Below are 115,343 nucleotides of genomic sequence, written 5' to 3' on the forward strand. Positions count from 1 at the left end.
TTTGCCGGCTTCTTACAGAAAACGGGGTGTCCTGCTTACCATCCACGCATGATGATGAAAATCATTTTATGTGCCTACACACAGTCAGTTTTTTCAGGAAGAAAAATTGAAGCGCTTCTCAAAGATCGTATACGTATGATGTGGCTAGCTCAAGGTTACGAACCGAGCTATCGGACAATCAATCGATTTCGTGTTCACCCAGAAGTTCAAGTGCTTCTTCGTGAGTGCTTTGTCCAGTTTCGATGTCAACTTATTCAAGAGAACGAGATTGATAATGAAGCAATCTTCATTGATGGAACGAAGATTGAAGCAAATGCCAATAAGTTCACATTTGTCTGGCGCAAATCAATCGAAAAGTATAGTGCGAGCCTCTTGGAGAAATCAACCCAGCTGTATGACGAACTAGTAGAAAGAGAAATTATTCCACAGATCGAACGAGAAAGTTCGGACGAACTTTCTGTTGAAGAATTATCTCTAATCACTGAAAAATTAGAAGAAAAGGTTGAAGAGTTGACAAAAGAAATTGAAGCAAGTGAAGATGCCGATGAACGAAAACAACTGCGATCAAGCAGAAAAGAACCGAAGAAAGCGTATAAGCAATTTCAAGACTTTGTGAAACGTAAGTTAAAGTATGAAAAAGACATGGAGATTTTTAACGAACGGAATAGTTATTCAAAAACAGATCATGATGCCACGTTTATGCGTATGAAGGATGACTACATGAAGAATGGCCAACTGAAGGCGGGGTATAATGTGCAAATTGCGACAGAAGGTCAATATACACTTGCTTACGATGTCTTTTCAAATCCAACGGACACACGAACACTTTATCCGTTTCTTGACGCAATTGAACATCACTACTTCGAACTCCCAGACTATATTGTCGCAGATGCGGGATATGGAAGTGAAGAGAATTACCTCGATGTGCAGAACAGAAAGTGTACGAATGTGAAGACTGTTCAGGTTGTCCTTTTCGTTCACAATGTACGAAGGCGAAGGAAGGAAAGAACCGAAGAATCCATTATAACGAAAAGTGGGAACAACAAAAGAAAAGCATTCAACAGCTGCTTTCAGAAGAAAAAACGGGTAAAATCTACGGAAAACGTAAGATTGACGTAGAACCAGTTTTTGGATATCTGAAGGCTAATTTGCGTTTCACTCGAATGTCCGTAAGAGGCAAAGAGAACGTGAAAAACGAATTAGGGTTTGCGTTCATGGCGGTGAATGTACGAAAGTACATCGCCTCCAGCGTAAAATGTGCATAGACCAATCAAACAGATCAACAAAAAAGGGTTCTCATCATCAAAATGCGATGATGAGAACCCTTTTTCATTATTTTTGGCTAGTTATGTCCCAGCCTCTTTTTTTACTATGAAGAGGTATAGGTGACAGCAATCCAGCCCATACTAGTACCAAGGTATTCCCCTATCCCCTTTTTTATTGATCTTCTCCCGTGAGAAGGTCTTTTTTTATGAAAAAGGCTGAGACAGAAGTATTTCAGCCAACGATAAGCCTGAACGATTGAGAGCTCGCAACTCTTAGTTGTCCAGGCTTTTTTGTGATTGGGCAAACCCAGTTTGGAGACGGAATGGAATGGAGAGAAAGGCACTCGACTCCTCCCCGCGGAAAGCGAGTGGCCGTAGCGCAATGGAACGAACGTGTTGAGACAAACCAAAGAGAGGGGAGCGGCTATTGTTTGTCTCTTAGAAGCAGTCAGTTTGTTATATCCCAACCTCTTGCTTATGCATAAATAGACGATAAAGCCGGCCAGTCTTCGATTTGAGCGGGTTCTTGGGTAGAGATGTATTCAATCTGATAGCGGTTCAAGTAGTTTTTTTGCAGAATGGCACAGCCAATTTGCTTATCGGTTGTGGTGAACAAAATGATGCGCTTTTCTCCGTTGATGGTTTCGTCTTTTTGTATTTCTTGAATGGACAAGCTTGGTTCTTCTTTTTTTGCATAGGTTTCGATTTTTGCTTGAATGGTAGAATACGAGTCGGTTTCTTTAATTGCTTTTTCGTTTGTATGAATAACGGCAAAGGCTGTGAGCATCCCGGCAAGTAGAAAAGGAATGATCGTTTTTTTCATGGCTGAGTAGCTCCTTTATAGAGGATCTTGGCAATGTGGAATTTTAACAGCATTGTAGCACGAAAAGCCCCCAATAAAGGCCTAGATTTAAAGAAATAGGAAAATAAAACAGATTAATGGATAACAAAGGTAGCGCTCGTGACCTTCATCCCTGTTAAGAAAGCAAGCCTTATCTCATGTGAAATCATGTTTTTAAAGAGGAAAAGTACTGCGAACTACCTATAAACAATAAATAAATGTTTCCGATAACAATAAAAAAGAGTGTTTTTTAAGGGGTGGCTGTGATGGAGGGGACATCATTTTCAGCTAAAACGCTTCATTCAAGTGTGTTAAGCTATGCTAGCGTTCAGCAATCAAAAGAAAAAAATCAGCTGGAAACAGAGTTAAAAGCGCCGAAAAGCAGTAATGAAGTAATCATTGCACAGCTTGAAAAAGCGGTGGAAGAGATTAATCAAAAGCTCGCACCTACGTTTGTTTCGGTACGTTTTCAACTTCATGAAAAGTCTCATACGTATTTCGCTCAGGTTGTAAATGCGGATACGAATGAGGTGATTCGAGAGGTACCTCCCGAAAAGCTTTTAGATATGCATGCCGAGATGGAGCGGCTGACGGGATTAATCTTTGATCAAAAAATGTAATTGGCGGTGAAAGAATGGTTCGTATTGGTGGATTAGCAAGTGGAATGGATATTGACCAAATCGTAAGTGATTTAATGAAAGCGGAGCGTATGCCGCTGGATAAAATAAAGCAAAAAAAGCAAACAACAGAATGGCAGCGTGACCAGTATCGCGAAATGAACCGATTGCTAACGGAATTTCGTGATTCGGCTTTTAACATGACGCTCCAGTCAACATATATGGTGAAAAGCTCATCTTCAGCTGATGAATCGAAAGTAACGGCTACTGCAACAACGTCAGCAGGTAACGCGTCGTATACGTTATCAAACGTAACGATGGCGACGGCTGCTAAAAATATTAGCGGGGCAGTTTCAGGAACAACAAAAATTGATCCATCAAAAAGCTTATGGTCTCAGCAAAGTGCGTTTTCAGGTGGGCTAACGTGGCAGACTAAAACGATCAATCAAAGCGCGATTACGGTAGCCAGCGACACGACGAAGGTTTCGTTAGGAAAAGGAGCAATTGAAGCTTCAACCTTACCAGGACAAATTGTTGTAAAAGATAAAGATGGAAATGAAACGTCTTATAGTGTGCGCACAGACAACGCGACAGGGTTAGGGACAGACCAGGTATTTGTCGATCCAGCAACCGGTGAAATGACGTTTGGTACGCAACTTGTAAAAGATAGCACGGTACAAGGGTTTGATTATGAACAAAACTACGTATCATTTGCCATTACAACCTATGATGAAAATGGAAAAGCGATTGAAGATGATCAAAAGAATGGGAAAATGAACTTCGAGTTTGATGGTACGAAGTCATTAAATGACGTTATTTCTACGATTAACAATTCCAAGGTCGGGATTTCTGCATTTTACGATTCGGGCACAGATAAAATTATGTTTACTCGTAAAGACACGGGTAAATTGACGAGCAGTACAGATGCAGCGGGTCCTCAAATGAAGCTTGAAGGTGATTTTCTGACCCAGACGCTAAAGCTCGATCAAACGAATGAACAAAGCGGAACTGACGCAACGTTTGAAATCAACGGCTTACAAACAACGAGAAAGTCCAATACGTTCACAGTCAGCGGCGTGAGCTTTACGCTTCAAGATAACTTTACGGCCCCTGTGCGCGTAAATGTTAGCAACAACACAGATAAAGCGGTTGAATCGATTAAAGATTTTGTGACGAAGTACAATGAACTCATCGCTACACTCAATGGTAAAACTACGGAAGAGCGTTACCGCGATTACAGTCCTTTGACCGATGCTCAGCGTGAAAGCTTAACAGATAAACAAGCGGAGCAGTGGGAAGAAAAAGCCAAGAGCGGCTTGTTAAAAAACGATTCAATTCTTTCAAGTGGACTAAATCAAATGCGTTCTAACTGGTATTCAGCTGTTTCAGGCATCACCGGTGAATTCAAGCAGCTAACGGATATTGGAATTACGACTAGTACGAACTATATGGACCGTGGAAAGCTTGTTATTAACGAGACAAAGTTAAAAGAAGCACTTGAGAAAGATCCGCAGTCCGTGATGGATTTATTTTCAAAAAATGGCGAAACGACAAGTGAAAAAGGGGTTGTCCGCAGACTTCGTGAATCCGTTGCGGATACGGTATCTAAAATTGAGCAGCGTGCAGGCCGCTCAACGTGGACGAATACGCAGTTTGTGCTCGGTCGTAATTTACGTGACATGGATGATCAAATTAGTCGATTTGAAAGTCGTCTTGTGCAGGTAGAAGACCGCTATTGGCGCCAATTTACAGCAATGGAAAAAGCTATTCAAAACTCAAACGCACAAAGCATGCAGCTATCGCAATATTTCGCTTAAACATAGCAATACAATGAAGAAAGAGTACGAGAAGGAGTGAAGGAAATGGCAGCAAATCCTTATCAAGCGTATCAGCAAGGGGCAGTTCAAACCGCTTCACCTGGTGAACTTACGCTGATGCTTTACAACGGATGCATTAAATTTATTAAAATGGCCCGTATTGGGTTTGAACAACACAATATTGAAGCGAAAAACGAAAACTTACTTAAAGCACAAAAGATTATTCAAGAGCTAATGGTTACTTTAGATACAAGCGCTGCTGTTGGAAAAGAAATGATGGCGATGTATGACTATATGAATCAGCGCTTAATTGAAGCCAATGTTCAAAATCGCGTAGAACTCCTCGACGAAGTAGAGGGATATGCCGTTGAGTTTCGTGATACGTGGAAGCAGGTTATTCAAATGAATCGTAAGCAAACCCATGGTTCAGGTGGACAAGCGTGACGCCTCTCGACTCCGTATATGAACTGACGGCTGAGCTCTATGGCCTTGTCCAAAAGCCGCTTCTTGCAGAAGAACGTGAGAATATGATTGCGAAAGTGGAAGGCTTGCTTCAAGAGCGCAGTCAGTATATTGACGAGCTTGTTCAGTCAAAAGAAAGCAAGAATGATTCGAGAGGGAACATCATCGTTAGCATGAATGCCATCATTGATTCAACATTGTTAAAATGGAAAAAAAGTGTTGAAGAGGACCTTCAAAAAACAAAGGCCAAAAAACAGCATGTTAATCGTTATGTTAACCCGTATGGAAATGAAACATTCGATGGGAGTTTTTACGATAAGCGAAACTGAATAGAAGACGTAAAAATTCGAAAAAAAAGACTTCTCTTTAGAAGAAGGTCTTTTTTTTTAGTTCTAACATACACTTTCTTAAATTTGAAAATTTGTTCGCTGAATTTTCAAAAAAATATAGGTTTAGGAAGGGAAAGTGTCGGGTATTGTAGAAATATAGAGGTATAGCAATGATTAAAGGAGGAGTTCGAATATGATGTACAACATTCGTGGCGAAAACATTGAGGTAACTCCAGCAATCAGGGAATATGTAGAGAAAAAGCTCAGCAAGTTAGAGCGCTATTTCGATGGTACACCTAATGCTGATGTAAATGTAAACTTAAAAGTATACAACAACGACCAAAAAATAGAAGTTACAATTCCAATGACTGATCTTGTATTACGTGCTGAAGAGACGCATACAGATTTATATGCCGCAGTCGACCTTGTCCTTGATAAACTTGAGCGCCAAATTCGCAAGCATAAAACGAAAGTGAACCGTAAAATGCGTGAAAAAGGTGCTGAAAAATACCTATTCGCTGCGTTAGAAGGTGACCCAAGCGTTGCCGTTGCAGCTGAAACGGATGAAGAAGAGCTAGAGCTTGTCCGTACAAAACGATTTAACTTAAAACCAATGGATAGTGAAGAAGCAATTTTACAGATGAATATGCTTGGTCATAGCTTCTTTGTCTTCACAAATGCCGACACAAATACAACCAATGTCGTTTATCGTCGAAAAGATGGGCGATATGGCCTGATTGAGCCAAACTAAATACAGTAACTTCTAAGGCAGCGAGCTTTACTCGCTGTCTTTTTTAATGATGTCTAGTTTACGTTGCTTATCCTGTTCGTTCTAGGCAGTATTTATCAAATCATCAGTTGAGTAATAATGGGTATAAGTTGCTACTTGTCTAGCCCCGATGTTACAATTTTATTCAGAATGTTTTATAATAAGGAAATAACAAGTACAAGATGTATTGATTATAAATAGAGGAGCGTTTAATATGCTTGGATTATTTAAAAAAGTGTTTGACGGAAATCAACGCCAAATCGGTCGTTTAGAACGAATGGCTGAACAGATTGATGCGTTGGGTCCTGATATGGCATCGCTGACAGATGATCAGCTTCGTGAGAAAACAGTAGACTTTAAAGAACGTTATCAAAATGGTGAATCTGTAGACGATATGCTGACAGAAGCTTTTGCAGTTGTACGTGAAGCGGCAAAGCGTGTGTTAGGCATGTATCCTTATAAAGTGCAGCTAATGGGTGGTATCTCCTTACATGAGGGGAATATCTCTGAGATGAAAACAGGGGAAGGTAAAACGTTAACTGCAACTATGCCTGTTTATTTAAATGCCATTACTGGAAAAGGCGTGCACGTTGTAACGGTCAATGAATATTTAGCAAGCCGTGATGCAACTGAAATGGGGCGTCTTTATGAGTTTTTAGGCTTAACGGTTGGCTTGAATTTAAACAGCTTAACAAAGGATGAAAAGCAGGAAGCGTACGCTGCTGACATTACGTATACAACAAATAACGAGCTAGGATTCGATTATTTACGTGATAACATGGTGCTTTATAAAGAACAAATGGTACAACGTCCCCTTCATTTTGCTGTAATCGATGAAGTTGACTCCATTTTGATTGACGAAGCGCGTACACCGTTGATTATCTCTGGAACTGCTCAAAAGTCAACGGCTCTTTATATTCAAGCTAATGCATTCGTTCGCACGCTTGATAAAGAAACGGACTATACGTTTGATGTGAAGACCAAAAGTGTTCAGTTAACTGAGGACGGAATGTCTAAGGCTGAAAAAGCGTTTGGTATTGAAAACCTGTTCGATATCTCGCATGTAGCCTTAAACCACCATATTAACCAAGCGTTAAAAGCACACGTAACGATGCAAAATGACGTTGACTATGTGGTAGAAGACGGGAAAGTCGTAATCGTCGATCAGTTTACAGGTCGTTTAATGAAAGGTCGTCGCTTTAGCGATGGGCTTCACCAAGCAATTGAAGCAAAAGAAAATGTCGACATTCAAAACGAAAGCATGACGCTTGCAACAATCACGTTTCAAAACTACTTCCGTATGTATGAAAAGCTAGCGGGTATGACGGGGACAGCGAAAACGGAAGAAGAAGAATTCCGAAACATCTATAACATGCAGGTAGTTGTAATTCCAACGAATAAAGACATTGCTCGTGATGACAAAGCAGACTTAATTTATAAAACGATGGAAGGCAAGTTCAAAGCCGTTGTCGAAGATATCGCTGAGCGCCATGCGAATGGACAGCCTGTGCTTGTTGGTACAGTAGCGATTGAAACGTCTGAACTATTGTCTTCATTATTAAAGAAAAAAGGTATCAAGCACCACGTTTTAAATGCAAAGCAGCATGAGCGTGAAGCTGATATTATCGAAAACGCTGGTCAAAAAGGCGCGGTGACAATCGCAACAAACATGGCTGGACGTGGAACAGATATTAAGTTAGGCGAAGGTGTTATTGAAGCAGGCGGTTTAGCCGTAATCGGTACAGAACGTCATGAATCACGCCGTATCGATAACCAGCTGCGTGGTCGTGCTGGTCGTCAAGGAGACCCGGGGGTTTCTCAATTTTATCTTTCAATGGAAGATGAGCTGATGCGTCGCTTTGGCTCTGATAACATGATGTCCATGATGGATCGCCTTGGTATGGACGATTCACAGCCAATTCAAAGTAAAATCGTGACAAGAGCCGTTGAATCTGCGCAAAAACGAGTAGAAGGTAACAACTTCGATGCGCGTAAACAATTGCTTCAATATGATGATGTATTACGTCAGCAGCGTGAAGTAATCTACAAGCAGCGCTTTGAAGTGTTGGATTCAGAAAATCTGCGTGATATTGTAGAGCGCATGATCCAATCAACGGTTGAAAGAGTTGTCGCTACGTATACGCCAAGCGATGAGTTAGAAGAAGATTGGAATTTACAAGGTATTGTTGATTATGTAAATGCTAATATTCTAGATGAAGGGCAAATCACGGAAGAAATGTTGCGCCGTAAAGAGCCTGAAGAAATTGTAGAAATGCTTGTTGATTATGCAAAAGCGCGCTACAACGAAAAAGAAGACCAGCTTGAGCCAGAACAAATGCGTGAGTTTGAAAAAGTTGTTGTTCTTCGCGCGGTTGATTCAAAATGGATGGACCATATCGATGCGATGGATCAGCTACGTCAAGGTATTCACCTTCGTGCATACGGTCAAACAGACCCACTTCGCGAGTATCAAATGGAAGGCTTTGCGATGTTTGAAAACATGATTGCCACAATTGAAGAAGAAGTGACGAAGTATATGATGAAAGCAGAGATTAACAACAACCTTGAACGTCAAGAAGTAGCGAAAGGACAAGCTGCTGTGCATCCAAAAGAAGGGGATGCACCTGCGAAAAAAAAGCCAAAAGTCAACGCAGTTGATGTAGGTCGTAACGATACATGCATTTGCGGAAGCGGTAAGAAGTATAAAAACTGCTGCGGAAAAGAAGCATAAAAGTAAGGAAGCATTATTGGTTTAGCGACAAACTGTGTTACAATCACATACAGATAGCAACCGTCAGGAAGGAAATGGGCAGCCCCCATTTCCTTCCTGTGTGTCAAAAATAAGATAGAGGTGTTTGAACGATGGATTTAGTAGAAATTAAGCAAGAGTTAGAGAAAACAGCTAAGCGATTAGCGGACTTTAGGGGGTCTCTTTGACCTCGATAACAAGCAAGCTCGTATCGATGAGCTAGATGAAAGAATGGCTGATCCAAGCTTTTGGGATGATCAGCAAGCAGCACAAACAGTTATCAATGAAGCAAACGGCTTAAAGGATGCTGTAAATCAGTTTAATCACTTAGATGAAACGTATGAAAATTTACAAGTATCGTATGAGCTTGTAAAAGAAGAATACGATGAAGATTTAGCTACCGAGCTAGTTGACGAATTAAAACAGTTAACGTCAGGTATGAATGAATTTGAGCTACAGCTCTTATTAAGTGAGCCTTACGATAAGAACAACGCCATTCTAGAGCTTCACCCGGGTGCAGGCGGAACGGAATCTCAAGACTGGGGCTCAATGCTACTGCGTATGTACACGCGCTGGGCAGAGAAAAAAGGCTTTAAGGTTGAGACGTTAGACTATCTTCCTGGAGACGAAGCTGGAATTAAGAGCGTTACGTTACTAATTAAAGGTCATAATGCATATGGCTATTTAAAAGCAGAAAAGGGCGTACACCGTCTTGTACGTATTTCGCCGTTTGATTCATCTGGTCGTCGTCATACATCGTTCGTATCATGTGACGTCATGCCTGAGTTTAACGATGAAATCAATATTGATATTCGTACAGAGGATTTAAAAGTAGATACGTACCGTGCAAGTGGTGCGGGTGGTCAGCATATTAATACGACCGATTCAGCTGTTCGTATTACCCATCTACCAACTAACGTAGTTGTTTCTTGTCAAACAGAGCGTTCACAGATCAAAAACCGTGAGCAAGCGATGAAAATGTTAAAATCGAAGCTTTATCAGCTAGAGATTGAAAAGCAGCAAGAACAGCTAGCCGAAATTCGCGGTGAGCAAAAGGATATCGGTTGGGGAAGTCAGATTCGTTCTTATGTATTCCACCCATATTCTCTTGTAAAAGACCACCGTACAAATACTGAAATCGGAAATACACAAAGCGTAATGGACGGAGACATTGATTTATTTATTGATGCCTACTTACGTTCACATATTTAAGAGTGATAGCTACCCCTGGATTTTCGCGCAAGCGTGGAACCAGGGTTTTTTTCTGACAGCATGAGTTGCTTAAAAGTTACATACGCTATGGTAAAAGTCGTTAACTGAGGTGACTATCATGAAAAGATTGAAACGAGACGTATTTTCTGTATCCGACCGACTGCTGCAAATTGTTTATGTCATGGTTGGAGCAAGTATCGTCGCGATAGCCTTTAATATATTCCTACTTCCTAACCGTATTGCATCTAGTGGTGTAAGCGGTATCAGCACAATTTTAAATGCATTATTTAATTGGTCTCCAGCCTATGTTCAGTGGGCTTTTAACGTACCGCTTTTTCTTTTAGGAGCGTTGCTACTTGGTTGGCAATTTGGAGCCAAAACCTTAATTGGTACGGTTTTTTTACCGTTTGTTGTCTTATTAACAAGCGATATTGAGCCAGCTACAACTGATCCGCTTCTTGGAGCGTTGTTTGGTGGAATTGGTGTGGGTGTTGGGTTAGGTCTGGTGTTTCGAGGACACGCATCCACTGGAGGCACGGATTTAGCTGCGCAAATTATTCATAAGTATACATCGTTATCGCTCGGTATTTGTGTAGCTTTAATTGATGGGCTCATTGTGATTGCAGCTGCTTTCGTATTTGATCTAGAACGAGGGCTATATGCGCTAATCGGCCTTTATGTCACAAGTAAAACCATTGACCTTGTCCAAGTAGGCGTCGGGCGCTCAAAAATGGCGCTCATCATTACCAATAAAGAAAAAGAAGTGCGCCATGAAATTTTACATACAATTGACCGGGGGGTGACGCGTTTGTCAGCCTACGGGGGGTATACGGATGAAGAGCGACCAATTTTAATGGTTGTAGTTGAACAAACAGAATTCACAAAATTGAAACAAACGGTTAAAGCAATTGACCCATCTGCATTTGTCATTGTTGCAGACGCTTCAGAGGTACTAGGAGAGGGTTTTAAACGTTCATAAGTAGGTTATAATAGAGTGAAAAACTTCACAAAATGGTTAATTTTATTATGGAATGAGGAGGAATAGCCATGAAGAAATTAGCATTAGCAATCATTGCAGGAGCATCTTTTACATTGGCAGCGTGCGGTGGAGGGAATGAGTCTTCTGAAACAGCTTCTGAAGCAAGTGGGGAAGAGCTTTACCAACAAAACTGTTCGGGCTGTCATGGCCAAAACCTTGAAGGTGCAAGAGGACCAAACCTTGAGAAGACTGGTGCGAAATATTCACAAGAAGAAATTGAAGACATTATCAATAATGGAAAAGGAAGCATGCCAAAAGGCTTGGTGAACGAAGAGGAAGCGAGCAAAATTGCCGAGTGGTTAGCCGAAAAGAAATGATGCAAAACGAGGAGCAAAAAAGCTTCTCGTTTTATTTTTTTACAAAATATAGACGAGGATAGTCCTGCTGTTTTTCTAAATTTCTTTGAGAGCAAACTCCTTTTTAGGGGGATATAGGAAGGTGTATGAATCCGACTAATGTCATATTTGAAATAAAAATGTAATATTTTTAGGGCTTAAATTCTCGAAAAGTGATGTTATAATGAGAAAGCAACTGAAATGAGTCGTTTTTTTTTGATTTTTTTGTAATTCTTTGTCGAAAGACGGAGAATGAAAATAACACACTTGATTAGGTGATAACTGATGATTGAAATGCAAAATGTTTATAAAACGTATCCGAACGGTGTGAAAGCAATCAATGGGATTAGCATCAAGATTAATCAAGGTGAGTTTGCTTATATCGTAGGACCAAGCGGAGCGGGTAAATCTACATTTATTAAAATGATGTATCGCGAGGAGAAACCTTCTACGGGCGATATCATTGTCAATGGCTCAAACGTAGCCAAAATTAAAAGTCACAAGGTACCAATTTTCCGTCGTAATATTGGGGTAGTCTTCCAAGACTTTAAGCTTCTACCAAAGCTAACGGTATATGAAAATGTGGCGTTTGCTTTAGAAGTGATTGAGCAGCACCCAGAGGAAATTAAAAAGCGCGTAATGGAAGTGCTTGATCTTGTAAAGCTGAAAAATAAAATGCGAGCGTTCCCCGATGAACTATCTGGTGGAGAGCAGCAGCGTGTATCAATCGCGCGTTCTATTGTAAATAAACCAAAAGTGGTCATTGCAGATGAGCCGACAGGGAACCTAGACCCTGAAACTTCTTGGGAGATCATGGACATTTTTGAAGAAATTAATAAAAATGGCACAACGATTTTAATGGCAACTCACAATCGTGAAATTGTAAATGCAATTCGTAAACGAGTAATTGCTATTGAAAATGGAAAAGTTGTGCGTGACGAAGTAAGAGGTGATTACGGATATGAAGGCTAGAACATTCGGTCGCCACTTACGAGAAGGAGCAAAAAGTCTTAGTCGAAACGGGTGGATGACTTTTGCATCAGCTAGTGCGGTAACAGTTACCCTACTACTAGTTGGTGTCTTTTTAACGCTTATGCTTAACCTAAATCACGTAGCCAAGTTAATTGAAAACGACGTTGAAATTCGAGTACACGTCGATCCAGCAGCTACAGATGAAGAGCAGTCGGCTATTGAAGAGAAGTTAAAAGCAATTAGCCGTGTTGATACGGTGTCATTTTCTTCTAAAGACAAAGAGCTCAAGAGCTTAATTGATAGTATGGGTGAAGAAGGGAAAGTATTTGAGCCTTTTGAACAGCAAAACCCATTAAATGACGTATTTATTGTCAAAACAAAAACACCAAACGATGTAGCTAAGGTTGCTACAGAAGTTGAAAAATACTCGAATGTTACAAATGTGCAATACGGACAAGGTGAAGTTGAAAAACTGTTTAACGTCCTAGAAGTTGCCCGTAACATTGGAATTGCTTTAATTATCGGTTTGCTTTTCACAGCAATGTTCTTAATTTCTAATACAATTAAGATTACCATCGTTGCTCGTCGTGAAGAAATTGAGATTATGAGATTAGTAGGAGCAACAAACCTATTTATTCGCTGGCCATTCTTCATTGAAGGCTTGCTGCTTGGATTATTAGGTTCAGTTGTACCAATCGGTGTCTTAATTGGTGTATACACGTTTGTATTCAACCAATCTGAGCCAAAATTCAACGGATATTTTGAGCTTTTACCAACGTTCCCATTCACGCTTCAAATTGCGCTATTACTTGCTGTAGTCGGTGGATTTATCGGCGTTTGGGGAAGTATGCTATCAGTTCGAAAATTCTTAAAAAAATAAGTTATATTATTCAGTACCACGACAAATCTAGCCTAAACGTTAGATTTGTCTTCTTACATATAAAGATGATAAGCACATAAAAAAACACGTACAAATGAGGAGAACAGACAAATGAAACGCAAAGTATTAACGGTTACAGCAGCGGCTTTTGTCGGGCTAAGCGGTGTATGGTTAAGTTCGGGGAATATCGCTTATGCAAACGGAGACATTGATAAAAAGATTAGCGATTTAAATGAAAAAAGTTCAAATGTAAACAAAAACATTAATGAAGGTAAAGAAGAAATTAAATCTTTACAAGAGCAACAGAAAAAAACAGAAGCCGAAATGAAGCGTTTAGATGAGAAGATCGGTGAGACAAACGAGAAAATTCGAAATCGCGAGTCTGAAATATCAGAAACAAAGAAAGAAATTGAAAAATTAAAAAAAGATATTGAAGAAGTAAAAGAACGTATTGAAAAGCGAAATGAATTGTTAAAAGATCGAGCTGTAGCGTTACAGGAAAGCGGTGGCTCAGTGGATTACATGCAAGTTCTACTAGGCTCACAAAGCTTTGGTGACTTTATCAGCCGTGTTAGTGCAGTATCTACAATTGTAGAAGCAGACCGTGAGTTATTAATTCAACATGAGCAAGACAAAAAAGAACTTCAAACAAAAGAAACAGCTGTTCAAACAAAATTAGAATCACTTGAAAAAGCGCTAAAAGACCTTGAAACATTGTCAGCAGATCTTGAGAAGCAAGTCGATGAAAAAGATAAATTAATTGCTACGTTACAATCGCAAGAGCAATCAGTAAACGATGAAATTGTTGGCTTAGAAGAAGAAGCGGCTCTACTAGCAGATCAAAAGAAAGCAGCAGAAGGTGAAAAGGCAGCTTGGGAACAAGAGCAGCGTGAAAAAGCGAAAGCTGCAGCGGAGGCAAAGGCAAGAGCTGAAGCAGAAGCGAAGGCAAGCCAGTCACAGCCAGCAGCAAAATCGGCACCAAGCGCAGCGCCAGCTCAAAAAGCAGAAGCTGCACCAGCACCAGCTGTAACAAGCGGTTCATTCATGCGTCCAGCTAACGGACCAGTCACATCTCGATATGGTTACCGTGAAAAATTTGGTCGCATGCATTACGGAATTGATATTGGAAAACGTGGTAGTAGTGTACCAATTGTATCCGTAGCGGATGGCACAGTTATTCGAGCGTATTACTCATCATCATTCGGGAATGTTGTATTTGTACGCCATAACGTCAATGGCCAAACTTGGGTATCTGTTTATGCTCACTTAGAAAGTTATAATGTGTCTAGTGGTCAGTCAATCGGAAAAGGTCAACAGCTAGGCTACATGGGTAATACTGGTCGTTCATTCGGTGCACACTTGCACTTTGAACTTCACAAAGGAGACTGGCAAGGAAGCAGCTCTGCTGTAAACCCTGAAAATTATATTAACTTCTAATTTTGTGCATATGTTGTACAAGCCTATCATAAAATCTTAACAAAAAGGCATCACACTTGATTTGTGTGGTGCCTTTTGCTACAAATAACACATGCATCCTTTTTATTACATAGTTTCAAGGCTATCTATTATAATAAAAAGAGATGGGTCAGGGTTGAGGAGGATGAAAGAGCTTGAATCGGAAAATAGTGGCATTATTGATGGTGCTCTCTCTTGTAGTTGGAGCAGTAGGTACTTATTTTGGATTACAATATGCAAGCGCTGGAAGCGTTGGTTTATCAAGTCTCTCGTCAGCTACAGGGACAAATAATGTAGATGTAAATGGTGAATTTGACAAGATTAAGCAAGCCTATGACCTTATATCATCCCAATATTATAAGGATGTAGACGAAAAAAAATTACTAGAAGGTGCTATTCAAGGAATGGTACAGACGCTTGATGATCCCCATTCGTCCTATATGAATAAGGAAACAGCAAAGCAATTTGAACAATCACTTGACTCATCCTTTGAAGGAATTGGTGCAGAAGTTAGCATGGTAGATGGTAAAGTCACAATCGTAGCACCATTTAAAGAATCACCAGCTGAGAAAGCTGGTTTAAAGCCCAACGATCAAATTTTAAAAATTGATGGTAAAAGCATTGAAGGATTAGAGCTTTATGATGCTGTGTTAAAAATTCGTGGTGAAAAAGGATCAACAGTTAAATTAGATATTCAGCGTCCCGGTGTAAAAGACATGATGAAAGTTGATGTGGTACGTGATGAAATTCCAATTGAAACTGTTTATTCATCTGTGAAGAAAGTAAATGACAAATCAATTGGCTACATGGAGATTACGTCATTTTCTGAATCTACCCAAGATGAATTTAAAAAGCAGCTAAAGGAACTTGAAAAGAAAAATATTGAAGGACTTGTCCTTGATGTGCGTGGAAATCCAGGTGGTTATCTCCAAAGCGTGGAGAAAATGTTAGAAGAACTTGTAACAGGTGACAAGCCGTATGTACAAATTGAAGAGCGTGACGGTGATCGTCAAACGGTTAAGTCTTCTTTAAAAGAACCAAAAGATTATCCAATTGTAGGACTGATCGATGGTGGTAGTGCATCTGCTTCAGAAATCTTAGCTGGTGCATTAAAAGAAGCTGGCGGATATGACATTGTTGGTGAAAAATCATATGGTAAAGGAACAGTTCAGCAAGCAGTGCCAATGGAAGACGGCAGTAACTTAAAGCTGACGTTCTACAAATGGTTAACGCCAGATGGCAATTGGATTAATGAAAAAGGAGTTAAGCCAACTGTTGAAGTAAAACAGCCTGACTATTACTACACAAATCCAATTCAAGTTACTAAAACATTAAAATTTGATATGACAGATGATCAAATCAAAAATGCACAGCAAATGTTAAAGGGATTAGGGTTTGAACCTGGCCGTACCGATGGATATTTCGGTAAAGAAACAGAAACGGCTGTAAAAGCGTTTCAAAAAACAAATGATCAAAAAGTGACGGGAGAAATTGACGAAGATACAGCGGCATTACTTCAGACAAAGCTGCTCGAAAAAATCAAGTCAAAAGAAGATGACCGTCAATTAGAAACAGCTCTAAAGCTTGCGAGCGAATAATGAATGAACAGAAAAACCCCCTCTCTGTAGGCTTGCAGAGAGGGGGTTTTTGTAGAAATAGTGAGCATGTTTATTCTCTTTTTCTGTTACAATAAGTGAACAAGTTGGTTTTTCATCCATATTAATAAAGGAGGAGCTCACTAATATGGAAGAACAAAAAGAATTACAGCCAAAGGTAGAGAAGAGCTTTGAACTAATCGGTAAAAAATGGACAGGATTAATCATTTATGTACTGATGAGTGGTCCAAAGCGCTTTAGCGAGCTCAATGAGGCGATTCCGGCTTTAAGCAGAAGGTTACTAACTGAGCGAGTTAAAGAGTTAGAAGAGCATGGTATTGTGCTACGCACTGTTATACCGGAGCGTCCGATTCGCACAGAATATACGCTGACTCAAAAAGGAAAAGAATTAGGGCAAATTTTAGGTCCGATTACGCAATGGGCAGAAAGTTGGATCAAAGACTAACAAGCACAGAAGCAGAAGACTAGCTACAGAAAGGAATGTCAAAGATGGCAAACGTTCTTTATGTTACTGCACATCCACTAAGTGAAGATGAATCATTAAGCATGGCGGTAGGTAAGCAATTTATTGAAACCTATCAAGAAACAAATCGAAATGATGAAGTCGTTCATTTAGACTTATATACGGCTGACATACCATTTCTAGATAAAGATGTGTTTAACGGTTGGAAGAAGCTGCGTGAAACAGGTTCTTTAGAAGAGTTATCATCAGATGAACGAATGAAAGTAGGACGCCTAGCAGAACTAGGTGCACAATTTTTACTAGCAGATAAATACGTGTTTGTTACACCGATGTGGAATTTTTCGGTACCTGCCATTATGAAGGCTTATATTGACGCAATTGCTGTATCAGGCAAGACGTTTACATATACAAAAGAAGGCGCTGAAGGTTTGTTAAAAGGAAAGAAAGCACTTCATATTCAAGCGCGAGGTGATGTTTATTCAGAAGGACCAGAAGTGAACCGTGAAATGGGACATCGCTATTTGGAAGTAATGATGGACTTTTTTGGGATTGAATCCTTTGAAAGCATTATTATTGAAGGTCAGGTGAAATTTCCAACTAAAGCACAAGAAATTAAAGAAAAAGCAATGAATCAAGCGTTGACTATTGCTACAACTTTTTAAAAAGACTTTTACCAGTCTTTTTTTTATGTTTAAAAGGCATACTAACAAACAGGGTAATCATTTAAATGAGAATAAAATAGTTGACTAAAAAGATTACCTAAGTTACTATTAGTAACATAGTTATTAAAAAGTGAAAGAAAGGTGCGAATTCAACATGGCAAAAGTATTGTATATTACAGCACATCCGCATGACCATCAAACTTCATTTAGTATGGCTGCAGGAAAAGCATTTATTGACACATATAAAGAAGAAAATCTAAACGATGAGGTTGTACACATTGACCTTTATAAAGAGGATATCCCACAATTAGATGCAGATATCTTTGGTGGATGGGGTAAATTAGGAGCAGGTGAAGCATTTGATAAGCTATCAGCTGACCAGCAGCGTAAAATTGCTCGTTTAAATGAACTGAGCGATCAATTTGCAAATGCTGATAAATATGTATTTGTAAATCCAATGTGGAACTTCTCATTCCCACCTGTTATGAAAGCATACTTAGATTCTGTTGCTGTAGCAGGAAAAGCATTCCGCTATACAGAGCAAGGAGCAGTTGGGTTATTAACAGATAAAAAAGCATTTCATATCCAAGCAAACGGCGGTATTTATTCAGAAGGTCCAGCAGCAGATGTGGAGATGGGACATCGCTACATTGGTATTATGATGAACTTCTTTGGAGTTCCATCATTTGAAGGATTATTTGTAGAAGGTCATAATGCAATGCCTGCAAAAGCAGAAGAGATTAAAGCAAGCGGCATTGAAAAAGCGAAAGAAGCAGCGCGTAAATTTTAATAAAGAAGTAAGAAAAAGAGACTGAGACATAAGTAGTTCAGTCCTTACTATACCTGAACGATTAAGAGTTTATCACTTTTAATCGTTCAGGTTTTTTGTTGATTGTGAAAACAATGTTGGAAACAGGGTGGAATGGAGCGTAGGACACTCGACTCCTGCGGGAAAGAGAGGGAAAACGGAGATCCCGCAGCGCAGCGAGGAAGCTCAGGTTCCTCCCCGCGGAAAGCGAGTGGCCGTAGCGCAATGGAACGAACGTGTTGAGACAAACTAAAGAGATGGAAACAGCTAGTGTTCGTCTTTTAGAAGCAATCATTTTGTTATGTCCCAAACTCTTTTTTTTGGTAAATAGAATTGAACACATATGTGTATAACGGACAGTTAACATACAAATATGAATGATTTGTTCCTTTTCTTATAGTACTTGGAGGACTGTTTTTTAGAAAAAAACAACATTGGCGGTTGTTATCATACTTTGTTAAAATGAAATTACTGGTTATACATACAAATCTGCGGTGATAAATAAAAAATAAGAAGTTGAGGGAGTAGTAGGCGGTGGAAAGATGGAAGTTGTAATAGAAATCCTAAAAGGAGCGGGAAAGCTTTTTATACATCCGCTCACCTATTTATTTTTACTGGTTTCATTCTTTGTTGGTCTGGCACGCGTTAAGCGTGAACGAAAAAACTTTCATGTTCGGGTATTTGATTTTATCTTAGAAGCGAAGTATTTATTTTTTCCAGGCATTATTATTGGCGTGATCCTTTCAATTTGCACTGTTTTAGTAGGGACATACGTAACGATTGGAACACTTGTGTTTGTTGCTTTGATTACTTTTCTTTTGAGTGGGCCGTGGACATTTCGGTGGTTATCGCCCGCTTATGTATTGGGCGTAACCATTTTTGCTACGCTAGTTATTCCAAATGTGGGAATTGGAGATGGGATTGTTCATACATGGTCACTTGAATTAAAGGATGCAAATTTACCATCGTTAACGTTTTTGTTAGCGCTACTAGTAGTAGCAGAAGGATATTTGATTTGGAAGTTTGGCGTAAAAGGAACCTCTCCTGCTATCATTAAGAGCAAAAGAGGCCAAGAGATTGGTGCTCACTTTTCTCAAAAGCTTTGGGTTGTTCCTGTGTTTTTATTAGTTCCTGGTGATGCAATTACATCTACCTTCAGCTGGTGGCCAGTGCTTACAGTAGGTCAAACGTCATTTAGCTTATTTTTTGTTCCATTTGCTATAGGTTTTAGCCAGCGCATTCAAAGTATGTTGCCAAGCGCATCGATTTCATTTACTGGAAAAAGAGTGTTGTTTTTAGGCGTTGGTTTGGTCTTAGTGGCGCTTGTGACATTAGTTGTTCCGCTATTTTCATTTGTTGTGGCGGCTCTCGCCATTGTGGTTAGACAGTGGATTAGTACGAAGCAACGTCTAGCAGATGAGAATGCTGCACCATTTTTCACAAAAAAATCAGAAGGTGTTATCATATTGGGTATTATTCCAGGATCGCCCGCTGAAAAAATGGGCTTACAAGTTGGAGAGTTAATTACGAAAGTAAACGGTGTTCCTGTATCAGAAGTTGCTAAATTTTATGCAGCGCTTCAGGTTAATAATCGTGCTTTCTGTAAATTAGAGGTGCTTGATTATTCTGGCGAGGTTCGCTTTGCTCAGCGCGCTTTGTATGATAATGAACATCACGAGCTAGGTATTTTATTCGTTCATAACTACAAGCAGCTAACATCGGAAGCTGTTTAAGTGACAAACCCTATTTCTTTATTAAAAGAAGTAGGGTTTTTTTTGTAAAAAAAGTATGGCAGATGTCTTAACAATTTTCTAGTATATTCCTATTGTGTTAGATATAATCAAGTTACGAATTGAACAAAAGTGTATATTTTATAAAAAATAAACAAATTTGTTCAAAAAATATATAGAAAGCGTTTACAAAATTGTGGAAAGGAGAGTATACTGAACATATAGTAAGTTAAGAATCTTTTTAAATCTTAATGTAATGAAGGAGGCTTGGTATTGATGGAGGTTTTAATGAGAACGATGTTTCAATCGTTAGGCAAAAATCACTCAATGAATAAATTAGCAAAAAGGTATGGTCTACGAATGGGTGCGGCAAGATTTGTGGCAGGTGATTCAATTGAATCTGCTATTAACACTTGTAGAGAGCTGAACGCTGCAGGTAAGGTTGCAACGTTAGATCACCTTGGAGAATTTGTGTATACCAAAGAGGAAGCAGCTGAATCTACCGATATGTGTGTGCAAACATTACATGCGATTGCTCATTCAAATGTTAATTCGAATTTATCATTGAAGATGACATCTCTTGGTTTAGATATTAGCAAAGAGCTCTGCATGGATAATATGCGCAAAATTCTTGAGGTTGCCAAAATGCATGGGATTTTTGTTCGAATTGATATGGAAGATTATGCTCATTGTCAGCAGTCACTAGATATATATAAAGAGCTGCGAAAAGACTATGATAACGTTGGAATTGTGATTCAAGCATATCTATATCGTACGCAGCAAGACATTAAAGACCTAAATCAATATCAAGCAAACTTACGCTTAGTAAAAGGGGCATATAAAGAGTCACCTGAAGTAGCATTTCCAGCAAAAAAAGATGTGGATGAAAACCTTAAAGAAATTATTAAAATGCATTTAGAAAACGGCAACTACACAGCCGTGGCAAGCCATGATGAAGCAATGATTGACTATACGAAAGAGTTGGTTAAAAAACTGAATATTCCAAAGGATCAATTTGAATTTCAGATGCTGTACGGTATTTGTGTTGATTTACAAGATAAGCTTATTAAAGAAGGTTACAAGGTGCGCGTATACGTACCGTACGGTGTAGATTGGTTTGGGTACTTTATGCGCCGTTTAGCTGAGCGCCCGGCGAATGTATGGTTTGTATTAAAGAATTTTGTAAAATAATTTCACATAAAGGGGTAGATGAATATGACAATTACAACAAAACCATCTGTATTTAAAAATGAACCTTTCACTGATTTTACAGTTGAAGCAAATAAAGTAGCGATGGAAAAAGCGTTAGAAAAAGTAAAGGGTAAGCTAGGGGGAACCTACCCAATTTCAATTGGTAGCGAAACAATTGATACAGGAGATTATATTGTGTCAATCAATCCTGGAAGTAAAGATGACGTCATTGGGCGCGTGAGCAAAGGAACAACGGCTTTAGCGGAGCAAGCAATGCAACAAGCGTTAACAACGTTTGAAATGTGGAAGAACGTTTCACCGGCTGAGCGTGCGGACTATTTATTTAAAGCAGCGGATTTGATGCGTCAACGTAAGCATGAATTCTCTGCGATGCTCGTTTATGAAGTAGGGAAAAATTGGGCTGAGGCAGATGCAGATACAGCAGAAGCAATTGATTTTATGGAGTTTTATGCAAGAGAAATGCTTCGCCTTAGCGAGACACACATTAATCAGCCATTAACGCCTGTAGATGGTGAAAAGACGCGAATGGCGTATATTCCACTTGGAGTAGGGGTGATCATCTCACCATTTAATTTCCCACTCGCAATTATGGCAGGAACGACCGTAGCGGCAATTGTATCGGGGAACACAGTTATCTTAAAACCAGCTGATTCAGCTCCGGTTATTGCGGCTAAATTTGTGGAGCTCATGAAAGAAGTAGGATTACCGGAAGGAGTCTTAAACTTTGTGCCAGGAGACGGTATTGAAGTAGGCGAATACTTGGTTGAGCACCCAAAAACACGCTTTGTTTCCTTCACGGGTTCACGTGAAGTTGGTTGTCGTATTTACGAAAGGGCGTCTAAAGTACAGTCTGGACAGATTTGGTTAAAGCGTGTTATTGCTGAAATGGGCGGTAAAGATGGAATTGTAGTAGATGAAACAGCTGATTTAGATGCAGCTGCTGATGGAATTGTGGCAGCGGCATTCGGCTTCCAAGGACAAAAGTGTTCAGCAGGTTCTCGTGCAATTATCGTGGAATCTGTTTATGATGAAGTGGTAGAAAAGGTCGTAGAACGTACGAAAAAGCTTAGCATTGGACTGCCGGAAGAAAATCATGCAGTGGGTCCAGTAATTGATCAAAAAGCATACAATAAAATCTTGTCGTATATTGAGACTGGAAAAGGTGAAGGAACGCTTCTAACAGGCGGTGGTCCGGCTGAAGGGAATGGCTTCTATATCGAACCAACTGTATTTGGAGATGTGAGTCCGCAGGCACGCATCATGAAAGAAGAAATCTTTGGGCCTGTTCTTGCGATGGCAAAAGCATCTGACTGGAAAGAAGCAATTGAGATTTATAACGATACAGATTACGGGTTAACGGGCGGATTCTTCTCTCGCGATGAGAATCGTATTTCGACTGCTCTAAATGAAATGCACTGCGGAAACTTGTACATTAACAAAAAATGTACGGGTGCGTTGGTAGGAGTACATCCTTTTGGTGGTTTCAATATGTCAGGAACGGACTCTAAAGCGGGTGGCTATGACTATCTACTTCTATTTACACAAGGGAAAATGACAGCTAGAAAGATTTAAATGGATTTAATCAGAGGGGCACTGTGCCCTTTCTGATTATTTTTTTATCATAAAATTTTTGGTTACTTCTGAATTAAAATCTAGTATATTATTTCTATGCAAATTTGAGAGGAGAGATTTGATGGAGATTCAGCTGTTAAGTTCCATTGTGGTATACATGATCGGTATGTTGTTAATTGGTTATTATGCGTACCGAAGGACTTCTAATCTATCAGACTATGTATTGGGAGGACGCTCGCTAGGCCCAGGCGTAACGGCTTTAAGTGCAGGAGCTTCAGATATGAGTGGATGGTTGATGATGGGGTTGCCTGGTGCTATGTTTGTTCAGGGGGTAAGCGCTTCGTGGATTGTAATTGGGCTTACGTTAGGTGCATATGCTAACTGGCTGTTTGTTGCACCTCGTCTTCGTAAGTATACAGAAGTGGCTAATAATTCAATGACCATTCCAGCGTTTTTAGAAAATCGCTTTAACGATGATTCCAAAATGCTACGTATGATTTCGGCTATTGTTATTATTCTATTTTTTACTTTTTACGTTTCATCAGGAATCGTATCAGGAGGCGTTCTTTTTGAAACAACGCTGAATCTAGACTACGAGATAGGCTTATGGGTTGTAGCTGGAGTAGTCGTAGCTTATACATTGTTTGGTGGCTTTTTAGCCGTTAGTTGGACCGATTTCGTTCAAGGAATTATAATGTTTGTTGCTTTAATCCTTGTGCCAGTTGTAGTTCTTACACAGATGGGTGGATTTGGTCCGGCAATGAGTGAGGTTCGAAACATTGATACGGACTTATTCAATATTTTTAGTGGCACAAGCTTCTTAGGTATCATCTCGCTGTTTGCCTGGGGGTTAGGTTATTTTGGCCAACCACATATTATCGTGCGATTTATGGCTATCTCATCTGTAAGAGAAATCAAGCCTGCTCGTCGTATTGGAATGAGCTGGATGCTTGTTTCAGTCGTTGGAGCCATGCTGACAGGGTTTGTCGGTTTAGCTTATTACACGAATCAAGGTCTAGAAATTGCTGACCCGGAAACAGTATTTATCGGGTTAAGCACAATTTTATTCCACCCAATTATTACAGGGTTCTTATTAGCAGCATTATTAGCAGCCGTAATGAGTACCATTTCATCACAACTTCTTGTAACTTCGAGCTCATTGACAGAAGATTTGTACAAAACATTTTTCCGCCGATCAGCAAGTGATAAAGAACTAATGTTGATTGGACGTGGATTTGTACTTCTTGTATCCATCATTGGTGTCATGATTGCATTTAATAAAAGTGGTACAATCTTATCGTTAGTCGGCTATGCATGGGCTGGATTTGGAGCTGCTTTTGGCCCTGTTATCTTATTGAGCCTTTATTGGAAGCGAATGAACAAATGGGGAGCGCTAGCAGGTATGGTGCTTGGTGCCGTGACGGTTGTTGTATGGACAAAAATCCCTGGATTATCGGATTTATTATACGAAATGATTCCAGGTTTCTTAATTAGCTTAGTTGGAATTGTAGTAGTAAGCTTATTAACACCTGCTCCGAACGAGAAAACGCAAAGTGAGTTTGAAGAATATAATCAATCAGCGTAACGAAAAAGAGACTGAGACATAAGTAGTTCAGTCCTTACTATACCTGAACGACTGAGAGTTCATAACTTTTAATCGTTCAGGTTTTTTGTTGATTGTGAAAACAATGTTGGAAACAGGGTGGAATGGAGCGTAGGACACTCGACTCCTGCGGGAAAGAGAGGGAAAACTGAGATCCCGCAGCGCAGCGAGGAAGCTCAGGTTCCTCCCCGCGGAAAGCGAGTGGCCGTAGCGCAATGGAACGAACGTGTTGAGACAAATCAAAGAGATGGGAACAGCTAGTGTTCGTCTTTTAGAAGCCATCATTTTGTTATGTCCCAAACTCTTTTTCGTTACAAACCATATTCTTTAATTTTGTTATACAATGTTCCTCTTGAAATCCCTAATAAATCAGCTGCGGCGCTCTTATTACCATAGGTTCTTTTTAGCGTATCTTGAATGAGCTGCTTTTCAGATGAGGTTTCATTCAAGGGTTCATGAAGAGTGATTTGGCGTTTTAACTCAGCTGGTAAGTGCTGTGCCGTAATAGTTGGCAAATCGTTAAGTAAAATTAACCGTTCAATGGTATTTCGAAGTTCTCTTACATTACCAGGCCAATCGTGATGACAAAGCGTTTCAACCACTTCTTCATCAAGAGTTGGTTTTACCTTTTCGTGCTTTGTGCTGAATTCTTCAATAAATTGTGTAATGAGCGTTGGAATTTCATTCTGACGCTCTTTTAACGGTGGAATATGAATATTAATGACCGTTAGTTGATAATAGAGACCTTCATAAAACTCTCCTTGTTCAATTAAGCTCTCTAACAGTACAGAGGTTGAAGCCATAATTCTTGTATTAACCTGAACTTGTTCATTACTTCCCGTCATGTAATAAGCGGCGTTTTCCAGATAGTCACACAGTTTAATTTGAACGTCTAAAGGCATCTTGTGAACGTCTTGAATAAATAAGGTGCCGTTTGCTGCTTGCTCTAATTTCCCAGGCCTTTTATCGGTTGTAGGCTGTGAAAACACGCCTTGTTGATATCCAAATAACTCCATATCAATGAGGCCGGGAGGAATGGTTGCGCAGTTTAGCGTAATAAAGGGTTCATTTCGCCTTGTGCTATCATAATGAATAGCTTGAGCAAGAAGCTCTTTTCCAGATCCTACTTCACCCGTTAATAAAATAGGAATATTTGTAGACGAAACTTTTTTAGCCATTTCAATTTCTTCTTCAAGGGTAGAGTTCTCGCCAATAATAGAAGAAAATAAGCTCTTATCTCCTATCAGTGGGTCTTGTTCCACTTCTTCGTGCAGTCGAATAATATTGGTAATATCATGCTCAGTTGCCACTGCACCAATAACTTTATGGCCTTTTACAATAGGAGAAGCATTCACTAACACGTGCGTTTCTTTATTTGGCTTATGGTAAGCTCCCCGAATCGGTCGACCTTCGTTTAAGATTTTATGTAGCACAATGGACTCATCATCGAAATACGTATTGATGAACTCGCCAACAATTGCTTGTTTTGCAATTTTGTAAGTGTTTTCAGCGGCGGTATTCCATAGCACTACTTTCCCTTTATCGTCAACAACGGTTACGGCGTCGTTAATCGTCTCTCCTAATGTTTCAAAATAAGAGAAAACATCTTCATTTTCAGCTTGTAGATAGTGAATCCAGTCAGAAGGGTGAAGTACACCGTGAATAGAATTAGTTTCATATGCTTGAATAAGAACTGGGCGCTCCCAGTTAACCTTTGATGTTTTGAGGTCAAGCCAAGTAGAGATAGTAGAAGGAGACCAGTTGGTTTTGTGAATCCAATCAATAATAGGCATGCTCATCGAAGCACTCTGGAGGGCAAACTGTTCTTTTGTATGAAAGATGTAATAATGCTTATCAAAAACGATGACATATTCAAAGTTAGAAAGTTCCGATTTTATTTGGGATATGGATGTAGATGGACTGGTTAAAATAAAGGAGTCGTTTATTTTAATTGAGCTCATTGGATTGTACTAAACCCCTTTCATATTCTTACTTTTAATTAAATGTATCACACTTTTTATAAGGTCGCAAAGCGCTTCTTTTGTCCGATTTTCCAGCTAATTCGCAATGGGATTATATATTTGCTCAGACTGGGTATACAAAGGAGAGATGAAGAAATAAGGAAAATTTGAACAGTCCAATACTATTCAGTTCCATTATATAAAAAGAAATGATAAAATACGAATATAAGTTCGTGTTTTTAAGGATTACAGTGCTATAATTTTAACACTAATGAAATGGAGGCCTCTCTGTGGCAGATCAATTTAAGCTAGTATCCTCATATGAACCTAAAGGGGATCAGCCCAAGGCAATTGAAAAAATTGTCAAAGGTATTCATGAAGGAAAACAGCAGCAGGTGTTATTAGGTGCAACAGGAACAGGTAAGACATTTACGATTTCTAATGTAATTAAGGAGGTTAATAAGCCTACCTTAATTATTGCTCATAATAAAACGTTGGCTGGGCAGCTATATAGCGAGTTTAAAGAGTTCTTTCCAGATAACGCAGTGGAATACTTTGTGAGCTATTACGACTACTATCAGCCTGAAGCTTATGTTCCACAAACCGATACGTTTATTGAAAAAGATGCAAGCATTAATGACGAAATCGATAAGCTACGTCACTCTGCAACGTCTTCGTTGTTTGAAAGAAACGACGTTATCATTATTGCCAGCGTATCTTGTATTTATGGATTAGGTTCACCGGAAGAATATAAAGAAATGGTTGTTTCGCTTCGTGTCGGCATGGAAAAGGAGCGAAATCAGCTACTTCGAGATCTTGTGGACGTGCAGTATGAACGCAATGACATCGACTTTAAACGCGGAACATTTCGCGTGCGTGGAGATGTGGTGGAGATTTTCCCAGCATCAAGAGATGAGCGCTGCATTCGCATTGAGTTCTTCGGAGATGAAATTGATCGTATTCGAGAAGTTGATGCTTTAACCGGAGAAGTCCTTAGCGATAGAGAACACGTGGCCATCTTCCCGGCGTCTCACTTCGTCACTCGAGAAGAAAAGATGAAAGTAGCGATTAAAAATATTGAAAAAGAGCTTCAAGAACAGCTTGAAAAGATGCGAGAAGCAGGCAAATTATTAGAAGCTCAGCGCCTTGAACAGCGCACAAACTATGATTTAGAAATGATGAGAGAGATGGGGTTCTGTTCCGGAATTGAAAACTACTCTCGTCATTTAACGCTACGTCCACCAGGATCGACACCATACACGCTGCTAGATTTCTTCCCAGAAGACTTTCTTCTTGTAGTCGATGAATCACATGTGACTATTCCACAAATTCGCGGAATGTATAACGGGGACCAAGCGCGAAAACAAGTGCTTGTTGACCATGGTTTTCGTCTTCCTTCAGCGCTTGATAATCGTCCGTTGAAATTCGATGAATTTGAAGATCATATCCATCAAATTGTTCACGTTTCGGCAACGCCAGGGCCTTATGAACTTGAAAAAGCGTCTGATGTTATTGAACAAATCATTCGACCAACGGGATTATTGGATCCAAATATTGAAGTGAGACCAATTGAAGGGCAGATTGATGATTTAATTGGAGAGCTTCAAGATCGAATTGCGAAAAACGAGCGCGTTCTCATTACAACGCTAACGAAAAAAATGTCAGAGGACTTAACGAATTATTTAAAAGAAATCGGCATTAAAGTACAGTATTTGCATTCTGAAATTAAAACGCTTGAGCGAATTGAAATTATTCGTGATTTGCGTCTTGGTAAATTTGACGTTTTAGTTGGAATTAACCTTCTAAGGGAAGGACTCGACATTCCTGAAGTGTCACTTGTCACGATATTAGATGCAGATAAAGAAGGATTTCTACGATCAGAGCGTTCACTTATCCAAACAATTGGTCGAGCGGCTCGTAACGCTAATGGTCACGTTATTATGTACGCAAATCGCATCACTAACTCGATGGAAATTGCGATTAGTGAAACGAATCGTCGTCGCAGCATTCAAGAAGCATACAATGAAAAACACGGCATTACGCCGCAGACAATTCAAAAAGAAGTTCGAGGTGCAATTCGAGCAACAATTGTAGCTGAGGATACTGAAAGCTACGATCAAGCACCTGCGTTTGATAAAATGACTGGAAAAGAAAAGCAAAAAGTAATTCAAGAAATGGAAGAAGAAATGAAGGAAGCAGCAAAAGCTCTTAACTTTGAACGAGCAGCTGAGCTTCGTGATCTTCTTTTAGAATTAAAAGCAGAAGGGTGATGGCAAGATGGCCATGGAGAAAATCGTAATAAAGGGCGCGCGCGCTCATAATTTAAAAAATATCGATATTGAAATTCCACGTGATAAGCTGGTCGTACTAACGGGCTTATCAGGTTCTGGTAAATCATCGCTTGCTTTTGATACGATTTATGCAGAAGGTCAGAGACGTTACGTGGAGTCATTATCAGCGTATGCTCGGCAGTTCCTTGGTCAGATGGACAAGCCGGACGTGGATTCCATTGAAGGTTTGTCTCCGGCTATCTCAATCGATCAAAAAACAACGAGCCGCAACCCTCGTTCAACTGTAGGAACCGTTACGGAAATTTATGATTATTTACGCTTGCTGTTTGCGCGTGTAGGGAGACCGACTTGTCCAAACCACGGGATTGAAATTACATCTCAGACCATTGAGCAGATGGTGGACCGTATTTTAGAGTACAAAGAGCGTACAAAATTACAAGTGCTGGCTCCCGTTGTGTCTGGGCGAAAAGGTGCGCATGTAAAGGCCTTAGAAGATATTAAAAAGCAAGGATACGTGCGTGTGCGCGTAGATGGAGAAATGCGCGAAGTAACAGAGGAAATTGAGCTAGACAAAAATAAAAAACATTCGATTGAAGTGGTTATCGATCGAATCGTGGTAAAAGAAGGCGTACAGTCTCGTTTATCTGACTCCCTAGAAACGGCTCTAAAACTCGGTGATGGAAAGGTTATTATCGACATCATTGGTGAAGAAGAGCTTTTATTTAGTGAGCATCATGCATGTCCAAAATGTGGTTTTTCAATTGGAGAGCTTGAACCGAGAATGTTTTCATTCAACAGTCCTTATGGTGCTTGTACAGCATGTGATGGACTAGGAATGAAGCTTAAAGTTGACCATGAACTGGTGATTCCGGATGATACGTTAACATTACGAGAAAATGCTATTGCTCCATGGGCTCCAACAAGTTCTCAGTACTATCCACAAATGCTAGAAGCAGTTTGCGCTCATTATAGCATCGATATGGACGTGCCGGTAAAAGACTTACCTAAGCATTTATTAGATAAAATCTTGCATGGAAGCGATGGCGAAAAAATATACTTCCGCTATGAAAATGACTTTGGACAAGTGCGTGAAAATGAAATCTTGTTCGAAGGTGTAATTCCAAACGTAGAGCGTCGTTATCATGAAACCAGCTCTGATTATATTCGTGAGCAAATGGAAAAATATATGGCCGAACAGCCTTGTCCAATGTGTAAGGGCCACCGCTTAAAGAAAGAAGCGCTTGCTGTTTTAATTGATTCTAAGCATATCGGTAACGTGACGCGTTTTTCTGTACAAGAAGCGTACAATTTCTTTAGCAGCCTGCAGCTTTCTGATAAAGAAATGAAAATTGCAGACATGATTTTAAGAGAAATTAAAGAACGCCTCAGTTTCTTAGTGAATGTCGGCTTAGATTACCTCACAATTAATCGTTCAGCTGGAACGTTATCTGGTGGAGAAGCACAGCGTATTCGACTAGCAACGCAAATTGGCTCACGTTTAACAGGGGTTCTTTACATTTTAGATGAACCGTCCATTGGTCTCCATCAGCGTGATAATGATCGCCTTATTCGAACGATGCAAGATATGAGAGACATTGGGAATACATTAATTGTTGTTGAGCACGATGAAGATACGATGCTTGCTGCCGATTATTTAATTGATATTGGTCCTGGTGCCGGTGTGCATGGAGGAGCGGTTGTGTCACAGGGAACACCAAAAGAAGTGATGGCAGATCCAAATTCATTAACAGGTCAGTATCTATCGGGAGAGCGTTTTATTCCGCTGCCAACAGAGCGCCGCGCAATTGATAAGAGCCGAATGATTGACATTGTAGGTGCAAAAGAAAACAATTTAAAAAATGTGAAGGTAAGTATTCCACTTGGAACGTTTACAGCAGTAACAGGCGTATCAGGTTCAGGGAAAAGTACGCTGGTAAATGATATTTTACACAAAACGCTTGCTCAAAAGCTTCATAAAGCCAAAAGTAGGGCTGGAGAGCATAAAGAAATCAAAGGAATTGAGCACTTAGATAAAGTGATTGATATTGATCAATCTCCAATTGGACGTACACCACGCTCTAATCCAGCTACGTATACGGGTGTTTTTGATGATATTCGTGACGTATTTGCCCAAACGAACGAAGCAAAAGTACGTGGTTATAAAAAAGGTCGTTTTAGCTTTAACGTAAAGGGAGGTCGCTGTGAAGCGTGTCGTGGAGACGGAATCATTAAAATTGAAATGCACTTTTTGCCGGACGTATATGTACCTTGTGAAGTATGTCATGGCAAGCGCTACAACCGCGAAACGTTAGAAGTTAAATATAAAGACCATAATATTTCAGACGTGCTGGATATGACGGTCGAGGATGCTCTGCATTTCTTTGAAAACATACCGAAAATCAAGCGTAAGCTACAAACAATCTATGACGTAGGACTTGGATATATTACGCTTGGGCAGCCTGCTACAACCCTATCAGGAGGGGAAGCGCAGCGTGTAAAGCTAGCTTCTGAGCTGCATCGCCGATCAACGGGCCGAACGCTTTACATTTTAGATGAGCCAACAACAGGTCTGCATATTGACGATATTGCACGACTTCTAAAAGTATTGCAACGACTCGTTGAAAATGGTGACACGGTTCTCGTTATTGAACACAATCTTGATATTATTAAAGCAGCAGATTATTTAATTGATTTAGGACCTGAAGGCGGAGATCAAGGTGGTCAAATTGTTGGTACAGGTACACCAGAAGAAGTCGCTGAAGTGAAAGGTTCCTATACAGGTAAGTATTTAAAGCCAATTTTAGAACGTGATCGAAAGCGTATGGATGAGAAGATAAAGGAAGTTCAAACAGTTGGCAAAGCATAAAATAGAAAAAAAGGCGCTAAAGGTAGCGCTTTTTTCTATTTTATGTATATTGAAACTTTTTGTAGCATAAACCGTATTACATAATAGTCTGCTTTTTCTTTAATAAAAAGGCAGTGAAAGTATGAAATAACGAGCTAAGATAGATGAAATTATAAACCAAAAGGAGAGAGTCACATGCTAGAAAAGCGCAAGCAGATTTTACAGATGGTAGAAGAGGGGAAGTTGACGGTAGATGAAGCATTAACGCTTTTAAATTCACTTGAAGCAAACCCTGAGCCAACTGTAAAAGTGAATGCATCATCGGAGTTGACGCCTTATGTTGGTAAATCGAGCAGCAGTTCTTCCACTTTTAAACCTTCGTCTGCATCCTTTAAAGAAAAGCTATTTAGCTTTGTCGATCAGACAGTCAAAAAAGTAAAGGACGTTGATTTAGACTTTAACTTTGGTCCCTCGGTTAAAGTTCAGCATATTTTCCAACAAACAGAAGCTTATATTCAGGCAATTGATATCGATATTGCAAACGGAAGTGTGAAGGTAAAACCATGGGGAAGTCCGGATGTGCGAATCGAGTGCGAATCAGATGTTTATAAGGTAGAGGGGCAAGAGCAAGCGCGACAAGCGTTTTTAAAAGATGTCTTATTTTCAATTGAGAACGGGAAGCTAAAATTTAATGTGCAAAAAAAACATATGAAGGTGAAGGCGACTGTTTATATACCTGAAACCGAGTATGAGAGAGTGAATGTACGTGTGTTTAATGGACCTATTGAAGGGGAAAGATTAAATGTAAGAGAATTAAAGGCCAAAACAGCCAACGGTTTAATTCGCTTTTATGAAGTGAATAGTGGACAGCTTGAAGCGGAAACATCTAATGGTCACATTGAGCTCTCACGCGTTTTCTCATCAAAATGTGAGATGGAGACGATTAACGGCTCTATAAAATTTGATGGGGATTATAAAAAAATCGATGCGCAAACTTTTAATGGAGATATTGAAGGGTACCTGAAAGGAGAGCGTGTTGAGTTAGCATTTTTAAAAACGACTACGGGGCATATCGAGCTTTATACGCCGTCTCATCTTGGCATCGAAGGAGATTTGAAATCAAATCTAGGTAAATTCGTCTGTAACTTACCTCAAATGGAGGTAATTGAAGAGAAAAAAGAGACGGTCATGAAGCAGATGCGCTTCCGAGCATATCTTGAAACAGCTAAATCGTATAAATTATTAGCAGAGTCTAAAGCTGGTTCAATCACAATTAAGTAAAACGTTGGCATATAAAGAAGCCTTTTGTAATCAGAATGATTAGGAAAAGGAGAAGATTGATAAATGAAAAAGTTATATAGATCACGCAGAAATAGAAAATTAGCTGGAATTATCGGCGGAATTTCCGAGTATACAGGGATTAGTGCTACGATTCTTCGACTGATTTTTGCATTGAGCGTTCTATTCGTTATTGGAACACCACTGGTAGTTATCTACTTCATTTTAATCTTTGTATTGCCAAATGAAGAAGGAGCCTAATAAGCATGCTTGTGAGAGGGATTATTAGCATTTTAATTAATGCTCTTGTACTTGTAGTAATTGCAGGTTATATCGATGCATTTCAACTATCGTCGATTGGTGCTGCAATTATTGCCAGCATCATTTTATCCATTTTAAATATTATCGTGAAACCCATTTTAATTCTTTTGACGTTACCAGTGACATTTCTAACACTTGGACTGTTTTTATTCGTCATAAACGCAGCGACGTTAATGATTACGCAAGGTATTATGGGTGATTCGTTTGTTATTGATGGATTTGGTACAGCTATTTTAGCTGCTATTGTTATGTCCATTCTGAACCTATTGATTCAAAAGGTTATTATTGATCCGTTGCGATCCAAATAAAGTAGCGCTAGCTTCAACGAAGCTAGCGCTACTTTGTTTTCTCTTCTCTTGCTTTTAATGATAAAATAGAGTGAACCTTTAATGGTAAATACTATCATAGACAAAAAGCTAATGGGTACATGGTTTTAAACTAAAGGAGGATTTCAGGTGGTAACAGTTCGTACTAAAGACTTAATTGAAAAGTTTAATTTAGAGTTAATCAGTGGAGAAGAAGGAATTGACCGTCCGATTGCAACAAGTGATATTTCACGTCCAGGGATTGAAATGGCCGGTTATTTTACATATTATCCAGCAGAGCGCATACAGCTATTAGGGAAAACGGAATTATCATTTTTTGAGCGTTTAGATGATGAAGAAAAGAAAGTCCGAATGGAAAAAATGTGTACAGATATTACGCCAGCCATTATTATTTCTCGTGATATGTCTGTGCCGAAAGAATTGATTGAAGCTTCTGAACGCGAAGCAGTTCCTGTACTACGATCGCCTTCTAAAACGACAAGACTTTCAAGTCATTTAACGAACTTTTTAGAAAGTCGTTTAGCACCGTCTACAGCTCTTCACGGAGTGCTTGTAGATATTTATGGAATCGGTGTCTTAATCATGGGGAAAAGTGGCGTTGGTAAAAGTGAAACCGCGCTTGAACTTGTGAAACGTGGACATCGTCTAGTAGCGGATGACTGTGTAGAAATTCGTCAAGAAGATCAAGATACGCTGGTCGGTAATGCTCCGGGGTTAATTGAACACTTACTTGAAATTCGCGGCCTTGGTATTATTAACGTGATGACGCTATTTGGTGCAGGTTCAGTACGTAGCTATAAGCGTATTTCATTAGTTATTCAGCTTGAGACATGGGACCAAAATAAACATTATGATCGTTTAGGCCTTGAAGAAGATAAAATGAAGATTATTGACACAGATGTGACAAAAATCACGTTACCTGTTCGTCCAGGGCGTAACTTAGCTGTTATTATTGAGGTAGCCGCAATGAACTTCCGCTTGAAACGGATGGGAATTAATGCAGCTGAGCAGTTCTCAAATCGCTTAACGGATGTAATTGAAGACGGTGACAGAGAAGATATTTAAGAAAGGGTGGTTTGATGGAAGCAAATATTCAGCCGCTTGATCGTGTGTTTTTAGAGCTAGGCCCACTGACAATCTATTGGTATGGCGTCATTATTGGAGCTGGTGTGCTGCTTGCTCTGTATATTGCTACAAAAGAAAGCACGAAGCGTGGGTTGCCTAAAGACACGTTTATCGATTTAGTGCTATTTGCAGTACCAATTGCTATTATTTGTGCGCGCATATACTATGTTGCGTTTGAATGGGATTATTACTCACAGCATTTGAATGAGATACCTCAAATCTGGAACGGTGGAATTGCTATTCATGGTGGATTGATTGGAGCAATTTTAACTGGGATTGTTTTTTCACGTGTGAAAAAGATTTCATTTTGGAAACTAGCGGACATTGCGGCACCAAGTATTATTCTTGGTCAGGCAATCGGACGCTGGGGGAATTTTATGAATCAAGAAGCGCACGGTGGAGAAGTATCACGTGCTTTTCTAGAAGGTTTGCACCTGCCAGAATTTATTATTAATCAAATGTATATTAACGGTACATATTACCACCCTACGTTTTTATATGAATCGCTTTGGAATTTAGCCGGATTTGCTCTGTTAATTGCGCTAAGACGCGTCAATTTGCGTAGAGGTGAACTGTTCTTAACGTACGTTATTTGGTATTCAATTGGGCGATACTTTATTGAAGGAATGCGTACAGACAGCTTGATGTTGACGGATACGCTGCGCATCGCACAAGTCATTTCGCTTGTCTTAATTGCGGTAGCAGTCATTATTATTGCTATTCGTCGAAAAACAAATAAGGAAACGTATTTGGAAACAAGTAAAAAGAAACAGGGGTGAGGGAATGCTTAGGTCGATACAAAAGGGGATTATGGGAGGACTCAAAACAACGCTGACACTAGGAAAAGTCATTTTTCCAGTAACGCTAATTGTTTCACTCCTTCAATACACGCCGGTGCTGGATTGGTTTGCTACGTTAATTTCACCTTTAATGAAGTTATTTGGGCTATCGGGAGATGCAGCCATTCCACTTGTGCTGGGGAACTTGTTAAATTTGTATGCGGGAATTGCAGGGATTTTATCACTGGATTTAACGGTGAAAGAAGTATTTATTCTAGCCGTTATGCTGTCTTTCTCTCATAATTTATTAATTGAAACGAGCGTAGCTTTAAAAGTTGGTGTGAAGCTATGGGTTATTTTATCGGTTCGTATCGGGCTCGCTGTGATCTCAGCCATTATCATTAACTTAGTATGGAATGGCGGAGGCGAACAGGCACAGTACGGTTTTTTAGCAACGAAGCACGAGGAAGTAAGCGGATGGGGAGCAATCATCTGGCAATCGATTGAAAAAGCAGGTTTTGGAATTCTACAGCTGGCTCTTATTGTTATTCCAGTTATGGTGGGAATTCAAATCCTGAAAGATATTGGGTGGCTCGATAAGCTTTCCTCAATGCTTGGTCCGTTTACACGCTTATTAGGGATGAAAGAAAATACGTCTACAACGCTTGTGACAGGTCTCTTACTAGGGTTGGCATATGGAGCTGGCGTCATGATTCAAGCTGTACAAGAAGAGGGAGTTAGTAAGCGTGATGCAACGCTTGCGTTCATCTTTTTAGTCGCTTGTCATGCTGTAGTAGAAGATACGTTAATTTTTATTCCGCTAGGTATTCCTGTACTGCCGCTGCTCATTATTCGGGTAGTTGTTGCACTTGTGTTAACCATTGTGATTTCACGGATGTGGAAAGAAAATGAAGTAAGGCATAGAAAGGAAGTTTCATATGAGCATTAACACCGTTCTATTTGATTTAGATGGAACGCTAATTGATACAAATGAATTAATTATTTCATCTTTTATGCACACATTAAATCATTATTATCCCGAGCAATATAAACGTGAAGATGTCTTGGCATTTATGGGGCCACCTCTTTATGACACTTTTGTACAGATGGATAAAGAGCGAGTACACGAAATGATTGACACGTACCGTACTCATAACTTAAGTCATCATGATGAACTTGTAACAGAGTTTGCAGGCGTATTTGAAACGGTGAAATGGTTACATGATCAGAAGTATAAGTTGGCTATCGTTACAACAAAGCAGATTAATACGGTCATGCTGGGGCTAAAACTTACGAAGTTGGATCAATTTTTTGATGTAATTGTTGCAATTGACGACGTGCAGCATGCAAAGCCTCACCCAGAGCCAGTCGAAAAAGCATTAGTACTTTTAAATGCACAGCCAGAAGAAGCTGTTATGGTAGGAGATAACCATCATGACATCCTATCTGGTAAAAATGCAGGTACGAAAACAGCTGGTGTGGCTTGGAGTGCAAAAGGAAGAGAACACATTGCTTCTTATGAGCCAGATGTTATCTTAGAAGAGATGAAAGACTTGATTCCATGGCTTGGAGGAAAAGAGCAGTGAGAAAGACGAAGCGATTTCCTGTCGAAGGACCTAACTCGCTCTGGCACGTCTATAAAACCGTTCCATTTTGGAAGGTAATGCGTAACTTTATTGTCATTCAGCTTGCTCGCTATTCTCCTTTTTTATCATTTAAAAACTGGCTTTACCGGACGTTCTTACAGATGGAGGTAGGGCCTCAAACTTCTTTTGGACTGATGGTTATGCTTGATATTATGTTTCCAGAGAAGATAACGGTTGGAAAAAACTCGGTAATTGGATATAACACAACGATTCTCGCCCATGAATATTTAATTAAAGAATATCGACTTGGAGATGTAATCATTGGTGATGAGGTAATGATTGGAGCTAATAGTACAATCTTACCTGGAGTAGTGATTGGTAACGGAGCAATTGTTGCTGCGGGAACAGTCGTACATAGAAACATAGAGCCTGGCTCTTTTGTTGGAGGAAATCCAATGAGGGTCATTTATACAAAAGAAGAAATGCAAAAGCGCACAGAAGAAAACGAATCAGCCACGACTTATCAATAAGGAGTGGCTTTTTTTGTAAGAAAATAGCGCTATATGAGTTGACGATTACCTATAAGGGGTGTAAACTACTAATAACTTTAATTTGTTATTTCGCTAATACATTAGTGTGATAAAGTGAAAAGTGGTCTTCTATGATGAAAATTAGTTGTTTATATAGAAATAGATGCAACCAAGTTGAGAAAAGGAAGTGTCATAATGTCAAAGCTGTTTATGTTTGAAAAACCTTTAGGTATGCGGGATACATTACCATCTCTTTTTGAAAAGAAAAAGCAAGTTCGAAATCAGTTAGCAGAAGAAATTAGTAGCTGGGGCTATCAATATATGGCTACTCCTACTCTTGAATACTTTGAAACGGTTGGAAGCGCATCGGCCATTTTAGATCAACAATTATTTAAATTATTAGATAAAGAAGGTCATACGCTTGTTTTACGACCTGATATGACGACGCCTTTTGCGCGCGTGGCAGCATCAAAACTTTTAAATAACTCACCGCTTCGCCTTGCGTATGAAGCGAATGTCTTTCGAGCTCAGCAGCGTGAAGGTGGTCGACCGGCTGAGTTTGAGCAAATTGGTGTTGAGTTAATTGGTGATGCAACAATGAGCAGCGATGCAGAAGTGATTGCGTTGATGATTAGTGCATTAAAGCGTGCTGGGCTAAAATCATTTAAAGTAGCCATTGGCCACATTGGATTCGTTAACTCATTGTTCTTAGAGATTGTCGGAAACGAAGAGCGTGCCAATGTTTTACGCCGCTTTTTATATGAGAAAAATTATGTTGGTTATCGTAATCACGTGAAGAGCTTAAACCTTTCCTCCATTGATAAACAGCGTCTTTTACAGCTTTTAAACTTACGTGGTGGAGAAGAAAAAATCCAAGAAGCTATTGAGCTTGTTGAAAATAAAGAAGGTAAAAAGCTTGCTGAGGATCTTCAAAGCCTTTGGAACATGCTGGACGCTTATGGCGTAACGGAAGAAATTAAAATTGACTTCAACCTTGTAAGTCACATGAGTTATTACACTGGCATTTTATTTGAAGTCTTTGCTGAGCACGTAGGCTTTCATATTGGGAACGGTGGACGTTACGATCAATTATTAGAACAATTTTCAACGAAAACACCGGCAACTGGATTTGGTATTCAGCTTGACCGTTTAATTGAAGCGCTAGATGAAGAAGCATACGAAGAAGTGCCTGTTTACGGCGTTTTATATAGCCAGGAGCGGTTATCAGAAGCAATAGCGCTTGCGGCTGAACAAAGACGTGCAGGTAAACGTGTCGTTGTTCAAGATATTGTAGGCGTTGATGATGTCGACGTATTTACAGCTGGCCTTGAAGAAGTATCGTTTCTTATTGGTAAACGTGGCAAGGGGGGACAATAATGACTGAACTACTAACAATTGCGATGCCAAAAGGAAGAATATTTGAAGAAGCTGCTCAACTTTTGCGTCAAGCAGGCTTTCAGCTTCCTCCAGAGTTTGATGACTCACGCAAATTAATTGTTGATATTCCAGAAGAAAACATGCGCTTTATTTTAGCAAAGCCAATGGACGTAACGACTTACGTAGAGTATGGCGTAGCTGATTTAGGTATTGCAGGAAAAGATGTGATGCTTGAAGAAGAAAGAGATGTCTATGAACTATTAGATTTGCAGATTAGCAAATGTCATCTTGCAGTGGCGGGCCTTCCCAATGCGAAAAAATCAGAGATTGCGCAAAAAGTAGCGACAAAATATCCGAACGTCGCGTCCACTTATTTTCGAGAACAAGGAGAACAGGTGGAAATTATTAAACTAAATGGATCGATTGAGTTAGCGCCGCTTATCGGCTTAGCAGATCGTATTGTTGATATCGTTTCGACGGGCAGAACGTTACAGGAAAATGGTCTGGTTGAACTAGAGCATATCGGTGATATTACATCTCGATTAATTGTAAACCCAGTTAGCTACCGGTTAAAAGATGAACGCATTGATGATTTAGTTAACCGATTATCAAAAGTTGTCGAAGCATCATGAATGAGGTGAATTTGATGAAGATTACACGTGTGACGGAAGACGTTAGCTTAAAACGTACGATTGATCAAGGCACGGGAGCACAGCGTGAAGCGGTGCTTAACATTCTTCAAGACGTTAAGGATAAAGGAGATCAAGCCCTATTTTCATATACGGAAAAGTTTGACGGTGTGTTATTAGAAGCACTGAAAGTGTCGGATGCAGAGCGGAAGAACGCATATGAAGCCATCGATGATGAAACTATTCAGATTATTAACGAGGCTGCTGCTAATATCCGTGACTACCATGAGCGCATGATTACGCAATCTTGGATGGTGACAAAAGAAGATGGCACGATTCTTGGGCAGAAGGTGACACCTTTAGATGCAGTTGGCGTCTATGTCCCAGGCGGTTTAGCTGCGTATCCATCATCCGTGTTGATGAACGTAATTCCTGCTCAGGTAGCTGGCGTTAAGCGTATTGTAATGGTATCACCTGTGCAAAAAGACGGTTCGTTACCAGCTGGCGTTCTCGTTGCAGCTACTGAGCTAGGTGTGGAAGAGATTTATAAAGTTGGAGGAGCACAAGCGATCGGAGCATTGGCGTATGGAACAGAAACAATTGAAGCGGTCGACAAAATTGTGGGTCCAGGAAACATTTATGTTGCCTTAGCAAAGAGAGAAGTATACGGCTTAGTTGATATTGATTCGATTGCTGGACCGAGTGAAATCGTTGTATTAGCAGATGATACAGCAAGACCAAATGAAGTGGCAGCTGACCTGTTATCACAAGCAGAACATGACCAGTTGGCATCTAGCATTTTGGTAACAGCGTCTTTAAATCTAGCAGCAGCCGTAGCACAAGAGGTTCAAAAACAGCTTGAAACGCTACCTCGAAAAGTGATTGCTGAAGCATCTATTCAAGAGTATGGTGCAATTTATGTCACAGAAGAGCTTGAAGAAGCGATTGACGTAGTTAATAAATTGGCTCCAGAACATCTTGAAATTATGACGGATGAACCGATGACTATACTCGGGAAAATTCGTCACGCTGGAGCTATTTTTTTAGGTAGATATAGCTCAGAGCCAGTAGGAGATTATTTTGCTGGCCCAAACCATGTATTACCAACGAACGGAACGGCCAAGTTTTCAAGTCCGTTATCTGTTGATTCATTTGTAAAAAAATCAAGCATCATTTCATATAGCGAGCAGGCGCTTAAAGCTAATAGTTCGAAAATTGCCGCTTTTGCAAGGCTAGAAGGATTAGAAGCACACGCTCGAGCAGTTGAAGAACGATTCAAAAAATAAAGTAAAGAGAGGGTTACATGATGAGAGAAGCTAGCATCAAACGTACAACAAATGAGACGGATATTTCACTTGCAATAGCCATTGATGGAGAAGGAAAAGCGGGAATTGACACAGGTGTCCCGTTTTTAAACCACATGCTTGATTTATTTACGAAGCACGGTCAGTTCAATTTAGATGTAAAAGCTATTGGAGACATTGAGATCGATGATCACCACACAACAGAAGACATTGGTATCTGCTTAGGGCATGCATTTAAAGAAGCACTTGGTGATAAGAAAGGTATTAAGCGCTACGGCAATGCATTTGTTCCAATGGATGATGCGTTGGCACAAGTGGTAGTTGATTTAAGTAATCGACCTCATTTTGAATTTAAAGGCGATATTCCAGCATCACGTGTGGGTACTTTTGATACGGAGCTTGTATACGAATTTTTATGGAAATTTGCGCTTGAATCACGTATGAATCTTCATGTTATCGTTCACTATGGTCAAAATACACACCACATCATCGAAGCGGTATTCAAAGCCTTGGCGAGAGCATTAGATGAAGCAACAACGGTTGATCCTCGCGTCAAAGGAGTACCATCAACGAAGGGGATGTTGTAAATGATTGGTATTATTGACTATGGCATGGGGAATTTGTATAGCGTAAGCAAAGCGCTTGAACGTTTAGACTATGACTATTTTATTTCATCTGAGCCAAGCGAACTGCGTAAGGCAAAAGGCTATATTCTACCTGGGGTTGGCTCATTTAAAGATGCGATGGAACAGCTGAATGAAACCAATCTTACAGCTTTTATAAAAGAAGAAGTGGAAAGCGGTAAGCCACTTTTAGGTATCTGCTTAGGAATGCAGCTTTTGTTTGAGGAAAGTGATGAGAATGGTAAGACGACGGGCCTTGGGTTTTTAAAAGGACGTGTTGAACTGCTGCCTGGAGTGACGCCAGAAGGTGAAGCTTATAAAGTGCCTCATATGGGTTGGAACTCGTTACATATGCATGTAAACTCACCTCTGTTAGCGGGCATTGAAGAAGGCCACGTATACTTCGTGCACTCTTATTACGTAAAGACAGATGATCAAGATGTGCTTCTAGCAACAAGCTCATATGATGTTGCCGTTCCAGCAGTTGTAGGGAAGGAAAATGTATTTGGTACGCAGTTCCACCCGGAAAAAAGCAGTGAAATTGGCATGAAGATTTTACAAAACTACGCAAACTTTGTAGAAGGAAGAGGTTGAACTCATGAGTAATTTTTCAATTTATCCAGCAATCGATATGCGCGGCGGAAAGTGTGTTCGCCTTTTGCAAGGAGACTATGATAAAGAAACGGTATACGGAGATTCACCAGTCGATATGGCAGCACAATTTGCTGGTGAAGGTGCGAAGTGGATTCACATGGTGGACTTAGACGGTGCCAAAGCAGCAAAGCGAGTAAATAATGAGTTTGTTCTTGAAGTTAAGAAAAAGCTTGGGGTCAATGTACAAATTGGTGGCGGAATTCGTTCAGAAGAAGACGTAGCGTATTACTTAGAAAACGGAATTGACCGAGTAATCTTAGGAAGCGCAGCGATTTCTAATCCTGAATTTGTCAAAAAGATGCTTCGTCAATACGGTGAAAAAATTGCGATTGGTATTGACGCGCGCGATGGCTACGTAGCAACGGAAGGCTGGCTTGAAACGTCAACAGTAAAAGCAACGGAGCTTGGAAAAGAGCTTGCCGAAGCAGGTGCTGAAACGTTTATCTTCACGGACATTTCAACGGATGGTATGCTTTCAGGACCAAATGTTGAAGGTATTGTCAGCATGGCAAAAGCAACAGGTAAAAGCGTCATCGCATCGGGCGGCGTAAGTAAATTAGCTGATTTAAAAGCACTACAAGCGTATGAAAAAGACGGCGTGATTGGTGCGATTGTTGGAAAAGCACTCTACACAAATCAATTTACGGTAAGCCAGGCGCTTGAAGAGGTGACATCATGATTACGAAGCGTATTATTCCTTGCTTAGACGTAAAGGAAGGGCGCGTTGTAAAAGGTGTTCAGTTTGTGGAGCTAAAAGACGCTGGTGATCCTGTAGAATTAGCGAAATTTTATGATGAAGAAGGCGCTGATGAGCTTGTTTTCTTAGATATTTCAGCATCTCATGAAGGTCGTAAAACCATGGTTCACGTAGTAGAAGAAGTGGCAGCACAGCTGGCTATTCCGTTTACAGTAGGTGGAGGAATCAATGCGGTTGAGGATATGAAACGAATGCTGCGAGCAGGTGCAGATAAAGTGTCGTTAAACACAGCTGCTGTCTTAAATCCAGATCTTATTACGGAAGGGTCAAACTTCTTTGGAGCACAGTGCATTGTAGTAGCTATTGATGCAAAATATGATGAAGAATTAGGCTCTTGGCGCGTATACACGCACGGTGGACGCAACGCAACAGGATGGGAAGTTGTTGCTTGGGCGCAAGAAGTTGTCAAACGCGGTGCCGGTGAGATCTTGTTAACAAGTATGGATCAAGACGGTGCCAAGTCCGGCTTTAACCTAGCATTAACAAAAGCCGTAAGTGAAGCGGTAAGTATCCCTGTTATTGCTTCAGGAGGCGCAGGAAATGGTCAAGACTTTGTGGACGTATTTACGGAAGGAAAAGCAGACGCAGGCTTAGCGGCATCTATTTTTCACTATAAAGAAACGTCTGTTAAAGAAATTAAAACCTATGCAAAACAACGAGGAGTGAGCATTCGATGAAGATTGAAAACGTTAAATTCAATGAAGACGGATTAGTTCCAGCAATTGTGCAGGACGCGGTTAGTAAAGAAGTGCTGACTCTAGCCTATATGAATGAAGAATCGTTAAAAAAGTCAGTTGAAACAAAAGAAACGTGGTTTTTTAGCCGCTCTCGCCAAGAGCTTTGGCACAAGGGAGCTACATCTGGAAATACACAGCGAATTGTCGCAATGACGTATGATTGCGATGCGGATTCTATTGTTGTAAAAGTAAATCCAAACGGACCTGCTTGTCATACAGGTGCATACAGCTGCTTTAATGAAAACTTGCTAGAGGACGAAAGTGCATCTCCTCAATCAGGGCGTTTTGATATTATTAATGAATTGGAATCAGTAATTGCTAAGCGCGAAGCAGAAATGCCAGAAGGAGCGTACACAACCTACTTATTTGACAAAGGTGTCGATAAAATCCTAAAAAAAGTCGGTGAGGAAGCAGGCGAAGTTATTATTGCTGCCAAAAACCGTGATCATGAAGAATTAAAATGGGAAGTAGCGGATTTGTTCTATCACGTATTGGTACTTCTTCGTGAGCAAAAGCTTCCGCTTGACGATGTCTTAGCGGTATTAAAAGAAAGACATTCGAAGTAATAAACAAAAGCTGGCCTTTGCGGTCAGTTTTTTTATTGACCAATATTTCTTTGGGTTCAGTAAAATACAGGTGTTACCGTAAGCTTTAAACTATGATATACTACCAACGTTGAAATCATGGACTTATCGGAGGACTTAATGAGAAAAAACTCAAAAGTGCACGAGAAGAAAGCAAAGGTAATTCCGTTTTTTAAAACGGGAGAAGAATATTTTGAAAAAGCACTTAAAGCCTATCAATATAAAGATTTATATAAAGCAAAACGATATCTTCAGAGAGCGTCAGAGTTAGACCGGGATGAGCCGTTAATTTTATATCAGTTAGCGACTATTTTAAATGATTTAGGTGAATATAAAGAATCAAACGAGCTGTTGCTTCATATTATCAACGATTTAGATTCTACAATGGTCAATTGTTATTATGTGATTGCTAATAATTTTGCGCATCTTGGATTATTTCAAGAAGCGTATAAATACGTTCAATGTTATTTGGAAGAAGATGTAACTGGCGAGTTGTTAGAGGAAGCGGAAGAGCTGGAAGACCTGCTTTCCATTGATTTAGAATCAGACGAAGAATATGAGGAAGATGCGCTGATTTTAAAGCAAGAACAGGCAAAACAGTTGCTTCAAGATGCACAGTTTGAAAAAGCGATTCAGCTATTAGAAGAAATCATTCGAGACTATCCTGAATTTTGGTCAGCGTACAATAATTTAGCGTTAGCTCATTTTTATCTTAATGAAACAGATAAAGCAATTGGTTTATTAGATGAAGTGTTAGAAAAAAATCCTGGGAACTTACATGCTTTGTGTAATCAATTAGTGTTTCACTATTACGGGCATAACCAGAACGTCGTGAATTATTTGATTCAACAGCTAAGCTGCGTATATCCTTTATCTCTGGAGCATCAATATAAATTAGGATCAACGTTTGCTCTTGTCGGGGAATACAAGTTAGCATATGGGTGGTTAAAGAGTTTATATAAAAAAGGATTTCAAGCAGACTCGTCTTTTCATTATTGGCTTTCTTATGCTGCTTATCATGTGGGGTTTGAGCAGTTTGCTAAAGATATATGGAAAGACGTTGGTGATTCGGGTTCAATGGTGAAGTTAGAAGCGCCTTGGCAATTTAATGAGAAGAACAATCGTCGTTTCTATTCTGAAATCGATGTTGTCGCTCAAGAAAAATGTGAAAGCACACATATTCATGATCAGCTGTATAGCCTGTATATGGCTAAGAAGCTTCCTGATAAAGAACGGTTGCTTCTATTAGAAAAAATTAAGCCATCCATACATACAAGTTCATTACTTGATGAAGTATATACGTATGTATGGCAGAATAAGCAGCACATCATGTTTGAAATTGCAGATTTAATCCAAGCTGAAATTGAAGCTGAAGTAGAGGCAGCCGGTATCATTCAGTTTTGGTTTAACATATATGTAGAATTGAATAACATACAGGCTGCCGAATGGCACCATGTCAACGTAAATGGATGGGCATCTGCAGCGACTTACTGCTACCAGAAGCAAAAGCAACAAGCTGTTTCTCAGGAAAAGGTAGCTCAACTGTATAGTATTTCTTTATCAACGGTACGCAAATACGTCAAAATTGTAAATAACCTGCTGAAGTGAGCAAAAAAATAGACGATAGTGTCGTTAGCGTATTAGGATAAAATTAATTAAAAATATATGAATAGATTCCTAAAAGGAGTGTTACTCAATGACAGAAGAAAAAATTTATGATGTCATTATTATCGGAGCCGGCCCAGCAGGAATGACTGCTGCTGTATATACGTCTCGTGCGGATTTATCAACATTAATGATTGAGCGCGGAATCCCTGGTGGCCAAATGGCAAATACGGAAGACGTAGAAAATTACCCTGGCTATGACCATATTCTAGGTCCAGATCTTTCAAATAAAATGTTTGAACATGCGAAGAAATTCGGTGCTGAGTATGCATATGGGGACATTAAAGAAATTATTGAAGGCGAAGAGTATAAGACTGTTGTAGCTGGTAAAAAAGAATATAAAGCGCGTGCTATTATTATTGCAACAGGTGCAGAGTATAAAAAACTAGGTGTTCCTGGTGAAAAAGAATTAGGAGGACGCGGCGTTTCTTACTGTGCAGTATGTGACGGAGCTTTCTTTAAAGGAAAAGAGCTTGTTGTTGTTGGTGGAGGGGACTCTGCTGTTGAGGAGGGTGTGTACTTAACGCGCTTTGCAACAAAAGTAACGATTGTTCACCGTCGTGAGGAACTTCGTGCTCAAAAAATCTTACAACAGCGTGCATTTGATAATGAGAAAGTAGACTTTATCTGGAATCACACTGTAAAAGAAGTGAATGAAAAAGACGGTAAAGTAGGTAGCGTAACGCTTGTTAATACACAAACTGGTGAAGAACAGGAATTCGGAGCAGATGGCGTGTTCATTTATATCGGTATGGTTCCTTTAACAAAGCCGTTTGAAGGCTTAAACATCACCAATGCAGAAGGCTATATTGAAACGAATGAACAAATGGAAACACGTGTCCCAGGAATCTTTGCTGCTGGTGACGTTCGTGAAAAAGCACTTCGTCAAATCGTTACAGCAACGGGAGATGGAAGTATTGCTGCTCAAGCGGCTCAACATTATATTGAAGAACTGAAAGAAAAGTTAAAAGCCGTTAACTAATTTGTTACGTATATCTTTACAAAAAGTTATTCTGTTTTAAAGTTTTTGTAACGTACGTGAAATGTTTATGGGGTACTATATAAGTAGTAATTGACCCCCTTTTATAAAATAGTAACTTTGACGGGCGTAGGACTTGTTCCTAGGCCTTTTTTTTTGGACTATTTTTTGTACCATCGACATATATTTTCAGAAAATTTAGTATTAAGTAAGTGTCTTCGTTGTGAGGGCTGTTTGTTTCGTAGTATAATGATAGACAGAAAAGTGAAGAGAAGAAGAGGTGGAAAGATGCAACGAGTTACGAATTGTGTATTAGTGAAAGACGGAAAAGTACTATTACTTCAAAAGCCAAGGCGAAATTGGTGGGTAGCTCCCGGTGGGAAAATGGAACAAGGAGAATCAGTAAAGGATTCCGTTGTTCGAGAATTTCGTGAAGAAACAGGCATCTACCTGAAGAATCCAACGGTAAAAGGTATTTTTACGTTTACAATGAAAGAAAATGATAAAATTGCGTCAGAGTGGATGATGTTTACTTTTTTTGCTACCGACTTTGATGGAACAAATGTGCTAGAATCAGAAGAAGGAAAGCTTGGTTGGCATAACTTAAATGATGTTAGTGAATTACCAATGGCACCAGGAGACCATCATATTATTGATTATGTGGCAAAAGGTTCTGGTGTAATCTACGGTAATTTTACATACACGACTGACTTTGAGTTATTGTCTTATCGAATCGATCCTTGCTAACTATTTGGTTAGATAAACAATGAAAAAATTCGGTTTTAATAGGGGGTAAACAAATGAGTACTGGATCTGTAAGCGATATTCAATTGGTTATTATTACTGGAATGTCAGGTGCAGGAAAAACGGTGGCAATTCAAAGTTTTGAAGATTTAGGTTTTTTTTGTGTGGACAATCTTCCCCCAACGCTATTGCCTAAGTTCCTTGAACTTATGAAAGAATCTGGAAATAAAATGAACAAAGTAGCGCTTGTTATGGATTTGCGAGGGCGAGAATTCTTTGATAGCTTATTTGAAGCCTTAGATAATATGAGTGAAACGACATGGGTTATGCCTCAAATTCTCTTTTTGGATGCAAAAGACTCTGTGCTCGTAACAAGATATAAAGAAACAAGGCGTTCACATCCTCTTGCTCCTTCTGGATTACCTTTAGAAGGTATTAGTATGGAACGTGAGCTATTAGAGGAATTAAAAGGACGTGCCCAGTTAATTTATGAAACATCTGACTTAAAACCAAGAGAGTTACGTGAGAAAATTCTTACGCAGTTTGCTTCACATGCTTCACCTGTTTTTACAGTGAACGTTATGTCATTTGGGTTTAAGTATGGGGTGCCAATCGATGCTGATCTTGTTTTTGATGTTCGCTTCTTGCCAAACCCGCACTACATTGATCATATGAGGCCGAAAACAGGTCTTGAAGAAGAAGTTTCTTCCTACGTGTTGAAATGGACCGAAACGCAGAAGTTTGTTGAAAAGGTGCTTGATCTTTTAACATTTATGCTGCCGCAGTATAAGCGTGAAGGGAAAAGTCAGCTTGTCATTGCGATTGGTTGTACGGGTGGGCAACATCGCTCAGTCACTTTGGCTGAACATATCGGTCATCATTTTGAAAAAGACTATAAAACACATATTTCTCATCGAGACATCGAGAAGAGGAAGGAAAAATATAGATGAATAGTGAACAGCTTGCAAAAGTCGTTGTCATTGGAGGAGGAACAGGATTACCTGTATTATTAAGAGGGTTGAAAGAATATCCTCTTGATATTACAGCAATTGTAACGGTTGCTGACGACGGCGGAAGTTCTGGGAGGCTTCGAGATGAGCTAGAGATTCCGGCTCCTGGTGATATTCGAAATGTGTTAGCCGCATTATCTGATGTTGAACCGTTGGTAGAAGAGCTGTTTCAACATCGCTTTGAAACTGGAAATGAATTGATTGGTCACTCACTGGGGAATTTGCTTTTAGCCGCAATGACATCTATTACAGGTGATTTTGTGCATGCGATTCGTGAGATGAGCAAAGTGTTAAATGTTCGTGGTAAAGTATTACCTTCTGCTAATCGTAGCGTAGTGCTACATGCAGAAATGGAAGACGGAGTAATTGTCACAGGAGAGTCTAAGATTCCGGAGTATGGAAAAAGAATTAAGCGCGTATTTTTATCTCCAAAAGATATTAAGCCTTCTGCTGAAGCGTTAAAAGCAATTCGCAAAGCTGACTTAATTATATTAGGTCCAGGTAGCTTATATACAAGCATCCTGCCTAATTTACTTGTTCCGGATATTCGAGATGAGCTATGTACGACAAAAGCGAGAAAAGTATATGTATGTAATGTGATGACCCAGCAAGGGGAAACATTAGGTTTTAAAGCAAGTGATCACGTAAAGGCTCTGTATGATCATATGCCTTGTGCGTTTTTAGACGCAATTATTGTAAATAATGCGCCAATTCCTGCACCGTTAAAGAAGCGCTATGAGGTTGAACAAGCACAGCCTGTGGAATACGACCGAGAAGTGCTGACTGAATTAGGACTAGAAGTGTTGGAAGAACAGATTATTCAATATGACGGTAGTGTTATTCGTCACGATACGAAAAAAGTGGCACGCCTTATCTTTAATATGTTGGCGTAAACGTCAATTTCCGCAACTTACTACGACAACAGAATGGAGGTGGGAAAGGTGTCGTTTGCTTCAGAAACAAAAAAAGAACTTACTAATTTAGAAGTGAAAGATTGCTGCGCAAAAGCAGAACTTTCAGCTTTAATTCGAATGAACGGGTCGTTGGCATTTTCTAATCGTAACTTAACAGTGGACGTACAAACAGAAAATGCAGCCATCGCCAGAAGAATTTATGTACTTCTAAAGAAATCGTATAACGTAACGGTGGAGCTGTTGGTGCGTAAAAAAATGAGGTTGAAAAAGAACAATGTTTACATTGTTCGTCTGGTGGAAAAAGCTCGTTTTTTACTGGAGGATTTAAAAATTTTAAATGAAGGCTTCACATTTACTCATAACATTTCAGAAGAGCTTGTCAAAAAGAAGTGTTGTAAGCGTTCATATTTGAGGGGAGCTTTCTTAGCTGGAGGATCAATTAATAATCCAGAAACATCCTCTTATCATCTAGAGATTTTTTCTCTCTATAGAGAGCACAATGATGCCCTTTGTGAGTTAATGAATACATTTGGCTTAAACAGTAAAACGCTTGAGCGTAAAAAAGGGTATATCAATTACTTAAAAGAAGCAGAGAAAATCACGGAATTCTTAAGTATTGTTGGAGCACATAGCGCTTTATTACGTTTTGAAGACGTTCGTATTGTACGAGATATGCGAAACTCTGTTAATCGACTCGTCAATTGTGAAACAGCGAACTTAAACAAGACCATCGGTGCAGCGATTCGGCAGGTGGAAAATATTCGTTATATTCAAGAGACAGTTGGGCTCGAAGTATTGCCTGAGAAGCTTCGTGAAATTGCTCGTTTACGAGTAGAATACCAAGACGTAACGCTAAAAGAACTAGGGGAAATGGTATCCGGCGGACAAATTAGCAAGTCTGGAATTAATCATCGTCTACGCAAGATAGATGAAATTGCCGATAAATTGCGTGCTGGACAACCAGTTACGTAAAGCAAGGGACATGGGAGGAGAACATAATGGAAAAACAAGTAGAAATTAAATTGAGAACAGGCCTTCAAGCACGAGTAGCAGCCATGTTTGTTCAAGAAGCTAACCGTTTTACATCGGATGTGTTTTTAAAGAAAGATGAAAAAGTAGTAAACGCTAAGAGCATTATGGGGTTAATGAGCTTAGCGTTAAATCGTGGTACCGTTATCACTCTGATTGCTGAAGGTAGTGACGAAGAAGAAGCTATCCAAGCGCTTTCTTCTTATGTAGAAAATGATGCATAAAAAAACCGTTCCCAATTGGGAACGGCTTCTTATTACTTCGGATCGTTTGTTAAAATTTTATCAATTAATCCGTATTCAAGAGCACGCTCAGCAGTCATGAAGTTATCACGATCTGTATCGCGTTGAAGAACTTCTAGTGGTTGACCAGTGCGCTCAGCTAAAATGTGATTTAATTTCTCACGTAAGAAAAGAATGCGTTTAGCAGCAATCTCAATCTCTGTTGCTTGACCTTGCGCTCCACCTAAAGGTTGGTGAATCATTACTTCACTATTTGGTAACGCAAAACGTTTGCCTTTTTCACCTGCAGCAAGTAAAAAAGCACCCATTGAAGCAGCCATTCCGATACAAATTGTTGATACTTTTGGCTTGATAAACTGCATTGTATCGTAAATTGCCATACCTGCTGTAATTGATCCACCAGGACTGTTAATATAAAGTGAAATATCTTTTTCTGGGTCTTCTGCTGCTAAAAATAGAAGTTGTGATACAATTGAGTTTGCAACGTTATCATCAATTGCACTTCCAAGCATAATGATACGGTCTTTTAACAGCCGTGAATAAATGTCGTATGCACGCTCACCGCGGTTTGTTTGTTCAATAACTGTAGGAATTAGATTCATATAAAATTCCTCCTTAACAAGAATAATTTGTTATGTACCTTATAATACATGTAAGGTCAATAAAGGTCAAACAAAAGACCTGCTCTTTACACATATTCGCTTTTTCTGGTATGTATTCCTTTTCTGTACTTTATAAATTTTTCCCGATTGCTCCAAAAATAAACCTTGTATACTTGAAAAGATTGGTTTTCTTTCCTATAATGAAAGCAGTCATCATAGGAATAATGATTTATTTTATGCCCTCGTAGTGTAGTGGATAGCACAAGAGATTCCGGTTCTCTTAGGGTGGGTTCGAATCCTGTCGAGGGCGTCTAAAAACGTTGCAAACTTGCAGCGCTTTTTTTATTTGTTCTGTAAAAACTGTATATTTTATGTGTGGATAGGCCTAATAATTCGTAAGTTAATTCGTTTGTCATGGTTGCCAATTTTGGCAGAATGCTATAAAACAAGTATATAAGGAAAAGTAAAACTAAGGAGGAAAAATTGTGAAATCCCTTAATAAGTTTTTTATTGTAAGTGCATCTCTTGCGTTATTGCTTTCCGCATGTGGATCGAATGAAGAAGCAGCAACACAAGAAAAGTCTCAGCAAGTGCAACAAGCAAATGAAAAAACAGTTTCAGAGGAGCAGTCTGACAGTAAAGAGTCTCAGACGAACAAAGAGTCAGAGGAGACTGAAAGCAATGACGTAGAGTCAAAAGGCGAAGCAACACTAGATAAAGAAGAGCCGGCAGTCGAAGAAAAGACAAGTAAAGAGGCAACGGAAAGGCCTTTAACCGAGTCACCTGAAGATAGAGAACAAGCAGAAGTAACGAAGCCAACAGAAGAACAAAATGATGCTGCATCAAACGAAAAGTCAGCTGAAGAGCAGCCAGAAGAAAATTCTGAAGTTCAGGACAAAGAATTAGTCCAAAGCGATAATCAAGAGTATGCAATTAAAGTACTTGAAGGCTACGAACTAGCTGGGGAAGAGCCTGGTCGTGATACGGTAATGTATAAAGAGGATGGCTCTCAATTTATGCGTATTGAGCTTCTATCAGATGTTTCGGAAAAACAAGCAGTAGAAGTAGTAAAGCAAACAGCAATGGCAGTGGACCCGAACGCTGTACAAAAAGCAAGCGTTCCTGCAGAAGGAAAGATTGCCAATGCAGAGTGGTATGAAGCAGAGTCTAATGATATGAGTGTACAAGTTATTGTAACGAAAGGAACAAAACCTGTTAAGATTACGATTTTTGCTAAATCAGCTGAACAAACAGATAAATTTATTGAAATGGCGAACACGATTCAATAAACCGTTGGAAAGGGCTACGAAACATTCGTAGCCTTTTCTATTTCAATATATTTCTCCTTCTAGTTCGTTGCTAAGTAATAAGGTTCAAAGTAGAATAAACAGTGGGAGGGAGAAACAATGGAGGTAGGTTTATTTCAACAGCAGTCTTTAAAGCTTTCCATGTCGAAAGAGTTATCGCAGGCAATTTCTCTTTTACAATATTCATCGTTGGATATTGCATCATTTATACAAGAGCAAGCGATGCAAAATCCGCTTATCGATTTTGGTGATGCCCCGTTAGTTACAAGTAGGCCTTCAGTTTATAAGCAGAACGCTAATGATGATAAAGACTTACTAAACTCAATTGCTTCTAAGCAAGAAACATTGACAGAGCACTTGCTAGGTCAAATTGTGTTTTTGGAATTAACCACTAAGGAACACGACATCATTTGCTATATGATTGAGAACTTGGATGAGCATGGATATCTGAAGGAGGACTTAATGCTTGTAGCACAAGCATGCAGTTGTAATTTAGAAGAAGTGGAAATGGTGTTAAATTCTCTTCAACAGTTAGATCCTATAGGGGTAGGGGCAAGAAATCTTCAGGAATGTTTACTGATCCAGCTAGAGCAAAGCGGGCAGCTTTCTGATGAGTTAGAAATAATTTTGACAGAATATTTTCAAGAGTTTGCGTATAAAAAGTGGAGTAAAATTTCAAAAGAGTGCAGTATATCACTGGAGCAAGTTCAAAAATACCATGATCAAATTAAGCGTTTGAACCCTCGGCCAGGATTACTATATGCCACTCAAGCAGAGCGCTTTATTATTCCGGACTATATTATAAAGAAAGAGGGCTATGAGCTAGTAGCTTACGCCAATGAAGAGTTAGATTTTCGGTTATCAGTTAACGATGCATATAGACAAAGCTTAATGCTCCAAGATAACCACGCGGTTAAGCCGTATTTGCAGGAAAAGTACCGAGAGTTTCAATGGATTTTAAAAGGGCTCCAGACTCGAAAGCAGACGCTAAACGCAATTGTTCATGGACTACTAGAAAAACAGCAAAGATTCTTTCAACATGGGCCATCTTTTTTACAGCCGTTAACGATGAAAGAACTAGCAGACTATATTAACGTCCACGAGTCAACAGTGAGCCGAGCGACAACTCATAAGTATATTCAAACACCTTTTGGAACATTTTCTATGAAGTCGTTTTTTACAGCAAGTTTAAAGCTGGGTACCACTGAAGAAACGTCCGTTATGACGGTAAAAGAGCTTATTAAACAGTTAGTGGAAAAAGAAGATAAAAAGAAGCCGCTATCTGATCAGCAGCTCACCAACCAGTTATTAACAGAGCATGATGTGAAAATATCAAGAAGAACGGTAGCTAAATACCGGGAACAGCTAAACATTGCTTCATCTAACCAAAGAAAAGTTTACGTATAACTCTATTAAAAAGAAGGTGATGTCGATGCAGGTTGTTTTGTATACAAGAAAAACATGCCCTTTATGTGAAGAGGTTAAAGATATGTTAACTGCCTTACAGCATGACCTTAACTTTAGTGTGATTGAAAAGGATATTTACTCAGATGAACGTTTATTAGAACAATTTCATCTTATGATTCCGGTTATAGAAATCGATGGTGAGGTTGTTATGTATGGGAAAATTCAAAGAGAAAATATAAGAAAGCGTTTACTTTATAAAAACGCCATCAGATGAGTTGAATAAAGGATTCACTCCTGTTAGAATGAAACATGTAACAGGGTGAATTTTTTTTGCGTGGGTGGGACAAAATATGTCTATATGGGACTTATGTTGTCCAACAAGCTTGCACCTTAAGGAGATTTAAACATGCGTTCATTAATAGAAGTACAACGAAAATTATTGCCTGAACTTCTATCTGTTATGCAAAAGCGATATCAAATCTTGCAGTACATACGCTTAATGCAACCGATCGGTAGACGCAACTTAGCTGTTAGCTTAGGGTTAACAGAGCGTGTGTTACGCAGTGAGGTTACATTTCTGAAAGAGCAAGATTTAATTGATGTGCAGACAACTGGAATGACACTTACGACAGAAGGTGAGCTACTGCTACACGATTTAGAAGTCGTAATGAAAGAAGTTTCCGGACTTCGATTATTGGAAACAACATTAAAAGAGGCCTTTTCTTTAGCAGAAGTCGTTGTTGTTTCTGGAGATAGCGATTCTTCACTTTTTGTTAAAAACGAAATGGGTAGAGCTGCTGTGTCGTGCATCAAAGAGCGCCTTGTTGATTCCAAAAAGATTGTTGCTGTTACAGGTGGTACAACGCTTGCCGCTGTTGCCAATATGATGACACCCGAAATTAAGCACCCTGATGTTCTATTTGTGCCAGCTCGTGGTGGACTTGGTGAAAATGTTCAAAACCAAGCGAACACTATTTGCGCAAAAATGGCTGAAAAATCGATGGGTCAGTATCGTCTTCTTCATGTCCCAGACCAGCTAAGTGACGAAGCCTATAAGTCAATTGTAGGGGAACCTTCCATTCGGGAGATGATTCAATTAATTAAGTCAGCAAGTATGGTTGTTCATGGAATAGGAGACGCTATGACAATGGCGGAGCGTCGAAGGACATCTTCTGAAGACTTAGAAAAAGTCAAAAAAGGACATGCTGTTGGTGAAGCTTTTGGATATTACTTCAATCAAAAGGGAGAAGTTGTTCATAAAGTGAAAACAGTTGGCATACAACTCGATGATTTAAAGAACAATAAATGTGTCATCGCGGTAGCAGGTGGTTCTTCGAAGGCAAAGGCAATTCGAGCATTTATGCAACAAGCACATCATTCGATCCTGATTACAGATGAAGGTGCTGCAAAAGAGTTAGTAAGGGATTTTAATTAATCCCTGATTATAAAAAATACTTTTTACATTCAAGGAGGAAATACCCATGGTAGTAAAAATTGGTATTAACGGATTTGGTCGTATCGGCCGTAACGTATTCCGCGCAGCTTTAAAAAACGATAACGTTGAGGTAGTAGCAATTAACGACTTAACTGACGCTAACATGCTTGCTCATCTTTTAAAATATGATTCTGTACACGGTAAATTAGATGCAGAAGTAGTAGTAGATGGCAACAACTTAGTAGTAAACGGTAAAACAATCGAAATCTCTGCTGAGCGTGACCCAGCTCAATTATCTTGGGGCAAACAAGGCGTAGATATCGTTGTTGAATCTACTGGATTCTTCACAAAACGCGCTGACGCTGCAAAACACTTAGAAGCAGGAGCTAAAAAAGTAATCATCTCTGCTCCAGCAAGCGATGAAGACATCACAATCGTAATGGGTGTTAACGAAGACAAATACGATGCAGCTAACCACAACGTAATTTCAAATGCTTCTTGTACAACTAACTGCTTAGCGCCATTCGCTAAAGTGTTAAACGACAAGTTCGGCCTTAAACGTGGAATGATGACAACGGTTCACTCTTACACAAATGACCAACAAATCTTAGACTTACCACATAAAGATTACCGTCGTGCTCGTGCAGCTGCTGAGAACATCATCCCAACTTCAACTGGTGCTGCTAAAGCTGTATCTCTAGTATTACCTGAATTAAAAGGTAAATTAAACGGTGGAGCTATGCGTGTTCCAACTCCAAACGTTTCTCTAGTAGACTTAGTTGCTGAGCTTGATAAAGAAGTAACTGTTGAAGATGTAAACAACGCTCTTAAAGAAGCTGCTGAAGGCGATCTTAAAGGGATCCTTGGCTATAGCGAAGAGCCATTAGTATCTGGTGACTACAACGGTAACATCAACTCTTCTACAATCGACGCATTATCTACAATGGTAATGGAAGGTAACATGGTAAAAGTTATCTCTTGGTACGATAACGAGAGCGGATACTCTAACCGTGTAGTAGACTTAGCTCAATACATCGCTGCTAAAGGACTATAAGAACAGCAAAATCGACTCTTTAGTCATAGCTAGATAGATATCCCATAGGACACTGCTTTGTTTTTATTGGATATCTCAAATGAGAAATACTATAATAAGACTTGCTAAGGAAGAGAGGGGCCCCCCCCCTCTTCCTTGATTTATGTATCGGCTTCTACAGCATAAACGTCATCTTGTTGCTAGTCGTGGCATTTTTCATATTGTAAGGCGCCAATATATGAAAGGTTACTACAGCTAGCTATATTGTGATTTACATAGAAGCCTAATCGCTTAGTACCCCATAATACTTAAGGAGGCCTTTTGACGATGAATAAAAAAACGTTGAGAGACATCGATGTAAAAGGAAAGCGAGTATTTTGTCGCGTAGACTTTAACGTACCAATGAAAGACGGAAAAGTAACAGATGAAACTCGTATTCGTGCAGCTCTTCCTACTATTCAACATCTAGTAGAACAAGGTGCAAAAGTAATTTTAGCTAGCCATCTTGGACGTCCAAAAGGCGAAGTAGTTGAAGAATTACGTTTAACTGCTGTTGCAGAGCGTTTACAAGCTCTTTTAGGTAAAGACGTAGCAAAAGCTGACGAAGCTTTTGGTGAAAACGTACAAAAAACAATCGACAGCATGAACGAAGGCGATGTTTTAGTACTTGAAAACGTACGTTTCTACCCAGGTGAAGAGAAAAATGATGCTGAATTAGCAAAAGCATTTGCTGAGTTAGCAGACGTTTACGTAAATGATGCATTTGGTGCAGCTCACCGTGCACATGCTTCAACTGAAGGAATTGCTCACCATATTCCAGCAGTAGCAGGTTTCTTAATGGAAAAAGAACTTGATGTGCTTTCTAAAGCATTATCAAACCCAGACCGTCCATTCACTGCAATTGTTGGTGGAGCAAAAGTTAAAGACAAAATCGATGTAATTGATAATCTGCTTGATAAAGTAGATAACTTAATCATCGGTGGAGGACTTTCTTACACATTTATTAAGGCACTAGGCCATGAAGTAGGTAAATCTCTTCTTGAAGAAGATAAGATTGATCTTGCAAAATCATTCATGGAAAAAGCGAAGAAAAACGGTGTTAACTTCTACATGCCAGTAGACGTGGTAGTAGCAGATGACTTCTCAAATGATGCAAACACTCAGACTGTATCAATTGAGAACATTCCAAGCGATTGGGAAGGCTTAGATGCGGGCCCAAAAACGCGTGAAATCTATGCTGACGTAATTAAAAACTCTAAGCTAGTGATCTGGAATGGACCAATGGGTGTATTTGAATTAGATACATTCGCTAACGGTACAAAAGCAGTAGCGGAAGCTTTAGCTGAAGCAACTGACACATACTCAGTAATCGGTGGAGGAGACTCTGCTGCAGCTGTTGAGAAATTCGGTTTAGCTGATAAAATGAGCCATATTTCTACAGGTGGCGGTGCGTCACTAGAGTTTATGGAAGGTAAAGAACTTCCAGGCGTAGTTGCTCTAAACGATAAGTAAGTTGAACGTAACAGTTCGATGGAGGACCGACCTGAAAACTGATGCTAAGAACGAACATCACAGAGAGTAACGAGTGGGACATGAAAGAGATAAAAAGAGTGTGGACCGACCTCTTTTGAACAGCACCCTCTTTTTAATCCAACGTGAGTGAAGGGAAACCAACAATAAACAAAGGACGGTGTTACACATGCGTAAACCAATCATTGCAGGAAACTGGAAAATGAACAAAGTACTTTCAGAAGCAACAAGCTTTGTTGAAGAAGTAAAGGGAGCAGTACCATCTCCTGAGAACGTAGAATCAGTAGTATGTGCTCCAGCATTATTCTTAGACCGCTTAGTACAAGCAACTAAAGGTACAGACTTAAAAGTTGGTGCACAAAACATGCACTTTGAAGAAAGCGGAGCATTCACTGGAGAAGTAAGCCCAGTTGCACTAGCTGATTTAGGCGTGAACTATGTAATCTTAGGTCACTCTGAGCGTCGCGAAATGTTCGCTGAAACTGACGAAACAGTAAATCAAAAAACAATCGCTTCATTCAAACATGGTTTAACACCCATCGTTTGTTGCGGTGAAACAAATGAAGAGTATGAGCAAGATCAAACAAAAACAGTTGTAGCTAACCAAGTACAAAAAGCGTTAGCAGGTTTAACTGACGAGCAAGCAAAACAAGTTGTTATTGCTTATGAGCCAATCTGGGCAATCGGTACAGGCAAATCTTCAACTGCAGAAGGTGCAAACGAAGTTTGTGCTTATATCCGTAGCGTAGTAGCAGAGCAATTCTCTCAAGACGTAGCAGATGCAGTTCGTATTCAATACGGCGGAAGCGTAAAGCCTGCTAACATCAAAGAATACATGTCTCAATCAGACATCGACGGTGCTTTAGTAGGTGGAGCAAGCTTAGAAGCTTCTTCATTCTTACAGCTTTTGGAGGCTGGTAAGTAATGAGTAAGAAACCAACAGCATTAATCATCTTAGATGGTTTTGCATTACGTGATGAAGAAAAAGGTAATGCAGTTAAACATGCAAAAAAACCAAACTTCGATCGTTACTGGAACGAGTTTCCACATGCGACACTTCAAGCATCAGGTGAAGCTGTAGGTCTACCAGAAGGCCAAATGGGTAACTCTGAAGTAGGACACTTAAATATCGGTGCAGGTCGTATTGTTTATCAAAGCTTAACACGCGTGAATGTAGCAATTCGCGAAGGTGAGTTTGAGAAAAACGAAACGCTTGTAGCTGCGGTGAAGCACGCAAAAGAAAAAGGTACAAGCCTTCATCTTTTCGGACTTTTATCGGACGGTGGTGTTCACAGTCACATCGAGCATTTATATGCTCTTCTTCGCTTAGCGAAAAAAGAAGGTCTAGAGAAAGTGTATATCCACGGTTTCTTAGATGGTCGTGACGTAGCACCTCAATCTGCCGAGCAGTATTTAAAAGAATTAAATGAAAAAATTGAAGAGTACGGCGTTGGGGAAATTGCAACACTTTCAGGACGTTACTACTCAATGGACCGTGACAAACGCTGGGAGCGCGTTGAAAAAGCTTATCGCGCAATGGTTTACGGTGAAGGTCCATCTTATACAAGCCCAGAAGAGTGCGTAAAAGACTCTTACGAAAACGGCGTATACGACGAATTCGTCTTACCTTCTGTTATTACAAAAGAAGACGGTTCACCAGTTGCGACAATCAAAGACGAAGATGCAGTTATTTTCTATAACTTCCGTCCTGATCGTGCGATTCAAATTTCAAATACGTTTGCAAACGAAGACTTCCGTTCATTTGATCGCGGTGAAAAACATCCGAAAAACTTACATTTCGTATGCTTAACTCACTTTAGTGAAACAGTTAACGGATATGTAGCTTTCAAGCCTGTTAACTTGGATAATACGCTTGGTGAAGTATTATCTCAAAACAACTTGAAGCAGCTTCGTATTGCAGAAACAGAAAAATACCCACACGTAACGTTCTTTATGAGCGGTGGACGTGAAGCAGAGTTTCCTGGTGAAAAGCGAATCTTAATCGATTCACCAAAAGTAGCAACATACGATTTAAAACCTGAGATGAGTGCTTATGAGGTGACGGACGCGTTGCTTGCAGAAATCGAAGGAGACAAGCAAGATGCTATTATTTTAAACTTTGCAAACCCAGATATGGTTGGACACTCTGGTATGTTAGAGCCAACAGTTAAAGCAATTGAGACAGTCGATGAATGCCTAGGTAAAATTGTGGATGCGATTTTAGCTAAAGGTGGTACAGCAATCATCACAGCAGACCATGGTAACTCTGATGAAGTTGTAACGCTTGAAGGTAACCCAATGACGGCTCATACAACAAATCCAGTTCCAGTTATCGTAACAAAGCAAGGCGTAGAGCTTCGTGAAGATGGTATTCTAGGTGACTTAGCTCCTACAATGCTTAACCTTTTAGATGTAGCTCAGCCAAAAGAAATGACAGGTAAAACATTAATTAAATAATTGATTTTTAAAGGAGAGTTTTAAAATGCCAACAATTCTTGACATTTATGCACGCGAAGTATTAGATTCTCGCGGTAACCCAACAGTTGAAGTTGAAGTATACACTGAGTCAGGCGCTTTCGGACGCGCAATCGTACCAAGTGGTGCTTCTACTGGTGAACACGAAGCAGTAGAACTACGTGATGGTGACAAATCTCGTTACCTAGGTAAAGGTGTATTAAAAGCAGTTGAAAACGTAAACGAAATCATCGCTCCTGAATTAGTAGGTATGGACGCAACTGACCAAATCGGTATCGACCGCCTTATGATCGAGCTAGATGGTACTGAAAATAAAGGTAAACTAGGTGCTAACGCTATCCTTGGTGTATCTATGGCAGTAGCTCATGCAGCAGCTGACTTCGTAGGTCTTCCATTATACCGTTACCTTGGTGGATTCAACGCTAAGCAATTACCAACTCCAATGATGAACATCATCAACGGCGGTTCTCATGCTGATAACAACGTTGACTTCCAAGAATTCATGATCTTACCTGTAGGAGCTCCTACATTTAAAGAAGCAATCCGTATGGGTGCTGAAGTATTCCACGCGTTAAAAGCTGTATTATCTGCAAAAGGCTTAAACACAGCTGTAGGTGACGAAGGTGGATTCGCTCCAAACCTTGGTTCTAACCGTGAAGCATTAGAAGTAATCGTTGAAGCAATCGAAAAAGCTGGCTACAAAGCTGGTCAAGACATCCAATTAGGTATGGACGTTGCTTCTTCTGAATTCTTCAACAAAGAAACTGGTAAATACGATTTAGCTGGAGAAGGCCGTAACGGTTTAACTTCTGCTGAAATGGTAGACTTCTACGAAGAACTAGTTAACGAATTCCCAATCGTTTCAATCGAAGACGGTTTAGACGAAAATGACTGGGATGGTCACAAACTTTTAACTGATCGTATCGGTGGTAAAGTACAACTTGTTGGTGATGATTTATTCGTAACAAACACGAAAAAACTTGCTCAAGGTATCGAACAAGGCGTAGGTAACTCTATCCTTATCAAAGTTAACCAAATCGGTACATTAACTGAAACATTTGAAGCAATTGAAATGGCTAAACGTGCTGGTTACACAGCTGTAGTTTCTCACCGTTCTGGTGAAACTGAAGATGCAACAATCGCTGATATCGCTGTTGCAACAAACGCTGGTCAAATCAAAACTGGTTCTATGTCTCGTACAGACCGTATTGCAAAATACAATCAATTACTACGCATCGAAGACGAGCTAGGTGTTCTAGCTGTATACGATGGCGCTAAATCTTTCTATAACTTAAAGAAATAAGTTATATGAGTGATAAAAAAGATGGATGAAAGCTTTTCATCCATCTTTTTTTATTGTCTTGACTTGTACCAATAGCCATTTTATGATAAATTTACTTTAAAGTAGTCTGATTTTTAGCATATAAAAATAGTTTGTATAGATAGCAACAGTTTATTTTCCTTATCTACAGGAGGTAGCATATGCACACATTTCTAATCACGCTGCTAGTTATTGTTTCGATTGCGCTAATCGTGGTTGTTGTTCTTCAAACAAGCAAATCCACTGGCTTATCTGGAGCAATTTCAGGTGGTGCTGAAACATTATTCGGTAAGCAAAAAGCGCGTGGACTTGATTTAGTACTGCACCGTTTAACGGTTGTATTATCCGTGCTGTTTTTCTTATTAACGATTGCGGTATCATATTTTCAACTGTAAGTTCGTTTGTAAATACCACCTGATGTATACGAATTTGGTATGTGCCAAGTTGTATACATCAGGTGGTATTTTTCATAAGTGTTCAATTCTTTAACTTTAAATTCATGTAATGATATAATGAATATTTAATGAAAAAGATTCCATTTTGCTTGGGCAAATGGAATTACATAAACAAACACAATGATTAGGTCATGCTTTGTGAGACATATCACATAAAAAAATGACTGATTTCTTCATAGTTGTAGACATTATAGAAAAAAAGGAGTTAATTGAAATGAAAATTGCACAACCAAAACCGTTCACTTTTGAAGGTGGAGATAAAGCCGTATTGTTATTACACGGATTCACAGGTAATTCAGCAGATGTTCGTATGCTCGGACGCTTCTTAGAAAAGAAAGGGTACACGTGTCATGCACCTCATTATAAAGGACATGGCGTAGCACCTGAAGAATTAGTACATACAGGGCCTGAAGATTGGTGGAAAGACGTAATGGATGGCTATCAGCTTTTAAAAGATCGTGGTCATGAAAGCATTGCAGCAGTTGGGCTATCACTTGGTGGCGTATTTTCGCTTAAATTAGGTTACACTGTACCTATAAAGGGTATTGTCCCAATGTGCGCACCTATGTATATCAAAAGTGAAGAAGTGATGTATGAAGGTGTTTTAGAGTACGCTCGCGAATATAAAAAGCGTGAAGGAAAATCTGAAGATCAAATCCAGCAAGAGATGGAAGAATTTAAGAAGACACCGATGAATACGTTGAACGCATTACAAGGACTAATTTCGGAAGTTAGAGACTCTGTTGATATGATTTATGCACCAACATTTGTTGTACAAGCACGTAACGATCATATGATTAATACAGATAGTGCAAATATTATCTACAATAATGTTGAGTCACCTGTAAAAGATATTAAATGGTATGAAGAATCGGGTCATGCTATTACGTTAGATAAGGAAAGAGACCAGCTGCATGAAGATGTTTATCAATTCTTAGAATCATTAGATTGGTAAAAGGCTAATCAAAAAATGAGAGCCTAAAGTTGACCAAAAAAGTAAATGAGGACGGATGAATGCTATTTTTGATAAATAGTGTTATTGATAAGCACAACGAAAAGGAGGGAAAGACTTGGAACAAGAAATTCAACAGTATATTGACCGTTTGTTAACGTTTATGAAAGAAGAAACGTATAAACCTTTAACGGTCCAAGAATTAGAGAAAGAGTTTGGGATTGAAGATTCAGCTGAGTTTAAAGATTTTGTAAAAGCTCTTGTAATCATGGAAGAACAAGGTCTTATAATTCGAGCAAGAAACAATCGATATGGTGTACCTGAACGAATGAATTTCGTTAAAGGAAAAGTAACAGGTCATGCCAAGGGATTTGCATTTGTTGTCCCAGAAGAGCAAGGAGCGGATGATATTTTCATTCCAACCACGGAGACAAACAATGCAATGCATGGAGACATTGTATTAGCTCGCGTACTGTCAGAGTCTTCAGGTAACCGCCGTGAAGGAACCATTGTTAAAATCATTGAGCGTGGTACACAACAAATTGTTGGAACGTACACGGAAAGTAAAAACTTTGGGTTTGTTATTGCGGATGATAAAAAGATCGCAGGAGATATCTTTATTCCTAAAGGTGCACGTAATGGGGCGGCAGAAGGACATAAGGTTGTTGTAGAGTTAACAAGCTATCCAGAAGGGCGCATGAATGCAGAAGGGAAAATTGTACAGATTTTAGGTCATAAAAATGATCCAGGAGTCGACATTATCTCAGTTATTCATAAATATGGACTTCCACAGGAGTTTCCAGGCGATGTTTTAGAGCAAGCGATTAATACACCTGAAACGATCTCAGAAGACGAAATAAAAGGTCGTCGAGATCTACGAGACCAAGTGATTGTTACTATTGATGGGGCAGATGCTAAAGATTTAGATGATGCGGTAACGGTAACAGAGCTTGAAAACGGTAACTATAAGTTAGGTGTTCACATTGCAGATGTTAGTCACTATGTAACGGAAGGTTCACCAATTGATGTAGAAGCGGCAGAACGCGGAACAAGTATCTACTTAGTAGATCGCGTAATTCCTATGATTCCGCATCGACTTTCAAACGGGATTTGTTCCTTAAATCCAAAAGTAAATCGATTAACGCTTTCCTGTGAAATGGAAATTAATTCAGCTGGAGAAGTGGTTAATCATGATATCTTCGAAAGTGTAATCAAAACAACTGAGCGAATGACGTATTCCGATGTTAATAAAATTCTGACAGACAAAGATGAAGCCGTTCGCGCTCGTTATGAAGAGCTGATTCCAATGTTTGAGCGTATGGAAAAACTGGCGGAAATTCTTCGTAAAAAGCGTATGGACCGAGGAGCAATCGACTTTGATTTTAAAGAAGCAAAAGTATTAGTTGATGACGACGGTCATCCAACCGATGTGATACTGCGTGAGCGCTCTGTATCCGAAAGGCTAATTGAAGAATTCATGCTAGCAGCAAATGAAACTGTGGCTGAGCATTTTCACTGGATGAATGTTCCGTTTATGTACCGTATTCATGAAGATCCAAAAGAAGAAAAGCTTAATCGCTTTTTAGAATTTGTGACGAATTTAGGATACGCTGTAAAGGGAACAGGAAATGACATTCATCCTCGTGCGCTACAGGACATTTTAGAAGCAGTAGCGGGAACACCAGAAGAGATGGTGGTTTCTAAAGTAATGCTACGCTCGATGCAGCAAGCCAAATATCAAGCAGATAACCTTGGCCACTTTGGACTATCAGCGGAGTTCTACACACATTTCACGTCTCCAATTCGCCGTTATCCTGATTTAATCGTTCATCGCTTAATTCGTACGTATTTAATTAACAATCAGGTGGATGAAGCAACGCAAGAAAAATGGGGCGAAAAGCTTCCTGAAATTGCTGATCACTCTTCAAGCATGGAAAGAAGATCGGTTGACGCAGAGCGTGAAACGGACGATATGAAAAAAGCGGAGTTTATGGCAGATAAAATTGGTGAAACGTTTGACGGAATTATTAGCTCAGTAACAAACTTTGGAATGTTCGTTGAACTATCAAATACAATTGAAGGTCTTGTACATGTTAGTGATTTAACGGATGATTATTATCGCTATGATGAACGCCATTATGCAATGATTGGTGAGAGAACAGGAAAAGTGTTCCGTATTGGCGATGAAATTGAAATTAAAGTTGCTGATGTGAATAAAGACGAGCGTGCCATTGACTTTGTTATTGTCGGCATGAAGACAAGTCAAAAGCGTTTGTCAAAAGACCGTCCAAAAGTGATTAACATGAAACAAAAGTCACGCAAGGACGATAAAGAAAACCGCAGAGGTCGTCGCAAAGATAAAGCAGGCGATTCAAAAGGTGAATGGACAACACAAAAGCCGAAAAAGAGGAAAAAGAAAAAATTCTTTGAAGGCGCACCAAATCTTAAAAAGAAAAAGAAGAAGCGTAAATAAGTAAATAGAAGCAGCCTTAACGGCTGCTTCTAAAGACGAGCGAATGAAAGGGGAATAAGCAAGTATGCCAAAAGGTGAAGGGAAAGTAGTTGCTCAAAATAAAAAAGCAAGACACGACTATTTTATTGAAGAAACGTACGAAGCAGGAATTGTCCTACAAGGAACGGAAATAAAGTCGATTCGTAACGGGCGCGTAAACTTAAAAGACTCATTCGCACGCGTTCAAAACGGTGAGGTATTCTTACATAATATGCACGTTAGTCCATATGAACAAGGAAACCGCTACAACCATGAACCGCTGCGTACCCGCAAGCTTTTACTTCACAAGCGTGAAATCAATAAATTGATCGGCTATACCAAGGAAACAGGGTATTCACTTGTACCGTTGAAAATCTATTTAAAAAACGGCTTTGCTAAGGTTTTATTAGGTCTTGGTAAGGGTAAAAAGAAATATGACAAGCGCGAAGACTTAAAACGTAAAGAAGCGAAACGCGATATAGAGCGAGCTTTCCGCGATCGTCAAAAAGAATAGTTACATTATTTTACAATTGCAAAATGCTTGTTTTGTGCTATAATAAAAATAGTTATTCGTTAGATGACTTTTGCAAACACAAGTCGCTATCTGCTGTAAGTGAAAAATCTTACGCATTCCGACTCCCTTTTCATAATGGGGACGTTACGGATTCGACAGGGATAGTTCGAGCTTAGGTTGCGAGTCGAGGAGATGGCCTCGTTAAAACATCAACGCCAATAATAACTGGCAAATCTAACAATAACTTCGCTTTAGCTGCCTAATAACAGCTTAGCGGTTCCTCCCTCCATCGCCCATGTGGTAGGGTAAGGGACTCACTTTAAGTGGGCTACGCCGGAGTTCGCCGTCTGAGGACGAAGGAAGAGATTAATCAGACTAGCTCTTTGGGCGCCTGTCAGCAGGCAGATAAATGAGCGAAATGCGAATATGCTGACTACACTCGTAGACGCTTAAGTGGCGATATTTCTGGACGTGGGTTCGACTCCCACCGTCTCCACCAAATACATAATTTTGGTGGCTAACCTTACTTATAATAAGAACCATGAAGCTGCACTAGTTGCGGCTTCATGGTTCTTTTTTATTTGAAGTTTATTTATGTTGTTTCAGGTTAGAAGCTGAAACTGTTAAGGATTATGCTATGGCTATATATTTCATCGCCATTTGAAAGAACGAAATAGTTGCATGAAGCGCAAACTGCATACCAATACATGCTCGCTGCCCATTTCCAAAGGGTTTAAAAGCATGATGTGGCACTTTTTTAGGATCTTCAAACCGTTCTGGAATAAACTCTTCTACATTATCTCCCCAAGCACTTTTATCACGATGCAAAGAAGGAAGTAAAACCATAATGCGCTCACCTTCTTTTTGCACAGGGTATTTGCCTCCAATAAGGGCGTCTTCTTTAGCAAAAAGGTTGAAAGCAGGTGCGGTTGGCCATAATCGGAGAGATTCGTTTAACACCATTTTGATATATTTGAGTTTTACTACTTGGTCATATGAAGGTATATCATCCGTCAAAATAGTATCGACTTCTGTATAAGCTTTTTCCAACTTATCAGGATTATTCATTAAGTAGTAAATGGCAAATGACAGTAATTCACTCGTTGTTTCATGACCTGCAATTAAAAAAGTAATAATTTGATAACGAATGTTTTCATCATCTAGCAGGTCATCTGTCTCAGGATCTTTAACGTTTAGCATGCGCGCCAATAAATCTTTGTCGTTCTGACCATTTTGGTTTTTGCGTTCTGAAATGATACTATCAACCAATGAAAACATCGCTTGGATATCACGTTGAAAGTGTTTTTTGTTCGAACCATTAATTTATCTTGAATATCTAGTCGCTGCATTTGATGCATGGCTTCTTCTAAAGCACGTACCATACTTGTTACAAAAGGGTGATAGTTTTCGCGATAAAAGCTATTGAAGCGATAGTTGAACCCACATAAGCCAATTGTATCTAATGTGAGTCTGGTCATATCCTCTGGAACATCAACTTCTTCATTTGGGTTTAAACGCTCCCACTTTTGAACGAGCTGAACCGCAATATCAGTCATCATAGAATGGTAATCTTTCATTGCTCGTTGCTTAAATGTTGGAGCCAAAATATTGTGTGCCTTTTGCCAGTTTGGTTCGTGTGTCCAACTTGTAAAGAGACCATCGCCACCAAAAGCGCGAACTTTAGCTAAAGCACCTTCAGCATTTTTATCAAAACGTCACTGGTCACACACTTCTTTTACAAGCTCATGTCCTGAAAGAACAAGAGAGGAGCCGGTCGGACCTTGTAATCGGAAAATCGGGCCATATTCTTCAGCTAATTTCATTAACGATAGGACGGGTTTATTTTTGTCAAGCAAAGGTACGTTGCCAAGAGGTCCATATGTTTTAGGTTGAGGTATTTCGGTTTTCATAAAAAAATCATCCTTCCTACATGTAATGAGTAAGTGCTATTCAGTTGTCGAAAAAAATTCTTTTCTCGAAAAATATGATAGATAAATAATTTTATCATTTAATTATTTTCGATCCCGATGATATCCTTTTTGAAGGTAGGGTATCAGACGATTTCTAGCTTAGTATATGAGCTTATTCTTTGTAGTAGCTTTTATTTATCATCATGTAAAGATGAATGATGATGGTGCTGAAAGAATTGCCGAATAAATTAATTGCGGTATAATAGAAGGTGGCAGAGTGATGTTTTAACATTAGATATACATTCGAAAGAGAGTGAAAAATATGGGTCGTAAGTGGAATAATATCAAAGAAAAGAAAGCGTCAAAAGATGCTCAAACAAGTCGAATTTATGCTAAATTTGGCCGTGAAATTTATGTAGTAGCAAAACAAGGTGAGCCGGATCCAGAAGCAAACCAAGCGCTAAAAGTTGTTTTAGAGCGAGCGAAAACGTATAACGTACCAAAAGCTATCATTGATCGTGCAATTGAAAAAGCAAAAGGTGGCGGAGAAGAAAGTTATGACGAGCTTCGTTATGAAGGCTTTGGTCCAAACGGTTCAATGGTTATTGTTGATGCGTTAACAAACAATGTAAACCGCACAGCTTCAGACGTTCGCGCTGCTTTTGGTAAAAACGGCGGTAATATGGGCGTTAGTGGATCTGTTTCTTATATGTTTGATGCAACTGCTGTTATTGGACTGGAAGGCAAATCATCAGACGAAGTTCTTGAAATTTTAATGGAAGCAGACGTTGACGCTCGCGATATTTTAGAAGAAGAAGATGCAGTGATTGTTTACGCTGAGCCAGATCAGTTCCACGCTGTACAAGCTGCTTTTAAAGAAGCTGGTATTACGGAATTTACGGTGGCAGAAATTGTGATGCTAGCTCAGAGCGATGTGACGTTACCTGAGGATGCAAAAGCTCAGTTTGAAAAAATGATTGATGCACTTGAAGACTTAGACGATGTTCAACAGGTCTACCATAACGTTGATCTAAGTGAATAATTTAAAAAAGACGTTCCCATGTGGAACGCCTTTTTTATTAAGCTAATTCTTTTTGTTTTGTTTCAGATCCTAAGAAAATAACCGATGCCACACCAATTAAGATAGCTCCTGCGAAAATAGTAAATATAACGGTCAGAGAAGCGCCTTTAGTTGTTAAATAACCAATAAGCAGTGGGCCTAAAATTCCTCCAATTCTGCCAAAGGAAGCAGCCATTCCTGCACCAGTACCGCGAATAACTGTCGGATATTGCTCCGGTGTATACGCATATAAAGCTCCCCAAGCACCTAAGTTAAAGAACGACAAAAGCATTCCTGATGCTAGCAGTAAGCCGAGAGACTCTGCAGTTCCGAAGAAATATGCGCTTGCAGCCGTTCCAATGAGATAGGTGATTAGTACAAATTTTCGTCCCATTCGTTCAATGAACCAAGCGGCCGTATAATAGCCCGGCAGTTGTGCAAGAGTCATAATGAGTACGTATTCAAAGCTTTTAATTAAGCTGAATCCTTTTATAACCATCACGCTTGGTAACCATAAGAACATACCGTAGTAGGAGAATACAACGCAAAACCAAAGAATCCATAACATGATTGTTGGTTTACGATAGTCTTTGCTCCATACATGCTTAATATTATCTAAAACGGATGGTTTATGTTCTGCAATTGACTGTGTAAACTTCGGTGAATCTGGAAGTTTGATACGCAAATAAAGTGCGTAAAAAGCAGGTAAAGCGGTAATTAATAATGCGATTTGCCAGCCGAAGTTTGGGATAACAAAGTATGAAATAAGTGCGGCAGCTAACCAGCCATATGCCCAAAAGCTTTCCAGCAATACAATGATTTTCCCTCGTCTTTCGGGAGCTACGGTCTCTGATACAAGTGTTGAAGCAACAGGAAGCTCTCCGCCTAGTCCCATTCCGATAATAAATCGTAAAGTTAAAAACATCCATAAAGTTGTCGATAAAGCAGACAATCCGCTCGCAATTGAAAAGAGTAATAGCGTAATAATGAACACCCATTTTCGACCGATTCGATCCGCAAGCAATCCAAAAACAAGAGCTCCAACAGCCATGCCGATGGAGTTCACACTACCAATCCAGCTCATTTCATTAGGTGTAAGGTTCCATTCTGTATGTAGAGCTGCAATAATAAACGAAAGAATGCCTACGTCCATTGCATCGAATAACCAACCGAGTCCGGCGATGTTTAATAGCTGACGTTCAGACAAATTGTTCTTACTCATAGGGTCCTCCTCTAACAGATGTCTTTACAGTAGTCTTAAACAGTTTACAACTGTCTTTACATTTTGTCACTAGTAATTTTGAGTTTGGCAAAAGTGAGAGGGTAGAGAATGAAAAAAAAGACGCTAGTAAGCGTCTTTGTAGCATTAGCGATTTGTGTCTTCAATCGTACCTTCTTGGTAAGTGTCGCTCATTTGTTCATGCGTTTCAGAAAGGCCTTGTGATACTTCATCTGAATTTTTGTAGTCTGCAGCTTTAAATTGACGTCCTGCTAAATCATTTGTATTGACGGGTTTAATTTGTTTTTGGTTTTCATTTTTATTCATATTGTATCTTCCTTTCCTTAGTGAAATAAACTTCTTCCTCAGTTTGTGTGAGTAGGGAAAGATATATACAAAAAAAGAGTTTGGGACATAACAAAATGATTGCTTCTAAGAGACGAACAATAGCTGTTCCAATCTCTTTGGTTTGTCTGAACACGTTCGTTCCATTGCGCTACGGCCACTCGCTTTCCGCGGGGAGGAACCTGAGCTTCCTCGCTGCGCTGCGGGATCTCAGTTTTCCCTCTCTTTCCCGCAGGAGTCGAGTGTCCTACGCTCCATTCCACCCTGTTTCCAACATTGTTTTCACAATCAACAAAAAACCTGAACGATTAAAAGTGAGAAACTCTCAATCGTTCAGGTTTATCATTGGCTGAATTACTTATGTCCCAGCCTCCTGTTGTTTATTTTTCAGATAAAAATACTTTTTCAATATCATCTAGCATGATATTCGCAGCTAATACACCACCAGCAGTATTCCAGATTGCATCTTCTACAGGATACACGCTATCTGTTTTTGATACGTTCAAGTTTTTAAACAATGGATCGTTGGTCCACTCTTCAGCTACCTTTGTAGCTTCTCCATCACCAGTTTCGTATGAGAAGTAGAATAATTTATCTCCATCCATCGCTGGAATACGCTCTTTTGTTGCGTTCATTTCAGCTAAGTCGTTCTGCTGTTGTGATTCAGGACGAGCAAAGCCAAGTTGATCTAGAATTACACCAGAAAATGAATCTTTATGATAAATACGTACATCGCCAGCTGTAAAGCGTACAACTGAAATTTCTTCTTTCTTTTGGTCTCCAAGCTTCTCTTTTAAATCAGCCACTCGGTTATCAAAGTCAGCTAATACTTTTTTACCTTCATCTTCTTTATTTACTGCTTTTGAGTAAAGCTTGAAGTTTTCTTTCCAGTCGCCTCTTAGTTCTTCAGCAAAAACAGTTGGTGCGATTTGGCTTAATTGATCATACACTTTTTCTTGACGCATTTTGTTACCAATAATTAAGTCTGGCTTTAAAGATGCAATCGTTTCAAGACTAGGTTCGCTTTCAGTACCTACGCTTTTAACACCTTCCATTTGGTCTTTAATATGGTCATACCAAGGATCTCCTAACCAAGACTCTACTGCTCCGACTGGCTTAACACCCATAGCTAATAGTGCTTCCGTACCTTCATTTGTCAAAATAACAACACGTTTTGGCGTTCCGTCAATTTTTGTTTCACCCATTGCGTGTTTAATTGTATAAGACTGATCTTTTGCTGCGCTGTCGCTGTTTTCTTTTTCACCTTCAGATGATGAATTACCGCAAGCTGCTAAGAAAACAAGAACCATTACAGCCATCAGTGAGAATAAATATTTCACTTTAGACGCTTTCATTTAATGAACCCCCTATGTATGATTGATAATGATTTTCAATTGTAACTATGATAATATTGCAAAAATTAAAGGCTGTCAATAAAAAGTTGAAAATGATTCTCAAAGTCATTGACACTCATTTTAATGTTCCCTAAACTAAAAGAAAGTAATAGTTAAATAGGCTACCTTAGAGGAGCAATGAAGATGATTTTGCAAAATAGAAAAATGAGAGTAACTGGTTTAATTTTAAGTATAATCTTTCTACTAATTTGTATTGGTTTAAGCATTGTCTTAGGCTATACAGATACAAGCATAAAAACAGCTATAAATGCGTTCCAGTCGTTCGATGGTTCAAACGAACATTTAGTTATACAAAATGTTCGATTACCACGTGCTCTAATAGGTGCTGTTGTAGGTGCATGTCTTGGGATTGCAGGCGCAATGATGCAAGCGTTAACGAAAAATCCGCTTGCTTCCCCTGATATTCTTGGTGTGAATGCTGGAGCAGGTTTTTTTATCGTGGTTGCCATCATGATTTTTTCAGTAAACTCTCTGCAAGCCTTTACGTGGATTGCATTTGTTGGAGCGGCTTTAACCGTAGTAGCAGTGTATTTGTTAGGCTCGATTGGTAAAGAAGGACTAACGCCTATAAAAATGACGCTTGCTGGAGCAGCAATTGCTGCGTTTTTTTCTTCTTTAACACAAGGTTTACTCGTATTGGATGAAACAGCACTCGATCAAGTACTGTATTGGCTAGCAGGTTCAGTACAAGGGCGTAAACTAGAAGTGTTGTATGGCGTACTACCTTATATTGCTGTCGCAATTATCGTGTCATTTATTCTGGCAGGGAAAATAAATATTTTAAATATGGGTGAAGATGTGGCGAGAAGTTTAGGGCAGCGAACCGTTGCTGTCAAACTAACAGCAGGTATACTCATTGCCATCTTGGCAGGAGGAGCCGTTGCCATTGCAGGCCCTATTAGCTTTGTAGGTATTATCATTCCTCATATCGTAAGAGCGTTTGTGGGCCACGACTATCGTTGGATTTTCCCTTATAGCGCAGTAGCAGGGGGGATTTTGCTGTTAATTGCAGATATTGCAGCTCGCTATGTTATTATGCCGGAAGAGATTCCTGTTGGCGTTATGACTGCTTTTATTGGAACCCCATTCTTTATTTATTTAGCAAGAAAGGGCGCTAAAGCATGAAGAAATATCAACCGATTCGTTTAAAAAATCTCTCTTTTTTACTAAATATAAAAGCTACAATTATTATTTCAGTTTGTACGTTGTTACTGTTTGCACTCTTTGTATTAAGTGCTGGGATGGGTGAATTGTTCATTGGCCCAAATAAAATTATCGGAATTTTATTTGGGCAGGGCCTTGAGTTTGAAAAATTAGTGGTCACGTCATTTCGGTTACCTCGTATTCTTGTCGCTATTTGTGCAGGCATTTGCTTAGCGGCAGCAGGAGCCATTCTTCAAGGTCTTGTTCGTAATCCTTTGGCATCACCAGACTTAATTGGTTTAACGGGAGGAGCTTCTGTTGGAGTCGTTTTATTTTTAGCATTATTTAGCGACGAGAAAAACTCCCTAACAGTTAGCATTCAATGGCTGCCGCTTAGCGCATTTTTAGGCGCTTTAATTGTAGCAATCTTGCTTTATATTTTCGCTTGGCGAAACGGAGTATCACCGATTACCTTAGTACTGATTGGCATCGGCTTAACCGCTTTGACCAAGGCAATGACAACCTTATTTATGATTATGGGTCCAATTTATCAAGCGAGCCAAGCGAATATTTGGATTACTGGTAGCGTATATGGATCAAACTGGACAAATGTATATACGATTGCTCCAATTACTGTTATTTTAATCATTATTGCATTGGTTATGGTTCGTAACCTGAATATTCAAGAGCTGGGTGAAGAAGTTGCTATTAATGTGGGAAGTCATGTTCAAAAAAACCGCTTAATGCTGCTTGTAATGAGTACGGCACTAACGGGTACCGCCGTCGCGTTTGCTGGAGGTATTAGCTTTGTTGGGCTATTAGCACCTCATATTGCTCGCCGCCTCGTTGGCTCGTCGTTTGGAGTATTGCTTCCATTATCGGCACTGATTGGTGCAATTTTAATTGTGGCTGCAGATTTAGTAGGAAGAACGTTCTTTTTACCGCTTGAAATACCAGCAGGTGTTTTCACAGCAGCAATTGGAGCACCATATTTTATCTACTTGTTATATAAGCAGCGTAACGTCTAAACTTAATCTTTTCAAAAAAGGAGTGAAAGTCATGCATTCATTAGAAACAAAGTCGTTAAGCTTGTCGTATGGAGAAACAATGATTATCAATGAATTAGATTTGAAGATTCCTAAAGGAGAGATTACGGTTTTTATCGGAAGTAACGGCTGTGGGAAGTCAACGCTGTTACGCTCACTTGCTCGGCTTTTAAAGCCGCAAACAGGTTCGGTTCTGTTAGAAGGATCTAAAATATCATCTTTGCCAACAAAAGAAATTGCTAAGCAATTAGCTATCCTACCTCAAGGACCGGTAGCACCTGAGGGTCTTACTGTTTTACAGCTTGTGAAGCAGGGGCGTTACCCTTATCAAAATTGGTTTCGCCAATGGTCGAAAGAAGACGAAGAAAAGGTTCAAAAAGCGCTAGAATCGACAGGGCTAAGTGATTTAGCTGATCGTCAGGTAGACTCTTTATCTGGAGGGCAAAGGCAGCGTGCTTGGATTGCTATGACTCTTGCTCAAGATACGGATATTATCTTGCTTGACGAACCAACAACGTATTTGGATATGACTCATCAAATTGAAATCCTTGATTTGCTGTTTGAATTAAATGAAAAAGAACAGCGAACAATCGTAATGGTTTTACATGATTTAAATTTAGCATGTCGTTATGCTCACCATATTGTAGCACTTCAGGACAAACAAATTTATGCGCAGGGAAAACCTGAAGAAGTGATTACGTGTCAGCTGGTTCGTAATGTGTTTAATATGAATTGTGAAGTAACAGTTGACCCGCTTTTTGGGACACCGCTTTGTATTCCGCACGGCAGAGGAAGATGTGTGGTTCAAAAGGTTGGAGCTGAACTCCAGCATGCTTAATAAAAAAGAACAGCAAGCGTTAGCAGAGAAGTTTAGAGCTACTTTTATACAAACGTCAGCCTATGAGATGAAGATAGCAGATCTTGCTGATGAGCGGAAGATGGAGAGTGCTCTCTCTTTTATTCAAGACAAGATAGAAGCGCCCAACTTAAGAGTGGTCGCTTCTATTTTTGCAAAAAGATTAGGGTTTGTAGCAGCAGGCTGCTTATATGCCTTTTCTGTATGTCAAAAAAGAGTCGACGTGCAGCGCCTTTCTTTACAAGCAGAGTGTGAAGATGATGGGTTATGGTTACCTCAAGTCTATTACCCGGAACAAGCCATTACTCAAGTTGACGTAGCGAATCGAAACGAAGAACGAAAAGAAATAGTGACTGAACTCTTGTCTGAAGGATTTGAGTCAATCTGGAATCCACTTAATCAATATACAGGTATTTCAAAAAGGGTGCTGTGGGAAAATATTGCCGTGTACCTACTTTGGCTATATGACCAATTAAAAAAAGATAATAACGTCAATCAGCTTCAGTTAGAAGATGACTTTACTTATCTTTTCTATGAAGCAGCGGGTAATCAGTTTGGTCAATATGAAGTCAACCCTTTAAGGTGCTATACAAGAGCAAAAAGTCGTCAAACGTGCTGTCTATCCTATCAGCTGGCTGGAAAGAAGAAGTATTGTAAAAGCTGTCCCATTTTATGTCGAGCACAAGACAAGGAGGCGCCAATTTATGGATAAAGAATTTAACGAGAAGTTTGATGCACTTCTAGAAAAATATACGGAGCTCATGGTGGGAGAAACAAATCCAGATTTAAAGGATAAGATTGAGAAGTGGGCTTTGTATACATATATTTCAAAGTCAATGCCACCGTTAATTAAGCATTGGAATCATCAATATCCTGAGGCTAAGCAAGAGATGGTCGAACTAATTAAAGAAATAAAAAGCTTAAACGAAGAGCTTCGTGAAAGCAAAAGCTAAAAGAGGCTGGGACATAAGTAATTCAGTCAATGATAAACCTAAACGATTGAGAGTTCCTCATTTTTAATCGTTTAGGTTTTTTGTTGATTGTGAAAACAATGTTGGAAACAGAGTGGAATAGAACGTTCTTTTTTTGGGAAATTTGTTTTGTTATGTCCCATCCTCTTTTTTGTCTAAATAAATTGCAGAACGGGACAAAAATAAGGTACATATACTAGTAAAGAAAAGACGACAAGTTGCTAGTTGAATGTATCTCTATTTTCAAAAAAATGTTAAAATGTATAATAACTGCTATATTAAACGGTTCGGTGAAGGGTGGAAGCTTTAATATAAGCTCAGAAGATAAAAAATCGGGGGAAATGCTATGGAACAAACGATGCGCAACTTTTTTTTATTTTTATCTCAAAATAAAATGTTAACAAAGTTAGCGAAGCATTATGGCTTACGCTTTGGAGCCGCGCGTTTTGTAGCAGGTGAGACAATTGACGGAGCAGTAGACGTAGTGCGTGAACTAAATGACCAAGGGCTGGATGTTACAATTGATCACTTGGGTGAATTTGTTACAACGGAAGAAGAGGCTGGTTATATGACGGAACATTGTATCCAAGCAATTCGACGCATTCACCAAGAGAAGCTTAGCTCTCAGCTTTCATTAAAGTTAACATCAATGGGCTTAGATATTTCCACAGAGTTAGTGATGAAAAACATGGAATACATCTTGAAGGAAGCAAAACAATATAATGTATTCATTACAATTGATATGGAAGATTACCACCGCTGCGGAAAGACCATTAATATTTTTAAAGAACTTAAAAAGCGCTACGATAATGTTGGTACGGTGCTTCAAGCATACTTATATCGAACAGAGCAGGATATTAAAACCCTGAGTGGATACGCTCCAAACCTAAGACTAGTAAAAGGAGCATATAAGGAATCAGCGGCCGTTGCCTTTCCAGATAAAATTGATGTAGATGATAGTTTTAAGAATCTCATTAAATTACACTTGCTTAATGGTCACTATACAGCAATTGCAACGCATGATGATCAAATTATTGAGTATACAAAGAAGTTAGCAGTCATTCATGATATTCCGCGTGATCAATTTGAGTTTCAAATGTTGTTTGGTATTCGACCCGAGCGTCAAAAGCAGTTAAGGAAAGAAGGATATACGATGCGTGTATATGTACCGTACGGGAAGGATTGGTACGGATATTTTATGAGAAGGCTAGCTGAGCGTCCAGCGAATGTAGCTTTTATTTTAAAGGGCATTGTGAAAAAATAATATTCATGAAAAAGATCGAACAAGACGATACCTCCTTGTTCGATCTATAGCTTAATTATCCTGCATATTTTGTTTTCCATATTGTTGATTTTGAGATGTTTTTTTACCGTGATTATGCACTTCTTGTGTTGGGCCAGCATTTCCTTTAACGCTAGCTGCGCTTACACCTGCTGATGAAGGATCTTTTTTTAAGCGTGACATGGTATCACCTCCTGGGTTTAATATAACCAAAGAAATAAAAAATAGTTGTAAATAATTACGTTCGTATATTGCGAAAATTTAAAAAATGTTTTATAGTAATATCAGAGATTAAAAGTAGCTCTCTTTTTTTTAATTATAAAATGAATGACTATTCATTCAATGTATAGAGGGGGATGTAAGAATGAGCTTTAAAATTAAGAAGGCAGCTGTAATTGGCTCAGGGGTAATGGGATCTGGCATTGCAGCACACTTAGCAAACGCGGGAATCGAAACCTTGCTATTGGATATTGTGCCCAGTGAATTAAATCCGGAAGAAACCAAAAGTGGACTGACGCTAGAAAGTCCACAGGTACGTAATCGAATGAGCTTAACGGCATTAAAAAATTTAGCTAAGCAGAAGCCTGCTCCTTTAATGGCCAAATCACGAGTGGCTTTCATTCAGGCAGGAAATTTAGAAGATGACCTTGAAAAGCTGAGCGATTGTGACTGGATCATTGAAGTGGTGGTTGAAAGATTAGATGTAAAACAACAGCTCTTTGAAAAAGTTGATGCGGTAAGGAAGCCAGGAACTATTATAAGTTCAAACACTTCAGGTATTTCAATTGAAGCAATGGCAAGCGGTCGATCTGATGATTTTAAAACGCACTTCTTAGGAACACATTTCTTTAATCCACCGCGTTATTTAAAGTTATTAGAAGTTATTCCTACTGAAGATACAAAAGAAGAAGTTGTTCAATATATAAAGGATTTTGGTGAAAACATTCTTGGAAAAGGCGTTGTCCTTGCAAAAGATACGCCTAATTTTATTGCAAATCGAATTGGAACCTATGGTTTGCTGGTAACAGTTCAAGAAATGCTTAAAGGTGGCTATAGCGTTGGTGAAGTTGACTCCATTACGGGACCACTCATTGGAAGACCTAAAAGCGCTACGTTCCGAACGCTTGACGTTGTAGGACTTGATACGTTTATTCATGTGGCTAATAACGTCTACGATAAAGTGGATGGAAAAGAAAAAGAGGTTTTTAACATTCCTGCATTTATGAAAATAATGCAGCAAAACGGCTGGCTGGGAAGTAAGTCTGGTCAAGGATTCTTCTTGAAAAAAGGCAAAGAAATTCTAGAGTTAAATCCAGATACTTTACAGTATGAAGAGCGTAAAAAACTTAGAACAGCGTCTGTTGAATTAAGTAAACAAACAAAAGGATTCTCCAATAAAATGAAAGCGCTTCTATATTCGGATGACCGTGCTGGGTCCTTCTTATGGAAAATCATTAGCCCAGTCTTACTTTATTCAGCCCAGTTAAAAGATGAAATTGCAGATGATATTGTGGCTATTGATCAAGCGATGAAGTGGGGATTTGGCTGGGATTATGGTCCATTTGAAACATGGGATGCAATTGGATTCACCTCTGCGATTGAAAAAATGGAGACCGAAGGGTTAGAAATGCCTGACTGGATCAAGGAAATGAAGGAAAGCGGATTTTCTGCATTTTATAAAGAGCTAGATGGACAGAAAATTTATTATGATCGAAACGAATATAAACCAGTTGTGGAAAACAAAAAAATTGTCCATCTATCAGCATTAAAAGCGCAAGATAAAGTCATTAAAAAGAATAGTGGTGCGAGTTTAATTGATTTAGGAGATGATGTGGCGTGCTTGCAGTTCACATCACCAAACAATGCTATTGGTCTAGATATTATTCAGCTGCTAAATGAATCATTAGAGGAAGTGAATCGGAATTACAGAGGTCTAGTGATTGGAAATCAAAGTAAAAACTTCTGCGTGGGTGCGAATCTAGCCATGATTTTAATGGAAGCTCAAGACGATAATTTCTTTGAAATTGAATTTGTTATTCGTCAGTTCCAACAGGCGATGATGAAAGTAAAATATAATGAAAAACCTGTCGTTGCAGCACCGTTTGCGATGACGCTTGGCGGAGGAACAGAGATTTGTTTACCAACTGCTAAAGTTCAGGCATCTGCTGAAACATATATGGGGTTAGTTGAAGTCGGAGTTGGCTTAATTCCAGGTGGAGGTGGAAACAAAGAGCTTTACTTAAAGCAGTTAAAAGGTCTTCCAAATGATGTGACCTTAGATTTGCAGCAAATTGCAAATAAAACGTTTGAAACGATTGCCACAGCTAAAGTCTCTAGTTCTGCTCTTCATGCAAGAGAGCTAAATTTCTTAAATCACCAAGATGGCATCACCTCAAACCAAGACCATTTGCTTCATGAAGCAAAGCAGTCTGTTCTGTCATTATCTCAGGCCGGTTATAAGCCACCGATTCGTGAAAAAGTGCCGGTCGTTGGTGAAACGGGATATGCAACTTTATTGTTAGGAGCTCAATCAATGAAGTATTCAGGCTTCATTTCTGATCATGATTATGAAATTGCGAAGAAATTAGCGTTTGTTATTGCTGGCGGACGCGTACCTTATGGAACAAAAGTAGACGAAGATTATTTACTAGATTTAGAGAGAGAAGCATTCTTGAGCTTAGTGGGAGAGATGAAGTCTCAACAACGTATGCAACATATGCTAGTAAAAGGGAAACCATTGCGTAACTAAGGGGGAGAAGGAATGAGAGAAGCGGTAATTGTAGCCGGTGCTAGAACACCGGTTGGAAAAGCGAAAAAAGGTACGCTTGCTACGGTTCGTCCTGATGATTTAGGTGCAATTACGGTAAAGGAAACGCTGAGAAGAGCAGGAGGCTATGAAGGACCAATTGACGATTTAATTATTGGCTGTGCCATGCCAGAAGCCGAACAAGGCTTGAACATGGCTCGTAATATCGGAGCGTTAGCGGGACTTTCATATACCGTTCCAGCGATTACAATTAATCGTTATTGCTCTTCAGGGTTACAGAGTATTGCCTATGGAGCAGAGCGCATTATGTTAGGGCAGGCCAAGACGGTATTGGCTGGAGGAGCCGAGTCTATGAGCATGGTTCCGATGTTTGGAAATGTGGCTCGCCCGAATGTACAGCTGGTAGAAAATGCACCTGAATATTACATGGGAATGGGGCATACAGCTGAGCAAGTTGCGCTGAAATATGGCATTTCACGTGAAGACCAAGATGCATTTGCTGTAAGAAGTCATCAAAAAGCAGCTAAAGCTCTTCAAGAAGGCAAGTTTAAAGATGAAATTGTACCTGTTGAAGTGACGATGAGAAGGTTAAATAGTCAAAATAAAATGGAAGAAAATAAGGTTGTTTTTTCACAAGATGAAGGAGTGCGTGAAGGGACAACAGCAGCAATTTTAAGCAAGTTACGACCTGCATTTTCTATGACGGGTTCGGTAACGGCAGGGAATTCATCGCAAACAAGTGATGGAGCTGCTACCGTAATGCTAATGGACCGTGAACAAGCAGATGCAGAAGGTTTGCGTCCGCTAGCAAAGTTTCGTTCGTTTGCAGTTGGTGGCGTTCCACCAGAAGTGATGGGAATTGGTCCAATAGCAGCTATTCCAAAAGCATTAAAGCTAGCGGGACTTGAACTTTCAGATATTGGACTATTTGAGTTAAACGAGGCCTTTGCATCTCAAGCGTTAGGGGTTATTCGTGAATTGAACATTGACGAAGATCGTGTGAATGTTAACGGTGGAGCAATTGCTCTGGGCCATCCACTTGGCTGCACCGGCACAAAATTAACGCTCAGTTTATTGCATGAAATGAAGAGAAGAAATGAACAATTTGGCGTTGTAACGATGTGTATTGGTGGCGGGATGGGCGCTGCTGGTGTATTTGAATTATTAGCTTAATGAAATAAGGGGGATATGGAGATGGCAAACCAAACGGAACAAACAATTAAAGGTGGTAGCTTTTTAATTAACGATCTTTCAGCAGAGCGAGTATATACACCAGAGGATTTCACGAGTGAACATAAAATGATTGCCAAAACAACGGATGAATACGTTGAGAACGAAGTAATACCGCAAGTAGAATTTTTAGAAAAGCATGAGTTTGATCGCTCAGTAAAGCTATTAAAGCAAGCCGGTGACCTTGGATTACTAGGAGCTGATGTTCCAGAAGAGTATGGAGGTCTTGGATTAGATAAGATTGCATCGGCATTAATTGCTGAAAAAATGTCGCGTGCAGGCGGATTTTCTATCACACACGGTGCACATGTTGGAATCGGTTCTCTTCCGATTGTGTTGTTCGGAACAGAGGAGCAAAAGCAAAAGTATCTACCAGATTTAGCAACTGGAGGTAAGATTGCCGCGTATGCGTTAACAGAGCCAGGATCAGGTTCAGATGCATTGGGAGCGAAAACAGTCGCTCGTCTAAATGCAGAAGGTACTCACTACGTGTTAAATGGTGAAAAACAATGGATTACAAACGCTGGTTTTGCTGATGTATTTGTTGTGTATGCGAAAATAGATGGAGAGCAGTTCTCAGCGTTTATCGTTGAACGTGACTATGCGGGTGTATCTGTTGGTCCTGAAGAAAAGAAAATGGGTATTAAGAGCTCTTCAACGCGTACCCTTATTTTAGAAGATGCACATGTACCAAAAGAAAACGTACTTGGACAAATTGGAAAAGGTCATATCATCGCGTTTAATATCTTAAATATCGGTCGCTATAAGCTAGGTGTAGGGGCAGTAGGAGCTGGTAAGCGTGCGGTAGAATTAACTTCTGAATACGTGAATCAACGCCAACAGTTTAAGACACCGATTGCAAAATTTTCGTTAACACAAGAAAAGATTGCAACCATGGCATCGAAATTATATGCTTCTGAAAGCTCTGTTTATCGTACGGTTGGTCTCTTTGAAGACAGAATGGGTCAGCTATCGGAAGAGCAACAAAAAGATGGAAAAGAAATTGCTGCCTCAATTGCAGAGTATGCCATTGAGTGTTCGTTAAATAAAGTATTTGCAACGGAAGTGCTAGATTATTTAGTAGACGAGGGAGTTCAGCTTCATGGTGGCTATGGCTTTATGAGCGAATATGAAATTGAGCGCTTGTACCGTGATTCTCGAATCAACCGTATTTTTGAAGGAACAAATGAAATCAATCGTTTATTGGTGCCAGGAACGTACTTACGCAAAGCCTTAAAAGGTGAGCTTCCATTGTTACAAAAAGCTCAGTCACTACAGGAAGAGCTTATGATGCTAATGCCTGAAGAAGCTGGAGAAGGCGCATTAGATCAATCTAAACTATTAGTTCGTAATGGTAAAAAAATTGCGCTATTACTACTTGGTCTAGCAGCTCAAAAGTATGGTAAAAAACTTGAGGGTGAACAAGAGGTGTTAGTTAATATTTCTGACATGATAAGCAACGTATATGCAATGGAATCTGCTGTATTACGTACGGAAAAAGCAATTTTGAAAAATGGAGAAGAAAAAAATCAGCTTAAAGTCAACTATACAAAAGTATTCTGCCAAGAAGCATTTAATAAAATTGAAGCGGATGCAAAAGAAACGCTTATTGCTGTAGAAGAAGGAGATACGCTACGTATGATGCTCTCGTCATTACGAAAGCTAACTCGTCACACGCCGGTCAACGTTATTGTTGTTAAGCGAGAAATTGCAAAGGTTGTATTGGAAGAAGAGCGCTTTATTGTGTAATTTTAAAGTATGTAATAGAGAGCTGTGTAAAGGGAAAGTATGAGTATTCTCCTTTACACAGCTTTTCTTTGTTTAACTGCAAACTAAAATAGGTAAATTAAAGTTGGATGTGTTAAAATACGAAAAAGCGAAGAAAAAGGAGGCGAAATAATGAGCGTATTATTCTATTCATATCCTAAATGTGGTACATGTCGAAAAGCAAAACAATGGCTAGATCAAAATGGTGTGGCGTATGAAGAAATTCATATTATCGAAAATCCACCAACGAAAGAGCAGCTAACGAGCTATTATCAAAATAGTGGCTTGCCGCTAAAGAAATTCTTTAATACAAGCGGAAAGAAGTATCGTGAGCTAGGTCTGAAAGACAAAGTTGCAACAGCAAGTGATGAGGAATTACTTGAAATCCTTTCATCTGACGGGATGTTAATCAAGCGCCCGTTATTAACTGACGGTGATAAAGTAACGGTAGGGTTTAAAGAAGAAGAATTTGACACAACGTGGAAATAAATTTAAAATTCCGTGCGGATTCAAATAGAAAAAACCTGTTGTTTACGTTACACTGATAAGAGGTAGTCGTTGCTATTCATTAGCGGCATACATAATTTATTGGAGGGATTAAGATGAGTACACCAAAAGAGTTGCGTTATTCAGAAGAGCATGAGTGGGTAAAAAGCGAAGGAGAAGTTTGCCGGGTAGGAATTACACACTTTGCACAATCTGAACTTGGTGACATTGTATTTGTTGAGCTTCCAGAAGTTGGCGATAAAGTTGAAGCAGACGAGCCGTTTGGTAGCGTAGAATCTGTGAAAACAGTATCAGAGCTATATGCACCAATTAGCGGTGAGGTTGTAGAAGTAAACGAAGAATTAAGCGATAATCCTGAGTTTGTAAACGAGTCTCCATATGAAAAAGCATGGATGGTTGTAATTAAGCCTGCTGATTCGGCAGATGTTGAGAAGCTTATGACAGCTGAACAATACGATGAAATGATTAACGAAGGTTAATTGACTTCATCTTAAGACATTTCACTTAGTATATCCATAATTTGTCTTCATGGACCTATAACAAAAAGGGCACTCTATTTAGTAAACAAGCTAAAGGGGTGTCTTTTTATGTTCGAACATAAAAAAGTTGACATAACGGATCGAATTACAGCAAAATTTCATGAAAATGGTATGCAATTGTATGTAGATAAACAATCAATTGGCCATGTGAATTATGGTGCAACGGGTAATCAATATAATTTAGAGTCAGGTTACACGCAAGAAAATAACAAGATTTATCAGTATGCTGACGTCCAGGCTGGAGCTACACAAAAGTATACGGACTGCGATTCAGAAGAGGGTTGGTGCTAAATTTAGCATGAAACCTCTGAGTGCAAGACTGATGGCGCCAACCACATAAGGTTTGGCGCCATCAGTCTAAGATGATCGAAAATAGTCTATTTTTTCAATAAAAAACAATTCATATATGTTCTTTTTACAGCAAAATCTTTTAAAAAACAGGGGAACTGTGTTACATTAACGAATATTGTATAGCATAAAGGAATAACGTTACTATACAACTGATAATCATAGGTGATGACGATGCGTTTAATAGAAATTGAAAAAGTAATTATTGTAGAAGGTAAGTCTGACAAAAAGCGAATCGAAAGTATTATTAATGAACCGATTGAGATTATTTGTACAAATGGAACCATCAGCTTGTCAAAGCTAGATGAGATTATCGATTCCACGTATGATAAAGATGTGTATATCTTGGTTGACTCAGATGATTCCGGCAATAAATTACGGAAACAGTTTAAAAAAGAACTTCCGGAAGCGGAGCACCTTTATATCGATAAAATGTATCGTGAGGTAGCGGCGGCCCCAAGAAATCATATTGCTACGGTACTTTTAAGTGCTAATATAGATGTTAACGCAGAATTTTTAATATAGAAGGATGAGTAACATGGAAGAGTGGACAGAGGAACAGCTAGACGAAAAGCTAAATAAAGACGAGCGTACGGTTATTTTTTTCCATACACCCCTTTGTGGAACGTGCCAACTAGCTAAAAAAATGTTAACAGTAGTAGAAGCGATTATTCCAGACTTAACAATCGGAATGAGTAATTTAAACTATATGCCTGCTAAAGCGTCTTTGCTCGAAATTGAAAGTGTTCCATGCCTAATTGAATATAGAAATGGCGAAGTGAAGCAGAAGCTGTATGCTTTTCACTCTGTTGAATATGTAATGGAACGTCTTAGTTAAACAAACATTTGTTTAAGGGTGTGCATGGGATTATTATCCTATGCGCATTTTTTGTTGACACCCTTTCTGACACATGCTAGAATCACAAACATAAATAAATGAATATTTGATGAAAACAAAATAATTTCAATAATTTGTCGTTAACTCTTATCAAGAGAGGTGGAGGGACTGTGCCCTATGAAACCCGGCAACCGTCAGACTAACTGAAATGGTGCCAATTCCTGCAAAGCATAAGCTTTGAAAGATGAGAGAAAGGATTTTATCAAAAACCTTTCTGCTCACGTGTAGAAAGGTTTTTTTATTTTCTAAAAGCAAGGACACACTAAGCAGACAGAGCAAGTCAACAAAGAAGGTGAAGAAGATGATTACGTTACAAGATGTAACGAAAATATATGATGCTAAAAGTGGGAAAGTCACGGCCGTTGATCAGGTTAATTTATCAGTGGCAAAAGGTGAAATCTTCGGCATCATTGGATATAGTGGAGCAGGGAAAAGCTCTCTTATTCGCTTATTAAATGGTTTAGAAACACCTACTTCTGGAACAGTAGAAGTAGCAGGAAATCAAATTGGGAAAATTAAAGGTGCTAAGCTTAGACAAGCTCGCCAAGAAATTAGCATGATTTTTCAGCATTTTAATTTACTTTGGTCTCGTACCGTGCAAGAAAACATTGCGTTTCCACTTGAAATTGCCGGTGTTCCAAAAAACAAACGAGCAGAACGTGTAAACGAGCTCATTAAACTAGTTGGATTAGAAGGTAGAGAAAATGCCTACCCATCTCAGCTGAGCGGCGGGCAAAAACAGCGTGTAGGAATTGCAAGAGCGTTAGCTAATAACCCAAAAGTCTTATTATGTGACGAAGCAACATCGGCACTTGATCCACAAACAACAGATTCGATCTTGGATTTGCTAGTTGATATTAATGAAAAGCTAGGTTTAACGATTGTCTTAATCACGCATGAAATGCACGTAATCCGTAAAATTTGTCATCGTGTAGCTGTGATGGAAAATGGAAAAGTAGTCGAACAAGGAGAAGTACTTGAAGTATTCCGTAAACCACAGCAAAATATTACAAAGCGATTTGTACAGCAAATTTCAGAGCCAGAAGAAACGTTTGAGACAGTGGAGCAGGTGAAGGAACTTTATCCAAGCGGTCGAATTGTTCAGCTCACATTTGTAGGTGGAAAAGCGGAGCAACCGCTCATTACGAGCATTTTAAAAGCATTTGATGTCACGATTAACATCTTACAAGGGAAAGTTTCTTATACACAAACGGGCTCTTATGGAACCTTATTTATTCATTTAGATGGTGAAGAAGCAGAGGTTAATAAAGTAATTGAGTACATCCGTGAACAACAGGTAGAAATTGAGGTGATGACGGATGCTAACTGAATTATTCCCAAACGTAACGTATGATAAATTTAGTGCAGCAACGATTGAAACACTTTATATGACAAGTATCTCAGTTGTTGCCACGTTTATATTAGGAATTGTGCTAGGCTTACTTCTATTTTTAACAGGCAAAGGTCAGCTTTGGGAAAACCGCTTCGTTAATATTATTATAGGAGCTTTTGTAAACATCTTTCGATCCATTCCATTTATCATCTTACTAATTTTGCTCATTCCGTTTACAAAAGCAATTGTGGGAACAATGCTAGGAGCAGAAGCAGCTTTGCCAGCTCTTATTGTTGGAGCCGCACCATTTTACGCGCGTATGGTTGAAATCGGCCTTCGCGAAATTGATAAAGGTGTGATTGAAGCAGCAAAATCGATGGGAGCGAAAACAAGCACAATTATCTTTAAAGTGCTGCTTCCAGAATCAATGCCTGCTTTAATTTCTGGTTTGACGGTTACAGCAATCGCACTCATTGGCTATACAGCAATGGCTGGAGCGGTTGGAGCTGGTGGTTTAGGAAACTTAGCATATTTAGAAGGCTTCCAGCGAAATAATAGTGATGTAACCCTTGTTGCGACAGTTTTAATTTTAGTGATTGTATTTATTATCCAGTTTATTGGTGATTTTATCACGTCTAAAATTGATAAACGATAAGAGGAGGAAATATATTATGAAAAAATGGGTTTCAACATTTGCTTTATCATCTGCTTTAGTTTTAGGTTTAGCTGCTTGTGGTTCATCTGGAGGCAGTGGGTCAGATTCATCAGAAGACGAAAAGAAAATTGTGGTGGGGGCGTCAAACATTCCTCACGCTGAAATTTTAGAAGAAGCAAAGCCATTGTTAGAGGAAAAAGGAATTGAGTTAGACATTAAACCATTCCAAGATTATATTTTACCTAACACAGCACTAGATGGAAAAGAAATTGATGCGAACTACTTCCAACATATTCCTTATCTAGAATCTGTATTAGAAGAAAACCCAAATTATGATTTTGTAAGTGCAGGAGCTATTCATATCGAACCAATCGGTATCTACTCTAAAAAGTACAAGTCATTAAAAGACCTTCCGAAAAACGGTACGGTAATTATGCGTGATGCAGTAGCAGAACAAGGTCGTATTCTTTCAATTTTTGAAAAAGAAGGCGTAATTAAGTTAAAAGAAGGCGTTAAAAAGCAAGATGCAACGCTTGATGATATTGTAGAAAACCCTAAAAACTTAACGTTTAAAGCAGACGTTGAAGGTGGTTTATTACCTCAAGTGTATAACAACAATGAAGGCGATGCGGTTGTTATTAACGCAAACTATGCGTTAGATGCTGGTTTAGACCCTGTTAAAGATCCAATCGCTGTAGAATCAAAAGAAAACAATCCATATGCAAACATTATCACAGTTCGTAAAGGTGATGAAAACAAAGAAGAAGTAAAAGCGTTAGTAGAAGTACTTCACTCAAAAGAAATTCAAGACTTCATCGAAGAGAAGTATAAAGGCGCAGTGCTTCCTGTAAACGAATAAACAGATTAAAATCGACTAGGTTTAGGCTTGGTCGATTTTTTCTATTTTTAGCGTTAAGTATAACTCCGATTTGTATCATCCATACTAATGATGAAAACTATGACGAATGGAGTTGGCAAGAGGGATGCAACAAGAAACAAGTCATTCAACAGAGCAGGCACTTCATAATTATAAGGTAGGAATGGGAACATTCAGTGAAAAGCTTCCACGATTGACTGAAACGTTCAACACTTTCACAGAGGCTTGTTTTGAAGAAGGGTCTGTTTCTAAAAAAGACAAGCAGCTGATTGCATTAGGAATTAGCGTTGTAGCTCAAAATGAATATTGCATGATTTATCATACAAAAGGTTGCTTAGATAACGGAGCAACTGAGCAAGAGATTTTAGAAGCTTGTGGCGTTTCGGCAGCATTTGGTGGCGGAGCAGCGATGAGTCAATCTGTCACGTTAGTGCAGGAATGCGTGCAGGAATTAAAACGTCAAACACACTAAAATAAATGATAAGCAGACGTTGCTTTAAAGGTTGGTTACGCCTATGAAAGCAACGTTTTTTATACGGGTAAAATATGTATACATATAAGAACAAAGCGTTTATCTCAAAAGGTTGCTATAAGTTTTCATTTGTTATAAGATTGTAATGAGAATAAAATGAGAATAATTAAAAAGATATAGGTATATCTGATTTTAGTATATACATCTATAACTGGAGGTTTTAGTATGGCAGGTTCAACTTTAATCATTAAAGATCTTCATGTTTCAATTGAAGGCAAAGAGATTTTAAAAGGTGTTAACTTAGAAGTTAAAGGCGGAGAGATTCATGCAATCATGGGTCCAAACGGTACAGGTAAATCCACTTTATCTTCAGCAATTATGGGGCACCCTAAATATGAAGTAACACAAGGTAGCATTACACTTGATGGTGAAGACGTACTTGAAATGGAAGTGGACGAGCGTGCGCGTGCAGGTCTGTTCCTTGCAATGCAATACCCAAGTGAAATTAGCGGCGTAACAAATGCAGACTTCTTACGTTCATCAATTAATGCGCGTCGTGAAGAAGGCGATGAAATTTCACTAATGAAGTTTATCCGTCAACTAGATAAAAACATGGACTTCTTAGAAATGGATCAAGATATGGCACAACGTTATTTAAATGAAGGTTTCTCTGGTGGAGAGAAAAAGCGTAACGAAATCCTTCAACTAATGATGTTAAAACCTGCTATTGCAATCCTTGATGAGATTGATTCAGGTTTAGATATCGATGCGTTAAAAGTAGTATCAAAAGGAATCAACGAGCTACGTGGTAGCGATTTTGGTTGCTTAATGATTACTCACTACCAACGCCTATTAAACTACATTACACCAGACCATGTTCACGTTATGATGCAAGGTCGCGTTGTGAAATCAGGCGGTCCTGAATTAGCTCAGCGCTTAGAAGCAGAAGGCTATGACTGGATTAAGAAAGAATTAGGTATTGAAGACGAAACTGTAGGGCAAGAAGCATAAGCATTAGGAGGATTTCTATGACTATTGATACAAAATTACCATTTGATCAAGCGTACGTTCGCAGTTTTTCTGAAAAAGCTGCTGAGCCGAAATGGTTGTTAGATCTTCGTTTACAAGCTCTTGCGAAAGCAGAAGATCTTCCACTACCAAAACCAGATAAAACAAATATTACAAAGTGGAACTTTACAGATTTCTCAAAGCATGATGCTGAAGCAAAAGCAATTTCTTCAATTGACGAGCTTCCTGAGTCTGTAAGAGCACTTATTGATACAGAAGCGGTTAAAAACTTATACGTTCAGCGTGACCAAACAGCTGCATATGCAACGTTAACAGATGAGTTAAAAGAGCAAGGAGTTATCTTTACTGATATCCAAACAGCTGCAAAAGACCACGAAGAGCTTGTACAAAAGTACTTCATGAAAGACGGTGTAAAAGTGGATGAGCATCGCTTAACGGCTCTTCACGCTGCACTGCTTAACGGTGGCGTATTTGTTTACGTTCCAAAAAACGTTGAAGTAAAAGAACCACTTCAAGCTGTTTTCGTACGTGAAGATGAAGAAGCAGCACTTTTCAACCATGTTATTGTGGTTGCAGAAGATAATAGCTCTGTTACGTATGTAGAAAACTACATTGCTACTTCTGAAGAGTCAAACGGTGTAGTAAACGTTGTGACAGAAGTATTTGCAAATAACAATGCAAAAGTAACGTTCGGTGCGGTAGACTACCTTGCCAAAGGAACAACTAGCTACGTAAATCGCCGTGGTGTTGCTGGTAAAGACGGTCGCATCGAGTGGGCATTAGGCTTAATGAGTGAAGGAAACACAGTTTCTGAAAACATCACATACCTAATGGGCGATGGTTCATACGGTGATACGAAAACAGTTACAGTAGGTCGCGGTGAGCAAAAGCAAAACTTAACGACGAGTATTATTCACTTCGGTAAGCATTCTGAAGGTTACATCTTAAAACATGGTGTAATGAAAGATAGCGCGTCTTCAATCTTTAACGGAATTGGTAAAATTGAACACGGTGCATCTAAATCAAATGCAGAGCAAGAGTCTCGCGTATTAATGCTAAGCGAAAAAGCTCGTGGAGATGCTAACCCAATCTTATTAATTGATGAAGATGATGTAACGGCAGGACATGCAGCTTCTGTAGGTCGCGTAGATCCATTACAGCTTTATTATTTAATGAGCCGTGGTATTCCACAAGTTGAAGCTGAGCGCTTAGTTATTCATGGGTTCTTAGCTCCAGTTGTAAATGAGCTTCCGGTTGAAACGGTGAAAAAACAGTTAACGGAGTTAATTGAAAGGAAAGTTCGATAATGAACGTTTCTGATATTCGCAAACAGTTTCCGATTTTAGACCAAGAAGTAAATGGACACCCGCTTGTTTACTTAGATAGCGCTGCTACTTCTCAAAAGCCAATCCAAGTGATTGAAGCACTGAATAAGTACTACAGAGAATACAACTCAAACGTACACAGAGGTGTTCATACACTAGGTACAATGGCTACGGATGGCTATGAAGGTGCTCGTGAAAAAGTAAGAAAGTTCATTAATGCGAAATCAACAGAAGAAATTATCTTTACGCGTGGAACAACTACAGCGTTAAATATTGTTGCTGCTAGCTACGGACGTGCCAACTTGCAGCCTGGTGATGAAATTGTGATTACGTATATGGAGCATCACAGTAACATCATTCCATGGCAGCAAGTTGCAAAAGCAACAGGAGCAACATTAAAATATATTGATCTTACAGAAGATCATGCTCTTTCATTAGAAACGGTTAAAGAAACGATTACGCCAGATACAAAAATTGTTTCGGTTATGCACGTTTCTAACGTATTGGGCGCAATCAATCCGGTAAAAGAAATTGCGAAAATTGCTCACCAACACGGAGCAATCATGGTTGTAGATGGTGCACAAAGTACGCCTCATATGAAAGTTGACGTACAGGACTTAGACTGCGACTTCTTTGCGTTTTCTGGTCATAAAATGTGCGGCCCAACAGGTATTGGCGTACTGTATGGAAAAAAAGAATTATTAGAAAAGATGGAGCCGGTTGAATTTGGAGGCGAAATGATTGATTTCGTTAACCTATACGATTCAACGTGGAAAGAGCTTCCTTGGAAATTCGAAGGTGGAACGCCTATTATTGCAGGTGCAATTGGATTAGGTGCCGCTATTGATTTTCTAGAGGAAGTGGGCTTGGATAATATTCTTGCTCATGAGCATAAATTAGCAAATTACGCACTAGACCGTCTTTCAGAAGTAGAAGGCATTACCATCTACGGACCAAAAGAGCGTGCTGGCGTCGTGACGTTTAATCTTGATGATGTTCATCCGCATGACGTAGCAACTGTTCTTGATGCTGAGGGAGTTGCTGTACGCGCAGGGCATCATTGTGCACAGCCGTTAATGAAATATTTAAATGTATCTTCAACTGCACGTGCAAGTTTCTACTTGTATAATACAGAAGAAGAAATCGATCAATTAGTGTCATCACTAATTAAAACGAAGGAGTATTTCACAAATGTCTTTTAACAATTTAGATACTCTTTATCGTCAAGTGATTATGGATCATTATAAAAACCCTCGAAATCGTGGGTCTTTAGAAGAAGATACGGTTCAAATTCAAATGAATAATCCAACGTGTGGTGACCGTATTGAACTATCACTTAAAGTAGAAGATGACAAAGTAACGGATGCAAAGTTTGAAGGAGAAGGCTGTTCAATCTCTATGTCATCTGCTTCAATGATGACACAGGCAATTAAAGGGCAAGAGATTGAAACAGCTCTTGAACTTGCGAACATCTTCTCAGATATGATGCAAGGAAAAGAGTATGATGATAGTATAGACTTAGGAGACATTGAAGCACTTCAAGGTGTTTCAAAGTTTCCAGCACGTATTAAATGTGCAACATTAGCGTGGAAAGCGATGGAAAAAGGCCTAAAAGAACAGAATTAAGTCCTGTTAGGCCTTTGTTCATTCCCAATCCTATCAAGTAGGGGGTAATAACAAATGGCAAAAAAGATGCCGGAAATCGGCGATTATAAATACGGGTTCTCGGATAAGGACGTTTCTATTTTCCGTTCTGAAAGAGGATTAACAAAAGAAATTGTAGAAGAAATTTCTCGCATGAAAGATGAGCCACAGTGGATGCTTGACTTCCGCTTAAAATCACTTGAGCATTTTTACAGCATGCCAATGCCACAGTGGGGCGGCGATATGTCTAGCCTGAACTTTGATGAAATTACGTACTATGTAAAGCCTTCAGAGAAGTCAGAGCGCTCTTGGGATGAGGTTCCTGAAGAGATTAAACAAACGTTTGATAAGCTTGGTATTCCAGAAGCGGAGCAAAAATACCTAGCTGGTGTATCTGCTCAGTACGAATCTGAAGTTGTATATCACAACATGAAAGAAGACCTTGAAGCACAAGGAATCGTATTTAAAGACACAGATACTGCATTAAAGGAAAACGAAGAGATTTTCCGTGAGCACTGGGCGAAAGTAATTCCGCCAACTGACAACAAATTTGCTGCGTTAAACTCAGCTGTTTGGTCTGGTGGTTCATTTATCTACGTCCCAAAAGGTATCAAAGTAGATACGCCACTTCAAGCATACTTCCGTATTAACTCTGAGAACATGGGTCAATTCGAACGTACGCTAATCATCGTAGATGAAGGTGCACACGTACACTACGTAGAAGGCTGTACAGCGCCGGTTTATACTACAAACTCTCTGCACAGTGCTGTTGTAGAAATCATCATTAAAAAAGACGCATACTGCCGTTATACAACGATTCAAAACTGGGCGAATAACGTATACAACCTAGTAACGAAGCGAGCTGTATGTGAAGCGAATGCAACAATGGAATGGGTTGATGGAAACATCGGTTCTAAATTAACAATGAAATACCCAGCTGTTATCCTAAAAGGTGAAGGCGCACGTGGTATGACATTATCCATTGCATTAGCGGGTAAAGGCCAACACCAAGATGCGGGTGCGAAAATGATTCACTTAGCACCAAATACGTCTTCTACAATTGTTTCGAAATCTATTTCGAAGCAAGGCGGTAAAGTAACGTACCGTGGTATCGTTCACTTTGGTCGCAAAGCTGAAGGTGCTCGTTCAAACATCGAGTGTGATACGTTAATTATGGATAATCAATCAACATCTGATACAATTCCATACAACGAAATTTACAACGATAACATCTCTTTAGAGCACGAAGCGAAAGTTTCAAAAGTATCTGAAGAGCAGTTATTCTATCTAATGAGCCGCGGTATTTCTGAAGAAGAAGCAACAGAAATGATCGTAATGGGCTTCATCGAACCATTTACAAAAGAACTTCCAATGGAGTATGCGGTAGAAATGAACCGTCTAATCAAGTTTGAGATGGAAGGATCTATCGGGTAATAAATGATTTTTTTAAACTCGCTTGTATATACAAGCGAGTTTTTTTCATGAGTTTGTATTAAAATAATAGGTGCACAGTTTGATACATATTGGAGGGATTTTGTGATATACGTAGGCGTAACAGGGTGGGGAGATCATTCATCTTTATATGAAACGGGCGTGCCTGCGCGAGATAAGCTCGCTGTATACGCAGGTCACTTTCCAACAGTTGAAGTAGATGCATCTTTTTATGCTATTCAGCCTAAAACAACGGTCGAAAAGTGGGTAGCAGATACCCCCGATTCGTTTCAATTCGTTGTCAAAGCTTATCAGGGTATGACAGGGCATATGCGGAATGAAATACCGTTTGATAGCAAAGACGAGATGTTTGATGCATTTATGGATTCTGTGACTCCTTACGTAAAAGCGAATAAACTTGCAATGATTTTGTTCCAAATGCCGCCCTGGTTTAATTGTACGAAAGAAAATGTTAATTATTTGCGATACAGCCGTGAAAAATTCGGTGATTTACCCGTTACGTTAGAGTTTCGTAACCAGTCTTGGTTTACGCCACAGTGGCATGATAAGACACTTATGTTTATGGAAAAAGAGAAATGGATTCACGGCATTTGTGATGAGCCACAAGCAGGTGAAGGGTCTGTGCCGACCGTTTTACATCCTACGAGTGCTGAGAAAACGCTGATTCGATTTCATGGTCGAAACGTTCACGGTTGGAATAAAAGTGGAGACCCTAACTGGCGTAAAATTCGCTTTTTGTATCGTTATAATCACCAAGAATTACTTGAATGGAAGCATCGTATTGAAGAATTAAAGCAGCAGACGAAAGATATTTACATCGTTTTTAACAACAATTCAGGCGGAGACGCGGTTGATAATGCTAAGGAATTAATTCATTTGCTTGACATTCGGTATACCGATTTGGCACCTAAACAGTTAAATTTATTTGATTGACTGCTAAAACAGATTGATGAGCGCATACCGTCTTAAACAATTAAGTTAGAAACAAAGTATGTGCTTTATTGTATAATTATAAAAAAACGCCCTAAAGCTCACTCTTTTTGAAAATCATCATACCTTGATTAAGAAAGGAGTGGGGAATTTGATTACATTAGAACCTGTTGTTATTAATGGTCATACGTTCAATGCGGTTACCGTACTGCTTCCAAAAACAACGCTTTTAACAGTCTCTTCCGATAAAGGATATATTATGTGTGGAGCATTAGACGTTGGCCTTTTAAATGAAAAGCTGGTCAGTAGACAAATCATTGCCGGAAGAGCAGTTGGCGTTCGAACAATTGAAGATCTTTTAAATGCACCTTTAGAGTCTGTTACTGTGGAAGCAGAAAGTTTAGGCATTCATCCAGGTATGATAGGGCGCGAAGCTTTATTAAAAATGGTATAGTTAGGAATAAAGTCCTTTATATTCAAATTTTGTCTAAAAGGATTCAATGGAGAGGTAGTAAATGCTCTACCTCTTTTATAGCGATTATAAAATAATAGATAGTTAGGGAGTTACTATGAAATTAGTTGCAATTCAATCATTGAGCCCAGGTGCATGTTTAGCAAAACCAATATTAGATGAAGCAGGAAAAACGCTAATTAATACAGGCATACCTTTGACAGAGACTATTATTAATCGTTTACAGCAGCGAGGTGTTACGTTTGTATACATAGGTGATAAACGAACAAATGATATTGTTGTAAATTCTACTTCTACCATCCCATTTTCACTTCGGAAAAAGGCAATGGAATCAGTGGAAGATGTCTTTCACTCTCTTCAAAAAAAGCATGAAAAAACGCGTGTTGCACTTTTAGAACAATCGGTTCGTGAAGTACATAAGGTTGGCAATCAATTAGTAGATGAGATTATGAATAATAATGATGTATTGTCATTGTTAACGGATGTATATATATACGATAACTATGTATTTTCTCATTCTGTGAACGTGACGCTTTATGCCCTTTCACTCGGAAAAGAAATAGGATTAACTCAGCCTGTTCTAGAGAAGCTAGGTGCAGGAGCTATGCTACATGATGTAGGGAAAATGTTAATTCCCCAAGATATTCTAAACAAGCCCGGAAGATTAACGGATGAAGAATTTAAGTTAATGAAAAAGCATACTACATACGGGTACGAATTATTGCGAAGTACTCCTAATGTCTCTGCGCTCTCCGCCTCTTGCGCATATCAGCATCATGAAAGATTGGATGGATCAGGGTATCCATTAGGAATTAAAGAAGAGCGAATTCATTTATTTAGTAAAATTATCGCAATTGCGGATGTGTACGATGCCGTGACGTCAAATCGCGTGTATAGAAGCGCTCTTCTCCCTCACGAGGGGCTAGAGATTTTGTATGCGGGTGCAGGAAGTCAGTTTGATAAAGATATGATTAGCGCTTTCAGAAGGGCAATTGCTGTTTATCCTATTGGTCTTTTTGTAACGCTGAATGACCAAAGAAAAGGCATAGTAAGTAAGCAAAATAAAGGCCTAAGTGATCGACCTTACATTCTTATTCAAGAAGAAGGAGGCAGGGTTTTAGATAAACCTTATGAAATTGATTTAAAAGAAAGTCCTACATTAATAATTATCAGCAACGATTTAAAACAAACATAGAAAACTTTTAGAAAATAGCGTTAGCCCTCCTTGTTTATGCATACATATAGCTTGTAAGGAGGGATTTTTTTGATTAGGGTTCGCCGAAGAGTATTGAAAAAGGGACCTATACCATTTCGCTATGTTGTACTACTAACAATTGTTTTTTTTCTGCTTTCTACTGGAGCGGGAATATGGTTAATTAATAGAGGAATTGAACCAACCTTAATGAAATATGCAGAAGCCCAGACTAAAGAGATTGCAACGCTTGTTATTAATAAGGCCGTTAATAAACAAGTGGTAGACCAACTTGATGTGAACGATATTATTAAGACAGAAAGTACGCCGGATGGGCAGGTAGCCAAGATTGATACGGCAGTCGTAAATCGTATTAGAGCTCAAACGACATCTTTAGTCCAGGCTAATTTACGAGAAGCTGAAAAAGGAAATTTAGAAGAATTAGAGATTCCAACGGATATTAATATTGAACCAGATGAAAAGCTCAGGCAGCGAGGAATTGTCTATCAAGTTCCATTAGGGCAAGCTACAAACAATGCCTTACTAGGAAATCTAGGACCTTTAATCCCGGTTAAATTTCATGCAATTGGTGATGTGCAATCAGACGTTGTACGGAAAATAGAGGAATACGGAATTAACGGTGCTTTTTTAGAAATTTCAATTGAAGTTCAGGTTAACGTTCAGGTGATTATTCCCTTTGCTACAAAACAGACAACCGTTCAAGCGACAGTGCCTGTAGGGATGGCGATGATTCCAGGGAACGTACCGGATTATTTTAACGGTGGCACTAACTCAGCCTCTCCATCTATTGAACTAAAGAAGAAATAGCCGGTTGATAACTTTATACTTTACCGATATAATGTACTAGATATAATTATATACCATCACCTTATCAGATCGATGAGGTAGAGGATGCAAAAAGTATGAGTATACTATGTGAGGATGACAACTGTGATCATAGTAAAAAGGATTTTTTGCCGAAGGAAAGAAAAAGAGTCAGCTTTTCTTTTCTGGGGTTACCTTGAAAAAGGGTAACACTGTCATTATGAAAATACGCTTGTTTTCATGATGGAGGGCTACTGATCGTGATGGAGGATAACATAACATTACAAAGAGTAATGATAGTTATTTTCTATCATTGCTCTTTTTTGCGTTTTTTTCTTTATAAGTAGTCCTCCTAGATTTAAACAGGCTTATATTAGGAGGATATCATGGAAGGAACTATTTTTTCGTTATTACCACCATTGATTGCCATATTAATGGTTGTTTTAACACGTAAAGTACTGCTTTCCCTAGGAGTAGGGATTTTAGCAGGTGGATTAGTGTTAACGGAGTTTTCAGTTGGAGAAACGATTCAAAAGATTTGGGGAAGCTTTGCTACAATTTTCTACGCGGACGGCGCACTTAATACTTCAAATCTATTCATTTTGCTTTTCCTTTTAATTTTAGGTGTTATTACGGCTTTTATCTCAATCATTGGAGGAAGCCGTGCTTTTGGAGAATGGGCTTTACAACGTATTAAAACGCGTCGTGGAGCTCATCTATTAACAGCTGTGTTAGGAATTATTATCTTTATTGATGATTATTTTAATGCACTAGCTGTTGGACAAGTAAGTCGCCCGGTAACAGATCGACAGCGGGTATCAAGAGCGAAGCTTGCTTATTTAATTGATTCAACTTCAGCTCCGGTATGTGTGATTGCACCGTTCTCAAGTTGGGGTGCCTATATTATTACGGTTGTAGGTTCAATTCTAGCTGCACACGGGATGAGTAATGTGTCAGCATTTTCGGCATTTGTACAGATGATACCGATGAATTTTTATGTATTTACCGCATTAATTATGGTATTCGTGGTGAGTGTTTTTGATATTAACATCGGACCAATGAAAAAACACGAAGAGCGTGCGATTCGTACTGGAGAAGTAACGGACCCAGAAAAAGGTGCAGTACCAGGAGAGTTAAAAGAAGATTTACCAGTTAGTGAAAATGGTCGTGTATTCGATTTGATCTTACCAATTATTGTATTGATGATTGGGACAATTGGTGCGATGTTATGGACAGGCTATCAAGCAACTGAAGGTCAAGCTACAATCTTTACAATGTTTGAGAATACGAATGTACCTAATTCATTAATGATTGGTGGTTTATCAGGCCTTGTTGTAACGCTAGTATTATTTATCGCACGTACAAGACAATCGAATGAACTGTCTAATTCGGTGCTTGGTAAGGGCATAGTAGCAGGAATCAAATCGATGCTACCCGCTATTTATATTTTGCTGCTTGCTTGGATGATTGGAGATTTGATTGGTCAGTTGAAATCAGGAGAATTCTTAGCAGGAATTGTGGAGAGTTCTAATTTAAATATTGCCTTCTTACCAGTGGTACTATTTATTATTGCTGGCATCATGGCGTTTTCAACAGGGACATCGTGGGGAACGTTTGGTATTATGCTTCCAATTGCAGGTGACATTGTAGGAAACATTGAACCAGAATTATTATTACCAGCTCTTGCGGCTGTATTAGCTGGTTCAGTTTACGGAGATCACTGTTCACCAATTTCTGATACAACAATCTTGTCATCAACTGGAGCAGGAAGTCATCATATTGATCACGTAATGACACAGCTTCCTTATGCAATTATTTCAGCTGTGATTAGCATCATTGGTTATATTGTACTTGGTTTAACAGAAAGTACAGCTGCAGGACTTGGAACAGTAATGGTTTTATTAGTGGTATTTGTCTTAGTAACTCGTAAAAAGGGGAACATAACAGAGACATCATTAGAAAAATAGAAGAATAAAGATAGAGCAGATGCGCTTCACAACGTCTGCTCTATTTTTAATTATCCAATTATCAAAATTTTCTATAAAAAATATTTTGACATACTATAGCATAATAGCTATAATTCTTCGTAAGATAGTTCTAAAGACAGACTATGCTAAATTGTCAGAAAGTTTAAATAACTTTTTGGGTTATGACAGAGATAAAAGAAAAGAGAGAGTGTAAGGGGGAAACTATGATGGAAAATCGTCCTCAATGGGGTACGAGAGCAGGTTTTATCATGGCAGCAGCAGGTTCTGCAATTGGATTAGGAAATATTTGGAGGTTTCCGGCGACTGCCTATGAAAACGGTGGAGGTGCATTTTTCTTACCATACTTATTTGCGTTATTAACAGCAGGTATTCCAATCTTAATCATGGAGTTTGCAATTGGACATAAGTATAGAGGATCATCGCCATTATCGCTAGCGAGACTAAATAAAAAAGCAGAATGGCTAGGCTGGTGGCAAGTTGGTATTTCATTTATTATTGCAGTTTACTATGCAGCGATTATTGCATGGGCCATGTCTTACTTTGTCTTTTCGCTAAAGCTAAGCTGGGGTCAAGATACTGAAGGGTTTTTATTCGGTGACTATTTGAAATTAGCTGAGGTTCCTGGTCAAACGGGAAGCATTGTACCAGGTGTCCTAATACCGCTTATTTTAGTTTGGGTAATAGCTTTAGGTGTCTTACTAAAAGGTATTAAAAAAGGAATTGAAGCAGCAAACAAAATTTTCTTACCAACATTAATCGTTTTATTCTTTATCATTGTGCTTCGCGCTATTACATTAGATGGTGCAATGGAAGGGTTGAATGCATTCTTTAAGCCAGACTGGAGCGCTATTGCAGATGGAAAAGTTTGGGTGGCAGCTTATGGTCAAATCTTCTTCAGTTTATCTGTTGGTTTTGCCATTATGATTACTTATTCTAGCTATTTACCAAAGAAATCAGATTTAACAAATAATGCTTTTATCACTGGCTTTGGTAACTCAGCATTTGAATTACTAGCCGGTATTGGTGTATTTAGTGCTTTAGGGTTTATGGCAATGCAGCAAGGTGTGAGCATTGATGAAGTAGTAGCAGGTGGAGTAGGGTTAGCATTTGTTGTATTCCCTCAAATTATTAACGAGTTTCCGGCGTTTAATCAGCTGTTCGGATTACTTTTCTTTGGATCGTTAACATTGGCTGGTTTAACATCACTTATTTCCATTATTGAAACATTTGTAGCGGGGGTACAAGATAAATTTAACGTATCTCGTACGAAATCTGTCTTAATGGGTGGGGGCTTAGCTTCTATCATTTCATTATTATTTGCTACTCAAGGAGGGTTATACTTCTTAGATGTAATGGATTATTTTATCAATAACTTTGGTGTTGCTTTAGCCGGTTTAGTTGAAATTATCTTAGTGGCTTGGGTATTCCGTGAACTAAACAATCTACAAAAACATGCAAACAGCGTATCTGACATTATGCTTGGTGCTTGGTGGAAAATTTGCTTAAGCGTAATCACACCAGTTGTTCTTGGATACATGATGTTTGATAATGTGAGAACTAATATTTCAGAAAATTACGAAGGTTATGCGACGAGTTTCATTGTTCCATTTGGTTGGGGAGTTGCAGGTTTGGTGATTGTTGTTGGGATTCTATTATCATTTAAAAGTTGGAAGAAAGAATCATTATCTTCTGTGAAGGAGGATACAACGTATGGAAAGTAATTCAGTAATTATGATGATTGCAGGAATGATTATCATCTGGGGCGGTTTAGCAGCAAGTATTATTCATGCAGTGAAGAAATCAAAGGAAAGTAAAGCGTAAAAAAGAGTGCTTAGAACATTGTTCTAAGCACTCTTTTTATATTAAATAAACGTTTGTTTAAATCGTACATTACTTTTTCTTTTGACGATCAATTCTTTCCCATGACCGAAGCTGCGGATAAGGGTCAAAAGACCATTCGTTTCGACCGTTATCTTTGTACATACCGTAATGTAAATGAGGTGGAAATTTCCCAGATGTACCTGGAGGCCCGTATCCTGAACTACCAACACCACCAATGACCATACCTGGTTCTACAATCTGTCCCGTTTTTAAATCTTTAGCAAATCCACTTAAATGTGCTAGGTAGTGATAATTATTATTCAGGTCTCGAATTCCAATACGCCAGCCACCATATTTATTCCAACCTTTTAGTTCGATTATACCATAGCAAGGAGACTTGACTGGAACGCCATAGTCAGCGAAAATATCAGTTCCTTCATGAATTCTTCTTCCGCCCCATCCACGAGCGTCACCCCAAGTGCTGCGATAGCTATAGTTTGATCGAATCGGCACTGGAAACGAGGTTCCTTTTAAGTCAATACGACCATAGGTCTTAAAGAGCTTGGCGTTCCCAAGGATAATATCAACCGCTTTAGCTCGATGATAATAACTCCATAGCGCAATTTTAATATAATCCTCGCTTGTTCCAAAAGTTTGAATATAATTAGCCATTGTAAAAAGCATGTCTTCATCATTTAACTGATCAGCTTTCCCATCGCCGTTTCCGTCTTTTCCTAAACCACCTAATAACGAAATGGTTAAGGGGTTTTGGTCATTAAGCTTTGGATTTAAAGAACCCGCCCATTTTTCTGGAGAGTAATAAATAGCAATTGCACCTTTTTCTCTTGGAATATCCTTATGAGAGCGACGGACGTTTCGTTCATATTGATCAATTCCAGCAAAGTAATACCAAGGTATTGATGACACAGCCTCCATCTGCTGATATAATTCCATGCGCTTCGTATTTAAAGCTGCTTCATCTTCGGTAGAAAGTGGCGCAGCCTGAGATGAAATCGTACATGAAAAGCATAGTGAAAAAAATAACAGAAAAAGCACATATTTTTTCAATGGGCTTCCTCCTTCCTAATTAAGTTATAGTATTAGTTTGTGAAACGATGAAAAATTTAATAAATAATAATTAATGGAAATAAAATGATGTTAAGGTTATATGAACAATAAATAAAACGCTATCATTTGCGGTTATTAAAGGATAAAGAGTAGAGATAAATAAGTGCCGAGCGCTTGTCGAATCGCTCTTTTGTATGATAAAGTGACATGTAGTGTATTTTTTATTTGACAATTTAACAATCAGCATATAGGTTACAGACATTTTCTAGATTGATGGAGTTGATACTAATGGCAACAAAGGAAGAGTATGTCCGCAAACCCGAGTGGCTAAAAATTAAGCTAAACACAAACGAGAACTACACGGACTTAAAGAAAATGATGCGTGAAAAAAATCTGAATACGGTATGTGAAGAAGCAAAATGCCCTAATATTCATGAGTGTTGGGCAGTTCGTCGTACGGCTACCTTTATGATTTTAGGTCAAGTTTGTACACGTGCGTGTCGCTTCTGTGCTGTGAAAACAGGCTTACCAACAGAGTTAGATTTGGAAGAGCCAGAACGCGTAGCAGATTCAGTTCAGCTAATGAACTTAAAGCACGCTGTTATTACGGTAGTTGCGCGTGACGATCTAAAAGACGGTGGAGCAGGTGTACTAGCAGAGACAATTCGCGCTATTCGCCGTAAAAATCCATTTACGACAATCGAAGTATTACCTTCAGATATGGGTGGAGTAGAAGAGAACCTCCGCATGGTAATGGATGCTCGCCCTGATATTTTAAACCATAACATTGAAACAGTACGCGAATTAACGCCTCGTGTGCGTGCAAGAGCTACATACGAGCGTTCATTAGAATTTTTACGTCGTGCAAAAGAAATGCAGCCAGATATTCCTACAAAATCGAGCATTATGATTGGGCTTGGAGAAACAAAAGAGCAAATCATTGAAACAATGGATGACCTGCGAGCAAATAATGTAGATATCATGACAATCGGTCAATATTTACAGCCTACAAAGAAACATATTAAAGTTCAGAAGTACTATCACCCAAGTGAATTCGAAGAGCTTAGAGAAATTGCTTTAACTAAAGGATTTAGCCACGTTGAAGCTGGTCCACTTGTGCGTTCTTCTTATCATGCGGATGAACAAGTAAATGCTGCTTCAAAGCAAAAGCAAAATAACGGGTAATGAAAAAGGCGATGTTTCCATCGCCTTTTTTATTTCATCTTTTCATCTGTTACATGTTCATTCAATTCGTTTTTTTCCTCGCCGTTTGCATTCTCACCATCGTTCATCTTACGACCTTGAGGAGATTTAAGCATTTCTTTAATGGTTAAATGAATGGACTCTTCCACAGACTCGGCTTTCGTATTTGCTTCACTGAAGCGTTCGATATCTTGAATGTGCTGTGGGTTATCTGATACGTATACGTGATAATAACGGGGCATAATAGACATTGCTGTCCGTTTTACTTGATCAGCGGTAGCATTTCGATCTTTTGTGTCTGTTTTATACGCGATTAGCACGTCTTCATCTGTCACAAGCGTAGCTACGTCATTCACATTTGGAATGGCTGAACTAAGTTTACTAATTGAATCAGCTGCTTCCTCACGGTCAAGTGTAGCAATGTTTTGTGCCTTTTCAGTATCGTTAGCAACAGGTGATTTTTGATAACGTACGTACCCATAATCGGTATCGTTATCCTTTTCTTTGTTATATAAATCGTTATGATCATGATCAGCTACATTAATAGCATTTGGATTATTAGGTGATAGTGCTTCATTATCTGTTTCGCCCCCTGCCTGACAACCTGATAATGCAACCATTGTTAACATGCCGCAATAAATTAAATATTTTTTCACTGTAAACGACCTCCCTATCTATAGGTTGCGGCGATTGGTTAAAAAATTGCCTGTAAATTGCTGGTTTTCATGTTTTTTAATCAAACGATTGTTTAGAAAAAAATTTCAAAATGTGGTATGGTAATTTTGAAGAGAAGAGGTGAAACAATGATTTGTGTTAATAATGTTTGCTATGAAGTAATCAAAGAAGAACGAGAAGGGTTTGATGAGGAAGCTTTTCGAAGTCGATATATTGATGTGCTTAGTCGCTACGACTATATATTAGGCGATTGGGGCTATAATCAGCTGCGTTTAAAAGGTTTTTTTGATGACCGTAATCAAAAAGCTACATATGATACAAAAATAAGTACAATTCAAGATTATTTACACGAATATTGTAATTTTGGCTGTGCGTATTTTGTACTGAAAAAAGTAAATAAATAAAAAAGGTCAGCAGAAGATGTACTTTCTTTCCGCTGCCTTTCTCATTAAATGACCTCGTATAAGAACTCTCTAAGTTCTTGACCATCTTCTTCTGAAAGCTTAAATATGTGCTCTAAATAATTTGGTTCCTCTAAATCATCTGAGCCAATAATAGCAAAGCGTCCCCCTTGAATATCTAAGACAAGATGCTTGCCATAATAGCGATCAGACTGAATGATAGCAAGGTCAAACCGTTGATTTTCACCCATAAAGCTAACAAATCGAGTTTTTGTATTAACTACATCATCATATAAATAAAAGCGTTCGCTCATTCTCTTGCTCCTTCCTTCTTTCCATACTTTTATCATATCAAATGAAAAAAGAAAAGTGGGGAGAAGCCTGCTAGAAAATTTTATAAGCGAAGCGTTAGGAGGAAACATCATGTACTTTGTAGATCGTCAAAAGATTGAACATATACTACGTTTTTATGAGCAGCACCTAGTTGTTTTTTCTGAACAATCTAAGTGGGAAAGTACTATCGAGAAAAAAGCGTTAGAAAGAGTTGTTCACCTCTTAATTGAAAACGTTTTAGATGTCGGTAATGCAATGATTGATGGATTCATTATGAGAGATCCTGGAAGCTATGATGATATCATTGATATTCTTATGGATGAGAAGGTAGTAGAAACTTCGGAAGAACAGGGCTTAAAAGCAGTAATTAATTTGCGAAAAGTCCTTGTACAAGATTATTTAGATGTTAAACATGATGAAGTGATACATGTTGTTCAAGAGAACAAAGAGGTTTTAAGTCAATTCCCAACTCGAATTCGTACATATCTAGAAAATGAATTAGGACCTGTTTCAGCTTTCCGTAATTAGCGTGAAAGAACTGTGAGCTGATTTGTGATTTTAGGAAAAATAAGCTATTATCGCATTGTAACTCTATCTGCTTTCTTATAATAAAGAAGGCGTTTTTATTATCGAATGAATTAGTAGGAGGCAGCTATGAAGCAATATAAAGGCTATTTAATTGATTTAGATGGAACGATGTATAAAGGAACAGAATTAATTGCAGAAGCGCGTGATTTCGTCATTGCATTAAAAGAAAAAGGTATTCCGTATTTATTTGTTACGAATAATTCAACAAAAAGACCTGCTCAAGTAGCAGAAAAGCTTGAAAGCTTCGGAATTCCCACAACAGAAGATCAAGTGTTTACAACAAGCCAAGCAACGGCTAATTATTTGCATGACCGTAAACCCAACGGTACAGTATATGTAATTGGTGCAGAAGGGATTCGCCATGCGCTTACTGAAAAAGGGTTCACAATTCAAGATGAAGATACGGACTTTGTAGTCGTTGGCTTAGATCAAGAAATTACATATGAGAAGCTAGCAAAAGCTTGTTTAAACGTCCGTAACGGTGCATTTTTTGTGTCGACAAATGGCGATATTGCACTTCCAACAGAAAGAGGCTTACTTCCAGGAAACGGTTCTATAACGTCGGTTGTTTCGGTTTCTACTCAAACACAACCAGTCTTCATTGGAAAGCCAGAAAGTATTATTATGGAGCAAGCGTTAGAAGTAATTGGAACACCGAAAGAAGACACTCTTATGGTAGGCGATTATTATGATACAGATATTTTAGCTGGAATGAAAGCAGGATTAGATACTTTATTAGTTCATACTGGGGTAACAACAAAAGAGCTACTTAAGGGGTATGATAAGCAGCCAACTTATGCTGTTGATTCCCTAAAAGAATGGATGGATAAAATATAATGAATGAAAAGAGAGTGATTCAAATTGAACCACTCTCTTTTTTTATTCAACATTTTCAGCTCGATGTGCCAGACGACTCGAGGCAGCTGCAGCAATAGCACCAACAATATCATCAAGGAATGTGTGACATTTTCCAGACGATTTATCGTTTAATTCTTCCAGTATCCCTGGCTTTTGCTTATCAATATATCCATAGTTTGTAAAGCCGATTGAGCCATACACGTTTACGATGGATAAGGCTAAGATTTCATCTATGCCATACAAGCCTTCGTCCTTTTCTAAAATTGATAAGAGCGGCTCTTCAACTTGTTTCTTTTCCGTTAAAATATCCAGTTGAATACCTGTAAGAATTGCATTCTGTACTTCGCGTTTTGAGATGACGCGCTCGACATTGTACTCACATTCTTGAATGTTTAAATTGGGGTGGTATTTCTTTTGTAGATAAAAAACAAGATCAGCAATATCTCTTACTGTGACACCACGTTTTGTTAGCCACGCTCTTGCTGTTTTTTCCATTTCACTTTGCTCGTGTTTTTTCTCCAAGTATCATCACCTAATTTCTTTTTATTTTTTAATGCTTAAAGGAATACAGAAGCATATGTTTAGAAGTAAATCATGTACTTCACGATTTGGTGAGCATATCATTACATCTTCTAGTATGACTCACTCGGAGGAAATCATAATAAATTGTGTAATTCTAATCTATTCGATTGCGCATAAATATTATGACAAGTATTGAATTTCTTTATGGGAAAACTTTGATCAATGAAATGAGGGGATGTACGTGAAGCAAGCAATTTATGAAGGCTATGGTTTACACCCTGATGAATTGTTGACTTTGGGCGCTTATCAAGCCTTCCAATATCGAGACATCTTGTATACGATTATTCATTTAAATCAAGTGGAAGAAGATGAGCTGAACGAGTTGTATCAAATGAGTCAGTTTCTCATGAGCCAAGGTGACCGTTATATCTCTACATTTATGCCAAATCTAGAAGGAAATATGATTACAGAATCAGATGATTTAAAGTTTATGATTTGCCGATCGATAGCCGCACCGCGAAATGAACAGTTTGTCATTGGTTCAGAGCTAGCAGAATTTCATCAGCGCGGTCGAATGTTTCCTTATGAAGTTGAACATTCAAAACGGTTAGGTCAATGGAAATCATTGTGGGAAAAGCGGTTAGATCAAATGGAAGAGTTTTGGTATGGACGATTGAGAGCTTTGCCTAATCAAGAAGTTGAAAAGAAATTTCTCGAAAGCTTTCCATACTATCTAGGGCTAGCAGAGAATGCCATTCAGTATTTAGTGGATACAGAGATTGATGATTTGCCAAGAGCAGTAGACTCAGCTACAATTTGTCATCACCGATTTGGACAGACGACTTGGGGAAGCCAGTATATCTATAAACTCCCAGTGGATTGGGTCTTTGATCATCCCAGCAGAGACTTAGCAGAGTATATTCGTGAACAATATTTATCATCCTATGAGCTAAATCCACATCAGTTGCATTACTTTTTAAGTGAATACGAACGTATTAACCCACTCTCATCATTTTCATGGCGTCTTCTATATGCGAGACTGTTGTTCCCTGTGCATTATTTTGAAGTGGTAGAAGGATATTATAGTGTTCAAAGCGAAGAACAAAAGCAAGGCTATTATAAGCAGCTAGAAGCTGTCTTAGATCACTCATCCCATTATGAGCGATTTTTAAAGCAGTTTTATCAATCCGTTGGAATTTCTACTTCACGGTACCATATACCAGAAGTAGGGTGGTTATCAAGCGGTGTTTAAGTGGTATAAGTAGAGTAAAGACATATAAAGATAATGCGACGTGACGCCTATTGCGGTAAACAATAAGGCGTCATGTTATGTAATTAAAAATCAATGAGGTGATAGATAATGGACAAGCCGTTTATTTTTATTACGAGGAATATACCGGAGAAGTTCGTGGAGCCACTACGCGTAGTGGCTGAAGTAGAGATGTGGCATTCAGAAGAAGACCCGGTACCTCATGATGTACTCACTGAAAAAGCAAAAAAAGCTCATGGGCTTTTAACGGTTTTATCTGATAGAGTAGATGAAGAATTATTAAAGGAAGCCACTAATTTAAAAGTAATTGCGAATCTAGCTGTGGGGTTTGATAATATTGATATCCAAGCAGCGACAAAGCGTCAAATCTATGTTTGTAATACGCCTGATGTGCTTTCAGATACCACAGCAGATTTAGCTATGACGCTCCTTATGACAACGGCTAGAAATATTTTAGAGGCTTCAGCACATATTAAAGAAAATAAGTGGACAAGCTGGAGCCCATATTTGTTAGCTGGTCGAGATATTCATCATAAAACGCTTGGAATTGTTGGGATGGGAAAGATTGGTGAAGTGCTAGCGAAGAGAGCAGCAGGTTTTGATATGAATATCCTTTATCACAATCGTTCTCGAAATGAACAAGCTGAAAGCAAGTTACCTGTTACATATGCATCAATGGATGATGTATTAGAGAAGTCTGACTTTGTTGTGTGCTTAACACCTTTAACAAAACAAACTGAAAATATGTTTAATGAGGAAGCATTCAAAAAGATGAAGAAATCTGCGATGTTTATTAACGTTTCTCGGGGTGATGTAGTGGACGAAGCCGCTTTGTTAAAAGCGTTGAATGAAGAGGAGATTGCAGCAGCAGGACTGGATGTCTTTGTGAATGAACCAATTGATGGTTCACACCCGTTAGCCATGCACCCAAAAGTAGTGGCACTACCTCACATTGGAAGTGCGACGGTAGAAACACGCACAAGTATGATTAAATTAGCGGTACAAAACATAGAAGCTGTTTTAGCAGGGCATTTCCCATCTACCATCATTAATAGAGAGCTTGTGCCTCAAGGTTAAAGAATAAAAGCATTTCTTTTATAGAAATGCTTTTTGTATGTTAAAAAACAAGAAAATACGTGTTATGATAAGGAAATGAAATATTTAAAAAATTTAAATTTGTCTTTTTATTCAACGAATAAAGAGATAAATTTAAAGTAAAGTCTTGTAAAAAAGAAAAATAGGGTCTATAATGTCCACTATAAGAAAACAAATGTATACGTGAAGAGAACATAGAGGTGAATAATATGACAAAAAGTATTTCAGTAGGATTATTAGGGTTGGGAACGGTTGGTAGTGGAGTAGTTAAAATTATTGAAAATCACCAGGATAAGTTAAGTCACCAAGTTGGCTGTCCGGTAACGGTTAAAAAAGTGGTAGTTAAAAATATTGATAAAGTTAGAGATGTAGAGATTAGTAGTGAGAAATTATCAACAAACGTAGAGGATGTCATTCATAACCCAGATGTAGATGTTGTTATTGAGGTTATGGGTGGCGTTGAGGAAACAAGAGACTATATTTTAACGGCTCTTCGTAATAAAAAGCACGTTGTAACAGCAAATAAAGATTTGATGGCAGTTTACGGTTCTGAGTTATTAACGGTTGCATCAGAAAATGGCTGCGATTTATTTTATGAAGCAAGTGTTGCTGGAGGAATTCCGATTCTTCGTGGACTTGCAGATGGTTTAGCTTCAGATCGTATTACAAAAATGATGGGAATTGTAAATGGTACAACAAACTTTATCTTAACAAAGATGACAAAAGAAGGAAGCGCATATGAAGAAGTGCTAAAAGAAGCACAAGAACTAGGTTATGCAGAAGCAGACCCTACTTCTGATGTTGGAGGCTTGGATGCAGCAAGAAAAATGGCGATTCTAGCTACGCTTGGTTTCTCAATGAAAATTGACCTTGATGATGTGCAGGTTCAAGGTATTACGGAAGTAACGGAAGAAGATTTACAATATAGTAAACAATTAGGATATACAGTGAAATTAATTGGATACGCGCATCGAGACGGAGACAACGTCGAAGTAAGTGTTCAGCCAACGTTATTAGCGGATACACATCCATTAGCATCAGTTAGCGATGAGTACAATGCGGTTTATGTGTATGGAGAAGCGGTTGGAGAAACAATGTTTTATGGTCCTGGAGCGGGTAGTTTACCGACAGCAACTGCAGTTGTATCGGATCTTGTGGGCGTGATGAAAAACTTGAGGTTAGGGGTCAATGGAAAGAGTGCCGTAACGCCTCAATTCCCAAAACAGTTGAAAACAGAAGACCAAAAGTTTTCTAAACACTTCTTACGTATTCACGTAAAAGATCAGGTAGGCGCATTTGCCAAATTAACAACATTATTTTCTGAACGCGGCGTAAGCTTTGAAAAAATTATTCAATTACCGGTTACAGGAAGCGAACTTGCAGAGATCGTTGTTGTAACACATAAAACATCTCAAAAAGACTATGAAGAAATTTTACAACAATTAAGAGACTTACCAATCGTTGAAAACGTAAAAAGCAGTTATCGAGTAGAGGGAGTTGGCATCGTATAATGTGGAAAGGTTTATTACACCAATATAAAGAGTTCTTGCCAGTAACAGAAGAAACACCAATGTTAACACTACATGAAGGAAATACGCCGCTTATTCATCTTCCATATTTATCGGAAGAACTTGGCATTAACTTGCATGTAAAAGTAGAAGGTTTAAACCCTACAGGTTCATTTAAAGACCGAGGTATGGTCATGGCCGTTGCAAAAGCAAAAGAAGAAGGAAGTAACACAGTCATTTGTGCATCTACTGGTAATACGTCTGCAGCAGCAGCAGCTTATGCGTCACGTGCAGGCATGCGCTGTATCGTTGTTATTCCAAACGGAAAAATTGCAATGGGTAAGCTCGCTCAAGCTGTTATGTACGGAGCAGAAATTGTAGCAATTGAAGGAAACTTTGATCAAGCACTTTCAATGGTTCGAAAACTTAGTGAAACAGCACCTGTATCTCTTGTAAACTCTGTGAACCCTTACCGAATTGAGGGGCAAAAAACCGCAGCTTTTGAAATCTGTGAACAGTTAGGAAAGGCACCCGACGTTTTAGCAATTCCTGTTGGGAACGCCGGGAATATTACAGCATATTGGAAAGGTTTCAAAGAGTATAATGAGCGTAATCAGAGCGGTCTGCCTCTTATGCACGGTTTTGAAGCTGAAGGAGCAGCAGCAATCGTTCGAAACGAAGTAATTGAAAATCCAGAGACAATTGCAACAGCAATTCGTATCGGTAATCCAGCAAGCTGGGATTATGCGGTAAATGCAGCTAATGAATCAAAAGGCAAAATTGATGAAGTGACGGATGAGCAAATTTTAGATGCATATCGCTTAATTGCTAGAAGAGAAGGTGTTTTTGCAGAGCCTGGGTCTTGTGCATCAATCGCTGGTGTAATAAAAGACGTAAAATCAGGGAAAATTGCCAAAGGTTCAACAGTAGTAGCAGTGCTAACTGGAAATGGATTAAAAGATCCGAACGTAGCAATTGACGCACATGATGTTAAGCCAGTTGTATTGCCAAATGAAGAAGAAAAAGTGTTTGAATATATTGAAGGTGTTGTCGCTTCATGTTAACTTTTGACCGCTTTAAAATCACAGTGCCAGCGAGCTCTGCTAATTTAGGGCCCGGGTTTGATTCCATTGGAATCGCTCTTGGGCGCTACTTGATTTTAACAGTGGAGCCAGCTGAACAGTGGGTATTTGTACCAAAGACAGCTGATGTTGAAGGAATACCAACAGGCAAGGACAACTTAATGTATCAGGTTGCCGAAGATGTAGCAAAGCAATATGAAGTAACTCTTCCAGCAGCAAAAGTGTATGTCTCAAGCGATATACCGTTAGCTAGGGGGCTTGGAAGCAGTGCTTCTGCAATTGTTGCAGGTATTGAACTTGCTAATCAGCTTGCTAAGCTTAATTTATCGCAAAAAGACAAGCTGCGAATTAGCAGCCTAATGGAAGGCCACCCGGATAACGTAAGTCCTTCTATTTATGGAGGCGTCGTGATTGGATATCATCATGAAGATGAAACGTATATCAATCATATTCCCAACTTACAAGCTGAAGTAATAATGATTATTCCGAGATACGAATTAAAAACAGCTGATGCCCGTAATGCTTTGCCGAAGGTAATTGATTATCGAACAGCAGTAGAAGCCGGAGCAATTGGGAATATGCTTGTGTCTGCACTGATGAATCGTGATTTTGAAGCGGTAGGAACATTTATGGAAAAAGATTTATACCATGAGCTTTATCGAACAAAATTGGTACCAGAGCTAGCCATTGCGAGAGTAGAAGCTAAAAGGTTAGGAGCTTACGGAACAGTGCTGAGCGGAGCGGGGCCAAGTGTATTATGCTTAGCACCTATTGGAAAAGGAAAAGACATTGCTAAGCATTTAGCTATAAAATTATCTCATTGTGAAGTTGACGTAGTAGGTATTGATACAAAAGGTGTATATGTAGACGCTTAGGTCGTAACAAACTAAAGCAAAAACCCTCAAGCATCGCTTGAGGGTTTGTTATATAAGGGATCATTAGAAAACTTGTTCAACTTCTACAACACCAGGTACTTCTTCTAAAAGAGCACGTTCAATACCTGCTTTTAGCGTGATTGTTGAACTTGGGCAGCTGCCACAAGCGCCTAGAAGACGTAATTTTACAATGCCATCTTCAACGTCGACTAATTCACAATCTCCACCATCGCGAAGTAAAAATGGACGAAGCTTATCTAATACTTCTTGTACTTGTTCATGCATTTCCATTTCAGCCATGATTATCGACTCCTTTCCTTCTCTAGTTACATTATAAACGCTCTTACATAAAAAATCTATTCAAGAATCTTTGATTACGTTCGTTCAACTTGAAAAACGATGTTCTTTAAATAGTTTTTGTGTACAATAAAGATAAGATAGAGTGGAAGCTTTCTTTATTGAAAGAGCCATAGCATGGGAATAGGGGGAACAAATATGGAAAAAAACAACGTTGAGATTTGTGTATATGGAGCAGAAATTATTTGTGCAAGCTGCGTGAATTTACCATCTTCAAAAGACACACAGGAGTGGCTTGAGGCGGCGCTTAGTCGAAAATACCCGAATGAATCATTTAACATACGTTATATCGATATTTATAACCCACCTGTGGATGAAAAAGAGAAACAGGAGTTCTCGCAAAAAGTAATTGATGAAGATTTGTTTTATCCAGTTATTCTAATTAACAATGAGATTGTTGGAGAAGGGAATCCAAAGCTAAAGCGTATTTTTGAAGAATTAGAGAAATATGGATTTGTGTCTGCATAAAAAAACGCCTTTTAGGCGTTTTTTTATTAACCGTTATGGTATTTATACATCCATAAAATACCTGACTTTAATAAGCGAGCAACTCGACCCGTAATTGCGCGATCGTTTACTAATCCGAATCCGTGTTTTTTTCCTAAAGAGCCTAATACGCCTTTAAGTTTAATCGTTGGTAACTCAGTAGGTAGCTCTTCATTCTTCCATCGTGCTGTTAACACTTGAACAATCTGCTCTGCTTGCCCCTCAGCTAGTTGAGCACTAGGAGCATGTGGTAAGCTAGCACAGTCTCCCAATACATAGACATTCTCATTGTTAGGCAGATTATGATATTTTGTTAAGACTACGCGACCCTGAGTGTCTTTCTCAACGTTTAAATCCCTAACGACCTTGTTTGGTTGAATGCCGGCTGTCCACACAATCGCATCGCTTTTAATTGGTTCATCATGATTGTATAGAGTATTCTGTTCTACTCTCGTGATATTGGCGTTGTTCACAATTTCAATACCGTTAGAAGTGAACCAGTCTTGAACATAATTGCTCAAACGTTCTGGGAATGAAGATAAAATTAATTTTCCTCTATCGAATAGCATGATATTTAAATCAGAACGGCTTTCTTTTAACTCACTAGCTAATTCAACACCGCTAAGACCAGCTCCGACAATCGATACGGTTGCATGAGCAGGTAAATTGTTTAACGCTTGATATGTAGCGCGAGAAGCGTCGATTGTTTGAATGCTGTATGTATGCTCCGGTGCGCCCGGCACGCCGTGATATTTATCTTCACACCCTAGTCCGATAATTAAATCATCATAATGGAGGACTTCGTTGTCTTCAAGGTGAACTTGGTTATTTTCAAGATCAATGTTTGTAATGAAGCCATAGCGAATAGATAAACGAGGATGCTCTGGGAAAGAAACGCGAACGTGCTGATCTGAAATGGTTCCAGCCGCTAACGCGTAGAATTCAGTCTTTAATGAGTGATAAGGTGCTTTATCAACCAATGTTACATGTACATCCTCTGGCAATTGATTTGGAAAAAGTCGCTGTAGGACACGCATACCACCATATCCTCCACCGAGTATCACAAGGTTCTTCATCTGGATTTCCCCTTTACGTTTAGACATTTTATTCTCTCTATACTAATTGAATTGCTTAAAACATATAGGCATACAAAACGAAACCGATACGTCAATCGCATTCGATTTTGCATAGCATATTTTACTTAAATAATAATTTAATATAACCTGTTTTGTTTGTATTCACATAAAAGTATAACTAAATTGAATAAAAACCACAATATATTTCAACATAATTTCCTTATCAGCATGCAGTTTGGATATTTGACGTCTTTTTAAAAACAAGGTAGGATAAACAATTAGTAGAGAGGTGAGAATAGTGATTCAACCAATTATTGAATTTTGTATCAGCAATTTAGCTAGCGGTTCTCAGCTTGCGTTGGAAGAGTTAGAAAAAGATCCGAATTTAGATATTGTTGAGTATGGATG

Annotated in this window: 113 protein-coding genes, 1 tRNA gene, 1 other RNA gene, 2 pseudogenes and 2 riboswitches (1 of these 119 running past the window's edge); of the genes and pseudogenes, 103 read left to right on the top strand and 14 right to left on the bottom strand. The window is 39.1% G+C overall.

Annotated elements, in window-relative coordinates:
• Positions 1–1,389, top strand: a pseudogene (locus A2U94_RS09100) (transposase); the annotation flags it as partial.
• A gap of 351 nt (positions 1,390–1,740) precedes the next feature.
• Here A2U94_RS09100 and A2U94_RS09105 read toward each other — a convergent pair.
• The gene (locus A2U94_RS09105) at positions 1,741–2,088 is read right to left on the bottom strand and encodes a hypothetical protein (protein ID WP_025907038.1); all 348 of its coding nucleotides are present in this window, start codon (positions 2,086–2,088) and stop codon (positions 1,741–1,743) included.
• Positions 2,089–2,372: 284 nt separating this feature from the next.
• Here A2U94_RS09105 and A2U94_RS09110 point away from each other — a divergent pair, with 284 nt between their 5' ends.
• The 20 genes from A2U94_RS09110 to putP all read left to right on the top strand — a co-directional run bounded on the left by A2U94_RS09110 (position 2,373) and on the right by putP (position 24,390).
• Positions 2,373–2,726, top strand: coding sequence for a flagellar protein FlaG (locus A2U94_RS09110; RefSeq protein ID WP_025907036.1), 354 nt, complete (start codon positions 2,373–2,375; stop codon positions 2,724–2,726).
• Positions 2,727–2,740: 14 nt separating this feature from the next.
• Positions 2,741–4,540 (top strand): flagellar filament capping protein FliD, encoded by a 1,800-nt coding sequence (gene fliD / locus A2U94_RS09115; protein WP_025907034.1) that lies wholly within the window; start codon positions 2,741–2,743, stop codon positions 4,538–4,540.
• 45 nt (positions 4,541–4,585) lie between these two features.
• Positions 4,586–4,984 carry a flagellar export chaperone FliS gene (gene fliS, locus A2U94_RS09120; protein WP_025907032.1) on the top strand — a complete coding sequence of 133 codons (399 nt, stop codon included), beginning with the start codon at positions 4,586–4,588 and terminating at the stop codon, positions 4,982–4,984.
• A complete protein-coding gene (gene fliT / locus A2U94_RS09125; protein WP_025907030.1) occupies positions 4,981–5,331 on the top strand; it encodes a flagellar protein FliT in 351 nt (116 codons plus the stop codon). The genes fliS and fliT overlap by 4 nt, the downstream gene beginning before the upstream one ends.
• A 193-nt stretch (positions 5,332–5,524) precedes the next feature.
• A complete protein-coding gene (gene hpf / locus A2U94_RS09130) occupies positions 5,525–6,082 on the top strand; it encodes a ribosome hibernation-promoting factor, HPF/YfiA family (protein WP_025907028.1) in 558 nt (185 codons plus the stop codon).
• 232 nt (positions 6,083–6,314) lie between these two features.
• On the top strand, positions 6,315–8,831 hold the full coding sequence (secA, locus tag A2U94_RS09135; RefSeq protein ID WP_025907027.1) for a preprotein translocase subunit SecA: 2,517 nt from the start codon (positions 6,315–6,317) through the stop codon (positions 8,829–8,831).
• Between the two features lie 131 nt (positions 8,832–8,962).
• Positions 8,963–10,061 (top strand): peptide chain release factor 2 gene (gene prfB, locus A2U94_RS09140; protein WP_138116421.1). Its coding sequence is split into 2 segments (ribosomal slippage): positions 8,963–9,025 and positions 9,027–10,061, totalling 1,098 coding nucleotides; the frame shifts between segments, so codons are not numbered across the junction.
• 181 nt (positions 10,062–10,242) lie between these two features.
• On the top strand, positions 10,243–11,040 hold the full coding sequence (locus tag A2U94_RS09145) for a YitT family protein (RefSeq protein WP_412177896.1): 798 nt from the start codon (positions 10,243–10,245) through the stop codon (positions 11,038–11,040).
• A gap of 68 nt (positions 11,041–11,108) precedes the next feature.
• Positions 11,109–11,417, top strand: coding sequence for a cytochrome c551 (gene cccB / locus A2U94_RS09150; protein WP_025907023.1), 309 nt, complete (start codon positions 11,109–11,111; stop codon positions 11,415–11,417).
• A gap of 303 nt (positions 11,418–11,720) precedes the next feature.
• Complete coding sequence (ftsE, locus tag A2U94_RS09155) at positions 11,721–12,407, top strand: cell division ATP-binding protein FtsE (RefSeq protein ID WP_025907022.1); 687 nt, start codon at positions 11,721–11,723, stop codon at positions 12,405–12,407.
• Positions 12,397–13,287, top strand: a complete 891-nt coding sequence (gene ftsX, locus A2U94_RS09160) for a permease-like cell division protein FtsX (protein WP_025907021.1) — start codon at positions 12,397–12,399, stop codon at positions 13,285–13,287. Before ftsE ends, ftsX begins: the two co-directional genes overlap by 11 nt.
• A gap of 111 nt (positions 13,288–13,398) precedes the next feature.
• Complete coding sequence (locus tag A2U94_RS09165) at positions 13,399–14,724, top strand: murein hydrolase activator EnvC family protein (RefSeq protein WP_025907020.1); 1,326 nt, start codon at positions 13,399–13,401, stop codon at positions 14,722–14,724.
• A 173-nt stretch (positions 14,725–14,897) separates the two neighbouring features.
• Positions 14,898–16,340, top strand: coding sequence for a S41 family peptidase (locus A2U94_RS09170; RefSeq protein ID WP_025907018.1), 1,443 nt, complete (start codon positions 14,898–14,900; stop codon positions 16,338–16,340).
• Positions 16,341–16,485: 145 nt separating this feature from the next.
• Positions 16,486–16,803: a winged helix-turn-helix transcriptional regulator gene (locus tag A2U94_RS09175; RefSeq protein ID WP_025907017.1), complete on the top strand. Its 318-nt coding sequence runs from the start codon at positions 16,486–16,488 to the stop codon at positions 16,801–16,803.
• 44 nt (positions 16,804–16,847) lie between these two features.
• Entirely contained in the window at positions 16,848–17,483 is a 636-nt protein-coding gene (locus A2U94_RS09180; protein ID WP_025907015.1) for an FMN-dependent NADH-azoreductase, read from the top strand.
• A 154-nt stretch (positions 17,484–17,637) separates the two neighbouring features.
• Positions 17,638–18,273, top strand: a complete 636-nt coding sequence (locus A2U94_RS09185; RefSeq protein ID WP_025907013.1) for an FMN-dependent NADH-azoreductase — start codon at positions 17,638–17,640, stop codon at positions 18,271–18,273.
• Between the two features lie 560 nt (positions 18,274–18,833).
• Positions 18,834–20,024: a PDZ domain-containing protein gene (locus tag A2U94_RS09190; protein ID WP_025907012.1), complete on the top strand. Its 1,191-nt coding sequence runs from the start codon at positions 18,834–18,836 to the stop codon at positions 20,022–20,024.
• A 273-nt stretch (positions 20,025–20,297) separates the two neighbouring features.
• On the top strand, positions 20,298–21,212 hold the full coding sequence (locus A2U94_RS09195; RefSeq protein WP_025907011.1) for a proline dehydrogenase family protein: 915 nt from the start codon (positions 20,298–20,300) through the stop codon (positions 21,210–21,212).
• Between the two features lie 24 nt (positions 21,213–21,236).
• Positions 21,237–22,805 (top strand): L-glutamate gamma-semialdehyde dehydrogenase, encoded by a 1,569-nt coding sequence (gene pruA / locus A2U94_RS09200; protein WP_025907009.1) that lies wholly within the window; start codon positions 21,237–21,239, stop codon positions 22,803–22,805.
• Positions 22,806–22,926: 121 nt separating this feature from the next.
• The gene (putP, locus tag A2U94_RS09205; protein WP_025907008.1) at positions 22,927–24,390 is read left to right on the top strand and encodes a sodium/proline symporter PutP; all 1,464 of its coding nucleotides are present in this window, start codon (positions 22,927–22,929) and stop codon (positions 24,388–24,390) included.
• Positions 24,391–24,719: 329 nt separating this feature from the next.
• On the opposite strand, the gene A2U94_RS09210 is transcribed toward putP, so the two are convergent.
• Positions 24,720–26,369, bottom strand: coding sequence for a sigma-54 interaction domain-containing protein (locus tag A2U94_RS09210; protein ID WP_025907404.1), 1,650 nt, complete (start codon positions 26,367–26,369; stop codon positions 24,720–24,722).
• Between the two features lie 290 nt (positions 26,370–26,659).
• Between A2U94_RS09210 and uvrB the strand changes: the two genes are divergently transcribed.
• The 25 genes from uvrB (at position 26,660) to A2U94_RS09335 (ending at position 50,680) form a co-directional block, all read left to right on the top strand.
• Positions 26,660–28,639, top strand: coding sequence for an excinuclease ABC subunit UvrB (gene uvrB, locus A2U94_RS09215; protein ID WP_025907405.1), 1,980 nt, complete (start codon positions 26,660–26,662; stop codon positions 28,637–28,639).
• A gap of 7 nt (positions 28,640–28,646) precedes the next feature.
• Positions 28,647–31,526 carry an excinuclease ABC subunit UvrA gene (gene uvrA, locus A2U94_RS09220; protein ID WP_025907407.1) on the top strand — a complete coding sequence of 960 codons (2,880 nt, stop codon included), beginning with the start codon at positions 28,647–28,649 and terminating at the stop codon, positions 31,524–31,526.
• Between the two features lie 174 nt (positions 31,527–31,700).
• On the top strand, positions 31,701–32,786 hold the full coding sequence (locus A2U94_RS09225; protein WP_025907409.1) for a DUF4097 family beta strand repeat-containing protein: 1,086 nt from the start codon (positions 31,701–31,703) through the stop codon (positions 32,784–32,786).
• 63 nt (positions 32,787–32,849) lie between these two features.
• Positions 32,850–33,044 carry a PspC domain-containing protein gene (locus A2U94_RS09230; RefSeq protein WP_025907411.1) on the top strand — a complete coding sequence of 65 codons (195 nt, stop codon included), beginning with the start codon at positions 32,850–32,852 and terminating at the stop codon, positions 33,042–33,044.
• 5 nt (positions 33,045–33,049) lie between these two features.
• Entirely contained in the window at positions 33,050–33,412 is a 363-nt protein-coding gene (locus A2U94_RS09235) for a phage holin family protein (RefSeq protein ID WP_025907413.1), read from the top strand.
• A gap of 147 nt (positions 33,413–33,559) precedes the next feature.
• The gene (gene hprK, locus A2U94_RS09240) at positions 33,560–34,495 is read left to right on the top strand and encodes an HPr(Ser) kinase/phosphatase (RefSeq protein WP_025907414.1); all 936 of its coding nucleotides are present in this window, start codon (positions 33,560–33,562) and stop codon (positions 34,493–34,495) included.
• A 14-nt stretch (positions 34,496–34,509) separates the two neighbouring features.
• Positions 34,510–35,334 (top strand): prolipoprotein diacylglyceryl transferase, encoded by an 825-nt coding sequence (gene lgt / locus A2U94_RS09245; protein WP_025907417.1) that lies wholly within the window; start codon positions 34,510–34,512, stop codon positions 35,332–35,334.
• A 4-nt stretch (positions 35,335–35,338) separates the two neighbouring features.
• On the top strand, positions 35,339–36,283 hold the full coding sequence (locus A2U94_RS09250) for a nucleoside recognition domain-containing protein (RefSeq protein WP_025907418.1): 945 nt from the start codon (positions 35,339–35,341) through the stop codon (positions 36,281–36,283).
• Complete coding sequence (gene ppaX, locus A2U94_RS09255; RefSeq protein WP_025907421.1) at positions 36,273–36,920, top strand: pyrophosphatase PpaX; 648 nt, start codon at positions 36,273–36,275, stop codon at positions 36,918–36,920. Before A2U94_RS09250 ends, ppaX begins: the two co-directional genes overlap by 11 nt.
• The gene (locus tag A2U94_RS09260; protein ID WP_025907423.1) at positions 36,917–37,450 is read left to right on the top strand and encodes an acyltransferase; all 534 of its coding nucleotides are present in this window, start codon (positions 36,917–36,919) and stop codon (positions 37,448–37,450) included. Before ppaX ends, A2U94_RS09260 begins: the two co-directional genes overlap by 4 nt.
• A gap of 195 nt (positions 37,451–37,645) precedes the next feature.
• Entirely contained in the window at positions 37,646–38,827 is a 1,182-nt protein-coding gene (locus A2U94_RS09265; protein WP_025907424.1) for an ATP phosphoribosyltransferase regulatory subunit, read from the top strand.
• A complete protein-coding gene (hisG, locus tag A2U94_RS09270; RefSeq protein ID WP_025907426.1) occupies positions 38,827–39,459 on the top strand; it encodes an ATP phosphoribosyltransferase in 633 nt (210 codons plus the stop codon). Before A2U94_RS09265 ends, hisG begins: the two co-directional genes overlap by 1 nt.
• 14 nt (positions 39,460–39,473) lie before the next feature.
• On the top strand, positions 39,474–40,742 hold the full coding sequence (gene hisD / locus A2U94_RS09275; RefSeq protein WP_025907428.1) for a histidinol dehydrogenase: 1,269 nt from the start codon (positions 39,474–39,476) through the stop codon (positions 40,740–40,742).
• A gap of 17 nt (positions 40,743–40,759) precedes the next feature.
• The gene (gene hisB, locus A2U94_RS09280; protein WP_025907430.1) at positions 40,760–41,347 is read left to right on the top strand and encodes an imidazoleglycerol-phosphate dehydratase HisB; all 588 of its coding nucleotides are present in this window, start codon (positions 40,760–40,762) and stop codon (positions 41,345–41,347) included.
• Positions 41,348–41,977 (top strand): imidazole glycerol phosphate synthase subunit HisH, encoded by a 630-nt coding sequence (gene hisH, locus A2U94_RS09285; RefSeq protein WP_025907432.1) that lies wholly within the window; start codon positions 41,348–41,350, stop codon positions 41,975–41,977.
• Positions 41,978–41,981: 4 nt separating this feature from the next.
• Complete coding sequence (gene hisA / locus A2U94_RS09290; RefSeq protein ID WP_025907434.1) at positions 41,982–42,716, top strand: 1-(5-phosphoribosyl)-5-[(5-phosphoribosylamino)methylideneamino]imidazole-4-carboxamide isomerase; 735 nt, start codon at positions 41,982–41,984, stop codon at positions 42,714–42,716.
• The gene (gene hisF, locus A2U94_RS09295) at positions 42,713–43,471 is read left to right on the top strand and encodes an imidazole glycerol phosphate synthase subunit HisF (protein ID WP_025907436.1); all 759 of its coding nucleotides are present in this window, start codon (positions 42,713–42,715) and stop codon (positions 43,469–43,471) included. The genes hisA and hisF overlap by 4 nt, the downstream gene beginning before the upstream one ends.
• Positions 43,468–44,097 carry a bifunctional phosphoribosyl-AMP cyclohydrolase/phosphoribosyl-ATP diphosphatase HisIE gene (hisIE, locus tag A2U94_RS09300; RefSeq protein ID WP_025907439.1) on the top strand — a complete coding sequence of 210 codons (630 nt, stop codon included), beginning with the start codon at positions 43,468–43,470 and terminating at the stop codon, positions 44,095–44,097. Before hisF ends, hisIE begins: the two co-directional genes overlap by 4 nt.
• A 138-nt stretch (positions 44,098–44,235) precedes the next feature.
• The gene (locus tag A2U94_RS09305) at positions 44,236–45,723 is read left to right on the top strand and encodes a tetratricopeptide repeat protein (protein WP_025907440.1); all 1,488 of its coding nucleotides are present in this window, start codon (positions 44,236–44,238) and stop codon (positions 45,721–45,723) included.
• Positions 45,724–45,811: 88 nt separating this feature from the next.
• On the top strand, positions 45,812–46,762 hold the full coding sequence (trxB, locus tag A2U94_RS09310) for a thioredoxin-disulfide reductase (protein WP_025907441.1): 951 nt from the start codon (positions 45,812–45,814) through the stop codon (positions 46,760–46,762).
• A gap of 285 nt (positions 46,763–47,047) precedes the next feature.
• Positions 47,048–47,506 (top strand): 8-oxo-dGTP diphosphatase, encoded by a 459-nt coding sequence (locus A2U94_RS09315; RefSeq protein WP_025907442.1) that lies wholly within the window; start codon positions 47,048–47,050, stop codon positions 47,504–47,506.
• A 53-nt stretch (positions 47,507–47,559) separates the two neighbouring features.
• On the top strand, positions 47,560–48,453 hold the full coding sequence (rapZ, locus tag A2U94_RS09320; RefSeq protein WP_025907443.1) for an RNase adapter RapZ: 894 nt from the start codon (positions 47,560–47,562) through the stop codon (positions 48,451–48,453).
• Positions 48,450–49,406, top strand: coding sequence for a gluconeogenesis morphogenetic factor MgfK (gene mgfK / locus A2U94_RS09325; protein WP_025907445.1), 957 nt, complete (start codon positions 48,450–48,452; stop codon positions 49,404–49,406). The genes rapZ and mgfK overlap by 4 nt, the downstream gene beginning before the upstream one ends.
• A gap of 48 nt (positions 49,407–49,454) precedes the next feature.
• Positions 49,455–50,399, top strand: a complete 945-nt coding sequence (gene whiA, locus A2U94_RS09330; RefSeq protein WP_025907447.1) for a DNA-binding protein WhiA — start codon at positions 49,455–49,457, stop codon at positions 50,397–50,399.
• Between the two features lie 23 nt (positions 50,400–50,422).
• Positions 50,423–50,680, top strand: a complete 258-nt coding sequence (locus A2U94_RS09335) for an HPr family phosphocarrier protein (RefSeq protein ID WP_025907448.1) — start codon at positions 50,423–50,425, stop codon at positions 50,678–50,680.
• A gap of 32 nt (positions 50,681–50,712) precedes the next feature.
• On the opposite strand, the gene clpP is transcribed toward A2U94_RS09335, so the two are convergent.
• Positions 50,713–51,300, bottom strand: coding sequence for an ATP-dependent Clp endopeptidase proteolytic subunit ClpP (gene clpP, locus A2U94_RS09340; RefSeq protein WP_025907449.1), 588 nt, complete (start codon positions 51,298–51,300; stop codon positions 50,713–50,715).
• Between the two features lie 238 nt (positions 51,301–51,538).
• Between clpP and A2U94_RS09345 the strand changes: the two genes are divergently transcribed.
• The 15 genes from A2U94_RS09345 (at position 51,539) to ssrA (ending at position 66,719) form a co-directional block, all read left to right on the top strand.
• Positions 51,539–51,610: transfer RNA gene (locus A2U94_RS09345), tRNA-Arg, on the top strand.
• Positions 51,611–51,785: 175 nt separating this feature from the next.
• Positions 51,786–52,589, top strand: coding sequence for a prolipoprotein diacylglyceryl transferase (locus tag A2U94_RS09350; RefSeq protein ID WP_025907451.1), 804 nt, complete (start codon positions 51,786–51,788; stop codon positions 52,587–52,589).
• 117 nt (positions 52,590–52,706) lie between these two features.
• On the top strand, positions 52,707–54,014 hold the full coding sequence (gene rpoN / locus A2U94_RS09355) for an RNA polymerase factor sigma-54 (protein ID WP_025907453.1): 1,308 nt from the start codon (positions 52,707–52,709) through the stop codon (positions 54,012–54,014).
• Positions 54,015–54,039: 25 nt separating this feature from the next.
• Positions 54,040–54,288, top strand: a complete 249-nt coding sequence (locus A2U94_RS09360) for a glutaredoxin family protein (protein ID WP_025907455.1) — start codon at positions 54,040–54,042, stop codon at positions 54,286–54,288.
• A 132-nt stretch (positions 54,289–54,420) separates the two neighbouring features.
• On the top strand, positions 54,421–55,449 hold the full coding sequence (locus A2U94_RS09365) for a sugar-binding transcriptional regulator (RefSeq protein WP_025907456.1): 1,029 nt from the start codon (positions 54,421–54,423) through the stop codon (positions 55,447–55,449).
• Between the two features lie 46 nt (positions 55,450–55,495).
• Positions 55,496–56,503, top strand: a complete 1,008-nt coding sequence (gene gap, locus A2U94_RS09370; protein WP_025907458.1) for a type I glyceraldehyde-3-phosphate dehydrogenase — start codon at positions 55,496–55,498, stop codon at positions 56,501–56,503.
• 306 nt (positions 56,504–56,809) lie between these two features.
• Positions 56,810–57,994 (top strand): phosphoglycerate kinase, encoded by a 1,185-nt coding sequence (locus A2U94_RS09375; RefSeq protein WP_025907460.1) that lies wholly within the window; start codon positions 56,810–56,812, stop codon positions 57,992–57,994.
• A gap of 187 nt (positions 57,995–58,181) precedes the next feature.
• A complete protein-coding gene (gene tpiA / locus A2U94_RS09380) occupies positions 58,182–58,937 on the top strand; it encodes a triose-phosphate isomerase (RefSeq protein WP_025907462.1) in 756 nt (251 codons plus the stop codon).
• Complete coding sequence (gpmI, locus tag A2U94_RS09385; RefSeq protein WP_025907463.1) at positions 58,937–60,469, top strand: 2,3-bisphosphoglycerate-independent phosphoglycerate mutase; 1,533 nt, start codon at positions 58,937–58,939, stop codon at positions 60,467–60,469. The genes tpiA and gpmI overlap by 1 nt, the downstream gene beginning before the upstream one ends.
• A gap of 25 nt (positions 60,470–60,494) precedes the next feature.
• Positions 60,495–61,790 (top strand): phosphopyruvate hydratase, encoded by a 1,296-nt coding sequence (gene eno, locus A2U94_RS09390; RefSeq protein ID WP_025907465.1) that lies wholly within the window; start codon positions 60,495–60,497, stop codon positions 61,788–61,790.
• A gap of 179 nt (positions 61,791–61,969) precedes the next feature.
• Complete coding sequence (gene secG, locus A2U94_RS09395; RefSeq protein WP_025907467.1) at positions 61,970–62,203, top strand: preprotein translocase subunit SecG; 234 nt, start codon at positions 61,970–61,972, stop codon at positions 62,201–62,203.
• 274 nt (positions 62,204–62,477) lie between these two features.
• Positions 62,478–63,218 carry an alpha/beta hydrolase gene (locus tag A2U94_RS09400; RefSeq protein ID WP_025907469.1) on the top strand — a complete coding sequence of 247 codons (741 nt, stop codon included), beginning with the start codon at positions 62,478–62,480 and terminating at the stop codon, positions 63,216–63,218.
• A gap of 160 nt (positions 63,219–63,378) precedes the next feature.
• Positions 63,379–65,688 carry a ribonuclease R gene (gene rnr, locus A2U94_RS09405; RefSeq protein ID WP_374699990.1) on the top strand — a complete coding sequence of 770 codons (2,310 nt, stop codon included), beginning with the start codon at positions 63,379–63,381 and terminating at the stop codon, positions 65,686–65,688.
• 64 nt (positions 65,689–65,752) lie between these two features.
• Positions 65,753–66,220 carry an SsrA-binding protein SmpB gene (smpB, locus tag A2U94_RS09410; protein WP_025907473.1) on the top strand — a complete coding sequence of 156 codons (468 nt, stop codon included), beginning with the start codon at positions 65,753–65,755 and terminating at the stop codon, positions 66,218–66,220.
• A gap of 137 nt (positions 66,221–66,357) precedes the next feature.
• Positions 66,358–66,719: a transfer-messenger RNA gene (ssrA, locus tag A2U94_RS09415) on the top strand.
• A 137-nt stretch (positions 66,720–66,856) separates the two neighbouring features.
• Here ssrA and A2U94_RS09420 read toward each other — a convergent pair.
• A pseudogene (locus A2U94_RS09420) lies at positions 66,857–68,130 on the bottom strand (cytochrome P450); the annotation flags it as partial.
• A gap of 322 nt (positions 68,131–68,452) precedes the next feature.
• Between A2U94_RS09420 and A2U94_RS09425 the strand changes: the two are divergent.
• Positions 68,453–69,172 (top strand): YebC/PmpR family DNA-binding transcriptional regulator, encoded by a 720-nt coding sequence (locus A2U94_RS09425; protein WP_035319819.1) that lies wholly within the window; start codon positions 68,453–68,455, stop codon positions 69,170–69,172.
• Between the two features lie 37 nt (positions 69,173–69,209).
• Here A2U94_RS09425 and A2U94_RS09430 read toward each other — a convergent pair whose 3' ends face one another.
• From A2U94_RS09430 to A2U94_RS09440, 3 genes are all read right to left on the bottom strand, one after another.
• The gene (locus A2U94_RS09430; protein WP_025907483.1) at positions 69,210–70,412 is read right to left on the bottom strand and encodes an MFS transporter; all 1,203 of its coding nucleotides are present in this window, start codon (positions 70,410–70,412) and stop codon (positions 69,210–69,212) included.
• A 144-nt stretch (positions 70,413–70,556) separates the two neighbouring features.
• Positions 70,557–70,736, bottom strand: coding sequence for a YozQ family protein (locus A2U94_RS09435; RefSeq protein WP_025907485.1), 180 nt, complete (start codon positions 70,734–70,736; stop codon positions 70,557–70,559).
• Between the two features lie 398 nt (positions 70,737–71,134).
• Positions 71,135–72,109, bottom strand: coding sequence for an ABC transporter substrate-binding protein (locus A2U94_RS09440; protein WP_025909454.1), 975 nt, complete (start codon positions 72,107–72,109; stop codon positions 71,135–71,137).
• Positions 72,110–72,292: 183 nt separating this feature from the next.
• Here A2U94_RS09440 and A2U94_RS09445 point away from each other — a divergent pair, with 183 nt between their 5' ends.
• From A2U94_RS09445 to A2U94_RS09470, 6 genes are all read left to right on the top strand, one after another.
• The gene (locus tag A2U94_RS09445) at positions 72,293–73,294 is read left to right on the top strand and encodes a FecCD family ABC transporter permease (protein WP_025909453.1); all 1,002 of its coding nucleotides are present in this window, start codon (positions 72,293–72,295) and stop codon (positions 73,292–73,294) included.
• Positions 73,291–74,340 (top strand): FecCD family ABC transporter permease, encoded by a 1,050-nt coding sequence (locus tag A2U94_RS09450; protein WP_025909452.1) that lies wholly within the window; start codon positions 73,291–73,293, stop codon positions 74,338–74,340. The genes A2U94_RS09445 and A2U94_RS09450 overlap by 4 nt, the downstream gene beginning before the upstream one ends.
• Positions 74,341–74,371: 31 nt before the next feature.
• Entirely contained in the window at positions 74,372–75,196 is an 825-nt protein-coding gene (locus A2U94_RS09455; protein ID WP_025909451.1) for an ABC transporter ATP-binding protein, read from the top strand.
• On the top strand, positions 75,189–75,926 hold the full coding sequence (locus A2U94_RS09460; protein ID WP_025909450.1) for an IucA/IucC family C-terminal-domain containing protein: 738 nt from the start codon (positions 75,189–75,191) through the stop codon (positions 75,924–75,926). The genes A2U94_RS09455 and A2U94_RS09460 overlap by 8 nt, the downstream gene beginning before the upstream one ends.
• Positions 75,919–76,167 (top strand): DUF2573 family protein, encoded by a 249-nt coding sequence (locus tag A2U94_RS09465; RefSeq protein WP_025909449.1) that lies wholly within the window; start codon positions 75,919–75,921, stop codon positions 76,165–76,167. The genes A2U94_RS09460 and A2U94_RS09465 overlap by 8 nt, the downstream gene beginning before the upstream one ends.
• A gap of 364 nt (positions 76,168–76,531) precedes the next feature.
• On the top strand, positions 76,532–77,449 hold the full coding sequence (locus A2U94_RS09470) for a proline dehydrogenase family protein (RefSeq protein ID WP_025909448.1): 918 nt from the start codon (positions 76,532–76,534) through the stop codon (positions 77,447–77,449).
• Between the two features lie 51 nt (positions 77,450–77,500).
• Here A2U94_RS09470 and A2U94_RS20610 read toward each other — a convergent pair whose 3' ends face one another.
• Positions 77,501–77,650 (bottom strand): YuzL family protein, encoded by a 150-nt coding sequence (locus tag A2U94_RS20610; protein WP_076512331.1) that lies wholly within the window; start codon positions 77,648–77,650, stop codon positions 77,501–77,503.
• Between the two features lie 181 nt (positions 77,651–77,831).
• Between A2U94_RS20610 and A2U94_RS09475 the strand changes: the two genes are divergently transcribed.
• The 24 genes from A2U94_RS09475 (at position 77,832) to A2U94_RS20615 (ending at position 101,538) form a co-directional block, all read left to right on the top strand.
• Positions 77,832–80,216: a 3-hydroxyacyl-CoA dehydrogenase/enoyl-CoA hydratase family protein gene (locus A2U94_RS09475; RefSeq protein ID WP_025909447.1), complete on the top strand. Its 2,385-nt coding sequence runs from the start codon at positions 77,832–77,834 to the stop codon at positions 80,214–80,216.
• A gap of 12 nt (positions 80,217–80,228) precedes the next feature.
• Positions 80,229–81,407: an acetyl-CoA C-acetyltransferase gene (locus A2U94_RS09480; RefSeq protein WP_025909446.1), complete on the top strand. Its 1,179-nt coding sequence runs from the start codon at positions 80,229–80,231 to the stop codon at positions 81,405–81,407.
• Between the two features lie 21 nt (positions 81,408–81,428).
• Positions 81,429–83,213 carry an acyl-CoA dehydrogenase FadE gene (locus tag A2U94_RS09485; protein WP_025909445.1) on the top strand — a complete coding sequence of 595 codons (1,785 nt, stop codon included), beginning with the start codon at positions 81,429–81,431 and terminating at the stop codon, positions 83,211–83,213.
• A gap of 150 nt (positions 83,214–83,363) precedes the next feature.
• Positions 83,364–83,720: an arsenate reductase family protein gene (locus A2U94_RS09490; RefSeq protein ID WP_025909444.1), complete on the top strand. Its 357-nt coding sequence runs from the start codon at positions 83,364–83,366 to the stop codon at positions 83,718–83,720.
• Positions 83,721–83,833: 113 nt separating this feature from the next.
• Positions 83,834–84,217, top strand: a complete 384-nt coding sequence (gene gcvH / locus A2U94_RS09495) for a glycine cleavage system protein GcvH (RefSeq protein ID WP_025909443.1) — start codon at positions 83,834–83,836, stop codon at positions 84,215–84,217.
• A gap of 108 nt (positions 84,218–84,325) precedes the next feature.
• Entirely contained in the window at positions 84,326–84,568 is a 243-nt protein-coding gene (locus A2U94_RS09500; RefSeq protein WP_025909442.1) for a YusG family protein, read from the top strand.
• Positions 84,569–84,799: 231 nt separating this feature from the next.
• Positions 84,800–85,150 (top strand): toprim domain-containing protein, encoded by a 351-nt coding sequence (locus A2U94_RS09505; protein ID WP_025909441.1) that lies wholly within the window; start codon positions 84,800–84,802, stop codon positions 85,148–85,150.
• 13 nt (positions 85,151–85,163) lie between these two features.
• On the top strand, positions 85,164–85,463 hold the full coding sequence (locus tag A2U94_RS09510) for a thioredoxin family protein (RefSeq protein ID WP_025909440.1): 300 nt from the start codon (positions 85,164–85,166) through the stop codon (positions 85,461–85,463).
• A gap of 144 nt (positions 85,464–85,607) precedes the next feature.
• A riboswitch (SAM riboswitch) is annotated at positions 85,608–85,714 on the top strand.
• Positions 85,715–85,824: 110 nt separating this feature from the next.
• Entirely contained in the window at positions 85,825–86,853 is a 1,029-nt protein-coding gene (locus A2U94_RS09515) for a methionine ABC transporter ATP-binding protein (protein ID WP_025909439.1), read from the top strand.
• Positions 86,843–87,511: a methionine ABC transporter permease gene (locus A2U94_RS09520; RefSeq protein ID WP_025909438.1), complete on the top strand. Its 669-nt coding sequence runs from the start codon at positions 86,843–86,845 to the stop codon at positions 87,509–87,511. Before A2U94_RS09515 ends, A2U94_RS09520 begins: the two co-directional genes overlap by 11 nt.
• Positions 87,512–87,527: 16 nt before the next feature.
• Positions 87,528–88,370 (top strand): MetQ/NlpA family ABC transporter substrate-binding protein, encoded by an 843-nt coding sequence (locus tag A2U94_RS09525; RefSeq protein ID WP_025909437.1) that lies wholly within the window; start codon positions 87,528–87,530, stop codon positions 88,368–88,370.
• Between the two features lie 124 nt (positions 88,371–88,494).
• Positions 88,495–88,860, top strand: a complete 366-nt coding sequence (locus A2U94_RS09530) for a carboxymuconolactone decarboxylase family protein (protein ID WP_025909436.1) — start codon at positions 88,495–88,497, stop codon at positions 88,858–88,860.
• A gap of 225 nt (positions 88,861–89,085) precedes the next feature.
• Positions 89,086–89,871 carry a Fe-S cluster assembly ATPase SufC gene (gene sufC, locus A2U94_RS09535; protein ID WP_025909435.1) on the top strand — a complete coding sequence of 262 codons (786 nt, stop codon included), beginning with the start codon at positions 89,086–89,088 and terminating at the stop codon, positions 89,869–89,871.
• A gap of 17 nt (positions 89,872–89,888) precedes the next feature.
• Positions 89,889–91,196 carry a Fe-S cluster assembly protein SufD gene (gene sufD, locus A2U94_RS09540; RefSeq protein ID WP_025909434.1) on the top strand — a complete coding sequence of 436 codons (1,308 nt, stop codon included), beginning with the start codon at positions 89,889–89,891 and terminating at the stop codon, positions 91,194–91,196.
• A complete protein-coding gene (locus tag A2U94_RS09545; protein WP_025909433.1) occupies positions 91,196–92,416 on the top strand; it encodes a cysteine desulfurase in 1,221 nt (406 codons plus the stop codon). The genes sufD and A2U94_RS09545 overlap by 1 nt, the downstream gene beginning before the upstream one ends.
• Positions 92,406–92,840 carry a Fe-S cluster assembly sulfur transfer protein SufU gene (gene sufU, locus A2U94_RS09550; protein ID WP_025909432.1) on the top strand — a complete coding sequence of 145 codons (435 nt, stop codon included), beginning with the start codon at positions 92,406–92,408 and terminating at the stop codon, positions 92,838–92,840. The genes A2U94_RS09545 and sufU overlap by 11 nt, the downstream gene beginning before the upstream one ends.
• A gap of 54 nt (positions 92,841–92,894) precedes the next feature.
• Positions 92,895–94,292 (top strand): Fe-S cluster assembly protein SufB, encoded by a 1,398-nt coding sequence (sufB, locus tag A2U94_RS09555; protein ID WP_025909431.1) that lies wholly within the window; start codon positions 92,895–92,897, stop codon positions 94,290–94,292.
• A 102-nt stretch (positions 94,293–94,394) separates the two neighbouring features.
• Positions 94,395–95,243 carry a DUF72 domain-containing protein gene (locus tag A2U94_RS09560; RefSeq protein ID WP_025909430.1) on the top strand — a complete coding sequence of 283 codons (849 nt, stop codon included), beginning with the start codon at positions 94,395–94,397 and terminating at the stop codon, positions 95,241–95,243.
• A 148-nt stretch (positions 95,244–95,391) separates the two neighbouring features.
• The gene (locus tag A2U94_RS09565; RefSeq protein ID WP_025909429.1) at positions 95,392–95,694 is read left to right on the top strand and encodes a YunC family protein; all 303 of its coding nucleotides are present in this window, start codon (positions 95,392–95,394) and stop codon (positions 95,692–95,694) included.
• Between the two features lie 115 nt (positions 95,695–95,809).
• Complete coding sequence (locus tag A2U94_RS09570; RefSeq protein ID WP_025909428.1) at positions 95,810–96,907, top strand: HD-GYP domain-containing protein; 1,098 nt, start codon at positions 95,810–95,812, stop codon at positions 96,905–96,907.
• Between the two features lie 69 nt (positions 96,908–96,976).
• Positions 96,977–97,732, top strand: coding sequence for a sporulation protein YunB (gene yunB, locus A2U94_RS09575; protein WP_025909427.1), 756 nt, complete (start codon positions 96,977–96,979; stop codon positions 97,730–97,732).
• Between the two features lie 70 nt (positions 97,733–97,802).
• Positions 97,803–97,991: riboswitch (Lysine riboswitch) on the top strand.
• Positions 97,992–98,115: 124 nt separating this feature from the next.
• Positions 98,116–99,696: a Na+/H+ antiporter NhaC family protein gene (locus tag A2U94_RS09580; RefSeq protein WP_025909426.1), complete on the top strand. Its 1,581-nt coding sequence runs from the start codon at positions 98,116–98,118 to the stop codon at positions 99,694–99,696.
• Between the two features lie 227 nt (positions 99,697–99,923).
• Positions 99,924–101,438: a sodium-dependent transporter gene (locus A2U94_RS09585; RefSeq protein ID WP_025909425.1), complete on the top strand. Its 1,515-nt coding sequence runs from the start codon at positions 99,924–99,926 to the stop codon at positions 101,436–101,438.
• Positions 101,428–101,538 carry a methionine/alanine import family NSS transporter small subunit gene (locus A2U94_RS20615; RefSeq protein WP_076512338.1) on the top strand — a complete coding sequence of 37 codons (111 nt, stop codon included), beginning with the start codon at positions 101,428–101,430 and terminating at the stop codon, positions 101,536–101,538. Before A2U94_RS09585 ends, A2U94_RS20615 begins: the two co-directional genes overlap by 11 nt.
• Before the next feature lie 69 nt (positions 101,539–101,607).
• Here A2U94_RS20615 and A2U94_RS09590 read toward each other — a convergent pair whose 3' ends face one another.
• A complete protein-coding gene (locus tag A2U94_RS09590) occupies positions 101,608–102,552 on the bottom strand; it encodes a M23 family metallopeptidase (RefSeq protein ID WP_231882751.1) in 945 nt (314 codons plus the stop codon).
• Between the two features lie 342 nt (positions 102,553–102,894).
• Between A2U94_RS09590 and lipA the strand changes: the two genes are divergently transcribed.
• Positions 102,895–103,791, top strand: coding sequence for a lipoyl synthase (gene lipA, locus A2U94_RS09595; protein WP_025909423.1), 897 nt, complete (start codon positions 102,895–102,897; stop codon positions 103,789–103,791).
• Between the two features lie 29 nt (positions 103,792–103,820).
• Here the strand turns inward: lipA and A2U94_RS09600 are convergent, their stop codons facing one another.
• Entirely contained in the window at positions 103,821–104,465 is a 645-nt protein-coding gene (locus tag A2U94_RS09600; protein ID WP_025909422.1) for a YhcN/YlaJ family sporulation lipoprotein, read from the bottom strand.
• A gap of 147 nt (positions 104,466–104,612) precedes the next feature.
• On the opposite strand from A2U94_RS09600, the gene A2U94_RS09605 reads away from it, so the two are divergent.
• The gene (locus A2U94_RS09605) at positions 104,613–104,888 is read left to right on the top strand and encodes a YutD family protein (RefSeq protein WP_025909421.1); all 276 of its coding nucleotides are present in this window, start codon (positions 104,613–104,615) and stop codon (positions 104,886–104,888) included.
• Positions 104,889–104,932: 44 nt separating this feature from the next.
• Here the strand turns inward: A2U94_RS09605 and A2U94_RS09610 are convergent, their stop codons facing one another.
• The gene (locus A2U94_RS09610; protein WP_025909420.1) at positions 104,933–105,199 is read right to left on the bottom strand and encodes a DUF3055 domain-containing protein; all 267 of its coding nucleotides are present in this window, start codon (positions 105,197–105,199) and stop codon (positions 104,933–104,935) included.
• Between the two features lie 109 nt (positions 105,200–105,308).
• Between A2U94_RS09610 and A2U94_RS09615 the strand changes: the two genes are divergently transcribed.
• Together A2U94_RS09615 and nucF are read left to right on the top strand one after the other, a co-directional pair.
• Entirely contained in the window at positions 105,309–105,746 is a 438-nt protein-coding gene (locus A2U94_RS09615; protein WP_025909419.1) for a DUF86 domain-containing protein, read from the top strand.
• Between the two features lie 126 nt (positions 105,747–105,872).
• On the top strand, positions 105,873–106,643 hold the full coding sequence (gene nucF, locus A2U94_RS09620) for a 5' nucleotidase NucF (RefSeq protein WP_025909418.1): 771 nt from the start codon (positions 105,873–105,875) through the stop codon (positions 106,641–106,643).
• A 42-nt stretch (positions 106,644–106,685) separates the two neighbouring features.
• On the opposite strand, the gene A2U94_RS09625 is transcribed toward nucF, so the two are convergent.
• Positions 106,686–107,159, bottom strand: coding sequence for a phosphatidylglycerophosphatase A family protein (locus tag A2U94_RS09625; protein ID WP_076512354.1), 474 nt, complete (start codon positions 107,157–107,159; stop codon positions 106,686–106,688).
• A 268-nt stretch (positions 107,160–107,427) separates the two neighbouring features.
• Here A2U94_RS09625 and yutH point away from each other — a divergent pair, with 268 nt between their 5' ends.
• The 5 genes from yutH to thrB all read left to right on the top strand — a co-directional run bounded on the left by yutH (position 107,428) and on the right by thrB (position 113,016).
• Positions 107,428–108,438: a spore coat putative kinase YutH gene (gene yutH, locus A2U94_RS09630; protein ID WP_025909416.1), complete on the top strand. Its 1,011-nt coding sequence runs from the start codon at positions 107,428–107,430 to the stop codon at positions 108,436–108,438.
• 108 nt (positions 108,439–108,546) lie between these two features.
• Positions 108,547–109,533, top strand: coding sequence for a 2-hydroxyacid dehydrogenase (locus tag A2U94_RS09635; protein WP_025909415.1), 987 nt, complete (start codon positions 108,547–108,549; stop codon positions 109,531–109,533).
• Between the two features lie 227 nt (positions 109,534–109,760).
• Positions 109,761–111,062, top strand: a complete 1,302-nt coding sequence (locus tag A2U94_RS09640; protein WP_025909414.1) for a homoserine dehydrogenase — start codon at positions 109,761–109,763, stop codon at positions 111,060–111,062.
• The gene (gene thrC, locus A2U94_RS09645) at positions 111,062–112,123 is read left to right on the top strand and encodes a threonine synthase (protein WP_025909413.1); all 1,062 of its coding nucleotides are present in this window, start codon (positions 111,062–111,064) and stop codon (positions 112,121–112,123) included. The genes A2U94_RS09640 and thrC overlap by 1 nt, the downstream gene beginning before the upstream one ends.
• Positions 112,117–113,016: a homoserine kinase gene (gene thrB, locus A2U94_RS09650; RefSeq protein WP_062686873.1), complete on the top strand. Its 900-nt coding sequence runs from the start codon at positions 112,117–112,119 to the stop codon at positions 113,014–113,016. Before thrC ends, thrB begins: the two co-directional genes overlap by 7 nt.
• A 63-nt stretch (positions 113,017–113,079) precedes the next feature.
• Here thrB and A2U94_RS09655 read toward each other — a convergent pair whose 3' ends face one another.
• The gene (locus A2U94_RS09655; protein WP_025909412.1) at positions 113,080–113,316 is read right to left on the bottom strand and encodes a NifU family protein; all 237 of its coding nucleotides are present in this window, start codon (positions 113,314–113,316) and stop codon (positions 113,080–113,082) included.
• Positions 113,317–113,511: 195 nt separating this feature from the next.
• Here A2U94_RS09655 and A2U94_RS09660 point away from each other — a divergent pair, with 195 nt between their 5' ends.
• Complete coding sequence (locus A2U94_RS09660; protein ID WP_025909411.1) at positions 113,512–113,841, top strand: YuzD family protein; 330 nt, start codon at positions 113,512–113,514, stop codon at positions 113,839–113,841.
• Positions 113,842–113,867: 26 nt separating this feature from the next.
• Here the strand turns inward: A2U94_RS09660 and A2U94_RS09665 are convergent, their stop codons facing one another.
• A complete protein-coding gene (locus A2U94_RS09665) occupies positions 113,868–114,935 on the bottom strand; it encodes an NAD(P)/FAD-dependent oxidoreductase (RefSeq protein WP_025909410.1) in 1,068 nt (355 codons plus the stop codon).
• Between the two features lie 298 nt (positions 114,936–115,233).
• On the opposite strand from A2U94_RS09665, the gene A2U94_RS09670 reads away from it, so the two are divergent.
• Positions 115,234–115,343, top strand: the 5' end (the start) of a protein-coding gene (locus A2U94_RS09670; RefSeq protein WP_025909409.1) for a YuzB family protein. The gene runs 130 nt beyond the window's last position; only the first 110 of its 240 coding nucleotides appear in the window; it begins with the start codon at positions 115,234–115,236; its stop codon lies off the right edge, out of view.

Source organism: Bacillus sp. VT 712 (genome assembly GCF_001614195.1).
Classification (GTDB): domain Bacteria; phylum Bacillota; class Bacilli; order Bacillales; family Bacillaceae_H; genus Priestia; species Priestia flexa.

Excerpts from the sequence above, each read along its gene's own strand:
- A2U94_RS09105 (WP_025907038.1), bottom strand. The coding sequence starts at position 2,088 with ATGAAAAAAACGATCATTCCTTTTCTACTTGCCGGGATGCTCACAGCC.
- A2U94_RS09110 (WP_025907036.1), top strand. The coding sequence starts at position 2,373 with ATGGAGGGGACATCATTTTCAGCTAAAACGCTTCATTCAAGTGTGTTA.
- fliD (WP_025907034.1), top strand. The coding sequence starts at position 2,741 with ATGGTTCGTATTGGTGGATTAGCAAGTGGAATGGATATTGACCAAATC.
- fliS (WP_025907032.1), top strand. The coding sequence starts at position 4,586 with ATGGCAGCAAATCCTTATCAAGCGTATCAGCAAGGGGCAGTTCAAACC.
- hpf (WP_025907028.1), top strand. The coding sequence starts at position 5,525 with ATGATGTACAACATTCGTGGCGAAAACATTGAGGTAACTCCAGCAATC.
- secA (WP_025907027.1), top strand. The coding sequence starts at position 6,315 with ATGCTTGGATTATTTAAAAAAGTGTTTGACGGAAATCAACGCCAAATC.
- A2U94_RS09145 (WP_412177896.1), top strand. The coding sequence starts at position 10,243 with ATGGTTGGAGCAAGTATCGTCGCGATAGCCTTTAATATATTCCTACTT.
- cccB (WP_025907023.1), top strand. The coding sequence starts at position 11,109 with ATGAAGAAATTAGCATTAGCAATCATTGCAGGAGCATCTTTTACATTG.
- ftsE (WP_025907022.1), top strand. The coding sequence starts at position 11,721 with ATGATTGAAATGCAAAATGTTTATAAAACGTATCCGAACGGTGTGAAA.
- ftsX (WP_025907021.1), top strand. The coding sequence starts at position 12,397 with ATGAAGGCTAGAACATTCGGTCGCCACTTACGAGAAGGAGCAAAAAGT.
- A2U94_RS09165 (WP_025907020.1), top strand. The coding sequence starts at position 13,399 with ATGAAACGCAAAGTATTAACGGTTACAGCAGCGGCTTTTGTCGGGCTA.
- A2U94_RS09175 (WP_025907017.1), top strand. The coding sequence starts at position 16,486 with ATGGAAGAACAAAAAGAATTACAGCCAAAGGTAGAGAAGAGCTTTGAA.
- A2U94_RS09180 (WP_025907015.1), top strand. The coding sequence starts at position 16,848 with ATGGCAAACGTTCTTTATGTTACTGCACATCCACTAAGTGAAGATGAA.
- A2U94_RS09185 (WP_025907013.1), top strand. The coding sequence starts at position 17,638 with ATGGCAAAAGTATTGTATATTACAGCACATCCGCATGACCATCAAACT.
- A2U94_RS09190 (WP_025907012.1), top strand. The coding sequence starts at position 18,834 with ATGGAAGTTGTAATAGAAATCCTAAAAGGAGCGGGAAAGCTTTTTATA.
- A2U94_RS09195 (WP_025907011.1), top strand. The coding sequence starts at position 20,298 with ATGGAGGTTTTAATGAGAACGATGTTTCAATCGTTAGGCAAAAATCAC.
- pruA (WP_025907009.1), top strand. The coding sequence starts at position 21,237 with ATGACAATTACAACAAAACCATCTGTATTTAAAAATGAACCTTTCACT.
- putP (WP_025907008.1), top strand. The coding sequence starts at position 22,927 with ATGGAGATTCAGCTGTTAAGTTCCATTGTGGTATACATGATCGGTATG.
- A2U94_RS09210 (WP_025907404.1), bottom strand. The coding sequence starts at position 26,369 with ATGAGCTCAATTAAAATAAACGACTCCTTTATTTTAACCAGTCCATCT.
- uvrA (WP_025907407.1), top strand. The coding sequence starts at position 28,647 with ATGGCCATGGAGAAAATCGTAATAAAGGGCGCGCGCGCTCATAATTTA.
- A2U94_RS09225 (WP_025907409.1), top strand. The coding sequence starts at position 31,701 with ATGCTAGAAAAGCGCAAGCAGATTTTACAGATGGTAGAAGAGGGGAAG.
- A2U94_RS09230 (WP_025907411.1), top strand. The coding sequence starts at position 32,850 with ATGAAAAAGTTATATAGATCACGCAGAAATAGAAAATTAGCTGGAATT.
- A2U94_RS09235 (WP_025907413.1), top strand. The coding sequence starts at position 33,050 with ATGCTTGTGAGAGGGATTATTAGCATTTTAATTAATGCTCTTGTACTT.
- lgt (WP_025907417.1), top strand. The coding sequence starts at position 34,510 with ATGGAAGCAAATATTCAGCCGCTTGATCGTGTGTTTTTAGAGCTAGGC.
- A2U94_RS09250 (WP_025907418.1), top strand. The coding sequence starts at position 35,339 with ATGCTTAGGTCGATACAAAAGGGGATTATGGGAGGACTCAAAACAACG.
- ppaX (WP_025907421.1), top strand. The coding sequence starts at position 36,273 with ATGAGCATTAACACCGTTCTATTTGATTTAGATGGAACGCTAATTGAT.
- A2U94_RS09265 (WP_025907424.1), top strand. The coding sequence starts at position 37,646 with ATGTCAAAGCTGTTTATGTTTGAAAAACCTTTAGGTATGCGGGATACA.
- hisG (WP_025907426.1), top strand. The coding sequence starts at position 38,827 with ATGACTGAACTACTAACAATTGCGATGCCAAAAGGAAGAATATTTGAA.
- hisD (WP_025907428.1), top strand. The coding sequence starts at position 39,474 with ATGAAGATTACACGTGTGACGGAAGACGTTAGCTTAAAACGTACGATT.
- hisB (WP_025907430.1), top strand. The coding sequence starts at position 40,760 with ATGATGAGAGAAGCTAGCATCAAACGTACAACAAATGAGACGGATATT.
- hisH (WP_025907432.1), top strand. The coding sequence starts at position 41,348 with ATGATTGGTATTATTGACTATGGCATGGGGAATTTGTATAGCGTAAGC.
- hisA (WP_025907434.1), top strand. The coding sequence starts at position 41,982 with ATGAGTAATTTTTCAATTTATCCAGCAATCGATATGCGCGGCGGAAAG.
- hisF (WP_025907436.1), top strand. The coding sequence starts at position 42,713 with ATGATTACGAAGCGTATTATTCCTTGCTTAGACGTAAAGGAAGGGCGC.
- hisIE (WP_025907439.1), top strand. The coding sequence starts at position 43,468 with ATGAAGATTGAAAACGTTAAATTCAATGAAGACGGATTAGTTCCAGCA.
- A2U94_RS09305 (WP_025907440.1), top strand. The coding sequence starts at position 44,236 with ATGAGAAAAAACTCAAAAGTGCACGAGAAGAAAGCAAAGGTAATTCCG.
- trxB (WP_025907441.1), top strand. The coding sequence starts at position 45,812 with ATGACAGAAGAAAAAATTTATGATGTCATTATTATCGGAGCCGGCCCA.
- A2U94_RS09315 (WP_025907442.1), top strand. The coding sequence starts at position 47,048 with ATGCAACGAGTTACGAATTGTGTATTAGTGAAAGACGGAAAAGTACTA.
- rapZ (WP_025907443.1), top strand. The coding sequence starts at position 47,560 with ATGAGTACTGGATCTGTAAGCGATATTCAATTGGTTATTATTACTGGA.
- mgfK (WP_025907445.1), top strand. The coding sequence starts at position 48,450 with ATGAATAGTGAACAGCTTGCAAAAGTCGTTGTCATTGGAGGAGGAACA.
- clpP (WP_025907449.1), bottom strand. The coding sequence starts at position 51,300 with ATGAATCTAATTCCTACAGTTATTGAACAAACAAACCGCGGTGAGCGT.
- rpoN (WP_025907453.1), top strand. The coding sequence starts at position 52,707 with ATGGAGGTAGGTTTATTTCAACAGCAGTCTTTAAAGCTTTCCATGTCG.
- A2U94_RS09360 (WP_025907455.1), top strand. The coding sequence starts at position 54,040 with ATGCAGGTTGTTTTGTATACAAGAAAAACATGCCCTTTATGTGAAGAG.
- A2U94_RS09365 (WP_025907456.1), top strand. The coding sequence starts at position 54,421 with ATGCGTTCATTAATAGAAGTACAACGAAAATTATTGCCTGAACTTCTA.
- gap (WP_025907458.1), top strand. The coding sequence starts at position 55,496 with ATGGTAGTAAAAATTGGTATTAACGGATTTGGTCGTATCGGCCGTAAC.
- A2U94_RS09375 (WP_025907460.1), top strand. The coding sequence starts at position 56,810 with ATGAATAAAAAAACGTTGAGAGACATCGATGTAAAAGGAAAGCGAGTA.
- tpiA (WP_025907462.1), top strand. The coding sequence starts at position 58,182 with ATGCGTAAACCAATCATTGCAGGAAACTGGAAAATGAACAAAGTACTT.
- gpmI (WP_025907463.1), top strand. The coding sequence starts at position 58,937 with ATGAGTAAGAAACCAACAGCATTAATCATCTTAGATGGTTTTGCATTA.
- eno (WP_025907465.1), top strand. The coding sequence starts at position 60,495 with ATGCCAACAATTCTTGACATTTATGCACGCGAAGTATTAGATTCTCGC.
- secG (WP_025907467.1), top strand. The coding sequence starts at position 61,970 with ATGCACACATTTCTAATCACGCTGCTAGTTATTGTTTCGATTGCGCTA.
- A2U94_RS09400 (WP_025907469.1), top strand. The coding sequence starts at position 62,478 with ATGAAAATTGCACAACCAAAACCGTTCACTTTTGAAGGTGGAGATAAA.
- rnr (WP_374699990.1), top strand. The coding sequence starts at position 63,379 with ATGAAAGAAGAAACGTATAAACCTTTAACGGTCCAAGAATTAGAGAAA.
- smpB (WP_025907473.1), top strand. The coding sequence starts at position 65,753 with ATGCCAAAAGGTGAAGGGAAAGTAGTTGCTCAAAATAAAAAAGCAAGA.
- A2U94_RS09425 (WP_035319819.1), top strand. The coding sequence starts at position 68,453 with ATGGGTCGTAAGTGGAATAATATCAAAGAAAAGAAAGCGTCAAAAGAT.
- A2U94_RS09430 (WP_025907483.1), bottom strand. The coding sequence starts at position 70,412 with ATGAGTAAGAACAATTTGTCTGAACGTCAGCTATTAAACATCGCCGGA.
- A2U94_RS09435 (WP_025907485.1), bottom strand. The coding sequence starts at position 70,736 with ATGAATAAAAATGAAAACCAAAAACAAATTAAACCCGTCAATACAAAT.
- A2U94_RS09440 (WP_025909454.1), bottom strand. The coding sequence starts at position 72,109 with ATGAAAGCGTCTAAAGTGAAATATTTATTCTCACTGATGGCTGTAATG.
- A2U94_RS09445 (WP_025909453.1), top strand. The coding sequence starts at position 72,293 with ATGATTTTGCAAAATAGAAAAATGAGAGTAACTGGTTTAATTTTAAGT.
- A2U94_RS09450 (WP_025909452.1), top strand. The coding sequence starts at position 73,291 with ATGAAGAAATATCAACCGATTCGTTTAAAAAATCTCTCTTTTTTACTA.
- A2U94_RS09455 (WP_025909451.1), top strand. The coding sequence starts at position 74,372 with ATGCATTCATTAGAAACAAAGTCGTTAAGCTTGTCGTATGGAGAAACA.
- A2U94_RS09460 (WP_025909450.1), top strand. The coding sequence starts at position 75,189 with ATGCTTAATAAAAAAGAACAGCAAGCGTTAGCAGAGAAGTTTAGAGCT.
- A2U94_RS09465 (WP_025909449.1), top strand. The coding sequence starts at position 75,919 with ATGGATAAAGAATTTAACGAGAAGTTTGATGCACTTCTAGAAAAATAT.
- A2U94_RS09470 (WP_025909448.1), top strand. The coding sequence starts at position 76,532 with ATGGAACAAACGATGCGCAACTTTTTTTTATTTTTATCTCAAAATAAA.
- A2U94_RS20610 (WP_076512331.1), bottom strand. The coding sequence starts at position 77,650 with ATGTCACGCTTAAAAAAAGATCCTTCATCAGCAGGTGTAAGCGCAGCT.
- A2U94_RS09475 (WP_025909447.1), top strand. The coding sequence starts at position 77,832 with ATGAGCTTTAAAATTAAGAAGGCAGCTGTAATTGGCTCAGGGGTAATG.
- A2U94_RS09480 (WP_025909446.1), top strand. The coding sequence starts at position 80,229 with ATGAGAGAAGCGGTAATTGTAGCCGGTGCTAGAACACCGGTTGGAAAA.
- A2U94_RS09485 (WP_025909445.1), top strand. The coding sequence starts at position 81,429 with ATGGCAAACCAAACGGAACAAACAATTAAAGGTGGTAGCTTTTTAATT.
- A2U94_RS09490 (WP_025909444.1), top strand. The coding sequence starts at position 83,364 with ATGAGCGTATTATTCTATTCATATCCTAAATGTGGTACATGTCGAAAA.
- gcvH (WP_025909443.1), top strand. The coding sequence starts at position 83,834 with ATGAGTACACCAAAAGAGTTGCGTTATTCAGAAGAGCATGAGTGGGTA.
- A2U94_RS09500 (WP_025909442.1), top strand. The coding sequence starts at position 84,326 with ATGTTCGAACATAAAAAAGTTGACATAACGGATCGAATTACAGCAAAA.
- A2U94_RS09505 (WP_025909441.1), top strand. The coding sequence starts at position 84,800 with ATGCGTTTAATAGAAATTGAAAAAGTAATTATTGTAGAAGGTAAGTCT.
- A2U94_RS09510 (WP_025909440.1), top strand. The coding sequence starts at position 85,164 with ATGGAAGAGTGGACAGAGGAACAGCTAGACGAAAAGCTAAATAAAGAC.
- A2U94_RS09515 (WP_025909439.1), top strand. The coding sequence starts at position 85,825 with ATGATTACGTTACAAGATGTAACGAAAATATATGATGCTAAAAGTGGG.
- A2U94_RS09520 (WP_025909438.1), top strand. The coding sequence starts at position 86,843 with ATGCTAACTGAATTATTCCCAAACGTAACGTATGATAAATTTAGTGCA.
- A2U94_RS09525 (WP_025909437.1), top strand. The coding sequence starts at position 87,528 with ATGAAAAAATGGGTTTCAACATTTGCTTTATCATCTGCTTTAGTTTTA.
- A2U94_RS09530 (WP_025909436.1), top strand. The coding sequence starts at position 88,495 with ATGCAACAAGAAACAAGTCATTCAACAGAGCAGGCACTTCATAATTAT.
- sufC (WP_025909435.1), top strand. The coding sequence starts at position 89,086 with ATGGCAGGTTCAACTTTAATCATTAAAGATCTTCATGTTTCAATTGAA.
- sufD (WP_025909434.1), top strand. The coding sequence starts at position 89,889 with ATGACTATTGATACAAAATTACCATTTGATCAAGCGTACGTTCGCAGT.
- A2U94_RS09545 (WP_025909433.1), top strand. The coding sequence starts at position 91,196 with ATGAACGTTTCTGATATTCGCAAACAGTTTCCGATTTTAGACCAAGAA.
- sufU (WP_025909432.1), top strand. The coding sequence starts at position 92,406 with ATGTCTTTTAACAATTTAGATACTCTTTATCGTCAAGTGATTATGGAT.
- sufB (WP_025909431.1), top strand. The coding sequence starts at position 92,895 with ATGGCAAAAAAGATGCCGGAAATCGGCGATTATAAATACGGGTTCTCG.
- A2U94_RS09570 (WP_025909428.1), top strand. The coding sequence starts at position 95,810 with ATGAAATTAGTTGCAATTCAATCATTGAGCCCAGGTGCATGTTTAGCA.
- A2U94_RS09580 (WP_025909426.1), top strand. The coding sequence starts at position 98,116 with ATGGAAGGAACTATTTTTTCGTTATTACCACCATTGATTGCCATATTA.
- A2U94_RS09585 (WP_025909425.1), top strand. The coding sequence starts at position 99,924 with ATGGAAAATCGTCCTCAATGGGGTACGAGAGCAGGTTTTATCATGGCA.
- A2U94_RS20615 (WP_076512338.1), top strand. The coding sequence starts at position 101,428 with ATGGAAAGTAATTCAGTAATTATGATGATTGCAGGAATGATTATCATC.
- lipA (WP_025909423.1), top strand. The coding sequence starts at position 102,895 with ATGGCAACAAAGGAAGAGTATGTCCGCAAACCCGAGTGGCTAAAAATT.
- A2U94_RS09605 (WP_025909421.1), top strand. The coding sequence starts at position 104,613 with ATGATTTGTGTTAATAATGTTTGCTATGAAGTAATCAAAGAAGAACGA.
- A2U94_RS09610 (WP_025909420.1), bottom strand. The coding sequence starts at position 105,199 with ATGAGCGAACGCTTTTATTTATATGATGATGTAGTTAATACAAAAACT.
- A2U94_RS09615 (WP_025909419.1), top strand. The coding sequence starts at position 105,309 with ATGTACTTTGTAGATCGTCAAAAGATTGAACATATACTACGTTTTTAT.
- nucF (WP_025909418.1), top strand. The coding sequence starts at position 105,873 with ATGAAGCAATATAAAGGCTATTTAATTGATTTAGATGGAACGATGTAT.
- A2U94_RS09625 (WP_076512354.1), bottom strand. The coding sequence starts at position 107,159 with ATGGAAAAAACAGCAAGAGCGTGGCTAACAAAACGTGGTGTCACAGTA.
- A2U94_RS09635 (WP_025909415.1), top strand. The coding sequence starts at position 108,547 with ATGGACAAGCCGTTTATTTTTATTACGAGGAATATACCGGAGAAGTTC.
- A2U94_RS09640 (WP_025909414.1), top strand. The coding sequence starts at position 109,761 with ATGACAAAAAGTATTTCAGTAGGATTATTAGGGTTGGGAACGGTTGGT.
- thrC (WP_025909413.1), top strand. The coding sequence starts at position 111,062 with ATGTGGAAAGGTTTATTACACCAATATAAAGAGTTCTTGCCAGTAACA.
- thrB (WP_062686873.1), top strand. The coding sequence starts at position 112,117 with ATGTTAACTTTTGACCGCTTTAAAATCACAGTGCCAGCGAGCTCTGCT.
- A2U94_RS09655 (WP_025909412.1), bottom strand. The coding sequence starts at position 113,316 with ATGGCTGAAATGGAAATGCATGAACAAGTACAAGAAGTATTAGATAAG.
- A2U94_RS09660 (WP_025909411.1), top strand. The coding sequence starts at position 113,512 with ATGGAAAAAAACAACGTTGAGATTTGTGTATATGGAGCAGAAATTATT.
- A2U94_RS09665 (WP_025909410.1), bottom strand. The coding sequence starts at position 114,935 with ATGAAGAACCTTGTGATACTCGGTGGAGGATATGGTGGTATGCGTGTC.